General features: G+C 60.5%; 92 protein-coding genes and 1 tRNA gene (1 of these 93 running past the window's edge). 34 read left to right on the forward strand and 59 right to left on the reverse strand.

Going from position 1 to position 115,343, the window contains the following annotated elements; translation table 11 throughout:
- Positions 1 to 262: 262 nt before the first annotated feature.
- From I1M21_RS04710 to I1M21_RS04755, 10 genes are all read right to left on the reverse strand, one after another.
- Positions 263 to 730: a YfcE family phosphodiesterase gene (locus tag I1M21_RS04710; RefSeq protein WP_117821523.1), complete on the reverse strand. Its 468-nt coding sequence runs from the start codon at positions 728 to 730 to the stop codon at positions 263 to 265.
- Positions 731 to 824: 94 nt separating this feature from the next.
- Positions 825 to 1,541, reverse strand: a complete 717-nt coding sequence (locus I1M21_RS04715) for a LytR/AlgR family response regulator transcription factor (protein WP_006235156.1) — start codon at positions 1,539 to 1,541, stop codon at positions 825 to 827.
- 72 nt (positions 1,542 to 1,613) lie between these two features.
- Positions 1,614 to 2,957, reverse strand: coding sequence for a histidine kinase (locus I1M21_RS04720; RefSeq protein WP_195192636.1), 1,344 nt, complete (start codon positions 2,955 to 2,957; stop codon positions 1,614 to 1,616).
- The gene (locus tag I1M21_RS04725; RefSeq protein WP_035136756.1) at positions 2,954 to 4,141 is read right to left on the reverse strand and encodes a glycosyltransferase; all 1,188 of its coding nucleotides are present in this window, start codon (positions 4,139 to 4,141) and stop codon (positions 2,954 to 2,956) included. Before I1M21_RS04725 ends, I1M21_RS04720 begins: the two co-directional genes overlap by 4 nt.
- Before the next feature lie 171 nt (positions 4,142 to 4,312).
- Positions 4,313 to 5,572, reverse strand: a complete 1,260-nt coding sequence (locus tag I1M21_RS04730; RefSeq protein WP_195192637.1) for an MFS transporter — start codon at positions 5,570 to 5,572, stop codon at positions 4,313 to 4,315.
- A 101-nt stretch (positions 5,573 to 5,673) separates the two neighbouring features.
- Positions 5,674 to 6,618: a zinc dependent phospholipase C family protein gene (locus tag I1M21_RS04735; protein ID WP_195192638.1), complete on the reverse strand. Its 945-nt coding sequence runs from the start codon at positions 6,616 to 6,618 to the stop codon at positions 5,674 to 5,676.
- A gap of 92 nt (positions 6,619 to 6,710) precedes the next feature.
- Complete coding sequence (locus I1M21_RS04740; RefSeq protein ID WP_195192639.1) at positions 6,711 to 7,445, reverse strand: LytR/AlgR family response regulator transcription factor; 735 nt, start codon at positions 7,443 to 7,445, stop codon at positions 6,711 to 6,713.
- Between the two features lie 38 nt (positions 7,446 to 7,483).
- Complete coding sequence (locus I1M21_RS04745) at positions 7,484 to 8,875, reverse strand: sensor histidine kinase (RefSeq protein ID WP_229025614.1); 1,392 nt, start codon at positions 8,873 to 8,875, stop codon at positions 7,484 to 7,486.
- A 112-nt stretch (positions 8,876 to 8,987) separates the two neighbouring features.
- Positions 8,988 to 10,265, reverse strand: a complete 1,278-nt coding sequence (locus I1M21_RS04750; RefSeq protein WP_117633809.1) for a metal-dependent hydrolase family protein — start codon at positions 10,263 to 10,265, stop codon at positions 8,988 to 8,990.
- A gap of 131 nt (positions 10,266 to 10,396) precedes the next feature.
- The gene (locus tag I1M21_RS04755) at positions 10,397 to 11,848 is read right to left on the reverse strand and encodes an APC family permease (protein WP_195192641.1); all 1,452 of its coding nucleotides are present in this window, start codon (positions 11,846 to 11,848) and stop codon (positions 10,397 to 10,399) included.
- Positions 11,849 to 12,203: 355 nt separating this feature from the next.
- On the opposite strand from I1M21_RS04755, the gene I1M21_RS09810 reads away from it, so the two are divergent.
- Positions 12,204 to 13,205 carry a C39 family peptidase gene (locus I1M21_RS09810; protein WP_229025615.1) on the forward strand — a complete coding sequence of 334 codons (1,002 nt, stop codon included), beginning with the start codon at positions 12,204 to 12,206 and terminating at the stop codon, positions 13,203 to 13,205.
- 152 nt (positions 13,206 to 13,357) lie between these two features.
- On the opposite strand, the gene arcC is transcribed toward I1M21_RS09810, so the two are convergent.
- The 7 genes from arcC to I1M21_RS04795 form a co-directional block, all read right to left on the reverse strand.
- On the reverse strand, positions 13,358 to 14,320 hold the full coding sequence (arcC, locus tag I1M21_RS04765) for a carbamate kinase (protein ID WP_006235166.1): 963 nt from the start codon (positions 14,318 to 14,320) through the stop codon (positions 13,358 to 13,360).
- Between the two features lie 656 nt (positions 14,321 to 14,976).
- Positions 14,977 to 18,516, reverse strand: coding sequence for a pyruvate:ferredoxin (flavodoxin) oxidoreductase (nifJ, locus tag I1M21_RS04770; RefSeq protein WP_117655974.1), 3,540 nt, complete (start codon positions 18,514 to 18,516; stop codon positions 14,977 to 14,979).
- A gap of 374 nt (positions 18,517 to 18,890) precedes the next feature.
- A complete protein-coding gene (locus tag I1M21_RS04775) occupies positions 18,891 to 19,829 on the reverse strand; it encodes an FHA domain-containing protein (protein WP_138340893.1) in 939 nt (312 codons plus the stop codon).
- Positions 19,830 to 19,832: 3 nt separating this feature from the next.
- On the reverse strand, positions 19,833 to 21,677 hold the full coding sequence (locus tag I1M21_RS04780) for a serine/threonine protein kinase (RefSeq protein WP_195192642.1): 1,845 nt from the start codon (positions 21,675 to 21,677) through the stop codon (positions 19,833 to 19,835).
- Entirely contained in the window at positions 21,674 to 22,579 is a 906-nt protein-coding gene (locus I1M21_RS04785) for a hypothetical protein (protein WP_195192643.1), read from the reverse strand. The genes I1M21_RS04780 and I1M21_RS04785 overlap by 4 nt, the downstream gene beginning before the upstream one ends.
- Before the next feature lie 245 nt (positions 22,580 to 22,824).
- The gene (gene recR / locus I1M21_RS04790) at positions 22,825 to 23,421 is read right to left on the reverse strand and encodes a recombination mediator RecR (protein ID WP_006235173.1); all 597 of its coding nucleotides are present in this window, start codon (positions 23,419 to 23,421) and stop codon (positions 22,825 to 22,827) included.
- Between the two features lie 13 nt (positions 23,422 to 23,434).
- Positions 23,435 to 23,755: a YbaB/EbfC family nucleoid-associated protein gene (locus I1M21_RS04795; protein WP_006235174.1), complete on the reverse strand. Its 321-nt coding sequence runs from the start codon at positions 23,753 to 23,755 to the stop codon at positions 23,435 to 23,437.
- Positions 23,756 to 24,095: 340 nt separating this feature from the next.
- Between I1M21_RS04795 and I1M21_RS04800 the strand changes: the two genes are divergently transcribed.
- On the forward strand, positions 24,096 to 24,569 hold the full coding sequence (locus I1M21_RS04800; RefSeq protein ID WP_195192644.1) for a hypothetical protein: 474 nt from the start codon (positions 24,096 to 24,098) through the stop codon (positions 24,567 to 24,569).
- Positions 24,570 to 24,590: 21 nt separating this feature from the next.
- Here the strand turns inward: I1M21_RS04800 and dnaX are convergent, their stop codons facing one another.
- The gene (gene dnaX, locus I1M21_RS04805) at positions 24,591 to 27,071 is read right to left on the reverse strand and encodes a DNA polymerase III subunit gamma/tau (protein ID WP_195192645.1); all 2,481 of its coding nucleotides are present in this window, start codon (positions 27,069 to 27,071) and stop codon (positions 24,591 to 24,593) included.
- Between the two features lie 115 nt (positions 27,072 to 27,186).
- Between dnaX and I1M21_RS04810 the strand changes: the two genes are divergently transcribed.
- The 7 genes from I1M21_RS04810 to pknB all read left to right on the forward strand — a co-directional run bounded on the left by I1M21_RS04810 (position 27,187) and on the right by pknB (position 38,246).
- Positions 27,187 to 27,903, forward strand: a complete 717-nt coding sequence (locus tag I1M21_RS04810; protein ID WP_195192646.1) for a hypothetical protein — start codon at positions 27,187 to 27,189, stop codon at positions 27,901 to 27,903.
- 144 nt (positions 27,904 to 28,047) lie between these two features.
- Complete coding sequence (locus I1M21_RS04815; protein WP_195192647.1) at positions 28,048 to 29,901, forward strand: serine/threonine-protein kinase; 1,854 nt, start codon at positions 28,048 to 28,050, stop codon at positions 29,899 to 29,901.
- Complete coding sequence (locus I1M21_RS04820) at positions 29,898 to 30,911, forward strand: FhaA domain-containing protein (protein WP_035136732.1); 1,014 nt, start codon at positions 29,898 to 29,900, stop codon at positions 30,909 to 30,911. Before I1M21_RS04815 ends, I1M21_RS04820 begins: the two co-directional genes overlap by 4 nt.
- Before the next feature lie 6 nt (positions 30,912 to 30,917).
- Entirely contained in the window at positions 30,918 to 31,334 is a 417-nt protein-coding gene (locus I1M21_RS04825) for an FHA domain-containing protein (protein WP_006235180.1), read from the forward strand.
- Positions 31,331 to 33,265, forward strand: coding sequence for a Stp1/IreP family PP2C-type Ser/Thr phosphatase (locus I1M21_RS04830; protein WP_195192648.1), 1,935 nt, complete (start codon positions 31,331 to 31,333; stop codon positions 33,263 to 33,265). Before I1M21_RS04825 ends, I1M21_RS04830 begins: the two co-directional genes overlap by 4 nt.
- Before the next feature lie 16 nt (positions 33,266 to 33,281).
- Positions 33,282 to 36,152 (forward strand): FtsW/RodA/SpoVE family cell cycle protein, encoded by a 2,871-nt coding sequence (locus I1M21_RS04835; protein WP_195192649.1) that lies wholly within the window; start codon positions 33,282 to 33,284, stop codon positions 36,150 to 36,152.
- A gap of 132 nt (positions 36,153 to 36,284) precedes the next feature.
- Positions 36,285 to 38,246: a Stk1 family PASTA domain-containing Ser/Thr kinase gene (gene pknB / locus I1M21_RS04840; RefSeq protein WP_195192650.1), complete on the forward strand. Its 1,962-nt coding sequence runs from the start codon at positions 36,285 to 36,287 to the stop codon at positions 38,244 to 38,246.
- 408 nt (positions 38,247 to 38,654) lie between these two features.
- Here pknB and I1M21_RS04845 read toward each other — a convergent pair.
- The 7 genes from I1M21_RS04845 to I1M21_RS04875 all read right to left on the reverse strand — a co-directional run bounded on the left by I1M21_RS04845 (position 38,655) and on the right by I1M21_RS04875 (position 45,797).
- Positions 38,655 to 38,730 (reverse strand) — tRNA-Arg (locus tag I1M21_RS04845).
- Positions 38,731 to 38,865: 135 nt separating this feature from the next.
- On the reverse strand, positions 38,866 to 39,264 hold the full coding sequence (locus tag I1M21_RS04850; RefSeq protein ID WP_006235193.1) for a DUF956 family protein: 399 nt from the start codon (positions 39,262 to 39,264) through the stop codon (positions 38,866 to 38,868).
- 120 nt (positions 39,265 to 39,384) lie between these two features.
- Positions 39,385 to 40,305: a PTS system mannose/fructose/sorbose family transporter subunit IID gene (locus I1M21_RS04855; RefSeq protein WP_022094170.1), complete on the reverse strand. Its 921-nt coding sequence runs from the start codon at positions 40,303 to 40,305 to the stop codon at positions 39,385 to 39,387.
- A 16-nt stretch (positions 40,306 to 40,321) separates the two neighbouring features.
- On the reverse strand, positions 40,322 to 41,140 hold the full coding sequence (locus I1M21_RS04860; protein WP_055285302.1) for a PTS mannose/fructose/sorbose transporter subunit IIC: 819 nt from the start codon (positions 41,138 to 41,140) through the stop codon (positions 40,322 to 40,324).
- Between the two features lie 18 nt (positions 41,141 to 41,158).
- Complete coding sequence (locus I1M21_RS04865; RefSeq protein ID WP_195192651.1) at positions 41,159 to 42,148, reverse strand: PTS sugar transporter subunit IIB; 990 nt, start codon at positions 42,146 to 42,148, stop codon at positions 41,159 to 41,161.
- Between the two features lie 383 nt (positions 42,149 to 42,531).
- Positions 42,532 to 42,960 carry a hydrogenase maturation nickel metallochaperone HypA/HybF gene (locus tag I1M21_RS04870; protein WP_195192652.1) on the reverse strand — a complete coding sequence of 143 codons (429 nt, stop codon included), beginning with the start codon at positions 42,958 to 42,960 and terminating at the stop codon, positions 42,532 to 42,534.
- 59 nt (positions 42,961 to 43,019) lie between these two features.
- Positions 43,020 to 45,797 carry an FAD-dependent oxidoreductase gene (locus I1M21_RS04875; protein WP_195192653.1) on the reverse strand — a complete coding sequence of 926 codons (2,778 nt, stop codon included), beginning with the start codon at positions 45,795 to 45,797 and terminating at the stop codon, positions 43,020 to 43,022.
- Between the two features lie 189 nt (positions 45,798 to 45,986).
- Here I1M21_RS04875 and I1M21_RS04880 point away from each other — a divergent pair, with 189 nt between their 5' ends.
- The 3 genes from I1M21_RS04880 (at position 45,987) to I1M21_RS04890 (ending at position 49,458) form a co-directional block, all read left to right on the forward strand.
- Entirely contained in the window at positions 45,987 to 46,649 is a 663-nt protein-coding gene (locus I1M21_RS04880) for a TetR/AcrR family transcriptional regulator (protein ID WP_195192654.1), read from the forward strand.
- 63 nt (positions 46,650 to 46,712) lie between these two features.
- Positions 46,713 to 47,720: a DUF5692 family protein gene (locus I1M21_RS04885; RefSeq protein WP_117746534.1), complete on the forward strand. Its 1,008-nt coding sequence runs from the start codon at positions 46,713 to 46,715 to the stop codon at positions 47,718 to 47,720.
- Between the two features lie 241 nt (positions 47,721 to 47,961).
- Positions 47,962 to 49,458: a hypothetical protein gene (locus I1M21_RS04890; protein WP_195192655.1), complete on the forward strand. Its 1,497-nt coding sequence runs from the start codon at positions 47,962 to 47,964 to the stop codon at positions 49,456 to 49,458.
- A gap of 73 nt (positions 49,459 to 49,531) precedes the next feature.
- Here I1M21_RS04890 and I1M21_RS04895 read toward each other — a convergent pair whose 3' ends face one another.
- The 3 genes from I1M21_RS04895 to clpB form a co-directional block, all read right to left on the reverse strand.
- Complete coding sequence (locus I1M21_RS04895) at positions 49,532 to 50,884, reverse strand: ATP-binding protein (RefSeq protein WP_195192656.1); 1,353 nt, start codon at positions 50,882 to 50,884, stop codon at positions 49,532 to 49,534.
- Between the two features lie 321 nt (positions 50,885 to 51,205).
- The gene (locus I1M21_RS04900) at positions 51,206 to 51,379 is read right to left on the reverse strand and encodes a hypothetical protein (RefSeq protein WP_229025616.1); all 174 of its coding nucleotides are present in this window, start codon (positions 51,377 to 51,379) and stop codon (positions 51,206 to 51,208) included.
- A 134-nt stretch (positions 51,380 to 51,513) separates the two neighbouring features.
- Entirely contained in the window at positions 51,514 to 54,141 is a 2,628-nt protein-coding gene (gene clpB / locus I1M21_RS04905) for an ATP-dependent chaperone ClpB (RefSeq protein WP_195192658.1), read from the reverse strand.
- Between the two features lie 904 nt (positions 54,142 to 55,045).
- Here clpB and I1M21_RS04910 point away from each other — a divergent pair.
- Positions 55,046 to 55,693, forward strand: a complete 648-nt coding sequence (locus tag I1M21_RS04910) for a hypothetical protein (protein ID WP_195192659.1) — start codon at positions 55,046 to 55,048, stop codon at positions 55,691 to 55,693.
- A gap of 411 nt (positions 55,694 to 56,104) precedes the next feature.
- Here I1M21_RS04910 and I1M21_RS04915 read toward each other — a convergent pair whose 3' ends face one another.
- The 5 genes from I1M21_RS04915 to dnaK all read right to left on the reverse strand — a co-directional run bounded on the left by I1M21_RS04915 (position 56,105) and on the right by dnaK (position 63,103).
- A complete protein-coding gene (locus tag I1M21_RS04915) occupies positions 56,105 to 58,405 on the reverse strand; it encodes a hydratase (protein WP_195192660.1) in 2,301 nt (766 codons plus the stop codon).
- 397 nt (positions 58,406 to 58,802) lie between these two features.
- Positions 58,803 to 59,219, reverse strand: coding sequence for a heat shock protein transcriptional repressor HspR (locus I1M21_RS04920; protein ID WP_006235210.1), 417 nt, complete (start codon positions 59,217 to 59,219; stop codon positions 58,803 to 58,805).
- A gap of 72 nt (positions 59,220 to 59,291) precedes the next feature.
- The gene (locus tag I1M21_RS04925; protein WP_055285310.1) at positions 59,292 to 60,257 is read right to left on the reverse strand and encodes a DnaJ C-terminal domain-containing protein; all 966 of its coding nucleotides are present in this window, start codon (positions 60,255 to 60,257) and stop codon (positions 59,292 to 59,294) included.
- Between the two features lie 108 nt (positions 60,258 to 60,365).
- Entirely contained in the window at positions 60,366 to 61,208 is an 843-nt protein-coding gene (locus tag I1M21_RS04930) for a nucleotide exchange factor GrpE (protein ID WP_195192661.1), read from the reverse strand.
- 2 nt (positions 61,209 to 61,210) lie between these two features.
- Complete coding sequence (gene dnaK / locus I1M21_RS04935; RefSeq protein ID WP_195192662.1) at positions 61,211 to 63,103, reverse strand: molecular chaperone DnaK; 1,893 nt, start codon at positions 63,101 to 63,103, stop codon at positions 61,211 to 61,213.
- 657 nt (positions 63,104 to 63,760) lie between these two features.
- Between dnaK and I1M21_RS04940 the strand changes: the two genes are divergently transcribed.
- Positions 63,761 to 63,946, forward strand: coding sequence for a DUF362 domain-containing protein (locus I1M21_RS04940; protein WP_006235216.1), 186 nt, complete (start codon positions 63,761 to 63,763; stop codon positions 63,944 to 63,946).
- Positions 63,947 to 64,059: 113 nt separating this feature from the next.
- On the opposite strand, the gene I1M21_RS04945 is transcribed toward I1M21_RS04940, so the two are convergent.
- The 4 genes from I1M21_RS04945 to nadA are packed head-to-tail and all read right to left on the reverse strand — an operon-like array spanning position 64,060 to position 67,926.
- Entirely contained in the window at positions 64,060 to 64,605 is a 546-nt protein-coding gene (locus I1M21_RS04945) for a transcription repressor NadR (RefSeq protein ID WP_195192663.1), read from the reverse strand.
- Positions 64,605 to 65,465 carry a carboxylating nicotinate-nucleotide diphosphorylase gene (gene nadC, locus I1M21_RS04950; protein WP_195192664.1) on the reverse strand — a complete coding sequence of 287 codons (861 nt, stop codon included), beginning with the start codon at positions 65,463 to 65,465 and terminating at the stop codon, positions 64,605 to 64,607. The genes I1M21_RS04945 and nadC overlap by 1 nt, the downstream gene beginning before the upstream one ends.
- Positions 65,466 to 65,468: 3 nt before the next feature.
- A complete protein-coding gene (locus I1M21_RS04955; protein WP_195192665.1) occupies positions 65,469 to 66,872 on the reverse strand; it encodes an L-aspartate oxidase in 1,404 nt (467 codons plus the stop codon).
- A gap of 28 nt (positions 66,873 to 66,900) precedes the next feature.
- Positions 66,901 to 67,926 carry a quinolinate synthase NadA gene (gene nadA / locus I1M21_RS04960; RefSeq protein ID WP_195192666.1) on the reverse strand — a complete coding sequence of 342 codons (1,026 nt, stop codon included), beginning with the start codon at positions 67,924 to 67,926 and terminating at the stop codon, positions 66,901 to 66,903.
- A 293-nt stretch (positions 67,927 to 68,219) separates the two neighbouring features.
- Here nadA and I1M21_RS04965 point away from each other — a divergent pair, with 293 nt between their 5' ends.
- On the forward strand, positions 68,220 to 68,942 hold the full coding sequence (locus I1M21_RS04965) for a LytR/AlgR family response regulator transcription factor (protein ID WP_195192667.1): 723 nt from the start codon (positions 68,220 to 68,222) through the stop codon (positions 68,940 to 68,942).
- Positions 68,942 to 70,219 (forward strand): ATP-binding protein, encoded by a 1,278-nt coding sequence (locus tag I1M21_RS04970; protein ID WP_195192668.1) that lies wholly within the window; start codon positions 68,942 to 68,944, stop codon positions 70,217 to 70,219. The genes I1M21_RS04965 and I1M21_RS04970 overlap by 1 nt, the downstream gene beginning before the upstream one ends.
- Positions 70,220 to 70,294: 75 nt before the next feature.
- On the opposite strand, the gene I1M21_RS04975 is transcribed toward I1M21_RS04970, so the two are convergent.
- Entirely contained in the window at positions 70,295 to 70,864 is a 570-nt protein-coding gene (locus I1M21_RS04975) for a hypothetical protein (RefSeq protein ID WP_229025618.1), read from the reverse strand.
- Positions 70,865 to 71,006: 142 nt separating this feature from the next.
- Here I1M21_RS04975 and trxA point away from each other — a divergent pair, with 142 nt between their 5' ends.
- Entirely contained in the window at positions 71,007 to 71,327 is a 321-nt protein-coding gene (trxA, locus tag I1M21_RS04980) for a thioredoxin (protein ID WP_195192670.1), read from the forward strand.
- A gap of 177 nt (positions 71,328 to 71,504) precedes the next feature.
- Here trxA and I1M21_RS04985 read toward each other — a convergent pair whose 3' ends face one another.
- The 8 genes from I1M21_RS04985 to I1M21_RS05020 form a co-directional block, all read right to left on the reverse strand.
- A complete protein-coding gene (locus I1M21_RS04985) occupies positions 71,505 to 72,425 on the reverse strand; it encodes a YARHG domain-containing protein (protein WP_195192671.1) in 921 nt (306 codons plus the stop codon).
- A 134-nt stretch (positions 72,426 to 72,559) separates the two neighbouring features.
- Positions 72,560 to 73,393: an N-acetylmuramoyl-L-alanine amidase gene (locus I1M21_RS04990; protein WP_229025619.1), complete on the reverse strand. Its 834-nt coding sequence runs from the start codon at positions 73,391 to 73,393 to the stop codon at positions 72,560 to 72,562.
- The gene (locus tag I1M21_RS04995) at positions 73,377 to 73,640 is read right to left on the reverse strand and encodes a hypothetical protein (protein WP_195192673.1); all 264 of its coding nucleotides are present in this window, start codon (positions 73,638 to 73,640) and stop codon (positions 73,377 to 73,379) included. Before I1M21_RS04995 ends, I1M21_RS04990 begins: the two co-directional genes overlap by 17 nt.
- A gap of 18 nt (positions 73,641 to 73,658) precedes the next feature.
- Positions 73,659 to 74,246 carry a hypothetical protein gene (locus I1M21_RS05000; protein ID WP_195192674.1) on the reverse strand — a complete coding sequence of 196 codons (588 nt, stop codon included), beginning with the start codon at positions 74,244 to 74,246 and terminating at the stop codon, positions 73,659 to 73,661.
- Positions 74,233 to 76,938: an FtsK/SpoIIIE domain-containing protein gene (locus I1M21_RS05005; protein ID WP_195192675.1), complete on the reverse strand. Its 2,706-nt coding sequence runs from the start codon at positions 76,936 to 76,938 to the stop codon at positions 74,233 to 74,235. Before I1M21_RS05005 ends, I1M21_RS05000 begins: the two co-directional genes overlap by 14 nt.
- Positions 76,938 to 77,384 (reverse strand): nucleotide exchange factor GrpE, encoded by a 447-nt coding sequence (locus I1M21_RS05010; RefSeq protein ID WP_195192676.1) that lies wholly within the window; start codon positions 77,382 to 77,384, stop codon positions 76,938 to 76,940. The genes I1M21_RS05005 and I1M21_RS05010 overlap by 1 nt, the downstream gene beginning before the upstream one ends.
- Positions 77,384 to 78,493 (reverse strand): J domain-containing protein, encoded by a 1,110-nt coding sequence (locus I1M21_RS05015; RefSeq protein ID WP_195192677.1) that lies wholly within the window; start codon positions 78,491 to 78,493, stop codon positions 77,384 to 77,386. The genes I1M21_RS05010 and I1M21_RS05015 overlap by 1 nt, the downstream gene beginning before the upstream one ends.
- A gap of 9 nt (positions 78,494 to 78,502) precedes the next feature.
- Complete coding sequence (locus tag I1M21_RS05020; RefSeq protein WP_195192725.1) at positions 78,503 to 80,062, reverse strand: Hsp70 family protein; 1,560 nt, start codon at positions 80,060 to 80,062, stop codon at positions 78,503 to 78,505.
- Between the two features lie 149 nt (positions 80,063 to 80,211).
- On the opposite strand from I1M21_RS05020, the gene I1M21_RS05025 reads away from it, so the two are divergent.
- The 9 genes from I1M21_RS05025 to I1M21_RS05065 all read left to right on the forward strand — a co-directional run bounded on the left by I1M21_RS05025 (position 80,212) and on the right by I1M21_RS05065 (position 88,760).
- A complete protein-coding gene (locus tag I1M21_RS05025; protein ID WP_195192678.1) occupies positions 80,212 to 80,553 on the forward strand; it encodes a helix-turn-helix transcriptional regulator in 342 nt (113 codons plus the stop codon).
- 138 nt (positions 80,554 to 80,691) lie between these two features.
- On the forward strand, positions 80,692 to 81,966 hold the full coding sequence (locus I1M21_RS05030; protein ID WP_195192679.1) for an ATP-binding protein: 1,275 nt from the start codon (positions 80,692 to 80,694) through the stop codon (positions 81,964 to 81,966).
- An 85-nt stretch (positions 81,967 to 82,051) separates the two neighbouring features.
- Complete coding sequence (locus I1M21_RS05035) at positions 82,052 to 82,300, forward strand: hypothetical protein (RefSeq protein WP_006235225.1); 249 nt, start codon at positions 82,052 to 82,054, stop codon at positions 82,298 to 82,300.
- 1 nt (position 82,301) lies between these two features.
- Positions 82,302 to 82,808, forward strand: a complete 507-nt coding sequence (gene nikR / locus I1M21_RS05040; protein ID WP_271762882.1) for a nickel-responsive transcriptional regulator NikR — start codon at positions 82,302 to 82,304, stop codon at positions 82,806 to 82,808.
- Between the two features lie 117 nt (positions 82,809 to 82,925).
- Positions 82,926 to 85,379 carry a carbamoyltransferase HypF gene (gene hypF, locus I1M21_RS05045; protein ID WP_195192680.1) on the forward strand — a complete coding sequence of 818 codons (2,454 nt, stop codon included), beginning with the start codon at positions 82,926 to 82,928 and terminating at the stop codon, positions 85,377 to 85,379.
- A 131-nt stretch (positions 85,380 to 85,510) separates the two neighbouring features.
- Entirely contained in the window at positions 85,511 to 85,771 is a 261-nt protein-coding gene (locus I1M21_RS05050; RefSeq protein ID WP_138113783.1) for a HypC/HybG/HupF family hydrogenase formation chaperone, read from the forward strand.
- A complete protein-coding gene (gene hypD, locus I1M21_RS05055; protein WP_195192681.1) occupies positions 85,771 to 86,883 on the forward strand; it encodes a hydrogenase formation protein HypD in 1,113 nt (370 codons plus the stop codon). The genes I1M21_RS05050 and hypD overlap by 1 nt, the downstream gene beginning before the upstream one ends.
- A gap of 47 nt (positions 86,884 to 86,930) precedes the next feature.
- Complete coding sequence (gene hypE, locus I1M21_RS05060) at positions 86,931 to 87,965, forward strand: hydrogenase expression/formation protein HypE (protein ID WP_195192682.1); 1,035 nt, start codon at positions 86,931 to 86,933, stop codon at positions 87,963 to 87,965.
- Positions 87,966 to 88,091: 126 nt separating this feature from the next.
- A complete protein-coding gene (locus I1M21_RS05065; protein ID WP_195192683.1) occupies positions 88,092 to 88,760 on the forward strand; it encodes an HAD family hydrolase in 669 nt (222 codons plus the stop codon).
- A 317-nt stretch (positions 88,761 to 89,077) separates the two neighbouring features.
- Here I1M21_RS05065 and I1M21_RS05070 read toward each other — a convergent pair whose 3' ends face one another.
- Entirely contained in the window at positions 89,078 to 89,635 is a 558-nt protein-coding gene (locus I1M21_RS05070; protein ID WP_035136614.1) for a hypothetical protein, read from the reverse strand.
- Positions 89,636 to 89,871: 236 nt separating this feature from the next.
- A complete protein-coding gene (locus I1M21_RS05075; RefSeq protein ID WP_195192684.1) occupies positions 89,872 to 90,408 on the reverse strand; it encodes a PTS sugar transporter subunit IIA in 537 nt (178 codons plus the stop codon).
- Positions 90,409 to 90,984: 576 nt separating this feature from the next.
- Here I1M21_RS05075 and I1M21_RS05080 point away from each other — a divergent pair.
- Complete coding sequence (locus I1M21_RS05080) at positions 90,985 to 92,157, forward strand: Fic family protein (protein ID WP_195192685.1); 1,173 nt, start codon at positions 90,985 to 90,987, stop codon at positions 92,155 to 92,157.
- Between the two features lie 288 nt (positions 92,158 to 92,445).
- A complete protein-coding gene (locus I1M21_RS05085) occupies positions 92,446 to 93,567 on the forward strand; it encodes an IS110 family RNA-guided transposase (RefSeq protein WP_195192686.1) in 1,122 nt (373 codons plus the stop codon).
- A 474-nt stretch (positions 93,568 to 94,041) separates the two neighbouring features.
- Here the strand turns inward: I1M21_RS05085 and pyrE are convergent, their stop codons facing one another.
- Positions 94,042 to 94,725, reverse strand: a complete 684-nt coding sequence (gene pyrE, locus I1M21_RS05090; protein ID WP_195192687.1) for an orotate phosphoribosyltransferase — start codon at positions 94,723 to 94,725, stop codon at positions 94,042 to 94,044.
- A gap of 437 nt (positions 94,726 to 95,162) precedes the next feature.
- On the opposite strand from pyrE, the gene mgtA reads away from it, so the two are divergent.
- On the forward strand, positions 95,163 to 97,931 hold the full coding sequence (mgtA, locus tag I1M21_RS05095; RefSeq protein ID WP_195192688.1) for a magnesium-translocating P-type ATPase: 2,769 nt from the start codon (positions 95,163 to 95,165) through the stop codon (positions 97,929 to 97,931).
- Positions 97,932 to 98,109: 178 nt separating this feature from the next.
- Here the strand turns inward: mgtA and I1M21_RS05100 are convergent, their stop codons facing one another.
- Entirely contained in the window at positions 98,110 to 99,654 is a 1,545-nt protein-coding gene (locus tag I1M21_RS05100) for a helix-turn-helix transcriptional regulator (RefSeq protein ID WP_229025620.1), read from the reverse strand.
- A gap of 377 nt (positions 99,655 to 100,031) precedes the next feature.
- Between I1M21_RS05100 and I1M21_RS05105 the strand changes: the two genes are divergently transcribed.
- The 4 genes from I1M21_RS05105 (at position 100,032) to I1M21_RS05120 (ending at position 104,326) form a co-directional block, all read left to right on the forward strand.
- Positions 100,032 to 100,769, forward strand: a complete 738-nt coding sequence (locus tag I1M21_RS05105; RefSeq protein ID WP_195192690.1) for a DUF4428 domain-containing protein — start codon at positions 100,032 to 100,034, stop codon at positions 100,767 to 100,769.
- A gap of 24 nt (positions 100,770 to 100,793) precedes the next feature.
- Entirely contained in the window at positions 100,794 to 102,116 is a 1,323-nt protein-coding gene (locus I1M21_RS05110) for a hypothetical protein (RefSeq protein ID WP_195192691.1), read from the forward strand.
- A 48-nt stretch (positions 102,117 to 102,164) separates the two neighbouring features.
- A complete protein-coding gene (locus I1M21_RS05115; RefSeq protein WP_195192692.1) occupies positions 102,165 to 103,403 on the forward strand; it encodes an SPFH domain-containing protein in 1,239 nt (412 codons plus the stop codon).
- Positions 103,404 to 103,483: 80 nt separating this feature from the next.
- Positions 103,484 to 104,326: a hypothetical protein gene (locus I1M21_RS05120; RefSeq protein ID WP_195192693.1), complete on the forward strand. Its 843-nt coding sequence runs from the start codon at positions 103,484 to 103,486 to the stop codon at positions 104,324 to 104,326.
- Between the two features lie 110 nt (positions 104,327 to 104,436).
- Here the strand turns inward: I1M21_RS05120 and I1M21_RS05125 are convergent, their stop codons facing one another.
- From I1M21_RS05125 to I1M21_RS05165, 9 genes are all read right to left on the reverse strand, one after another.
- A complete protein-coding gene (locus I1M21_RS05125) occupies positions 104,437 to 105,057 on the reverse strand; it encodes a response regulator transcription factor (RefSeq protein ID WP_195192694.1) in 621 nt (206 codons plus the stop codon).
- Positions 105,054 to 105,593: a sensor histidine kinase gene (locus I1M21_RS05130; protein WP_195192695.1), complete on the reverse strand. Its 540-nt coding sequence runs from the start codon at positions 105,591 to 105,593 to the stop codon at positions 105,054 to 105,056. Before I1M21_RS05130 ends, I1M21_RS05125 begins: the two co-directional genes overlap by 4 nt.
- A gap of 102 nt (positions 105,594 to 105,695) precedes the next feature.
- A complete protein-coding gene (locus I1M21_RS05135; RefSeq protein ID WP_195192696.1) occupies positions 105,696 to 106,547 on the reverse strand; it encodes a hypothetical protein in 852 nt (283 codons plus the stop codon).
- 2 nt (positions 106,548 to 106,549) lie between these two features.
- Positions 106,550 to 108,349: a histidine kinase N-terminal 7TM domain-containing protein gene (locus I1M21_RS05140; protein ID WP_195192697.1), complete on the reverse strand. Its 1,800-nt coding sequence runs from the start codon at positions 108,347 to 108,349 to the stop codon at positions 106,550 to 106,552.
- Between the two features lie 216 nt (positions 108,350 to 108,565).
- Positions 108,566 to 109,996 (reverse strand): 6-phospho-beta-glucosidase, encoded by a 1,431-nt coding sequence (locus I1M21_RS05145; RefSeq protein WP_195192698.1) that lies wholly within the window; start codon positions 109,994 to 109,996, stop codon positions 108,566 to 108,568.
- 344 nt (positions 109,997 to 110,340) lie between these two features.
- On the reverse strand, positions 110,341 to 110,985 hold the full coding sequence (locus tag I1M21_RS05150; protein ID WP_195192699.1) for a DUF4867 family protein: 645 nt from the start codon (positions 110,983 to 110,985) through the stop codon (positions 110,341 to 110,343).
- Positions 110,986 to 111,129: 144 nt separating this feature from the next.
- A complete protein-coding gene (locus tag I1M21_RS05155; protein ID WP_195192700.1) occupies positions 111,130 to 111,618 on the reverse strand; it encodes an S-ribosylhomocysteine lyase in 489 nt (162 codons plus the stop codon).
- Between the two features lie 103 nt (positions 111,619 to 111,721).
- On the reverse strand, positions 111,722 to 112,696 hold the full coding sequence (locus I1M21_RS05160) for a nucleoside hydrolase (RefSeq protein WP_195192701.1): 975 nt from the start codon (positions 112,694 to 112,696) through the stop codon (positions 111,722 to 111,724).
- Between the two features lie 30 nt (positions 112,697 to 112,726).
- Positions 112,727 to 113,689, reverse strand: coding sequence for a ribokinase (locus tag I1M21_RS05165; RefSeq protein ID WP_195192702.1), 963 nt, complete (start codon positions 113,687 to 113,689; stop codon positions 112,727 to 112,729).
- 187 nt (positions 113,690 to 113,876) lie between these two features.
- On the opposite strand from I1M21_RS05165, the gene I1M21_RS05170 reads away from it, so the two are divergent.
- Positions 113,877 to 115,343, forward strand: partial view of an acyltransferase family protein gene (locus I1M21_RS05170; RefSeq protein ID WP_195192703.1) — the 5' portion only. The gene runs 750 nt beyond the window's last position; the window shows 1,467 of its 2,217 coding nt (coding positions 1-1,467); the start codon lies at positions 113,877 to 113,879; its stop codon lies beyond the right edge, outside the window.

Raw genomic sequence — 115,343 nt, forward strand, 5'->3', positions numbered from 1 at the left:
CTCTACAGTCCTGCGCAAGACGGAAAGCACATTAAGTGCTTTCCTTTGCGTGCGGAACTCGCGACAAACTTAACCCCCGCCCTCAGCCCCGGAGACCCTCCCTGCCGTCACTTTGTCCAAACAGTTCTTGCTCCTCGCCGCTTCCGCGGCTCGAGGTCCCCGTTCTCCGCGGTGGAATTGGTCTGATTATTCTTGTTGAAACTCGGCCTTTGGCTCATAAAAAACGGGAGATGCGGTTTTACATCCCCCGTTTTTGTTGCGGTTAGTCTAGGTCAATAAACTTGGTGCTTATGATCTTGCCGTCTTTTACTAGCATTCTGGCCATGGTGGGGCCTCGGGTGCCTCTGGGGTAGCTGGCGCTGCCCGGGTTGAGGACTAAGCAGCGGCCCACTTGGGCTTCTTTGGTTACGTGGGTGTGGCCGTTGATGGCTACGTCTACGGATCCCACCGGAAGGTCTTCGCGGTAGTGGGCTACGGCGAATTTGAGGCCTTCGTAGGTAAAGAGCGCAAGACGGTCTACATCGGGGCCGTAGTCGCGGTAGTAATCGTTGTTGCCCAGTACGGCCCGCACGGGGGCGATGGTGCATAGGTGCTCGTAGTCCATCTCCGACGTGAGGTCGCCAGCGTGGATGATCAGGTCTGCGCCCTCAAGCTCATCCAGGAGCGCAGGCGAAAGATAGCCGTGGGTGTCCGAGATGATGTCGATACGCTTGGCACTTGCGCTGTTCATGGGATCCCTTCCGCAAAAAAACGATTCGGCAGATACATAAAAAGGCCCCACGGCTCCGCAGACGATGGGTCTACAGGGCTGCGGGGCCAGTGTGCTAGAGACTCAGGGCCTTCTTGAGCGGCACGACGCGGCGACGCGAAACCGGAACGCGTTCGTCGACGCCCGTAATGCCCAGCTGGATGGCACCCGAGGGCACCGTCTCCACATCCGTGACGCACGCCAAGTTGACGATATAGCGGCGGTGAACACGGAAGAAGCCAAAATCGCAGAGCTTGGCCTCAAACTGCGCCAGCGAGGTCGTCGACAAAAAGCGATCATCGACGGTATAGATGCAGGAGTAATCGTCCTTGGCCATGATAAAGCGAATGTCGTCCACGGGAATGAGCACCTTGCGGCCGCCCTTTTCCACCGGGATACGCTCGATGGTCACTTTGCTGTCCGTAACCGGCTTGGCGCGTTGCATGACCTTCTCGATCGCGCGATCCAAGCGAGCTTCCTCGACAGGCTTCATCAGATAATCGACGGCATCCACGTCGAATGCCTCGACCGCATGGTCGCTATACGCAGTCACAAACACGATCGCCGGCGGATTTTTGAGCTTATGCAGCGCCTCGGCAAGTTGCAGGCCCGAGGCACCGGGCATCGAGATATCGAGAAACACGACATCCACGCGACTTTCCATAAGCATCTCGATGGCGGAGCGGACGCTCGACGCCTCCGTGATCGTGCCGATCTTGCCCGTTTGCTCGAGCAGGAAGCGAAGCTCCGAGCGAGCCGGCGCCTCATCATCCACAATCATCGCACGCAGCATAGGGATAAAACCTTTCGTCAACTAACTACGCCGGGCATCCGCCGCATGACGTTGAGCCCGTAGCCTTTTATTTTACTCTTGAATGTCAAAGATGCTCTCTGACAAATCAAGATGAAGGAGCACTTTGGTGCCCTTGCCCGGCGCCGATTCGACACGCGTATAGGAGTGCGGCCCATAAAAGCGATGGATGCGCTCCGAAATATTGTGCATGGCCACACCGGCGCCGCCACCCTGGGGAGAGCTGGCGTCGGGACGGGCAGAGCGCTCGTCAAACAGTCTGGCGGCGGTACCCTCATCCATGCCCACGCCATTATCGGCCACGGCAATCAAGATTGCATCCTCGCCGTCTTGGTGAACGGTCACGTCGATCCTCAGGGCGTCGTCATCGCCCATACCATGACGCACGGCGTTCTCGACAATCGGCTGGATCACGAACGCCGGCACCAGCGTATCTTCCACGTCCTCAGACACATCGAACGTCGCAAGCACGCGGTCCTCGCCAAAGCGGGCCTTCTCAAAGGTAAGGTAGCGCTTGGTCTGTGCGACCTCGCGCGAGACCGGAATAAGCGATCCCGAGTTGTCGAGCGTGGCACGATAGAACGATGAGAACTCACGAAGCAGTTCGCGGGCCCGCAGCGGGTCGGTGCGCGTAAACGATGCAATGGTGTTCAGCGTGTTGAACAGGAAGTGCGGGTTAATCTGCGCCTGCAGCGCACGCACCTCGGCGCGCGCCGTGAGTTCCTTTTGCACCTCGAGCTCGTGGATGGCGAGCTGTGTGGACAAGATCTCGGCAAAGCCCGAGGCAAGCGCGTACTGGGTACGGTCGACGGCGCGCGGGGTCTTGTAGTAGAACTTGAGCGTGCCGACGGTACGATCGCCCACCTTGATGGGGGCGATAATGCCGGCGGGGACTTGGTTGTGTGAGCCGTCCGAGCCCACGACATCCACCATACGGTTGAACGACTGCACGATGCCATGTTCGATAACGTAGCGTGTGGCAAGCGTGTGAATGGGAGAATCTGGCAGCAGTTTTTCCTCAAACTCGCCCGCGCAGGCAAGCACGTTGTCCTCGTCGGTGATGGCCACCGTCATGGCGCGCGTCTCGGGCAAAATGCGCCGGCACACCAAACGCGCCGACTCCTGCGTCAGACCGCCCTTAATGTCCTCGAGCATGGCCGAGGCCACCGAGAGCGTCTCCTCGGTGTACTGGGAGCGCACCGAATCGGGATTGAGCGTCAAAAAGATAAAGATGCACAGAAAGATGCACAGCAGCGCGCAGGCAATCACCGTGGCGATCGGCTCGATACCGGTCACCAAGGCAAAAATAAAGTACACCAGCACGCAAATGGCGCAGGCAACGGCAATGATGCGAAAGATTGATATTGAGCTATCGCGCTGGGCGCGGCGGTCGATCATTCGGCCCCCTCCAGGATACTGATCAGTTGTGCGTCACGCCAAAGCCCGTCCATGATCTTGGGCCAAAAGCTCTGGAAACGCAGGTAGCTTGCAGCGTTTTGGCGCGCATAGGCCTTTGCCTCGCCGATACCATGGCGCCAGATGCGCAGGTAGCCCTCATGCTCGCGGGTAAACACGCTGCGGACCATAGCGGTCTTGCGCACGCGGTCGTCGAGCTCGCGCGAAATCCACGGGCCCGGGTAGGGCATGAGTGATGCCGCCGTAACGGGAATGAGCTCCTTTTGATGCGCGGCGAATGTCAACTTGGCCCGTTCGTAGTACCAACGGTATACATCCTGCATAAAGCGCGGTGAGCGCTTTTCGGACTCCGGAGGCAGATGGCGCACGGTCCACTCGTTATCGAACCACACGTCGTAGCCAAACATGCGCATGTTAAAGAGGTAATCCAAGTCCTCGCCGCGGGTGATAAACGGGTCAAAGGCCACACGCGTAAAGGCGCGGGCGTGCAGGGCCATCAGGCCGCCGCACACGTAGTTGGAGCGCGAGATGCGGGTGCCCGAGAGCGCCTTTTTCATCCAACGGTTGAACTCGATGCGCTTGGTCCACCAACGATGGCAGATGCCCGCCTTGTCCGTGGGAGCCAGCGGCGAGCCGTCGCGATCGTAGAAATAGCCGCTCTTGACCAAGATCGGCAAGCCCTGACGCGTCTGCTGCCCCAACGCATAGGTCGCGCGCTTCATAAAGTCGGCGTCGATGACAGTCTCATCGTCATCCAAAAAGATAACCGCGTCATGACCCAGCACAGCGGCACAGGCTAGCCCCATGTTGCGGATGGCACCGTAGCCTCGCAGACTCACGCACTCGCCCGAACCCTTGGGCGCGATCTGAGCAACCCGGTCTGCGATGCGCGAGGCCTGGGTGTTGGTGACAACGGTGACCTTGAGCGTGGGATGCGCGTCGACAATCTCGCGCACGCGCAGCGACACATCGGCTGTGGCAGAAACGGGACAGACCACCAAAAGGATGATGCGCGGGATGTCACGTACCTGCTCAAGCGAGGCCAGACAGCGGTCGAGTTCGGGATTGTCGGCGTTGAGTCGCGTCGAATGGTCATAGGTGCCAGGGGCGTTTGCGCAAGCGTCATCGCCCGCCCAATACGTTGGAATCACGACTGTGGCGTTCATGCCTTACCCTCCCTGCAACACAAAAACGGGACGCCGCCAAACACAGGCGACGCCCCGCGACCTAGCTGATTCCATCATACCCACTTGGGCAAATCATTGCTCGCAAGTCGCAATGTTTATTGCGGATAACCCCAAAAGAGTACCGTGGACAGGCACAATAGCCTCTCGCTCCTATGCGGCATGCTCTGCCGCCCGAGTCATGCGGGACAGGCGGACCAGCAGCATAAAGCCAACGATCAGCAGCACGCCAATGGAAAGGACGCCCAGCGACGGGTTGCCGGTCAGCGAGGTGACGATCGACACCAGGAAGGTGCCCATAACGCTTGCATAACGACCAAAGATGTCAAAGAAGCCGTAGTACTCGTTGGACTTTTCCTTGGGGATAATGCGGCCAAAGTAGCTACGGCTGAGCGCCTGCACGCCGCCCTGGAACAGGCCGACCATAATGGCAAGCACCCAGAACTCAAAGGCGGTCTTTAGGAAGAACGCGGCGAACAGCACAATGCCCATGTAGGCGGCAACGGCCACCAGGATCATGTTGAGCGTGCCCACGCGTCCGGCGAGCTTGCCGTAGATGATGGCAGACGGAAAAGCCACGAACTGCGTAACGAGCAGCGCCAGGACAAGCTGCGTCGAATCGATACCCAAAGCCGAGCCGTAACTGGTGGCCATGGAAATGACCGTGTGGACGCCATCGATATAGAAGAAGAACGCGACCATGTAGACCAGCACGGTCTTGTTGTGGGCGATCTCGCGCATGGTGTGTCCGACCTCGGAGAACACACCGCCCACGATGTGGCCGATGGTGTCCTCGGGACCGCGCTCGCGACCGTACTTTTGCTTATAGGTGCGAATGAGCGGCAGGGTAAAGATGAGCCACCAGGCACCGGTGATGATAAACGACAGACGCGTTGCCAGCATGGTGGGGACGCCAAGAGCAGGGCCACCCATGATGAGCGCCAGGCAGATGACGAACGGCACGGTGGAACCGATATAGCCCCAGGCATAGCCCGAGCTGGACACGGCGTCCATGCGCTCGTCGGTGGTAATGTCGGGCAGCATGGCGTCGTAGAACGTCATAGAAGAGTTAAGGCCGATGGTGCACAGCACGTACACGGTCAAAAATGCCATGGCGGACATTGGGATAGCCTGCGCCAGGCAAAGCACCAGGCCCGTGAGGAAGAAGCCCAAGAAGAACTTGATCTTGTTGCCTGCGTAGTCAGCAAGCGCGCCCAGAATGGGCATGAGCATGGCAATGACCAGCGAGGCGATCGTCTGCGCATTGCCCCAGGCGACCACCAGGTCGGCCGAGGAAGCGCCGGTATTGATGGCGTTAAAGTAAATGGGCACCACCGAGGTATTGAGCAGCACAAGGGCCGAATTGCCCACATCATACATAACCCAGTTACGCTCGAGCTTGGTGTATTTCATGGACAGGGACCCTTCGTATTCGCCCGATATGCAGTTAGTTCATCGTACCCCAATTGTCCAGAACCGCCGGTAAGGATTCGGCAAAGGGGCACGCACGGGCCCTATTCCTCGCGGTCGAACTCCTCATCGGCATTGAGCACGCGACCGCTGTAGTTGACGTGACTGGTCACGGCATCCATGTCACCGATCTCGATAAAACGTGCGACCGTGCACTCGTAATCGACCAGCGCGCGATCAAAGACCTCGGGGAAACTCTCGTTCGAGACCTCGTCGGTAAAGGGATTCTTCCATGTCAGATGGCCCAGGTTACCGGTGCGCTCGGGCAGCTCCGTCGTCACGCGATGGGCAAGGCCGTCGAGCAGCGAGTAGTCGTGTACCAAGCCCTCAACCAGCGAGATCGCGCGCGTCTTTGCGGAGCCGGCCGGCTCAATCGCGCGGTAAAGTCGCTGCATATTGGCAACGGCAGCACCGTACTCCCCCGCCGGAATGTCAATGCCGTACACGCGTCCGGCAACATAGCTCATCAGCACGCCGGCCACGCGATTGATGCGATCGGTGGTGACGATCTCGCCCGCCGGCGGGTAATCGTCGACCGTAGCGCCATCGCGTTTAAGCTGCAGCATCAGTACATCCAGGTCGCTCTCGATCACGGCATGGACCTGACTGCTCGAATCCTCAAGCTCTGAATCGGACTCCACGATGCCAAACTGCTGCTCATAGACAAAGGGATGGGCGTTGCGGTCGAGCACGTAATGAGACAGCAGGCCCAGCGCAAAGGCGCGACCCAAGCTGGCGTCGCGCGGCAGCAGATGCGACACGCCGTCGCGCAGGCACGCGAACTGGCGAGACATGCGCGACCGATGCATGACCTGCGCCAGCAGCGTGCAGTCGGAAACACGCGGTGTCAGAATGTGAAAGAAAAACGGGTCGGGGCCTTGGTTGCCCAAGATAAAGGCAATGCGCTCTTCATCGGACGTGATGACGCCCTGCGGAAGACGGTCGATGCTTTCCTCGCCAAACAGATGATGGGTGATAAGCGCGGGCATAATGATCCTTTCGATTTCATTCGATGCCACCCATTATGCCCACCGCGCGCCCATGCCAAACCTGCGATGGTAAACGACGACACGCAAGCCTCTTACGCAAGCCCCAGGTGCGACTTGACCTCGGCGGCACGACGACGGGACACCGGTACCGTCGAGCTCACGCGGTCAAGCCTGAGCTCCATCAACCCCGTGGAGCCAATCTCAACATTGTGCACGTCTTCCAAATTGACCAGATAGCTGCGATGAACGCGAATAAAGCCCTCGGAGCCCAAGCGACGCTCGAGCGAAGAGATCGACTCATTGATCAGGTACGTTCCCTCGGCGCAGATGGCGTTGCAAAAATCGGCGCGCGCCTCAAAGTAGCAGACGTCTGCGGCGGGAATGAACACCTTTTTGCCCCCGCGGTCCACCGTCAGACGTAAAGGCTGGCGCGGAGCGTGGATAACACGACGGGCACCCAAGGCTGCCTCGGTCTTGTCGAGTGCCTTTGACAGGCGTGCGTCCTCGACCGGCTTGACGACATAATCGACGGCATCGAGGTTATAGGCATCAGCCGCATACTCGGCAAACGCCGTCACAAACACAACCACCGGCGGCGTCTTTAGGTTCTGCAGCGTCTCGGCAAGCTCAATTCCCGAGCGACCGGGCATGGTAATGTCTAAAAACAGCACGTCGGGCTTGTTCGACAGAATCGACTCCACGGCTTCGGTGACATTGCCCGCCTCGGCAATCTGGCCCACACGCGTATCCTTTTCCAACAGATAGCGTAGCTCAGCCCTAATGGGAGGTTCGTCATCAACCACCAAGATGTTCCAGCCTTCGGACATATGTGCTTCCCCTCTTTTTCTCTCAATCCAACCGCGTGCTACGCCGTCAACGGCGCGGGCTCATGCGGCTCGCCGTTCAGCTCGACGATGACCTGCGTTCCCACACCCTCCTGGGACTTCACGCGCATGCCGGAATCTTCTCCGTAAAAGAAATGGATGCGCTGAAGCACGTTGAAGAGCGCCAGGCCGCAACCTCGCTTGACGGAGCCGTCGGCGGTAATGCTCTCGGGCTCCTCCAGGCGATGCTGCTCAAACAGATGTGCGCAGACCTCTTCGCTCATACCGATGCCGTCGTCCTCGACGATGATCTCCAAACCGTCATCGGTCTCGAAAGCCCTAACATGAATAGAAAGCGGCTCGGTCTCGCGCTGCGCGTGCTTGATGCAGTTTTCGAGCAACGGCTGCAAGATAAACGGCGGCACCATGCAATCGCGCACCTCAAAGTCGATATCGACCGAGACGCGCAGACGGCCGTCGCCATAACGAGCCTGCATAAGATTGATATAGCGAGTGCCCTGTTCCACCTCGTGCTCGAGCGTTGTGAGGGTATCGGAATCAGAAAGCGTCTGACGGTAGTAATTGGAAAAGTCGATCAGCAGCGACCTGGCCTTGTCCGGCTCGGTACGTACGAGCGACACGATGGTGCTGATGGTATTGAATAGAAAATGAGGATCGACCTGCGATTGCAAGGCGCGCAGCTCCACGCGGGCCGTAAGCTCGTCCTGGCGCTCGAGCTCAAAGCTTGCAAGCTGCGTGGAAATGAGGTCGGCAAAGCCCGAGGCAAGCGCCGTCTGGCGCATATCGATGCTGCTCAGACGGGGATAATACAGCTCGAGCGTGCCCACGCAATGCCCGCGCACGGTAAGCGGTGCGACAATACCGGCGCGCAGGCGCGGAAAGTAGCCACCCGTCTCGGTCGAGGCATCGCGCGAGAACACGCTTTGCTCACCGCTGTTGATCACATTGAGCGTGGTCCGCAGCACCACCGGGGTGCCCGCGGGGCATTTTGCCGAGTCCTCGCCCCAGCTTGCCAACACCTGCTTGCCGTCGGTAAAGCAGATGGTAGAGGCGATAGTTTCGGACAGGATGATCTTAGAGGCGCCCAGGGCAGCTTCGGGCGTAAGGCCGCGCGACGTGTAGGCGAATATTTTCGACGCGATGGCGAGCGTGCGGTCGGTAGCGCTCGATGTGAGGTCGTCGGGAACGACAAAGACGTACGAGAAGAAGAAGCACAGCATGACCAAGCCGGCAATGACGACAACGGCCGGAACGGGATTGGGATTATCGGTTAGATCCCAGATGAGCAGCAGGATAAGCAGCGGAACGATAATACCGAGCAAGATGGCTTGAACCACATGCTGAGCGGTACGAAAGACCTTGGTAGAGTTGTAGCTCTTGCCCAGAATCAGCCTATTGAGATCCACCGTCATCTCCTTCTTACTGACGCACCCCATAGCAATAAAGAGGGCCGCAAGCGACCCTCTCCATTGCATTATGCAATCAAATACTGTGTTTTACATCAAGCCATCGATGAACGGTAGCTTAGGCGCTGTACTTGTTTGCCTCGCCGAAGGTGCCAGCCTCGACAATCCAGCCGTCCTTCATGATGACGTCCATGTTGTCGGTGTTGAGCACGTGGATGTCGGCGGCGACGTCACCGTTGACGACCAGCAGGTCGGCGCACTTGCCGGCCTCGATGGAACCGGTCTCGTCCTCGATGTGGCACATCTTGGCACCGTTGAGGGTGGCACAGGTGATGGTCTCGACCGGGGTGAAACCGATCTTGTCGACGAACTCGTACATCTCCTCGATGGAGCAGGTGCCGTACGGGGTGACGAAGGAGAAGGAGTCGGAGCCGATCGTCATGACGACGCCGCGCTTCTTGGCCTCGCGCAGGCAGTCGTAGTTGCGCTGCAGCTCCTTCTCGACCAGGGTGCCCTCGTACTTGTCGTGCAGCTCGGGGACGTAGACGGGCGGATAGGTGGCGTACCAGGTGGGCAGGAAGGCGATCGTCGGGGTGAAGAAGGTGCCCTGCTCGGCCATGAGGTCCATGGTGCGCTCATCGATATCGAAGCCGTGAATCAGCTGCTCACAGCCAAAGCGAACGGAATCGTAGGCAGCGGCGTGGTTGTTGTAGCAGTGGCTCCACACGGGGATGCCGACCATCTTGGCCTCTTCGACCACGGCCTGAATCTCCTCGGAGCAGTAGTGCTGGTCGCGACCGGAGTCCCAGCGCCAGATGCCGCCACCGGTAGCCCAGATCTTGATGGCATCGGGGTTCTCGCGCAGGCGACGACGGACGGCCTTGCGCAGATCCCAAGGACCGTCGACCTGGTCGCCCCAGGGGTGCGATTCCTTGTTGAGCTCCTGGCTGCAGTGGTGGGAGTCGCCGTGGCCGGCAACGCGGCAGAAGCCAAGGCCGGTGGCCAGAACGCGCGGGCCCTTGAAGACGCCCTTGTCGATGCAGTCACGGATCTGGATACCAAAGCGGCCGATCTCGCAGACGGTGGTGAGGCCGTGGGTGAGGCAGTCGTAGGCCTGCTTGACGGCGACGGCCTGCTTCTCGAGGAGCGGTTGCATGACCCAGTCGGTGTCATCGTCGGTCAAGTTGCCCGAGAAGTGCAGGTGGGTGTCGATCAGGCCGGGAAGGACGGTCTTGCCGGCGGCGTCGATGACCTCAACGCCCTCGGGAAGGTCCTGCATGGCGCCGGCGTACTCGATCTTGCCGTTGTCGTCGACGAGAACGAGGGAGTTCTCGACCGGCTCGGCACCGGTACCGTCGATGAGCTTGCCGCCAACGATTGCATACTTAGTGGACATGGTTCCTCCTTATGGATCCATATAGTGGGCGAGGCCGTGTTGGGTTAAGGCCTCGCAAAGCTACCCAAGTGGCGCCGGGTTCGGCGCGCGGAAGAGAGGGGCCCGCGCACCTGATCCGCCCCGGCTCGGCGTTACTTTTTGCGGGAATTGGTGAAAGCCATGAGGGCCAGGCCAATAGCCAACCAGCCGATCACGATGCTCCACTCCACCATGTTGAGGGAGGCGGGAGAGAACGGAATCACGAGCAGGCCGATGATGACGGCACAGGCAGCGACAGCAAGGCTGATGCCAAACTTGCCGCCGGGCACCTCGTAGGGACGAGGCAAGTCGGGCTCGGTGAAGCGCATGCGCAGGCAGGCGAGAGCGACCATGCCGCAGGAGAAGATGAAGGCGAGAGCCGACACGTTGGTCAGAGGGATGAGCATGTTCTTGCCCAGGAACGGACCGACGACGGTGATGACGCCCAGAACGGCGCAGGCGAGCTTGGGAGCGCCGGAGCTGGGATCGACCTCGGCGAACTTCTCGGGCAGTTGGCCCTTGCGGCCCATGGCGAGCATGATGCGGCTCGTGGCGCCGTAGAAGGAGTTCATCGGGCCCATGGGTCCAAGCGTGGCGATGACGAGCATGGCCAGGTACAGAAGCATGTTGATGCCCTTGAGGCAGGCAAGCGCGGGAACCGGGCTCTTAACGAACTCATGCCAGTCGAGAATGGTGCCGAACGAGTAGATGCAGACCATGTAGAAGCCGCCGGCGGCCAGCAGGGCCAGGGAGATGATCTTGCCGAACTTGTTCCAGTTGAGGCCCTCGGCTGCCTCCTCAGCCTGCTGAGGAATGGTGTCGAAACCGGCGTAGAAGAACGGGGTCAGAACCAGGACCGACACGATGCCGGCGAACAGGCTGGCGCCCTCGGTAGCGGCCTTGCCGCCGCCAGCGCCGGTGACCTGGGAGAACACGGGCATGGCATTGTCCGGCGAGCCGGTGAACAGCGAGACGCCCATGGCGAGCAGCATGCCGCAGAGCAGAGCCTTGGTCAGGAAGGCCTGGAGCTTGGCGGCCGAGCTGGCGCCGCGGAAGTTGAGGAAGATGACGTAGGCTGCGAAGCCGAGCGCGATCAGCGTCGGGAACAGGTAAACGTCGGCGCCCAGGATGGTGTAGAGCTTGACGGCGCGCAACCACTCAAGACCGGGCAGGCTGCCGAACATCTCGGACACGAGGGTCGAAATGGCGATGGCCTCCCACGGGCACAGGATGCCGTTGCCCAGGGCCAAAAGCCAACCGGTGATGTAGCTCAGCGTACGGCCAAAGCTACGATCGACATACTCGACAATGCCGCCCGAGATGGGGATAGCAGCCGTGAGCTCACCGAAAACAGCTCCGACGGGCACGAGGAAGATTGCACCCAAGAGGAATGCGATCATAGCGGGAACGGGACCGCCGCCCACGACCATCCAGTCGCCGACCTGCAGAACCCAACCGGTACCGATGATGGCACCGAAACCGATGGTGAAGAAGTTCCAGAGCGAAAGCGTTTTCTTCATGCCGCCGTTATCCTCGACTGCAACTTCTGCGTTCTTGTCCGCCATTGTTCCCCTCCTTTCCTTTTTGACGCCCCTTGACGTCACCCCTTGCGCGGTCTGTTTTGCCGCGCTCTTTTATTTCGTGGCTTTAAGATACGGCCTTGGCGCAGCAGCTCCGCTTGTAGCTCGACCGAAGGCAGAACTGCAAAACGAGCGGCACCGTTTTTGGGACGAACGGCGGGAGACGTCATTCGTCTTGGACGCTTTCATCTTGTCTGCTTTCGAATACCTGTTGCCGTGGCGCTTGGCGCGCGGCGCGGCAACGTTCATACCATTTGTCAGGCTTTTGGCGCACATACCCATGTGTCGTGCATCTTTTTATGTAGGATAGACAAGTTACACATGAGGCAAGGTGATTCGAATGGCATACGGATACAATGACGGCGACCAACGGCCACAAAGCGTGCGCCTTGCCGGCCGCACCATGCCAACGCCCAGAAGCACCTCCGACAACGACAACCCGCAGCGCCCCCAAGAGCAGCCCGGGGCTTCTTCGCGACAACAAAGCCGTACCGTGCAGCAGTCAGACCGTGTGAGCACGAGCACACGCCAACGACAGACCGACACATCGCAGCCACGCCGCTACGATCGTCGTAAGACCGACTACTACGTCAAGCGCTCCTTTTCGCGACCTCAACGCGATCGCGGCAATTCCGCCCCTCACCCCGCGTCGCATACCACAAGCTACACGCTTCCGGCCCGCCGCCTACGTCTTGCGCTTTGCTCCATCGCCGCCTGCCTCGTCTTTGTGTTTTTGGGATCCTGCATCTCCCACGGATCAGCCGGTCTTGAGCCCACTGCCGAGGACAAGCTGCTTAAAGCTCCCGTCGCGCCCGGTTACTCCTTTGCGTTCTCGACCCCACGCTCGCAATGGCAGGCCGGCGCCATGCCCCACATCTACCAAATTGACCCCGCATGGTCGGAGCTGCCCTATGCCGGTGGCACTATTCGCGAAAACGCCTGCGGTCCCACTTGCCTCACCATGGTCTATATCTTTAAGACCGGCCACACCGATAAGACGCCGGTCGATATATGCGCACTGGCCGAAGCCGGCAACTACGCCCCCACCGGTGCCACCGAGTGGTCGTTTATGACAAGCGGTGCGTGGCAGCTGGGGCTCAACGGAACACAGCTCTATAACGATCGCGAATCGATTACCCAAGCACTTCGCTCGGGTGCGCCCGTCATCGCCGCAGTGCGCCCCGGTACGTTTACCAACGTAGGCCACTACATCGTGCTCTACGGCATCGACGATGCCAACCAGATTGGCGTCTACGACCCCAACTCGGCCAGCCGCAGTGCCCGTCGCTGGGGCGTCGTAGAGGTCCTCAACGAAGTCGAAGCCATGTGGGCCTACTACTAGTCGTTTAAGAACGTCCCCAATGACTAGGTGAATACCTAAGCGCCGGGTTGAAACAAAAGCCCCGCAGTCGGAGCGGACTGCGGGGCTCATGAAGAGAGGCTAGTTTGTGGGCGCTTTGCCTGGCGCCCACGAGAGAGGCAACAGAGTAGAGACTACTCGTGGATGCGGGTACCGGAGAGGCCGGCCATGGTCTCGGCAGCCTTGTCCAGAGCGCCGATGATGCAGGTGCGGCCCTTGCGGGAACGGGCGAACTTGATGGCAGCGCGAACCTTGGGCTCCATGGAACCCTTGCCGAACTGGCCCTCGTCGGCCAGGCGCTCGGCCTCATCGGCGGTGAGGTCCTCGAGCTCCTCCTGGTTGGGCTTGCCAAAGTTGATGGCGACATGCTCAACGGCGGTCAGCAGGAACAGAACGTCGGCGTCGCAGTCCTCGGCCAGCAGCTCGCCGCCCAGGTCCTTGTCGATGACGGCGGGAACGCCCTTGTAGCAGCCCTTGTTCTCGTAGTCGCGGACGACGGGGATGCCGCCGCCACCGCAGGCGATGACGATGAACTCGTTGTCGAGCAGGTTGAGGATGGAGTCGGCCTCGACGATCTTCTTGGGATCGGGGGAAGCGACGACGCGACGCCAGCCGCGGCCGGAATCCTCGACGAAGACCTTGGAGGGGTCCTCGGCCATGAACTCCTTGGCCTGCTCCTCGGTATAGAAGGGGCCGATCGGCTTGGTCGGGTTCTTGAACGCGGGATCGTCGGGGTCGCACTCGATCTGGGTGACGACGGTGGCGGCGTGCCAACGCTTATAGCGCTTGTGCATCTCGCGGCCAATGCCCTGCTGCAGGTGATAACCAATGTAGCCCTGGGACATGGCGCCGCACTCGGGCAGCGGCATCTCGGGGGTACCGATGGCATCGTGGGCAGCGGCGAAAGCGTTCTGGATCATGCCGACCTGCGGGCCGTTGCCGTGGGTGATGATGATCTCGTTGCCCTGCTCGATGAGACCGAGGAGAGCGTGGGCGGTGTTGCTCACGGCCTCGATCTGCTCGACGGGGTTGTTGCCGAGGGCGTTGCCGCCAAGGGCGACGACAATACGATCGGGCTTGCCAAGAGGCTTAGACATTGCTGGAATCCTTTCTGTAAAAGGCCTACAACCCATTAATAACCCGCGTCCGTGCGATACGCGAGTTTATTAAGGTTTATATTCTCTTTATCGCTCATTTTATTCATTTTGAAAATAGCGGAACGGTGAACGGTCGTTTTTATCCGCTCAGCGTACAGAACCCCAGCTCAGACATATCTACGCCATTTACGTGCGACTTTATTTAAATGCAGCGAGGATTATGCCAGATTATGCAAACTACATCTCTGCTAAACACAAAACGGACAGCACAATATCTTACTCGCACTATACGAGATTCTATGCACTTATAAGTCGAGTATGCACCCCTGCAAAAACAAGGGGCTTTTCATCCAGCAAAAGGAATAAAGAAGAGCTCCGAAAAGGCGGCAACAGCCAAGTCCCCCATCCATCCCCAAAGTGGCGCGAGGTTTCGCGGCAAAGCCGCGAAACAGCGAAGGGGGACGGAATACCCGGCCAACTACGTCCTTCATCCGCCCACACAATCCGAGGACGTAGTCGTAGCAGGATCTGAGGGCTAACCTTCGCGGACACTCCGTAGGACGAAAGAACCCCCGCCGCACGTAGTGCGCAGCGGGGGTTCTTTCATGTCCGAGGACGTCCGCGAAGGTTAGCCCTCAGATCCTGCGGTGGGAGACCTAGGCCTCGTTGTACACCGTCTTGAGCTTCAGCAGGTGCTGATAGCGGTCCATAGCGGCCTGCTCATTCTCCTTGAAGAGCTCCTCGGCGCGCTCGGGGAAGGAACGCGTCAGCGAAGCGTAACGGGCCTCGTTCATCAGGAACTCCTGATAACCGCCCGCGGGCTCCTTGGAATCGAGCGAGAACTTCTTGCCGGCAGCAGCCTCGGGGTTGAAGCGGAAGAGGTTCCAGTAACCGCACTCGACAGCCTTCTTCATCTCGGCCTGGCAGTTCTGCATGCCACCCTTCTTGATGGAGTGCATCTCGCAGGGGCTGTAGCCGATGATGAGGGACGGGCCGTCGTAGGCCTCGGCCTCGTGGATGGCCTTGAGGGTCTGAGCCGGGTTGGCGCCCATGGCGACCTGCGCCACGTAGACGTAGCCGTAGCTCATGGCAATCTCGGCCAGAGACTTCTTCTTGGTCACCTTACCGGCAGCGGCGAACTGAGCGACCTGGCCCAGGTTCGAGGCCTTGGAGGCCTGACCGCCGGTGTTGGAGTAGACCTCGGTGTCGAAGACGAAGACGTTGACGTTGTGGCCGGAAGCCAGGACGTGGTCCAGGCCACCGAAGCCGATATCGTAGGCCCAACCGTCGCCACCGAAGATCCAGAAGGACTTCTTGGTGAGGTAAGCCTTGTCGGCGAGGATCGCCTTGGAAGCGTCGCAGCCGCACTTCTCGAGCTCGGCAACGTAGGCAGCGGCAGCGGTCTTGGAAGCCTCGGCGTCGTTGACGGAGTCGATCCAAGCCTGGCCGGCAGCCTTGAGCTCATCGGACGGACCATCGGCAGCGATGATGTCCTGGGTAGCGGCGATCAGCTTGTGCTGAACGGCCTCATAGCCAACGGCCATGCCCAGACCGTGCTCGGCATTGTCCTCGAACAGGGAGTTGTTCCACGCCGGGCCGTGACCGTCCTTGTCCTTGCAGTAAGGAGCGGTGGCAGCGGGGTTGCCCCAAATGGAGGAGCAGCCGGTGGCGTTGGAAATGAACATGCGGTCGCCGGCGACCTGGGTCACCAGACGTGCATAGGCGGTCTCGGCGCAGCCGGCGCAGGAGCCGGAGAACTCCAGGTAGGGCTGCTTAAACTGGCTGCCCTTGACGTTGGCCGCGATGAGCTCCTTCTTCTCGGAGACGTTCTCGACCATGTAGTCCCAAACGGGCTGCTGGTCCATCTCCTGCTCGGTGGGAACCATCTCGAGGGCGCCCTTGGGGCAAACCTTGACGCAGTTGGTGCAACCCATGCAGTCGAGCGGGGACACAGCCATGGTGAACTTCATGCCCTTGGCCTTGGGACCCATGGCGTCGAGCGTGCGGGTAGCCTCGGGCGCGGCGGCAGCCTCGTCCTCGGTCATCGCGAACGGACGGATGGTGGCATGCGGGCACACGTAGGCGCACTGGTTGCACTGGATGCACTTGGTCTCGTCCCAGTGGGGAACGACCACGGCGACGCCGCGCTTCTCGTATGCGGAGGCGCCCAGCTCAAACTGGCCGTCGGCGCAATCGACGAAGGCGGAAACAGGCAGGCTGTCGCCGTCCATGCGATCGATGGGCTCGAGCAGGTTCTTGACCTGCTGGGCGATAGCGGATTTGGTCTCCTCGGAGAGCTCGACGGGGGCGGCATCCTCGGCGGTAGCCCAGTCGGCCGGAACCTCGAACTTACGGAAGGCGGTAGCGCCGGCATCGATGGCCTTGTGGTTGGCGTCGACGATAGCCTGGCCCTTCTTCATGTAGGACTTGGTAGCCGCGTCCTTCATGTACTGCAGGGCGTCCTCGGCGGGCAGGACCTTGGCCAGCGCGAAGAAGGCGGACTGGAGCACCGTGTTGGTGCGCTTGCCCATGCCGACCTTAGCGGCCAGGTCGATAGCGTCGATCAGGTAGACGTTGACGTTGTTGTTCGCGATGTAGCGCTTGGCCACGGCGGGCATGTGCTCGGCGAACTCCTCGTCGCTCCACTGGCAGTTGACCAGGAAGGTGCCGCCCGGCTTGACGTCGCGGACCATCTTGAAGCCCTTAACGATGTAGCTGGGGTTGTGGCAAGCGACAAAGTCGGCCTTGGTCACGTAGTACGGCGAACGGATCGGAGAATCACCAAAGCGCAGGTGCGAGACGGTGACGCCGCCGGTCTTCTTGGAGTCGTACTGGAAGTAGGCCTGGACGTACTTGTCGGTGTGGTCGCCGATGATCTTGATCGAGTTCTTGTTGGCGCCGACGGTACCGTCGCCACCCAGACCCCAGAACTTGCACTCGATGGTGCCGGGGGCCGCGGTGTTGGGCGCATCCTCGGCCTCGGGCAGGCTCAGGTTGGTCACGTCATCGACAATGCCGATGGTGAACTCGCGCTTGGGCTCGTCCTTCTTGAGCTCCTCGAAGACAGCGAACGCGGACGCGGGAGGCGTGTCCTTGCTGCCCAGGCCATAACGGCCGCCGACGACCTTGATGCCCGTCTTGCCGGCCTCGTAGAGAGCGGAGACGACGTCCTGGTAGAGCGGCTCGCCGATGGAACCCGGCTCCTTGGTACGGTCCATGACGGCGATCTTCTGGACGGTCTCGGGGAGAACGTCGACGAAGTGCTTGATGGAGAACGGACGGAACAGACGAACCTTGACCAGGCCGACCTTCTCGCCGTGAGCGTTGAGGTAGTCGATGACTTCCTCGAGCACGTCGCAGAAGGAGCCCATGCACACGACGACGCGGTCGGCATCGGGAGCGCCGTAGTAGTTGAACAGGCCGTAATCGGTGCCGAGCTTCTCGTTGATCTTCTTCATGTAGCCCTCGACGACGGCGGGAAGCTCGTCGTAGACCTTGTTGCAGGCCTCACGGTTCTGGAAGAAGATATCGCCGTTCTCGTGGCTACCGCGGGTGTGCGGGTGCTCAGGGTTGAGCGCGTGGTCGCGGAAAGCCTGGACGGCGTCCATGTCGCACATCTCGGCCAGATCCTTGTAGTCCCACATGGCGACCTTCTGGATCTCGTGGCTGGTGCGGAAGCCGTCGAAGAAGTTAAGGAACGGGGTCTTACCCTCGATGGCGGCAAGGTGAGCCACCGGCGAGAGGTCCATGACCTCCTGGACGTTGCCCTCGGCGAGCATGGCGAAGCCGGTCTGACGACAAGCCATGACGTCGGAGTGATCGCCAAAAATGTTCAGGGCGTGGGAAGCGACGCAACGCGCGGAGACGTGGAAGACGCCCGGGAGCTGCTCGCCCGCGATCTTGTACATGTTCGGAATCATCAGGAGCAGACCCTGAGAAGCCGTGTAGGTGGTGGTCAGAGCACCGGCGCCCAGCGAACCGTGAACGGTACCGGCTGCACCTGCCTCGGACTCCATCTCGACGACCTTGACCGGGGTGCCGAAGATGTTCTTGCGACCCTGGGCCGCCCACTGGTCGACATGGTCGGCCATCGGGCTGGACGGCGTAATGGGATAGATTCCCGCTACCTCGGTGTACGCATACGAAACATATGCGGCCGCCTCGTTGCCGTCCATAGACTTAAACTTACGCGCCATATACCCCTCTCCTATCATATAGGTATACAAGCCCCGGCGATCGCCGGGATGTTGGTGTGATGGGATTTACGCTGTTGCTTCCAATCATCTGGCAGGCAGGCTCAGCAGCAGGTACGTGGCGTGGAGAGAAGACATGCCGAGGCGAGGGACAGCTGATGCGCCCCACAGACCCGACCGCCCGTCTTGCACATGACCGAGCGCCGCAAAGGCCGCATGCCGGATGCTCCCGGGCACGCCCCGGCGATGGGAAGCGCCCGCAACGGAAATCCGCATGCGGGTTTATTGTACCCCGCCGTTAAGTGTAATTTCGACAAATATAGGCGGGCGGTAAAGGTTTACTTTGGATGACCGCCGGGATCATTTGGCAGGACTGGCTAGAGAGCACCGAAGAGAATGGCGTAGGTAGTGGATTCGCCGAGCTTGAGCTCGTCGCCGGGATTGAGTTGGGCGGAACGGCCGGGCTCGACCTGAATGCAGACGCGCGTGGCCCCATTTACCACCACGGTTCCGTTGGTGGACGACAAGTCCTCGACGTGCCAGATATTTTGAGCATCGCACCAAATATGGGCATGGCGGGCCGAGACATCGTCGCCGACGTCGGTAATATCGCCCTCACCAGTGGCCAGCGCGCCAATCTCAACACCCTGCTCACTCGGCTGAATCCAGCGCGGGGCGCTCACGACAAAACTGTTTTGCACGCGCAGCAAGCCCAAGGGGTGCGCCGGGGCGGGTTCGCGCTCGCCCGCGGTCATCGACATGCCAAGCGAACGCGGCGTGGAGGTGCCTCCGCCACAGGTCGCGTGCGCGTAGTCGATGGCATAGTTCACCGAGGACCGCACATCCGCCGAACAACCGACGGCGACAAACAGCACCAGCACAGCCTCGGCGCGCTCGGCGGGCATGAGTTCCGCCGCCTGGGACAGGCGATCGAGCGCGTTGCGATAGAGATTCGTGTCCTGGTGGCACTCTTCGAGCGCGCGTACCATCGGTTCACCTGCAGAACCGCACACCATATTGATCACAGCCGTGGAGTCCATGGGATTGCGCTGGCGCAGGGCCAGTTGCGACATAATACGCGCAGCCGAGGTACCGTATTCGGCAAAGTAGCGCTGCTGAAGCGTGCCGACCGGCGCGCGAACGATAAAGCGGGAAACCCAAGAGCGATCGGCGGCTCGGCTCTGCGGGCTGCGGCCGTCGGCGAGCGGACGGGACGAAAGCACCAAGCCGCACAGCTCGATATGGCTCAGATGCGCCGCGCGCTTAAAGATGTCAAACATGGCCCCGCATGGGGTGAGCTCAACTTGAGATGCCATGACCTAGGCCTCCTTGGTCGTAGAAATAGAATCGGACGATACTTCGACAGGTCCGCCAAAAGTACGGGCAGCTGCGGCTCCACCGGCAAGCGGAGTCGCCATCTGGGCTTTTGTGCGTCGCGGTGCCGAAACGGGAAGTTCAAAGGCAAAGCCCATCGCAAGCAAAAACCACGTAAGCGTATAGGTTGCAACCAGAGCGGCAACAAGACCGCCCATCACGGCGCGTTGGGAAAATACGCTACATGCAGCCACAACCAGCACCGGAACCTCGCAGGCAGAAAGCGCAAGCACACCCTGCAGGAAGCCCGAGCGCCGATCACGCGCAAGTGCCCCCGCGGCAACGCCGGCTATGCCTGGCAGCGCCAACGCCAGTGCGACAATAATACCCGGTAGCGACCCAGACCACATGAGCGATCCCAAAGTCGCCGTCACGCGAGCGCCCGACGCCAGCAGCGCGGCCGAAACCACGACCACAGCCCAAACCACGCCACAGACGACCGTCGCGCCGACCATCAGCGCGCGACGAACCGCGCGGCCAGACGCATCCATGGGGCACGGCGTGAGCGGCTCGCCGCGGAGCGAACGACCGACATTTTGCGCATAGTGGTCACAAAACGCCGAGAGCGCCGCCTCGACCGCCGCCGGCTCGGGACGATCTTTTTGATGGCTGGACAGACAGGCCATCACCACGTCGAACAGCTGGGCATCGACAAACGCCAGCGCATCGCGTAGCTCTTCGGAATCCGGCTCAAGCCCTAGCTGCTGGGCCTGCTCGGCCGCGGCGAGCGCCACATCGGGCTCACGACGAAGCAGCTGAGTCAAATCGCAACCGGGCGCATGGGCACCAATGGGATAGTCGGGCCGCGCGTCCATCTTGAGACGGTAGGGGCTCGCGATGTCGCGCGTCTTTTTGCGCGAACCCGAGGTGCCCGAAGTGCTCGGCGCGGCTTCGTATGGCACGACGCCGGCAATGAGCTCGTAAACCGTGCTTGCCGCGGCATAAACGTCAATCGCCGGCGACATACGCAAAGCGCGCAGGTCGGGAATATCGTCGGTGAGCATCTCGGGCGGGGCATAGGCAACCGTCGCGCGACGCAGCGTGGCATAACGCTCCGTAAACGACGCCTTGCCGCCGGTACCGGCCACGGCCGACGCAGGCTCAAGCGCCAGCGACGAGCCAAAGTCGATCAGGCACAGGTCAAAGGTGCCCTCGGCAAGCTGCCGGTCAAGCGGTAGACGCGCCGTGCGCACCATAATATTAGCGGGCGAGATATCGCGATGGACAAAGCCCTCGCCCACCAGGCTCATGCGGCAGAGCAGATCGAACAGGTCGCGACCCAGACGCGCCGCCACAAGCGGCGACAGGCGTCCGGCATCGTCCACGGCAAGTCGCGAACGCAAGCGGGCAAGCGTCTCGCCCTCGACCCATTCCATGACAATTGCAGGCACACCGTCGACCTCGCCCCAGCCATAGAGGCGGGGAAAGCCCTTAAGGCCCGAAAGGGCGCGATGGCATTCGTATTCCTCGCGAAACGCCGCCTTGAACTTGGCGACCAGCGCCTCGTGAGCGGCATCGTCATCAAACTCATCGCGCGTCGGCAAGATGAGCTGCTTGAGTGCCACGGCCTCGCCTTGGGCGTTGACAGCACGCGTCACGCGGCCGATACCGCCACGGCGCATGGTGGCATCGTCGGCAAACAGCATCGTAAAACGACGCAGATAGGCAGGCAGTTCGTCCTGACCGAGCGCAATGGCCGGCTCAAACCCGTCGACACGCGCCAGGCGCAGGCCGACCATGGGATCGCGACCGAGCGATTGTGGTGTGGTGGATGCAAGATCGGTCATCATAGGGCAAGCGCCGCCACGTTATTGTTGAAGTTACCGAGCGCGACGTCATCATCGCCGTAATGGCCGACCCATTGGCATAGGTTGGTGTAACAGCCCCACAGATTGGCATACTGCTGATACCACTTTGACCGGGGCGAGAATGTCTGACGACCGAACTCGGCTCGAATGACAAACATCTCCCCGACCAGGCTGTCGCACGGCCTGGGATCTCCCGTAGAGTTATAGGTCGAGACCACGTCATTGGCACGAGAAACATAGCCGTCGAGCATGTTGTACTTGGTCACAAGCCAACTGTGAATGCTCTCTTCCTCAGCAGCGGAAAGGCCACCGGAGTTTGCATCGTTGTCAGTGTTGCCGCCCGTCGAGCCGCCGTTTCCAGACCCTCCGGTAGAGGAACCCGCCCCAGAGCCGCCGCCCGAACTCGATGAATCCGAGCCGGAGCCAGAAGTATCCGAGCTACCGGGCTTTCCGGACTGCTGGGCGTCCTGCTCCTTTTGCTGCTCGACCTTATTCACCGTTGCCGCCACGCTATTGTTGGACAACCGATCGATGATCTTGGTGCTGGTGAGCACGATGGTTTTGCCATTGGCAAGCGTGACTTCGTTGTCCGGGGCCTCGGCGCCGTCCGCATCGTCGGTGCCAAACACAATATGCCCGACCACACTTGCCCAAGCATATCCAGTCGTGGTGCCCAGATCGCTTTTGACCTCATGCCCCACGCGCGGTTCGCGTGCGGCATGCGCCTGCATCATGGACGGCACGGTCATGCCATAGGCAGAAACGCCAGCTATGACCAGCACCAGCGAGCACGATAGCAGTGCGTACGCCCGCGGCGCCAAGCCCAGTCGGCGTCGTATGCGCACCGCGGCGCCGCGCTTTGTCTGAGTGCCACCGGGCCGCATGCGTTCTCCTCCAACAAAAACACGCCGCTCGGGAGCGGCGCATTCATTCGAATCCATATTTGAGTGTATCAGCGAACCAAAAAGGTTGCGCAACGAATGGACAAATTAAGGATGCGAGCGGAAGCATCCATGCGATAAGCGGATACGAAGCATCTTTGTTGCACAACAAACTCACAGTCGCACGGGGAAATTATGACTACCCCGTGCGTCGCGAGGAAAACATACGGCAGGAGCAGGCTCGCCACCTAAATCGCGCGACGGGCCTCAATGGCGCGGCCAAGCGTAAGCTCGTCGGCATACTCCAGGTCGCCGCCCACGGGCAGGCCGCTCGCCAGACGCGACACCTCGACGCCCAGTGGCTTGATAGTGCGGGCCAGGTAGCTCGCCGTGGTCTCGCCCTCGATATTGGGGTTGGTGGCGATGATGACCTCATGGATATCCTCGTGGCCCAGACGCGCCAGCAGCTCGCGGATGTGCAACTGCTCGGGACCAATCTTGTCCATGGGACTGATCACGCCGCCCAATACGTGGTAGAGACCGTGGTAGCTGCCCGTGCGCTCGATCGCCTGGACGTCGCGCGGCTCGCCCACCACGCAAATGCGAGTGGTATCGCGCATCGGGTCCTGGCAGATGGAGCACTCGTCGGCCGTGGCGTAGTTAAAGCAGCGGCTGCAAAAGTGGACCTCCTGCTTGACCTCCAGGATGGCCTCGGCCAGGCGGCGGGCCTCCTCGGCATCGGCCTCGAGCAGGTAATAGGCGATGCGCTGGGCCGACTTGGGACCAATGCCCGGCAGACGGCCCAGCTCATCGAGCAGTTTTTGCAGACTGTGATTCGCACTCATAAATATTTGTGTCTTAGAACGGCATGCCCGGGATGTTGAGGCCGCCGGTGATGGCGCCCATCTGCTTGTTGGCGAGCTCGTTGACGCCGCGGACGGCCTCGTTGACGGCAGCCATGATCATATCCTGCAGCATATCGACGTCCTCGGGATCGAGGGCATCGGGATCGATGGTGAGGTTGACGAGCTCCATCTCGCCGTTAACGGTCACCTTGACCATGCCGCCGCCGGCAGAGGCGTCGACGGTCTGGGACTTGAGGTTCTCCTGCGCGGCGGCAAGCTGCTCCTGCATCTTGCGAGCCTGCTTCATCATCTGCTGCATGTTCATACCGGCCATGATGGCTCCTTTACGTGCGGCCGCACGCCGAGCTGCAAGGGCAGTCGGAGCACGGCAGGACTTTCAAACTCAAAAATCGTACCACGGCGCGAGGCCAGCGAACGGGGCGGACACACTACCTCAGTCGATATACATGTCCTGGAGTGCAAGCCGCACCCAAAAATTATGCAAAGTTGAATAATTCGCATCTGCATAATATTGAAAGCTAAATCTTGTAGAGCCGAAATCCGACATTTTATGCGTCCCACTAAATGGCTAAATGCCGAGCCACTACTCGAGGCGGCGCACATGGCAGCAGGGTATAATTTGATTGCCATAGATAGCAATTTGGAGGTGCCCCATGAATGCCCCCGACGTGCTCCAAAACATCCGCTCAAAACACCCCGTTGCATATTTGGTTCTCTATCTCTTTGTCGGCTGGGCATTGTTGGTTGTCATCACCCATGCTATAGCCTTTGGAGCAGAACTGCTGGTAGCCAGCTCGAATAAGCCCGTTGTCAAATGGGAGGCGACCGACGAGTGCGTCGACGGAACCCGAACCGTTTACTACAACAGCCCGTCCCTCTACCAAGAGTTCAAGGTCAAGATAAAGGACTCCAAGATTGTCGATGCCGAACCAGGCGCTTTCTTGACAATCGGAGCAACCCTCAACGCCGAGCAAGTCGAGTACACGGACAGCTATGCGGCGTATCGTATCGACCTCAGCATCCTAGGCCGACCGTCACGCACCTGTCTGCTCGAATGCGATATACGCGGCACCACGTTGCACATGTCCGAAATACAGATGTGCCCGGGCAAGGGGTTCTCTTCTTGAGCAGTATACCCGCCTGCGCAGCTACTCCACCGGCTTGAAGATGGTGGCCTGACCGAAGACGCTGCGGATGAGGTCTTTGGCCTCGTCCTCGGTCTGCGGGATGCTCGGGGCTGCGCCCTGGTGGCCGAAGGGGCTGCCGGCGCCGGGGTTGGACTCCCAGGGAGCTGCAGGAGCGTCCTCCTCTTTGGGGGCAGCTACAGCGGACTTGGGCGCGGGCGTCGCACCCGGCACGTCGAACGGAGGAAAATCGTCCCCGCTCGCATCGCCGGCAAAGCCGCCGACCATGGCGTCGTCGTAGGGCACCTGCTCGGATTCCCACGGCGCGGACTGCGCGACAGGCTGAGCCTTGGGGGCAGTCGAGCGCTCGGGCGCACGGGGTGCGGGCTCGGTCGGGAGCTTACCCGTGGCAGAAGCGCCGGCAGGGTTGTCGGAGCGTAGCCAGGGGGCTTTGCCCAGGTCAGACGACTTGGGCGCGGGCGAGGCGGGCTTGGGCGCTGGTGTCGGAGCAGCCGGTTTGGGCGCCGCGGGCTTAGGCGCCGACGGGGTCGATGCCGCTACCGGCGCCGTTTGCTGCTGCGGCGCGCTGGCGCTCGAGGATACAGGGGCCGCCGAGGACACGGGTTGCGGGTCCGCAGATGCCGCAGCCCGTGCAGATGGAGAATGCTCCTCATGTTGAGGAGCCGGCGTGCCACCCCCATCCAAGACATAGTCGACGGTACGACGACCGAAGACTGCGCAGACCGTCGGCAGGACCACCGATTGCGTGTCAGCGCGGCCGAGCATCTTGATGGCAAAGGTCGAGCCCGCAGGGAACGAGACGGTGAGCTTGGAGCCGTCGTCGGCCGTGGCGCGGGCGTTGAGCAAAAGCCCTGCGTAGGAAGCCTGACGCGCCTTGACACGCTCGACAACCTCGGCCCATTTGCGCTGGAGCTCGCCGGCATCCTCGACCGCGGGGGTCTCGGCAGCACCGGCGGCGGCAACCTGGGCGGCATTGTTGGACTGGGACTTAGATGCCGGAGCGGTGACAGGCGCGGGGGCCGCAACGGGCTGAGACGTCGGAGCCGGCGCAGGCTGAGGTGCAGGCGCTGCAGGCTTGGAAACTGACACGGACGCAGAACGGGGCGCAGGCTGGGCAGCCGGAACAGCAGCGCCGCGGTCCCAAGGCATGCCACCCTGATGCGCGGACGTAGCAGCGGGGGCAGCGGATGCCGCCGGAGCGGCAGCACGGGCGCCCGAAATGAGCGTCGGCTGTTGGGCAGCAGCGGGTACGGATGCTGCAGGCGCGGCGGCCTGAGCAGCAGCCACGCTCGCCGGCACGGCGCCGTTGGCAACCATGGCCTCCAGGCGTGCCACGCGCTCGGCCAATGCCTCAATCGTTAAATCGGCCTCGGGACGCGCCAGACGCGTGCAGGCGATCTCGAGCACCAGGCGCACGTCGCTCGCGCCCCTCATCTCCAGTGCGGCATCGTCGAGCACCGTCAGCACACGGGCCAGGCGGTCGGCAGGATGCTCGCCAAAGGCAGCGGCCTCGGCAGCAAGCGCCTCGGCCTGCTCGGAGCCGCCCTCAAACAGCTCGGCACGGGCACCAGCAACGCAGGCAACGTACACGTCACGCACATGCGCCACCAGGTCGCGCGTCAGCTCCAGCAGGTCGTTTCCTTCCTCGACCTGCGCACGAATCAGTCCATAGAGCTCGGCAACATCGCGATCGGCAATGGCGCGCGCAAACTCGCCCAGAATCTGGTCCGAAACTTCGCCCAAAAGCGAGCGGGCATCGTCCGCATGCACGGTGCCGTTGCCGAAGACGCTCAGCTGCTCCAGCGTGGAGAGGGCATCGCGCATGCCGCCCTTGGCATGGCGCGCCACGATTGCCAGCGCCTCATCGTCGTAATCGAAGCCCTCCTGCTCGCACACATAGGACAGGCGATGCTCAATATCCTCATTGCCAATACGGTGGAAATCGAAGCGCTGGCAGCGCGAGAGGATTGTCTCCAGAATCTTTTGCGGGTCGGTGGTGCACAGCACAAAGATCACGTGCGCCGGCGGCTCCTCGAGCGTCTTGAGCAGCGCGTTAAACGCCGCCGTCGTGAGCATGTGGACCTCGTCGATGATATAGATCTTGTACTTGCCACGCACCGGAGCAAAGTTAACGGAGTTGATGATCTCCTCGCGCACGTTGTCTACGCCGGTACGGCTTGCGGCATCGAGCTCGTAGACATCGGGGTGGTTGCCCTCGGCGATGAGCTCGCACTCCTCGCAAGTACCGTCGGGCATGCAGCCGCTTGCACCCTCGGCGCGCGCCGCCTCGGCATTGCGACACAGCAGCGCCTTGGCCAGAATGCGCGCCATAGTGGTCTTGCCCGTGCCGCGCGGTCCACAGAACAGGTAGGCGTGGGACAGGCGCCCCTCGGTGATGGCGTGTTCGAGCGTCGAGACGATATGCTGCTGGCCCACCACGGAGTCGAAGGTGAGCGGGCGATACTTTCGGTACAACGATTCCATGGGTGCTCCCCCGGGTATACTGAGACTTGTTGCCGCGACGGCCATGCGGTCGCACGGCATACTGCATTCATAATAACCCGTACGGCGAGCCCGCCGCGATAGGAGTCTAAAGAGCATGGCAGACGCAGAGAGCAACCTCGTTCCCTCCGAAGCAGCCGACCAGGTCGAGGTCGCGCTCGAGGAGCAGGCCGCAGCCGACGACGGCATCCTGTACCTCAACGAGTACCAGTACGAAAACGACCTGGTCACCGACTTCGCACGCCTGGTCGCCTCGCCCAGGCGTCGCGGCTCGCTGTATGTCGCCGCCGCGATTGCCGCGCTCATCGGCATCGGCATGCTGGTGGCCGGCGGCAACTGGATCAAGTTTGGCGTCGTCCTGATCGTATTCGGCGCCTTTTTGGCCTGGTGGAGCAAAAACCTGCACCACACGCTCGCCCGCGACTTTATCGACGCCGTCGAGGCCGACGAGTCCATGGGTGGCCGCTATCGCCGCGTCGCCGCCAACGAGGACGGCCTGATGGTTTGGGGCAAGAGCGGCAAGTCGCAGTTCTTCCCGTTTGACAAGCTCGACCACGTACTCGACGGCGAGCGCATCTTTGTGGCCATGTTCGCCGACCAGGGCGTGACGATCCCCAAGGACACCTTCGTCCGTGGCGATGCCGAGCAGTTTGGCACCTTCCTTAAGGCACGCATCAACAAAAAACTCCGCATCGAGACCAAACGCAAGAAGATGAAGGCAGAAAAGGCCGCTGCCGAAGCCAAGCAGGGCGACAAGCCCCAGGAGACCAAGGGCAAGCAGCGCAAGCAGAAGAAGAACAAGAAGAAGCGCTAAGGCCAAGCCAGACGGGCAGCCTCGCATCCCGCTATCCTCCCCATGCACCCGAGCGTGCTACACTAGCAGCATCTATGCCACCGCGAACGGCTCGGCTCCGCGCCCGCCGCTCGCAAACGAACTTTAAACGCACGAGGGTTGGCCATGCCGCTTTTCTCGCAACATACCGCCCGGTTCTCGCCGGACGTTCCCTTGGAGGGCACCAGCTCTCGCGAGCTGCTCAAGCGGTACCAGCCGCTCGAGACACTTGCGACCGGCGGTTTTGGCTCCATCGAGATCTGCCGCGACACGCACCTGCGCCGCCGCGTCGCCATTAAGCGCATCCCCCTTATCAACGGTGCCGGCATGCCCGCCAGCGACATCATGGATGTCCTGCGCGAGGCGCACACCGCCGCCATGCTTCAACATCCCAATATCGTGCAGGTCATCGACTTTACGCACGACACAGCCTATGCCTACCTGGTTATGGAATATGTCGATGGCATGTCGCTGGCCGAATTTTTGCATCGCGTGGACGGCCACTCACTTACCTTTGACGAGGCCGCGGCCATTGCCGATGCCCTGGGCCAGGCGCTCACCTTCGCCCATAGTAATGGCGTACTCCACCTGGACATTAAACCCGCCAACGTGCTCATCAACCACTCGGGCAATGTAAAGCTCACCGACTTTGGCATGGCGCGACTGTCGTCCGCCGGTGGCTTTGGCGGTTCGTGCGGCGGCACCATCGGCTACATGCCGCCCGAGCAGCTCGATATCGAGACCGGCACGGTCGACGAACGCGCCGATGTCTTTGCCCTCGCCTGTGTGATCTACGAGGGCCTGTGCGGCAGCGCTCCCTTTATGGCGGCCACGCCCGCCGACTCGCTCGGCCGCATCATCGGCGGCGCCACCTACCCCAGCGAGCTCATCCCGCACTTTCCCCCGGGAGCCGAGGCTGCGCTCATGAGCGCGCTCTCCCCCATGCCGCAGGACCGCCCCAACAGCATCGAGGCATTTTGTGACCAGCTCCTTGCCGGTCTGGGCAGCGTACGCGAGGGCCGTCGCAGCCTGGAGCAAATGGTTGGCGAGCTTTCGGATGACGAGCAGGAGCTCGACGATATCGAGCCGTCGCACTACGAAGGCGACGCCATCGAGGTCGACCCCGCACTCGGCTGGGCGGGCGTGCGCTGGAGCCATGCGCGTGACTACACCATGCACGCTATCTCGGCGCTAACGTGTGGCACCTTTAGCTTTTTGCTGATGCAAACGGCCGGAGTCGCGGCACTTCCCGGCCTGGTCATTGCGGCTATCGCGATCGGAGCGGCGGCTGGCCTGGCCCCCCAGATCGGCTCGGCCATCTCGGCTGTGGGCTTTTTGGTGCTCATGGCCAACGCCACCATGCAGGCGCAGGGCATCCTGTCGATGCTGCCCGTCGCGGTGATCTTTGCCGCCGCCATGTCCGGTTGGTGGATCGCCTGGGGTCGCACCGAGACTGCCGCGAGCGCCGCGCTCACCTGTGCACTCGCGCTTGGCTGTCTGACCGGCAATACCTTCCTGGCAGCTGGGGTCGCCGCCGGCGTCGCGTCATTTTGGCTCGGCCCGGCAAGCGCCGCCGCGGCAACGGGCATGGGCGCGCTTTTTGCCCGTCTGGCCACGGTCGCGCTTTCAGCCGGAGGCGTGCTGGGGCTCGGTAACGTTGCCGCAGCGCTGGGAGACCCGCTCCTTTGGGCTGCCTTTGTGCTGGTCGCGGCAACTGCCGCAGCGTCATCCGCGCTGCTCAATGCCCATGCCAAGCGTGCCGATCAGGGCTCAAACCTTGCCGCAATCGCCGCCATCGCTGTCACCGGCATCGGCTGCGCAGCGGCGTCCTGTCTTGCACACCATATGGAAATTGCCAGCCTTGCAGCCGCGGTCATCGCCAAGGCGGCGGTTGCGGGAATCCTATCCTCTATAATCGTTGGGATATGCCTATATTTGCTCGGATACCAAAGAACCTATACGGAGAGTGATCTTTCGTGAACTTCCTGAACATCTTCGAGGACCACGTGGCCGGCATCTTCGGTGCCACCCGTGCCCCGTTCTCCTTTAAGAAGCTTGCCAAGCAGGCCGCTCGCGACATGGAGGATCAGACTCTGGTGATCAACGGCGTCAACACGGCGCCGGCACTCTATACCATCCTTATCGCCGCCGACGACGATCCCATGCTCGCCCCGTTCTACCCCGAGCTTTCGCGCGAGGTCCGCGAGTTTGTGAAGGCGCAGGCCGAAAAGCGCCGCTATGTCTTTGTCGGCGAGCCCCTCGTGCGCTTTATGATCGATCCGCAGCTGCGCGCCGGCAAGTTCTCGGTCTTTGCCGAGAACGTCGATGCGCCCACGCTCGGCCGCCTGTACGAGGAAGAGCGCGCCTACCAAAACGGCCTGGGACAGAATAACTCGGCCGCAAGCCGCGCCGCCAGCGCCCCGCGCGCCGGCCAGCAGCAGTTTGCTGCCCCGCAGCAGCAGCGCCCCGCCGCCATGCCCCAGCAGCAGCCGACGCCTCGCGCCGCCGCTCCCGACCCGCTTGCCGTGGCAGACCCCTTCGCGCCTAGCGTCCCCGACCCCGCCGCCGCACCCATCCCGGTGCCGCAGACCGTCTCGCGCGACGCGCTTGCCGGCATGGGCGGAGCCGCCGCGACCGGTGCCGCCGTGGGCCTAGGCGCCGCAGCCGGCATCGCCTCCAACATGGCGAGCACTCGCGCCCCGCAGCGCCCGCTCGCCCAGCTCGTCGACGTCGTGAGCGGCGAGAGCCATAGCATCACCTCCGCACAGGTGACCATCGGTCGCGAGCGCTCAGTTTCCGACATTGCCCTGCGCGACCCCAACGTGTCGCGCCGCCACGCCCAGCTCACCTTTACGGGCTCGGATTGGTCGATCGAGGACCTCAATTCCACCAACGGCACGCTCGTCAACAACCGCCGCATTACGCGCTGCCCGCTGCGCAACGGCGATCTGCTGACGTTTGGCCTGAGCACCTTTGAATTTAGGGGATAGTCGCTTATGAACATCGATATCGTCCTTTTTGCAGGCCGCATCGTCCTGGTCGCCCTGCTCTATATCTTCCTGTTCGCCGTCATGAAGACCGGCGTGGGACTTGTGCGCGGGCAGCGCCGCGACTCGGCTATCTGGACGATTGATGTGGACAAGGGTCCGCGCGGTATCCGCGGCATCCACGTAGACATGCTCGGCCCCGTCATCGTCGGTCGCTCGCCATCTTCGGACATCTGCATCAACGAACCGTTCGTCTCGGCCTCGCATGCGCGCTTTTCGCTGCAGGGCCCGGCGCTCATCATCGAGGACCTCAACTCGCTTAACGGCACGCTCGTCAACGGCCGCCAGCTCGTGGAGCCCGCGACGCTGCGTGAGGGCGACGAAGTCCAGATTGGCGACGTGGTCATGAAGGTGAACCGTCGATGATCGACGAGGAGAACAAGTCCGCAACTATGACCGAGGCACCGGCTGCCGCCACAGCTGTGCCGGCCCACGCCGCTCCGGCGGGCTCCAAACCCGTGGAGCCCGAGGACACCGTGTTCTCCCTGCCTCTTTCGCATGTAACGCATGATATTTCGGATCTCGCCGATAACGAGGACGAAGAGGATGCCGCAGCGGCGCCCATCGGCGCACATGTTGCGGAACAGCCCACAGCGCCCGAAGCAACCCCGGCGCCGGCTCACTTTGCAGAGCCCGTCGCCGCGGCAATCAACGAGAGCGCTGCGGTGTTTGCGGCACCCGAGCCCGCCGCGCCGGCGTTTCCCATAGCCCCGGCATCCGAGGTTGCGCCCGCGTCTACGTCGGCGCCCGAGGCAGGGCCATCCCCCGAGGACGGCCCTGCACCCAGGACCCCGCAGCCTGCGCCCGCAAGCGAGTCCGATACCGTGGCCGAGCCCGCCACCCATTCGCAAAACACGCCCGCGCCGTCGCACTTTGCGACGCCCGAGCCTATAGACGTCAGCCCGCAAGATGACGAGTCGACCGCCCGCGTTTCCGAGGAGCCCGACTCCCCGGACACCGGTGATTCCGAATCAAACGCCGAGACCGACACCGTCTCTCCCGGTGACACCGCCGAGATCGACGTTGCTGCCGTTGAGGCCAAGCTCAAAGACCCCGGCTCGACCATGAGCTTTGAGCCCCTGACCGAGGAGCGCATCGAGACCGACTCGACCTATGACGCCGGTACCACCACGCAACTCATGTGGGGCGCCCGCTCCGACGTTGGCTGCGTGCGCCCGCACAATGAGGATTCCTACCTGGTGCAGTCGCCGCTCTTTTGCGTATGCGACGGCATGGGCGGTCACGCCGCCGGCGAGGTAGCCTCTTCCATCGCCGTCGAGACTATTGCCAAGACGGCCCCGCAGTCCGCCGACGCAGCGCGCCTGGCCGCAGCCGTCGAGGCCGCTAACGCCGCCGTAATCGAGGCCGCCTTGAACGGCCTGGGCAAGCCCGGCATGGGCTGCACAGCCACTTGCGCCTATATCGAAAACGACACGCTCGCCATCGCCCACGTGGGCGACTCTCGCGCCTATCTGCTCCACGAGGGCACGCTCATCCGCGTGACCCGCGACCACTCCTACGTGGAGGAGCTCGTGGACGCCGGCGAGATCACGGCAGACGAGGCTCGCGTCCACCCCAACCGTTCGGTCATCACCCGTGCGCTGGGCTCGGACCCCGCCATGTATGCCGACCACTTCACTCTGCATATCGAGGAAGGCGACCGCCTGATCCTGTGCTCTGACGGCCTTTCGAGCATGATTCCCGATAGCGATATCGAGAACATCGCCACGCAATCCTCAACCGCGCAAATCTGCGTCGACAACCTAGTGGACGCGGCGCTTGCCGCCGGCGGCCACGACAACGTGACCGTAGTAGTCGTTGACCTGGTTGACGATGGCGTCATGCGCGAGGCGCAACGCGTGCGTCGCCGCAACGTTACTATCGCCGCCATCCTGGCCCTCGTCTTTGTGCTGGCAGCTGGCATCTGGGCCTACACGGGTGTCACCGGCTCGTACTACCTGGGTACCTACCAGGGCAATGTCGCCGTCTGGCGCGGCCTGCCCGGCAAGCCGCTCGGACTCAAGCTCCACTGGCTCGAAAGCGAAACCAGCATCAAGCTGTCCGACCTGCCCGAAGACACGCAAAACCGCCTCAAGGCGGGCATTCCGCAAACAAGTGTCGACGATGCGCAGGACACGATATCCAAGTACCGCCACCAGATCGACGAGGAGCAGACCCGCCAGGTGATCGACGCGCAAACGATTCGCGACAACACCAATCAGGGATCGACCTCCGAATCAGATTCCGAGAAAACCGCCGAACAGTCCGCCGAGGCCGAAGCCTCCGATAAGAATTAGAAAGGGAGTGCCGCTTATGAGTCGCCGCAACACCGAGCTGCTCTTGCTCATCGCCTCGGCGTTCCCCGTCATCCTGCTGTATGCGATGTACGTCCTCACCGCGGGCGCTGCCATCTCCTTTGAGACGCTCGCCGTACCGATCGGCCTCTTTGCCGCCTTTGCCGCGGCCCACATTGCCGTGCGCATCTTGGCACCCGGTGCCGACCCCGCCATCCTGCCCATCGTATTTATACTTTCGGGCATCGGCATCACGTTCGTGACGCGTCTCGCCCCCGCTCTCGCCATCTCACAGCTCATCATCCTGTTTGTCTCGGTGGCGCTCATGGTGGGAACGCTTGCACTAGTCAAAAACCTCGACGTGGTCATGCGCTACAAGTACACCTTTGGCATCATCGGCATCATTCTGCTGATGCTGCCTATCTTTATCGGCACCACGATCTCGGGCTCCAAGCTGTGGATTCGCATCGCGGGCTTTACCATCCAGCCCGGCGAGTTCGCCAAGGTCTTTATCGTCCTGTTCCTGGCCGGCTACCTGGCCGAGAACCGCGAGCTGCTCTCCATCTCCAACCGCAAGATTCTGGGCTTTAAGATCCCTCGCCTGCGACTGCTGCTGCCGCTGTTTGCCGTGTGGGGTGTGTGCCTGCTCGTCGTCGTCTTCGAACGCGACCTGGGTTCGGCCGTGCTGTTCTACACCATCTTCTTGCTGATGCTCTACGTTGCCACGGGGCGCTTTTCGTATGTCGTTATCGGCCTTGCGCTCTTAGCTGTTGGAGCCGTGGGCGCCTACAAGTTCCTGTCGCACGTTCAGGTGCGTTTCCAGGTTTGGCTCGATCCGTTTAAGGACGCCCAGGGCCAGGGCTACCAGATCGTCCAGTCGCTCTTCTCGCTTGCCGATGGCGGTCTGGTCGGTGTTGGCATCGGCAACGGCATGGCCAACAACATCCCTGTCGTCGAGTCCGACTTTATCTTCTCGGCTATCGGCGAGGAGATGGGCCTTTTGGGCGGCGGCGCCGTGCTCATCCTGTTTATGCTCTTTGCCGTGCGTGGCCTCACCACGGCTGCCCGCGCTAAATCCGACCTCGCCGCCTTTAGTGCCACAGGCCTTACGGCCGCCATCAGCTTCCAGGCCTTCTTGATCGTTGGCGGCGTAACCCGCCTGATCCCGCTGACCGGCGTCACCCTGCCCTTTATGAGCCAGGGCGGTTCTTCGCTGCTGGCGAGTTTTATCATCGTCGCGCTGCTGCTGCGCGCCGGCGACGAGGCAACCGGACGCGAAGCCGAGCTCACCGGCACCGGCACCATGGCCGCCATCACCGATGACCAGGTCGCATCCGCCGCTGCCCCGACCGGTACGCGTTTTGCCAGCGCACCTTCCTACAGCCACGGCAACCACTCCGCGGGTTCACGCATGCGTCGTCGCCTGCTCGACACGCCAGAGTCCGGCGTGCTCGGCCGCGTGGCACTTGCCAACCGTCTGACTCGTGCCGTGTTTGCCTTTACGGCGCTGTTCGCCATCCTTATCGGCAACCTCACCTATGTCCAGGTCATCAAGGCAAAGGATTACCAGGACATGCCGACCAACAACCACACCATCGCCCGCTCCAAGTACATCCAGCGTGGCTCCATCATCACGTCCGACGGCGTGACACTAGCCGAGTCGCTGCAGCAGGAGGACGGCACCTACGCCCGCTCCTACCCCAACGGCAACATGGCCGCGCACGTGGTGGGCTACGTGAGCCAGCAATACGGCACCGCCGGCATCGAGAGCGTCATGAACGATACGCTCACCGGCTCCAAGGATTACTCCAGCTGGAACAACGCCATCGCGTCGCTCGCGGGGCAGACCCAGCCGGGCAATACCGCCAAGCTCACCATCGACTCGCGCATCCAGACGGCTGCCGAGCAGGCGCTCAAGGGCTTTAAGGGCGCTGTGGTGGTCATGGATCCGCGCACCGGTGCGGTCCTTGCGTGCGCGAGCTCGCCCACCTACGACAACACCAACATCGATGCGCTGCTCCAGTCGGGCGGCGGCGAGGACGGCTCCATGTACGACCGCGCCATGGACGCGCTCTACACCCCGGGCTCGACCTTTAAGGTCGTCACACTCTCCGCGGCGCTCGATACCGGCACCGCCAGCCTTACCAGCACGTACCAGGCGCCCGGCTCCATGGATATTGGCAACGCGCCGGTCACCAACTATGCCAACGAGAGCTACGGCACCATCAGCCTGCAGCAGGCCTTCGCCGTGTCGTCCAACGTCGTCTTTGGCCAGGTGGCAAACGAGGTCGGTGCCAGCTCGCTCGTCCAGTTTGCCAACGCCTTTGGCTACGGTCAAAAGCTCGGTCAGGATCTGACCACCGCGGCTTCCATCATGGCCGACCCGTCGCTTATGACCGAGTGGGAGACCGCTTGGGCAGGCGCCGGCCAGCCCGTCGGTATGGACCACACGCCTGGCCCGCAGACCACCGTTATGCAGAATTGCGTGATCGCTGCCGCCATCGCCAACAGCGGCGTGGTCATGGACCCGTTCTTTGTGTCCCAGATACTCGCCCCGGACGGAACCGTGGTTAAGACCACGCAGTCCCGCTCGCTGGGCCAGGCTGTCAGCTCTGCCACGGCCGACCAGGTCAAGCAGGCCATGCTCGCCGTCGTCCAGTCCGGTACCGGCACCGATGCCCAGATTCCGGGCGTCAAGGTTGCCGGCAAGACCGGTTCGGCCGAGATCGGCGGCACCAACGTCAACTCTATGTTTGTTGGCTTTGCACCTTACGATTCACCCACGGTTGCCATCTCGGTAGCCCTGGAGGATTACGACAAACACGACGTCAAGGCGGCCAAGATTGCCGGCATCGTCCTGACCGCGGCGCTCGCCGCACAGGGAGCGTGATGCCCGTGATCGAAGCGGATACTTGGGGCGCGCCGCGGCCGATGAGCTAGCGACAACGCGCCACGCGGCCCCAGCGGCCATAGATTTGGTACTACACACATCGTTGAGCGAATAAGTTAGTTAGGAGCAGGAATGGAACAGAGGGTCCTCGGGGGAAGATACCTCCTCAAGGATAAGGTGGGGACGGGCGGCATGGCGACCGTCTTCCGTGCACAGGATCAGGTCCTCGACCGCACGGTTGCCGTCAAGATCATGCTGCCGCAGTATGCTGGTGACGCGACCTTCGCCGCACGCTTTAAGCAGGAGGCCCAGGCAGCAGCCGGTCTCTCCTCCCCCTATATCGTGGGCGTCTACGATTGGGGCAAGGACGGCGACACCTATTACATCGTCATGGAGTACCTGCGCGGCACCGACCTTAAGAGCGGCATCAAGAGCCACGGCGCCCTCGACCCCAAGAAGGTCGCCCAGATCGGCTCGCAGATCAGCTCCGCGCTTTCGGTCGCCCACAAGCACGAGATCATCCACCGCGACATTAAGCCGCAGAACATCATGGTGCTGCCCGACGGCAACATCAAGGTGATGGACTTTGGCATTGCGCGCGCCAAGAACAGCCACCTCACGCAAGACAACAACGTGCTGGGAACCGCCCACTACGTCAGCCCCGAGCAGACCCGTGGTCAGGACCTCGGCCCCACCTCGGATATCTACTCGCTGGGCGTCGTAATGTATGAATGCGCCACCGGCCGCGTTCCCTTTGACGGTGACGACGCTATCTCGGTCGCACTCAAGCAGGTCAACGAGTTGCCTATTCCGCCGAGCCAGATCAACTCCGGTGTCGACGCCGACCTTGAGCGCATCATCCTCAAGTGCATGGAGAAGGACCCGGCAAACCGCTTCCAGACCGCCGACGAGCTGCGTCAGGTGCTCAACAGCTACCTGTCGGGCCGTGCCGTCAACGTCTCGGAGCCCACGCGCATCATCGGTGCCCCCGGTGAGCTGGGCGCCACCAAGACTCGCGAGCTTTCCGATCAGACGCGCGCCATGGTGCGTCCCGTCTCGGGCGTGAGCGGCCAGAATACCGCCCGTAGCTCGGTTTCGGGCTCCACCGGCTCCTACGAGGTCGAAGAGCCCAAATCCAACAAGAACAAGATCATCGCCGCCATGGTGGCAGCCGTTGCCGTCATCGGCATCGTGGTGGCCTTTGCCACAGGACTCTTTGGCGGCGAGCAGGTCACCGTGCCCGACGTGCTGGGCAAGGACCAGCAGACTGCCGTCGAGCTGATCAAGGAAGCCGGCCTCGAGGTCGGCACCATCGACCAAAGCTACAATGACGATGTCGACGAGGGCAAGGTCGCCGAGCAGACGCCCAACGGCAACACCAAGAAGGCCAAGGGCACCAAGGTGAACCTGGTAATCTCCAAGGGCCCCAAGCCCTCCGAGAAGGTTGAGGTTCCCCAGCTTGTCGGCCTGACCAAAGACCAGGCCGAGGCCGCGCTGGCAAGCGTTGGCCTGAAGGGCAACGCCTCCGAGGAGGCCAACGAGGCCGATGAGGGCCAGGTCTTTGAGCAGGGCACCGATGCCGGTAAGGAAGTCGCGAAGGGCACGACCATCTCGTACAAGGTCTCGAGCGGCCCAGATACCACGTCCGTCCCCGACCTGACCGACATGACCGAGGCCCAGGCGCGCAACGCCCTCGATATGGCAGGCTTTGGCGTCGACGTGAGCTACCAGGAGAACGACTCGGTTACCGAGGGCACCGTGATCAGCTGGAACCCCAGCGGCAAGCAGAAGCCCGGCGCCACGATTACCGTCGTCATTGCCAAGAAGTCCGGCAAGGCCACCGTCCCAGGCAACCTGTACGGCAAGAGCATTTCCGCCGCCGTTACCGCGCTCAACAACGCCGGTTTCTATAACATCGGCTTCTGTGACCAGAACGGCAATCCCGTGAGCGGTAACGAGGATGCCACCGTTACGGGCGTCTCCCCCACCGGCAAGCAGTCCACCGACAGCACGATCACGCTAACAGTCGCACTTTCTGGCTCGGGTTCGGGCTCTGGCTCGGGCACGGGTGACGATTCCGGTACGACCAACTAGTCGCCACCCCACCGTTCATCACGGCTCTCGCCGCAAACATATTCGCTCACAGGCGCCCGCTTGCTCCCCCAGCAAGCGGGCGCTTCGCTTTTGACATGGCATTGAACCAGAAGAGCCCGGCACCGTAGCGGTACCGGGCTCGATATTCCTCTGGTGCCCCCCAGGCGGATTCGAAAACTCCCCCTGCGGGGAAATTGGTGACGCGGGTGTCGACGGCCCGAATCCTGCCCTTAGACCAGAAGAGCCCGGCACCACAGCGGTACCGGGCTCGATATTCCTCTGGTGCCCCCGGGCGGATTCGAAAACTCCCCCCGCGGGGAAATGAGTGACGCGGGTGTCGATGGTCCGAATCCCGCCCTTAGACCAGAAGAGCCCGGCACCGTAGCGGTACCGGGCTCGATATTCCTCTGGTGCCCCCGGGCGGATTCGAACCGTCGACACCCGCTTTAGGAGAGCGGTGCTCTATCCCCTGAGCTACGGAGGCATGTTGTACTAGTGTAGCAGATTTACTGCATCGCCATACGTCGCATGACTAGACTTCGAAGTTGCGGTGGAATAGTTCCTGTCTGAAGCATCTAAAGCCGTATTTAGGAACTATTTCACCGCAACTTGTGAAGAGCTAGTTGCCTTTGTGGAAGAGGTTTTTGATGACGGAGGGGATGCTCTTGGCACCCTTGGCCGTCACATCGATAAAGTCGGGCGAGCGCACGAGCTTATCCTCGTCGACGTACTTGCGGACAGCACGAAGCGTCTCTTTGTCGTCGCGCGTCGAAAACGTAAAGTGACCGTTGTCCTTGGTGAAGATGGCAAAACGCGTGATCTTCTTGGTGCCGCGTAAAACCTCGGCGGCAATATAGTCGACCTCGTCCCATGGGATTTGAATATAATCCTCGGGATTGCGCTCGTTGTAATACTCGAACGCCTTATTGCCCACCATCACGTTACCGTGGCTGGTAAGCCCCATCAGGCAGGTTGCCGGCGTTGCCAGATCGACCGTGCTGTTCTGAGATTGCGCCATGCGCGCCTCGCCCTCCAAATAAAACAATCGGACCGCATCCAGTGTACCCACCGGGTGCGGTCCGTTTCAATGGCTCAAAAGCCCTTGCCTAGCAATTCTCGGTCTTAAGCCGAAACGTGCTTACATGAAGCCGCAGACGCGACCGATGATGCCGATGGCGAAGAGAGCCAGGATGATGACGATCGGGCTGACCTTCTTCTTGAGGAGCTTGCAGACCAGCAGGGTCAGGCACACGGCGGCAAGGCCGGGGATGAGCTGATCGAGGTTGGCCTGAAGCGTGGTGACCTTCACCTGATCAAGGGCGTTAGCACCGATGGAGTTATACATCGTCAGTGCTTCCTTGACACCCTCAGAACCGGAGGGCAGGTTAGCCCAGTCGATAAAGGCGCCAGCAGACTGCGTGACCTTGGAGACGACCGGGGTGAAGGAGATGGACACCCAGCGCTCGACCAGGGCGCCGATGATGAACATACCCAGGATGGAAGCACCCTCGGTGACCTTGCCCATCAGACCGCCGGAGAGGTCCTTGGCGATGGAGGAGCCGACCTTGTAGCCAAACTCCTGCGTGTACCACAGGAAGGCGTAACGGATGATGTTCCACGCGAAGAAGAACAGCAGCGGACCGGCGATGCTGCCGGACAGGGCCAGGGAAGCGCCCAGAGCGCCCAGAATCGGGCGAAGGGTGAACCAGAAGGCGGGGTCGCCGACGCCGGCGAGCGGGCCCATCATACCGACCTTGACGCCCTGAATGGCGACGTCGTCGATCGGAGCACCGTTGGCGCGCTCCTCCTCGAGAGCGAGGGTGACGCCAATGACGGGGGCGGAAACATAGGGATGGGTGTTATAGAACTCCAGGTGGCGCTTAAGAGCGGCAATCTGGTCATCCTTGCTGGTGTAGAGCTTCTTGATCGCAGGGATCATTGCGAAGCACCAGCCGCCGTTCTGCATACGCTCGTAGTTCCACGAGCCCTGAAGGAACTGATGACGGAAGCAAACCTTCTTGCGGTCAGCCTTGGTGAGCTGAATCTTGTTCTCTGCCATATGTATCACTCCCCTCCTACTCGTAATCGTTCAGAATGTCGCCGAGCGGGTCACCGGAGCCGCCGCCCATGCCGCCACCCTGCTTGGCCAGATCCTTAAGGCCAAGGTAGATGAGGGCAAGGGAGATGCCGATGAGGCCAAGGGCGATCAGCGTGAGCTGAGGGATGGCAGCAAGGACAAAGCCGAGGATGAAGAACGGCCAGGTCTCCTTGGTGGCCATCATGTTGATGACCATGGCGTAACCGACGGAAGCGACCATGCCGCCGCCGACAGCCATACCGCCGGACAGCCAGTCGGGCATAGCGTTAAGCGCGTTGGTAACAGCCTCGGCCGGGATGATGCACAGAAGTACTGCCGGGATGGCGATACGAAGGCCCTGCATGAGGATAGCAGCGTACTGCCAGCGCTCGATGCCGGAGAAGTCGCCCTTCTCGGCGCAACCGTCCATGGCGTGAGCGATAGCGGTAGCCAGGGTACGGCAGATCATGGTCAGGAACAGACCAGCGACCGACAGCGGGACGGCGACGGCGATGGCGGCGGTAACGGCCTTTGCCGAATCGGTGGCGCCACCGTTGAGGGCGAGCACCATGATGATCGAAGAAGCGACCGAGGCCAGAGCGGCGTCAGGCGCGACAGCGGCGCCAACGTTAGCCCAGCCAAGGGCCATCATCTGGAGCGAACCGCCCAGGAGGATGCCCTCCTGAAGGTGACCGGTTACGAGACCGATAAGCGTGCATGCCACGAGCGGCTGATGGAACTGGAACTCATCCAGAATGCCTTCCATACCGGCAAGCAACGCGACAATCGCAACAAGCAGAATAGTGATTGCAGACATGTATCGGACCCTCCTTTACTATGCTTGAGCGGCCAGTTCGGCCTTAGCTTTCTTCAACATGGCGTCGAGATCCTCGGAGGAATCCGAAGGAACCTTGCGGACCTCGAACTTGACGCCCTTGGCCTTGAGGGCCTCGAGAGTCTTGACGTCGTCATCGCCCATAGCGACGGCGTTGGTGACGACGACCTTGCCCTTGGAGTGAGCCATGGAACCGATGTTGACTTCCTTGATGTCGACGCCGGCCTCGATGGCCTTGAGCAGATCCTGCGGGTTCTCAAAGAGCAGCATGGCCTTGGTGTCACCAAAGCGCGTGTCCTTGACGACCTCGGCCATCTTCTTGATGGGCACGACGTTGGCATGGACTCCCGGAGGGGCAGCCTGCTCGATCATGGTCTTGCGGAGCTCGTCGTGAGCAACGCCGTCGGAAACCACGATGATGCGGTTGGGGTTGATCTGCTTGGTCCACGTGGTGGCCACCTGACCATGAAGCAGACGGGTGTCGATACGGACGTGGGCAATCTTGATGTGCCCGTCGCCGATGACCGTTCCCGGAGGGATGGCGCCTGCAGGAGCAGCGGCGGCCGCAGCCGGCTTCTTCTCCTCGGGCTCCAGAGACTCGGGCTTGACGCGCACGCCAGCCTTAGCCTCAGTCACGAGATGTTTTGCGATCGCATGTGCAGTGTTCTTTGCGTCAAAGCGCTGCGAATATGCCTCGATGAGCATAGGCAGGTTGACACCGGTGACGATAGCCCAGGAATCGTGGTCCTCGATGAGCCCGCTGATCTGGTTGAACGGCGTGCCGCCCCACAGATCAACGAGGAAGAGCACCTGCTCCTGGTCCTCGAAGGAAGCGATTGCTTCCTCGACCTTGGCACGGAAGTCGTCGGGGCCCATGCTCGGCTCGAGCGAGACCACGGCAACAGACGGCTGATCGCCAAAGACCATCGAGCCCGTCTGCTTGATTCCAGCTGCCAAGTCCCCATGGCTAGCAAGAACAATACTTACCATCACATAACCTCCTTTTTGTCTACGTATTTCCTACACGACATGAATGAAGTATAGCTGTTTGGTTTATGGAATTATGCGAGAAACTGCAAATGGTTGCATTATTTGTTTAAACGTCTTTTTTTGTTACAAACTGATTACATCTTTGGTTTGCAGCTTGTTTTCTGCTGGAACGCGATTTTTGCGTTGGCTTTAATGACGGATGCAAATGCGCTGTTCATTAATACCGATTCAAACAGCATTAATGCGGCTGACCCTACTTTATTTTGTTTAAACACTTATCGCTTGACTAATGATTGAGAATATGCTCAAGAAAATCAAGCCGGGCCGTAGACGTTGGACGTTCTTGAATGACAAGTTGTTTAAGAACGTCCCCAATGACTGGGTTAGGCGATGTGGAGGGGATGGGCCGCGTCGACGGCGTCTGGAGCGTCGACGGGCTCGGAGAGGCTGGCCTCCGTCGGCTCTTCGTCCGGAGTCTCAATCTGTTTGATCATGACCTCTTGGCCTTGGAGCAGGTACGTATCGCCGCTGCCGCAATGAGGGCAAATCTTGCCGTGCTCGACGGTCGCGTAGTCGCGGCCGCACACTTCGCAATGCGTCACGGCCTCGACGGGCTCCACAATGAGCTCGGCGCCCTCGGTGATGGGCTTTTTATCTGCTGCCCAGCGCCACGCATCGAGCAGCAGATCGGGAACGACGCCCGAGACCTCGCCCAGCAGCAGCGTCACGCTCGAGACGCGACGCACGCCATTGGCGCGCGCCACATTCTCAACATCGCGAATGATGTGATAAACAATCCCGAGCTCGTGCACTTGTGTTCCTTCCGCCGCCCAACTGGCTTCTGCGCCGTTCTTTTAGTCGTTATGTTCTTTTATTTCTTCCCGAACTTAATTTTGATGGCGCGCTTGAGCGCGTACTTGCCCAGGCTCGGCAGCTTTTGCTCGTATTTGACCATCGTGGAGCACTCGGGGCGGTCACGATCAAGGTGAATGGCGTCGAACGCGCACTTGGTGGTGCACAGGCCGCAGCCAATGCACTTGTTGGGGTCGACGATCGAGGCGCCGCAGCCCAGGCAGCGGGCGGTCTCGGCGCGCACCTGCTCCTCGGTAAAGGTCTCAACATACTCGCTAAACGGCGCAGCCTTCTCGCGTTCGCGGTCCACATGCGCAACCTCGCGGCTCGCGTTGTCGTAGCTATCGAGCACAACGTCGTTGCGGTCGAGCGCGGTGTAGCGGCGCTGGTTGCGGCCGATGGTGAGCGTGGAGCCCGGCTGCACAAAGCGATGGATGGACACCGCGGCCTCGTGACCGGCGGCGATAGCGTCGATGGCAAAGCTGGGGCCAGTGTAGACGTCACCGCCCACAAAGATGTCGGGCTCTGCGGTCTGGTAGGTCTGGGGGTCGGCAAGGGCACCCTGACCACGGCCAAACTCCACCTTGGAGCCAGCCAGCAGGTCGCCCCACACGATGGACTGGCCAATGGACATGACCACGCGGTCGGCATCGACGCGGCGCAGGTCGTTCTCGTCGTACTCGGGCGCAAACCGGCCCTCGTCATCGTAGACGCGCGTGCAGCGCTTAAAGGTGATGCCGCACACACGGCCGGCCTCGTCCAGATGGACCTCCTTGGGGCCCCAGCCGCAGCTGATGTGAGCGCCGTCCTCAACGGCCTCGCGACGTTCCTCCTCGCTGGCGGGCATCTGGACCTCGCTCTCCAGGCAGAACATCTCAACGTGCTCAGAGCCCAAACGGCAGGCGTTGCGGGCAACGTCGATGGCCACGTTGCCGCCGCCCACCACAATGGTGCGGCCGGACAGGGTATCGATCTTGCCACTGTTAACCTCGCGAAGGAAGTCGACGGCCACGGTCACGTCCTCGGCATCCTCGCCCGGAATACCGGCAAGGCGGCCGCCCTGGCAGCCGATGGCCACGTAAAAGGCCTTAAAGCCCTGCGCGCGCAGCTCGTCGAGCGTCACATCACGACCGACCTCCACGCCATAGCGGAACTCGGCACCCATCAGGCGAATGATCTCGACCTCGGCCTCGATAACATCCTTCTGCAGCTTAAAGCTGGGAATGCCATAGGTGAGCATGCCACCCGGGCGCTCGTTCTTCTCGAACACGACGGGCTTGTAGCCCTTCTCGGCCAGATAGAAAGCGCAGGACAGGCCGGCCGGACCGGCACCGATGATGGCGATCTTCTGATCAAAGCCGCCAGCGCGCGTCGGCATAACCACGGGCGGGACGTAGCGGGTCGCGGCATCCAAATCGCGCTGGGCGATGAACTTCTTGACCTCGTCGATAGCCACGGCGGCGTCCACACGGCCGCGAGTGCAGGCATCCTCGCAGCGGCGGTTGCACACGCGGCCGCAGATGGCGGGCAGCGGGTTCTCACGCTTGATGAGCGCCAGCGCCTCGTCATAGCGACCCTGAGCCGCGAGCTTCAAATAGCCCTGAACGGCAACGTGCGCGGGGCAGACCGTCTTGCAGGGAGCGGTGCCGGACTCATGCGTCTCGATACGGTTGTCGTTGCGGTAGTTGGGCGACCACTTGGTGTGATCCCATTTGGTGGCGTCGGGCAGCTCCTGGCGCGGATACTCGGGCACCTGTCCGCCGGCCTTTTTGCTGCAGAGCTTCTGGCCGAGCTTGGCGGCGCCGGCCGGGCACACCTCAACGCAGCGACCGCAGGCAACGCACTTGTCCTTCTCGACCTTGGCGACATAGGCCGAGCGCGACAGGTTGGGCGTGTTGAACAGCTGAGAGGTGCGCAGGGCATAACACACGTTGACGTTGCAGTTGCAGATAGCGAAGATCTTGTTCTCGCCGTCGATATTGGTGATCTGGTGCACAAAGCCGTTGTCCTCGGCCTGGCGCAGGATGTCGTAGACCTCGTCGCGCGTCACGTAATGGCCGCGGTCGGTCTCAACCACATAGTCGGCCATATCGCCCACGGCAATGCACCAGTCGGCGGGGTCGTCGGCGCAGCCCTCACCCATCACGCGACGGCTCGCGCGGCAGCTGCAGGTGCTAGCGGCATATTTGCCATCGTATTTGTCGAGCCAGTGCTCGATATGCTCGATCGGCACCGAGGTGCTCGCGGCGTCGATGGCCTTCTCGACCGGAATGACGTGCATGCCGATGCCGGCGCCTCCGGGCGGCACCATCGGCGTGGCCTTGGACAGCGGTCCCTTGGACGCCTGCTCAAAGAACTTGGCATAGACCGGGTGCTCCTCGAGCTGGCTCACGCGCATGTTGAGGAACTCGGCGGAACCCGGCACCAGCATGGGCAGCACCCACTGCTTGGCGCGCTCGGGGTTTTCCCAGTTGTACTCGAGCAGACCCGTGTAGCTCATGTCGTCGAGCATCTTCTCGATATCGGCTTCGGGCATGCCGGTGAGCTTGACCATCTCGGGCAGCGTATAGGGACGGCGCATCTTCATCTTGCAGAGCACTTCGGCCTGCTCGTCAGTTGCGGCCTCGGCAAACGACCAGTACTCGTAGCCCAGCAGCTCATCGCGATGCAGTAGACGGTTGGTGCAGTGCTCGCACAACTTGACGATTGCCTCGCGCGGATGCTCCGGCAGCGGCGGCACGAACTCCGCGCCGATATCGGGCTCGGTATAGCTAATCCCCGGTCCGTTGAGAATCATGGTTGTCCCTTCTCTTGCCGCAGCCCGGCGAGGCCGCAGCGCCCCTCTTTTTTTGCAGGCCGGGCATGCCCCCATGCCGTTCACCCGCCATTGTTGACATTGTGTCAAAAATAGTATTGACGAACCGTCAACAATATTCAAGACTGTTAGGCGAACGGTCAGGCAAAAGAGGGTGAAAGGCGGCAAAACATGGGCAACAACGCAGCAGATACCTCTGTGGTCGATGCCATCCCCGCATCCGATAGCGCGGCAAAGCGCTTGACGGGCGACGAACGCCGTCGCGAGATCCTCGATGCCGTGCGCACCGTAAGCTCCGAGTTGGGCGTGTCCCACCTATCGGTATCGGCCGTGACCAAACGAGCCGGCTGCACGCGTTCATTGTTCTACCACTACTTTGCCGACATGGACGCCGCCGTCACCGCTGTTATGGACGAAGCGATCGACGGCTTTATCTCCGAACTCGAGCAGTGGAACGCCGGCCGCACCGTCGGAGATATCGAGGGCGCGCTCGACACCGTCGCCCCGCTCTTTAAGCGCCTGGTCGCCAGCGGCCACGAGCTGCCGAGCACGCTCACCTCGAGCAGCGGCGCGCTCTACGGCGGCTTTTTGCACAACGTGGTCCAGCGCGTGGCGCAGTATATCTGCGACACCACCGTGGTGGATTTTGTCGCCCATCATGAGCTACGCATCGACCATGTCTACGAGACGTTCTACACCCTCATCATGGGGTTGTTGATGTATATCCGCACGCACCCCGATGTGCCCGACGAGACGGTCAAGGAAATCATCGCCTCGACACTCCACATCGAGGGCTATACCGCCAAGTATCCGGAGCGTAAGCCCCAGAACTGACGACATTTGGCCAAACTGCCCGCGATCAGAAGAGGGGCCGCGGGCGTGTGAAAGGAGAGCAGCATGCTGTTCGATGTTTGGGGTAGCGATACCCTTATCCACTGGGCCGGCTGGGCCATGGTCTTTATCGGCCTGATCGTGCTCAACGAGGTCGGCCGCCGCACCAAGCTGGGCGCGGCAATCATCTTTGGCGTGGCTCCGCTGGCCATGACCATCTACTGCGTCGCCATCGCCATTGGCGTCTCGCAGGGTGCCGAGTGGGCACTCACCAACCCCACCCATGTGTACCAGAACAGCTGGTTCCACTACGCCAAGGTATACGCGGCGCTCGCCGGTTGCTGGGGCTTCATTGCCATTAAGTACCAGTGGGGCAAGATCGGCAAGGCGCATTGGTTCCGCGCGTGGCCGTTTGTGATCGTCGCCATCAACATCATGATCGCCGTCGTGTCCGACTTCGAGAGCGCCTATCACTTCTTTGTCCTGGGCCAGTCCACCTGGGTCACCTCCGAAGGTGCTACTCAGCTGGCCGGCTGGAACAACGTGTTCAACGGCATCGCCGGTATCATCAACATCTTCTGCATGACCGGTTGGTGGAGCGTCTACGCCTCCGAGGATCAGACCGACATGCTGTGGCCCGATATGACCTGGGTCTACATCATCGCCTACGATATCTGGAACTTCTGCTACACCTACAACTGCCTGCCCACCCACTCCTGGTTCTGCGGCTTTGCGCTGCTGCTGGCGCCCACCGTCGCCGCCTTTATCTGGAACAAGGGCGGCTGGATCCAGAACCGCGCCTTTACGCTGGCCATTTGGTGCATGTTTGCCCAGGTGTTCCCGTACTTCCAGGAGGAGTCCATCTTTGTGACCCACTCCACGCTCGATCCCGGCGCCGCTACCGCGGTCTCGATCGCCGCGCTGGTCGCCAACATCGCCGCGATCATCTACATCGCCTACCGCGCCAAGAAGCTCGGCCGCAATCCCTACAAGCAGGATGTCTTTGAGGGCACCAGCGATTGGGAGAAGGCCACCGCCCGCCGCGCCAAGGTTGATTACGCACACGCCGAGTAACGCGCCTGACGCAAACATCGCTTGAGTACGAAGCCGCATAGCCGGCTCCGCGCAATGCAACGTATTGCATGCCCCCGGAAAGCGATTTGTTCGCTTTCCGGGGGCTTTTTGTTGTTGCGCGCATCCACACACATATTCAAAACCTCTCGCACAGATAAAATCAGATTTCCAATCGCCTGACAGCTCTATATGACCCTGTTTTTGGGTACATTGTTGTCCCGATATTGAGCTTGGGGGATGTATGAATGATGAGACGATGGGCCAAGAGGATGCGGCCCAAGATGCAGAAGCTTGCGCTGAGGCCTTGGAGAGCTTAGACCGGATTTCACTCGATGAGATTGCGTTTGACGATTCGGGCGTTGATGTGCAGGATGGGCCGGAAACCGAGGCGCAGTCCGATGATCAGGATGCAGACGACGTTGAGCCTGCCGAAGATGAGGCAGGTCACGAAGACACCGAAAGCGAGGCCGGCAATCAGCCCGAATCCGACACGGGCGAGGAAACCGTCTTGCTCGACAGCTTGCCGGCCGAGGATTCGCTGACCCGCGAGCTTCCTGGCCTGGGTTCCGCACCAGCCGTGGACGAAACCATCGCCATGGGCGATATTCCCCTGCCGTCCGTTCCCTCGGCACGCGAGGCCGAGGTTCGCCATCGCAAGATGTCGCCCAAGCGCCGCAATCTGATGGTCGCCGGTGTCGTAGCCGTCGCGCTCGTCGCCGGTGGCGCAGGCTATACCGCTTGGAACGGTTATCAGCAAGAGCAGGCTGCCGTCGCCGCCGCCAATGCGCACACGATGATGTCGGTGCAGATTGGCGTGCATGCCGCGGGCCTCGACTGCTCAACTGGCTCCAAGATTCCCGTGCAGGTGAGCGGGCAGGATTCCGACGGCTCTTCCGTGAGCGAAACGCTCTACGTTGACGAACATGGTCGCGGCATTAAGCTGCTGCCCGGCGACTACACGTTCTCCATCGCCGCCTCCCCCATCGCGGCCGACGGCACCATCTACACCGTCCCGACCACCAAGGCCCAAGTTACGGTCAAGAGCGATGGGCAGGATTTGAGTGCCCAGGCCACCTTTAAGCTCAAGGTACCTTCGGCCGACACGGTGACTGACGACCAGATCGATGCCGCCGCCAAGTATGCCGAGGAAGGCGGGGTGAATTCCGCCGCGGTCGCAAAGGTACTCCAGCAGGCGGCAACCGCGCGACGCGACGCCGCAACCAACGCCGTGAGCTCCCGCAAGGCGCAGGCGGCCCGCGACGCCGATGCTCGACATAAGGCAACGGACCTGTATCAGCTCGATATTCCCGTTGAGTGGTACGGCAAAGTCGCGACTTGGCAAAACGGCAGCACGCTGTGCATCTATCTTGCCGGCGACACGAGCACGCCGCTTGTGACGCTTGTCACGGTGCGCGACGGCGAGAGCTTTACGCCCGATGAGGGCGACGCGGTTTTGGGTGCGGCAAACCTCGGCAACGGCTACACCGTCTACGCCAGCGGCCCCGTTTATCCGTATGTGGTGCCCCAGACCATCAACGGACGCACGCAGAACCCCGTGTCGACCTACCCCATGGACACGGCCATTGAGCTTGTCGAGCTTACGACCGGCAACCGCTATACCTATAGCCAGATCAAGAACGTGCTGGTCGGCAAAGACGGCAAGGCCGACGCCGCCACCAAGCTCGAATGCGACTACCTCGCCCAGATTCTGCTGCCCAGCATCAAGGCCCAGGACTAGCCTGGCGCAGCAAGGTGCTCCCCAACCGTGATGAAGGAGCCAGGAGGTCCTGACCCCACAGGTCCATAGATGATTAGGCAAGGAGCCACTTCCATGCGGGCGTAACGTGTACCACACCGTGCTCGCATGGAATATCGGTCTGTTCATCCATGGTAACGATTGCCGACTCGCCAAGATCAAACTGGGCCATCGAGGCATCAAGCGCGGCAATTTCGCGCTCGCGCGTTTTCTCACTTGCCATATCCGCACTCACCTGAATCAGGCTATAAGCCCGCATGAGAAGCGCGTCCCCAGCCACAAAGTCCACCTCATGGCTTTTGCTCTTCTCTTTGATCAGCAGGCGGCAGACCGAGCCGGTCCTCACCGCGGGAGTCCTTCTTCTTAGCGCATTGAACACTGCGGTCTCGAGCCTCTGGCCCTGGTCCAATGCTGATGCGGGAGAGAATGCTCCAAACATCGCAGGGTCGACAGCGTAGACCTTAGACGCAGACCGCATGTTATTTGCCAGTGAACGCGTGAACTCCGGCACAGAAAATAACAGGTAGGCGTCCTCATAATACTCAAGTAAGTCGCTGAGCGAATTACGACTGACGGGTATCTGTCTGCTCTTGAACTCGTTGTACACTTTGTTCACTGACAGCTCTCGTCCCGAAGATGCCATACACCGCGTCAAGAACAGCGATGCCAGGCGAGGGTTCTTGACGTCGTAACGTTCAACGACGTCCATGGCGACCGTTCGCGAAGCATATTCCTGTAGCAGCTGAATCGCGTCTGCAGGCGTCTGCTCAAGTGTCGCGATGAATCCCCCTCGTTCAAGATACCCGATCAGATGATGTCGAAGCAGCGCTGCATCGCTCGGGGAAAAGGTCGCATCTGGCTCGGGAACGCTCCCCGTCTTATATCGAACGTATTCCGAAAAACTCAACGGAAAAAGCTCTCGCACAAGAGAACGACCTCTGAACTCGCTCTTAAGTTCTGAGGACAGCATCTTAGAAGAAGATCCCGTCACATAGACGGTCGCTTTCTCCGTATCGACTACACGCCGCAGAAACGCACCCCATTCGGGAATTTCCTGGATCTCGTCAAAGAAAATGTAAGCGCCCTCGGTTCGAGCAGCAGGATACAGCGCATAGAACGTGTCGAGCACGTCCGCCAGCAGCGATGGCTCATACGGGCGCAAGCGCTCATCCTCAAAATTGAAGTAAAGCATCCGGTCAAGCTCGACGCCCCGGCTCTGAAGCCGCCGCATCTCCTGATACAGGCGATACGTCTTTCCACAACGGCGGGCCCCCACAATCACATTTACGATGTTGTCGCGCTTTGGCTCCTGTGGGTTTCCTAGATCAAGGTCTCGCTCAAAGACCTGCGGAACCCCCTGCTGTTCAAAGTCCTTTATTTTCTGGGCGATCAAGTCGTTGAATGCCATGATTCTCCAATCTTGCTCTCTAGCTAATCAAAATTATAGCGATTCTTGATTAATTAGAGAGCAAGATTATGTCTGACTTGATTAACACTTAAGCAAGTTTTTTCACTAGTACTGCTCGAAGGATGCCGAGTGGCTGAGAGGACAACCAAGCTCGAATGCGACTCCCTGGACAGTCAATTTGGGACGGGGCTTTTTTGACTACCCTCCCCCTGTAGAAAAATCCCTAACGCAGTTGCGGTGAAATAGGGACTGTTTTTGCTGGTCAAACCGTAAAACAATCCCTATTTCACCGCAACTTATTGGTGGCCTTTTGGGTAGCACTCAGCGCCACGGGTCGGCTTCGAACATCGGCTCGCGCTCGGGGCGGCGATCGCTGTAGGGATCGTAGCCGTCATCGTCCTCGTTCTCGGCACGGATGTAGGGGTCGCGCGGCTTGGGCGCCGGTTTGGACGTGGGCTTGGGCGCCGGCGCACTTGTTTTGATCTCGTCTTTCATCTGCATATCTCCTTGCCATGTACTCATGCTCAACATCAACGATTGTCGCACGAAAAAGGGCGGCGGACCCAATTGGATCCGCCGCCCTTGGCATTTAGAGACGGCTGGTAGATTTTAAGGCATGTCCCAAAAATCTACTCGGCGTCGGGGACCTCGTAGGTAGCCGCCGGCGTGTTGTCGCACACGACGGTAAAGCCGCCGTCCTTGTCGACATCGACTGTCACCTGATCGCCCTCGCGCACTGTGCCGTCGATGATGGCCGCCGCGATGGCGTCCACGACCTCGCGCTGGACCAGGCGCTTGAGCGGACGGGCACCAAAGACCGGGTCCAAACCGCCCACGGCGAGCATCTGCTTGGCCGCCGGGGTGACGGCAAGCGTCATGCGCTCCTTGGCCAGACGCGCGCGGACGTCGGCAAGCTGGATGTCGACGATCTTTTCGATCTGCGCCATACCGAGCGGATGGAACACCACGATATCGTCGATACGGTTGAGGAACTCGGGGCGGAAGGTCTGGGCCATGGCCGCGTCGACCTGATGGCGCATCTCCTCCTCGTCCTTGCCGGACAGATCGGCGATGGCCTTGGAGCCCACGTTGCTCGTCATGATGATAATCGTGTTCTTGAAGGACACCTGGCGACCCTGGCCATCGGTCAGACGACCGTCGTCGAGCACCTGCAGCAGCACGTTAAAGACATCCGGATGGGCCTTCTCCATCTCGTCGAGCAAGATTACGGAGTACGGACGACGGCGCACGGCCTCGGTGAGCTGGCCACCCTCGTCGTAGCCCACGTATCCCGGGGGCGCACCGATCAGACGCTGGACGCTGAACTTCTCCATGTACTCGGACATGTCGATACGCACAAGCGCGCGCTCGTCGTCGAACAGGCACTCGGCAAGCGCCTTGGCGAGCTCGGTCTTGCCCACGCCGGTGGGGCCCAGGAAGAAGAAGCTGCCGATGGGCTTGTCCGGGTCGGAGAGGCCCGCACGGCTGCGGCGCACAGCCGCGGCCACGGCGGACACGGCCTCATCCTGACCGATGACGCGCTTATGCAGCTCGCCCTCCAGGCCCTTCAGCTTGTCGAGCTCGCCCTGCATCATCTTGGACACGGGCACGCCGGTCCAAGCGCTCACGACCTCAGCGATCTCATCGGAGGTCACCTGCTCATTGAGGCCCTCGCCGTCCTGCTGCTTTTGCGCCTCGAGCGCGGCCTCGGAATCCTGAATCTGCTGCTGCAGACCCGGAATCACGGAGTAGCGCAGCTCGGACGCACGACCCAAATCGCCGTTGCGCGTCGCACGCTCCTCCTCGCTCTTTGCCTCGTCGAGCTTGCCCTTGAGCTCCTGCACGTGGTCGATGGCGTTCTTCTGGTTGAGCCAGCCGGCCTTTTGCACGTTGAGCTTTTCCTGGACCTCGGCAATCTCCTGGCGCAGGGCCTCCAGACGCTCCTTGGAGGCGTCATCGGTCTCCTTCATGAGCGCCTGTTCCTCGATCTGCAGCTGGGTGAGTTGACGTGTGGTGGCGTCGATCTCGACCGGCATGCTGTCGAGCTCCATGCGCAGGCGGCTTGCCGCCTCATCGACCAGGTCGATGGCCTTGTCGGGCAGGAAACGGTCGGCGATGTAGCGATCGGAGAGGTCGGCGGCGGCCACGAGCGCACTATCGGTGATGTGCACGCCGTGGAAGATCTCGTACTTCTCCTTAAGGCCACGCAGGATCGAGATGGTGTCCTCGACGGTAGGCTCGCTCACCATAACGGTCTGGAAACGACGAGCGAGCGCCGCATCCTTCTCGATGTACTTGCGGTACTCGTCGAGCGTGGTCGCGCCGATCGCGTGCAGGTCGCCACGGGCGAGCGCCGGCTTCAGGATGTTGCCGGCGTCCATGGAGCCCTCGGTGGCACCCGCGCCCACGATGGTGTGGAGCTCATCGATGAACAGGATGACCTTACCCTGCGCCTTCTGCACTTCCTTGAGCACGGCCTTCAGGCGGTCCTCGAACTCACCGCGGTACTTGGCGCCAGCGACCAGCGCGCTCATGTCGAGCTCGATGAGGTCACGGTCGCGCAGGGTGCTCGGCACGTCGCCGGCCACGATACGCTGGGCGATGCCCTCGACGATAGCCGTCTTGCCCACGCCCGGCTCGCCGATGAGCACGGGGTTGTTCTTGGTGCGGCGGGACAGGACCTGGATGGTACGACGAATCTCGTCAGTACGGCCGATAACCGGGTCGAGCTTGCCGGCGCGGGCCAGGTCGCAGATATTGCGGCCGTACTGCTCCAGCGCCTCAAACTGGGTCTTGTCCTCGGCAGATGTCACGCGGTCATCGCCGCGCAGTTCCTCGTAGACCTGCTCGATGCGCTCCTTGGTAACGCCGGCGTCGCGCAGCACGCGGCCCGCCTCGCCCTTGTCCTCGGCAAGCGCCATTAGCAGATGCTCGGTCACCACAAAGCTGTCGCCCATCTTGGTGGCCTTCTTCTCGGCCTTCTCGATGACGCGGACGAGCTCTTTGGAAAGGCCCATCTGCTGGCCCTCGCCCGAAACCTTGGGCGCATGGTCGATGGCATCCTGCGTGGAGCGCGCGAGTTGAGCCGGATCGGCACCAATGCGCTCGATGATCACGGAGATATTGCGTTCACCGGCACCGAGCAGGGCAGACAGCAGGTGAATCGGCTCCACCGCGCCGGCCTGCGCGTCGGCAGCCGTGCTCATGGCGGTCTGCAACGCCTCGCGCGACGTCATTGCTAGCTTATCGATTCTCATGGAATCACCTCTCTTGGGGTGGCCGCCCTACGGGGCGGCTTCACGTTGTTCGAGAAGTATTGTTGCCAGCTTTTTACGATCTTATACATAAATCTAAGTCTCTATATATAAGATTTTCTGAGTGCTCTCATGACATGGAAAATCACCACAAAGGGGACAGGCGTGCTCACCCGCTGCGGCCTCATCCCCTTACTATCTCAATCTGTAACATCTAGCGACTGTTTATGGCTCCAGATGTTACAAATCAAGATGAAATGACCAGCGGCGCCCGCTTGTCTCAATCTGTAACAACTACTCGGCAAATAGAGCTCTACCTGTTACAGATTGAGACAAACAGAAGACACCCGAATCGAAAATCTAAATCCGTAACACCAGGCCCACTTTTAGCGGCCAAGATGCTACAGATCGAGACAGACCGAAAACCACCACAAAGGGGACAGGCACCTTCATGGTGGTCCAACAAAGAAACCGCCCCAATAAAAAGAGGCGGTATCAAGCCCAGTCTACGTTTGGCGATCCCCAGACCCAACGAGAACGCAGTGATGGAATCGAGAACCGACAATAGCCCGTTCGCACAGATAGAGGCAGAGATTCAAGGTCAGAGTCCGGCTTAAACGGCTTAGCTATCGCACGCCACATTGTTCTCGTCATCGTCCCTGTCGTTTTTATAGTGCTTATAGTGAAAATAGCGGGTTTAGTGAGAATAGTATTGCACAAAACTCGTGAACTCAATTTTGACCCCTCGCCCAGAATGAGGGGAGGCAAATATTCCTATTAGAGATCAAATCGAAGCCCAATAGGGCCTTTTAGCCTCTCATTCCGGGCGGTCGCTTTCTTTTGAATATTGTCGTAAGCTTGTATCATTTATCTTAATGATTGCATATTGCATGAGAGGTGCCCCACCGTGAAACGCTCCACCTATATCGGCCTGCTCGTCTTAGCGTTTGCAATTACCGCAGTCGGCGTGGGCATTATCTATCTCGCATTTCTCCCTGCCTCGGCAACGCAGGCGGCGGTTGAAACCGTAAGCTACCCCATCGAAATCCTCACCGATATCGTCAAACCCGATTCAATCACCGTCGATTTCGACGGTACGCCCGCAGCGCTTGGGGTCAGTAACTATCCCCGAATCGAACTTGGAGCCACGCGCTATACCCAAGATGAGCAGCTTATCGGCAAGGCAACCAGTTTACTCAAAGGCAAGACATTTAAGCGATGGTACGGCGCCGCAATATATCGAGCCAAGAAAGGCCAAATGAATGGCGGGTATTATTCGACCCTTGAACTCGATGCGGCAAACGGGAGCAGACTGTGCAACGTTTCATACGACCCCGGCTACGTGGACAACGAAGGGCCGGGAGTCTATATCTCGGATGGCAACGTGATCTACGTCATGGAAGGCGACCAGACGGCAGTCGTCGATTTTATGGATCGGTGTACCGAGGATGCCTACGAACAAACTTGCGAGCCCGATCCACAGACAGCGCGCGACAGTGGCTCAGCACGCACTTGGCTATTTGACGATGAAATAACCTGGGCCCCATCGAAATAAGGACCCGCCAGGCAGGCACCTTTGTGGTGGTTTCGGTTCCGATGTTCCACTGTCTCGATCTGTAACATCTAGCGGCCCTTTTCAATCCTAGATGTTACAGATCGAGATGAAATGATCGGCGGCGATTGTTTGTCTCAATCTGTAACAGCCGCTCGTCAAATAGGGGCCCAGATGTTACAGGTCGAGACAAACGGAACCACCGCAAAGGCGCCTACCCCTTCATGGTGGTTTTCGACAAAAGAAGCCGCCCCGATAACAGAGGCGGCATCAAGCAAGTCTATTTATTAGCGTCCCTCAAGACCCAACGAGAACGCAAGAATGTAGCCCGGGGCTTACCCTTTGCCGAACGCGACCCTCGCGAAGCGCGTGAGCGGGCGGGAAAGGGTGGCCCCGGGCGGACAATTAAGTGCGTTACTCGGCAGCGGCCTTGAACTTGTTGTAGTTGATCAGGCAGCCGGCCTTGACGATGGCACGCTCTTCGGCCGTCATATCGGCAATGTAGAGCTCAATCTGCTCGACCGTGCCGTTGGCACGCACCACATAGGCAGCGATGTCCTTTAGGTCGCCATCGAGCGCGGCACGGATGCCCGGCACAAAGACGTAGTCGCCCACCTCAAAGTTGGGCTCGACCTCCATCTGGAAGGGCACCATGCCCCAGTTCATCACGTTGGAGCGATAACGCTTGGTGGCGTACTCGTGGACGATGTTGGCCAGGCCGCCGATCACGCGCTGGCAGCTCGCGGCCTGCTCGCGGGCGGAACCGTCGCCGGGCTTCTTGGCATAGAGCATGGAGCCGTACTCGGTCGCCTTGGCATCGGCCGCGACACCCGCGCCGGCCAGCGCCTCAAACACGCCGGCAAGCTCGGCATCGAGCGCCGCCAGATCGCCTGCTGCTTCGCCGGCAACGCGGCGCTTTTCCACCGCGTCGACCTCCTTGGAGCGACCCACGTAGGCCGGATCGCGACGGCTGAGCGTAAACTCGGCCAAGCCCAGCGGGTTGGAGCGGAAGGAGCTCGTCTCGCCCGAGGGAATGAGCTCGTCGGTCGTGGTGACCGAGTCCATGATCTTGGAGCACACCTTGAGCAGGATATCGTCGCCGAGAGGCTCCATCGCGGGCCACGGTTTGATGTTGGGACCCTCGACCAGCTCGTCGGCAGGCTCCGCCTTGCCAAAGCCCCAGTACACACGCTTTTTGTACGGCGCATCGTCAAAGGTGTACTCGCAGGCCTCGTCCCAAGTCTCCTCGGGCAGGTCGGTCGCCGGCGTCAGGACGCCGCCGTTGGCAGCCGTCGCCGCAATGGAGCGAGCGTCCATCAGGGCCACGGCGCTCAGCTGGCCATTACCCGGCTTGGAACCCTCGCGGTTGGGGAAGTTACGCGTGGTGTGGCGGATCGAAAGGCCGTTGTTGGCAGGCGTGTCGCCGGCGCCGAAGCACGGACCGCAGAACGCCGTGCGCACGATCGCGCCGGCCTCCATGAGGTCGTAGATGTAGCCGCGGCGTGTAAGCTCGAGTGCCACGGGCTGGCTCGTGGGATAGACCGACAGCGAGAACTCGCCGCAACCGGTGTTGGCGCCCTTGAGCACGCGGGCAGCCTGGACCACGGAGTCGTAGTTGCCGCCCGAGCAGCCGGCGATAACGCCCTGCTGCACGTGCAGCTTGCCGTCGACGATCTTGTCGAGCAGGGTAAAGTGCGTCTTGCCCTCGCCAATCCTGGCGGCCTCAAGCTCCACCTCATGCAGGATGTCCTCGAGGTTCTCGTTGAGCTCGTCAATCTCGAAGCCGTTGGAAGGATGGAACGGCAGCGCGATCATGGGCTTGATGCTCGACAGGTCGACCTCGACGCAGCCGTCGTAGTAGGCAACATCGGCGGGCTTGAGCTCGCGGTAGTCGTCGCCGCGGCCGTGCATGGTCAAAAACGCGTGCGTGTCCTCGTCGGTGGCCCAAATGCTCGACAGGCAGGTGGTCTCGGTGGTCATAACGTCGACGCCGTTGCGGTAGTCGGTCGTCATGCTCGCGATGCCGGGGCCCACGAACTCCATTACCTTGTTCTTGACGTAGCCCTTGGCAAAGACGGCGCGGATGATGGCGAGCGCTACGTCGTGCGGGCCGACGCCGGGACGTGGGGCACCCGTGAGGTAGATGGCTACAACGCCGGGATAGGCAACGTCGTAGGTGTCGCGCAGCAGTTGCTTCGCCAGCTCGCCGCCGCCCTCGCCCACGGCCATGGTGCCCAGGGCGCCATAGCGGATGTGCGAGTCGGAACCCAGAATCATCTTGCCGCAACCGGCGAAGTTCTCACGCATAAAGGAGTGGATGACGGCGATGTGCGGCGGGACGAAGATGCCGCCGTACTTCTTAGCAGCCGAGAGACCAAAGACGTGGTCGTCCTCGTTGATGGTGCCGCCCACGGCGCACAGCGAGTTATGGCAGTTGGTGAGCACGTAGGGCAGCGGGAACTGCTCCATGCCCGAGGCGCGCGCCGTCTGGATGATGCCGACAAAGGTGATGTCGTGGCTCGCCATGGCGTCGAAGCGAATCTTGAGCGCCTCGGGGTCGCCGGACGTGTTGTGTGCCTGAAGGATCGAATACGCGATGGTGCCACGCTTGGCATCCTCGGGCGCCTGCGTAATACCGCGCTCGGCAGCCTCGGCCGCAGGCACAACTTCGCTGCCGCCGCGCAGGTAGATGCCGTCCTCGTACAGCTTGACCATACTGTCTCCCACTCTGCCCAAAAGATTTGGGCGCATAGCATACATTCGTTCAATATCGTGCCATAGAACGGTTGCGAGTGGGTTACGAATCTGCACGTTCACTTTATCTCAGTAAAGCAAAGGACGAGCCCAGTGTGGGGCCGGCAGATTTGGCGCAAGAGCGTCCCTTTCGACTAGTCATTTAAGAACGTCCCCAATGACTACAAAAGCCCGCCAGAGCGAGCAAGGCAACGCCGCAGGTAGAGGACGGACAGCGAGCGACGTCCAGAGCGAACAAGTTGGCATGAAAAAGGCAAGGCATAGACCTTCTGGTCATGCCCTGCCTTTTGAATGACAAATTGTCGCTCTTGACGTCGCGCAGCGTCGAGCCGTTACGCGGTTTGGTAAAACCGCGTAACTACAAATCCCCGCCGGCGCCCAGCAGCTTGCGCATGACCTGTTCGGGGTTAACTGAGCCGTCGCGCGGGGCCAGGGCGGTGATCTTCTTCTGCATCTTGTACTCGTGCAGCTCGTCCTCGAGCTGGCGCACGCGGGCACGAAGTTTTTCGTTCTCGCGCTCGCGCTCCTCGGCACGCTCCTTCATATCGAGAATGCGCACCACGCCGGCAAGGTTGATGCCCTCGTCGGTCAGTTGGTTGATGAGCTCTAGGCGCTCGATATCGGCACGCGAATACAGACGCGTGTTGCCGCCCGAACGCTGGGGGTTCACCAGGCCCTTGGACTCGTAGACGCGCAGAGTCTGCGGATGCATGCCGGTCAGCTCGGCCGCCACGCTGATCATGTACAGCGGTTTGTTCCTATTGTCCTCGGCCATGCTACCTGACCCCTTTCCGTCTCGCTATCGTCCATCATAAGCCCGCGGGCGCGGGCGTGCGCCACGACCGCCCTAGTACGTCGCCTTGTAACGGTTGACCTTCTCGCGATAATCGCGCGTGTCGGCCTCGCGCAGCTTGGTCATGGCATCGCGCTCGTCATCGGATAGGTTCGTGGGGACCTGCACCTTGATCTCGACGAGCAGCGCGCCCGTACGGCCACGGTGCTTAACGTCGGGCGCTCCCATCTCCTTAAAGCGGAACTTCTTGCCCGTCTGGGTACCCGCGGGCACTTTCAAACGGACCGTCGCACCGCCGGGCGTGGGCACGTCCACCGTGCAGCCGAGCGCCGCCTCGTAGACCGAGACCGGTACCTCCATGGTCACGTCGGCGCCTTTGCGCTTAAACAGCGGGTGCTCCTCCACATGCGTGGTCACGACCAGGTCGCCGCGCTCACCACCCGCAACGCCATACTCGCCGCGACGCTTGTAGCGTAGCTTGCCGCCGTCGACCGCACCCGCAGGCACCGAAACCGTGATGGTCTGCTGCTCGCCCGTCGAGGGAATGCGATAGGTGACCTTGTGCGTCACGCCGCGAAACGCGTCCTCGGCCGTCACATCGACGGTCAGCGACAGGTCGCCGCCCTTGCGAGCGCGGCTGCGACCCGCGCCGGCACCGGCAGCGCCCGCAGCCCCGGCAAAGCCCGAGCCCCAATCGCTGCCCCAGGCGCCGTTGCCGCTAAAGATGCTGTCGAAGATGTCGCCCCAGCCGCTGGCGCCCGCGCCGGCACCGTAGCCGCCGCCATACGCGCCGCCCGCGCCCGGCATGCCGCCAAACATGAGCATCTGGTCGTACTCTTTGCGCTTCTTCTCGTCCGAAAGCGTTTCGTAGGCCTCGCTGATCTCCTTGAACTTGGCCTCGTCGCCGCCGGCATCGGGGTGATATTTTTGCGCGAGCTTGCGAAACGCGCTCTTGATCTCTTTGTCGGAGGCGCTCTTGGATACGCCCAGGATGTCATAGAAGGTTTTGCCTGCAGCCATCGTAGCTCCTCTCCTGTTACGTCCGCCGCCCATGCAGACGACGGCTCATGCTTTCATATGGCACTAGGCCAGAAAGGGCCCCGGGTGTTGCCCCGGGGCCCTTCTCAATTACTCCTCGGTGCTCTCGACCGTATCGGCCGTAGCATCCTCGGGCGCCGCTTCGGGCTCCGGTGCGGGGCGCTTCTCGCCACCGTAGGTCACCGTCACCATCGCGGAACGCAGGATGCGGTCCGCCATGCGGTAGCCCTTCTGGTACACATCGTTGACGGTCTCATCGTACTGCGATGCGTCCTCGACGCGACCCACAGCCTGGTGCTCGAGCGGATCGAACGCCTCGCCCTTGGGGTCGATGGGCTCAACGCCCTCGTGCGCAAACACATCGAGCAGCTTGGCATGCACCGCGTCGACGCCGTCGACGAACTGCTTAAAGTCATCGGCAAGCTCCTGGCTGCGGGCATGGTCGATCGCACGCTCGATATCGTCGACCACCGGCAGCAGCGCAGTGACGAGCTTCTCGGTCGCGCGCTCGCGCTCGGCGATGCGCTCGTTGGCAGTGCGGCGACGGAAGTTCTCCCAGTCGGCCTGCAGACGGGCGGTGCGCTCGGTGGCGTCCTTTGCCTTGTCCTCGGCGGCCTTCTGAGCCTCTGCCGCAGCATCGAGCTCGCTGCGCACGTCGGCAAGCTCCTTCTGAGCCTGCTCGAACTTGAGCTTAAAGTCGTTGTCGGCGGCTTCCTCACCGGCGCGGATAGCGGCTTCCACCATCTCGTCCTCGGTCATCGTCGCCTCCTTGTTGGAATCCTCTACCTGGTTCTCGGCAGCCTCGGCGGCCTCGGCCTCATTGGCCTCGGTATCGTCGACGGCCTCTACGGGAATCTTCACGTCCTTCTCCTCAGAGTCAACGGGGGCGTCGCCAGCGGCAGGCGCCTCCGTGCGAGCTTTACGGGCGGACATGATTACTTGTCCTCGTCGTCCACAACCTCGTAGTCGGCGTCGACAACGTCGTCGTCGGCAGGCTGGGCGCCGGCGGCACCGTCGGCCTGCTGCTGAGCGTCGGCGTAGACAACCTGAGCCAGCTCGTAGGCCACAGACTGCAGGGACTCGCCAGCGGCCTTGATGGCCTCGACGTCAGAGCCCTCGAGTGCCTTCTTGGCGTCGGCGATAGCGGCCTCGGCCTTGGACTTCACGTCGGCGGAAACCTTGTCGCCCAGCTCGTTGAGGGTCTGCTCGGTGGAGTAGCACAGGCTGTCGGTCTGGTTGCGGACCTCGACCTCTTCCTTCTGCTTCTTATCCTCCTCGGCATGAGCCTCGGCGTCCTTGACCATGCGATCGACTTCGTCGTCGGACAGAGCGGTGGAGCCAGAGATGGTGATCTGCTGCTCCTTGCCGGTGCCCTTGTCCTTAGCGGAGACCTTGACGATGCCGTTGGCGTCGATGTCGAAGGTGACCTCGATCTGCGGCACGCCGCGGCGGGCAGCCGGGATACCGGTCAGCTGGAACTTACCGAGCGACTTGTTATCGCGGGCAAGCTCGCGCTCGCCCTGGAGCACGTTGATCTCGACGCTGGTCTGGTTGTCGGCAGCGGTGGAGTAGACCTCGGTCTTGGAGGTCGGGATCGTTGTGTTGCGGTCGATCATCTTGGTCATGATGCCGCCCATGGTCTCGACGCCCAGCGACAGCGGGGTAACGTCGAGCAGCAGGATGCCCTCGACGTCGCCGGTGAGCACGCCGCCCTGGACGGCAGCGCCGTCGGCAACGACCTCGTCGGGGTTCACGGACATGTTGGGCTGCTTGCCGGTCATGGTCTTGACGAGCTCCTGGACAGCGGGCATACGGGTGGAGCCGCCGACGAGGATGACCTCGGTCAGATCGGAGAGCTTAAGCTTGGCGTCGCGCAGGGCGTTGGTGACAGGCTGCTTGCAGCGCTCGAGCAGGTCGCGGGTGATCTTCTCGAACTCGGCGCGGGTCAGCGTGTAGTTGAGGTGCAGCGGGCCGGACTGGTTCATGGTAATGAACGGCAGGTTGATGGTGGTCTGCTGGGCGGCGGAGAGTTCCTTCTTGGCGTTCTCGGCGGCCTCCTTCAGACGCTGCAGGGCCATGGGGTCCTGACGCAGGTCGACACCGTTCTCCTGCTGGAACTTATCGGCCATCCAATCGATGACGCGCTGATCCCAGTCATCGCCGCCCAGGTGGTTGTCGCCCGAGGTGGACAGAACCTCAAACACGCCGTCGGCGAGGTCGAGGATGGAGACGTCGAAGGTGCCGCCACCCAGGTCGAAGACCAGGATGCGCTGGTCGGTGCCCTGCTTGTCCAGGCCATAGGCCAGAGCAGCAGCGGTCGGCTCGTTGACGATACGCTTGACGTTGAGGCCGGCGATCTTACCGGCGTCCTTGGTGGCCTGACGCTGGGCGTCGTTGAAGTAGGCCGGGACGGTGATGACGGCGTCGGTGACGGTCTCGCCCAGATACTTCTCGGCGTCGGCCTTCATCTTTGCGAGCGTCATGGCGCTCACCTGCTCGGCGGTGTAATCCTTGCCCTCGATGTCGACGACGGCACGGCCACCCTGGCCCTCCTTGACCTCGTACGGCACGGTCTTGATCTCAGAGGTGCACTCGGAGTACTTGCGGCCCATGAAGCGCTTGATGGAGAACACGGTGTTCTTGGGGTTGGTGACAGCCTGGTTCTTAGCGGCCTTACCCACGACGCGGTCGCCGTCGGCACGGAAGCCCACGACGGACGGGGTGGTGCGGTCGCCCTCGGCGTTCACGATAATAGTCGGAGAACCGCCCTCGAGAACGGCCATTGCGGAGTTAGTAGTACCAAGATCGATACCAAGAATCTTGCCCATTAGAAATTCCCTCTCTCTTGTGCGTTTGCACCGACTCGGCGGTCTGCCGCGCGGTGTTTCGGCTTGTCTTTCAGGATGTAGTGTATCCCCTTATGGGGCGGAATATACAAAATCTAAGTCAATTCATATAAGATTTCTTATTGCCAAGAGTTTAGGTTCGCAAATGCGCAGGTAGATGCGCTGATTGAGTTCTCGGCAAATCTATCGAGATCTATGTAGAGATGGCTGAGGTTTGCGTCCGGGGGTGTCTGGGGCTGCCTTGCGGAAAGCTTGTCCCGGTTTGAGCGTGGATTCCGGGTCGCAGTTTCCGTCTGAAGGCTCAACCGGAAACCGTATCCCGTTTTGAGAGCGGATACCGGGTCGCAGTTTCCGCTAGCGGGCCCAACCGGAAACTGCGACCCGTTTTTCGGCCAAATAACGGGATGCCCTTTCCGCAGGCGCGCTCAATAGCTCAATATTTCAAGTCACCTTTAGCTAACATTTGCGCAGCTCAACGGCCCCACCTGCGCGTTTTTTAGTAAACCTTGGCATACTCGGCGAACGGTATGAAGATGCCGGCCAGAGGGTATTGCAAACGGTCGCTCCCGTGGTATGTTTTTGCCCGAATCAAACCGGCGCGCATCGTCTGTAGCGTCGGTCAACAGAGAGGAAACTACCATGGCTCATCCCGTAATTGATGCCGACGAGTGCATCGCTTGTGGCGTTTGCGTCGACTCCTGCCCCGCCGGCGTTCTGGAGCTCCAGGACGTCGCTACCGTCGCTGACGAGGACTCCTGCGTCGCCTGTGGCGCTTGCCAGGACGCTTGCCCCGCCGGCGCGATCACCGAGATCGTCGAGGAGTAACAACTCCCCCACTTGCACACTCAAAAGTACACCGTGCACAAAAAGGAGGCCTCCGCATCGCCGCGGAGGCCTCCTTTTGCATTCGTGGGCAGCTAATTGGGGACGGTGTCGGGCTAGGACAAATCATCCTCGTAGGGCATTAAATCGGCTAGGTAGCCTTTCTCCTTGAGCATCGCCTCGATCTCGTCGAGGGTCTGTTCGTCCTCCGCCGCAATGCGATGGAAGTGATAGCCGCTCGTCACCGTTAGCAGCGGAAAGCTCTTGCCGCTCTCGATATCGCGCAGATAGCGCTCGACATCGCGGCGGTTGCGGATGTCCAGGTCGGCCGTGATCTTGCCGTACACACGATGGTTGACGATCACGTTGAGCACGGCGCCACCCGCGTCGACGATACTCGTGAGCTCGTCGCCCGCCTGCTCCACACTGTGGCGCACCTTAACAAGACGCGTGGGCACGGCGGGGCTACTCGCGGCCTCCTGCAGCACGTAGCCGCGATTGGTCGCCACGATATCGTGCCCATCGGCGCGCAGCAGGGCAATGTCTTGCACGACAATCTGGCGGCTCACACCCACCTCACAAGCAAGTGCGCTGCCGGAGACGGGGTCTTTGGCTCCCTCGAGCACGGCCATGATGGCACGGCGACGCTCGCGGGCGTCCATTATTTACCGTCCAGCAGACGCAGGTGCTTAAGCGAGAGGTCGAGAATCGGCGCAGAATGCGTCAACGCCCCCGAGCTAATAAAGTCAACGCCCAGGTCGGCAAGCACGCGGATATTGCTGGCATCCACGTTGCCCGAGCACTCGGTCTTGGCGCGACCGGCGATAAGCTCTATGGCGGCGGCCATGTCGTCATGGGTCATGTTGTCGAACATGATGATATCGGCACCGGCCTCCACGGCCTCGCGCACCATGTCCAGGTTCTCGCACTCGATCTCGACCGTCGTGGTAAACGACGCATGAGCGCGCGCCATCTCGATCGCGCGTGCCACGCCACCGGCGGCGTCGATGTGGTTGTCCTTGAGCATGACAGCCGTCGACAGGTTATAGCGGTGGTTGCTGCCACCGCCGATCTCGACTGCCGCCTTTTCAAACACACGCATGCCCGGCGTGGTCTTGCGCGTGTCGACGAGCACGGTCTTGGTGCCTTCGAGCGCCGCGGCCATCTGGTGCGTATAGGTGGCGATGCCGCTCATGCGCTGCAGGTAGTTGAGCGCCACGCGCTCGCCCGAAAGCAGTACGCGCGCGTCGCCGCGCACTTGGCCCACATGGTCGCCGGCATGCACTTCGTCGCCATCCGCGACATCGAACAGCACGGAGCTCTGCGGATCCAGCAGCTCAAAGGTGCGGGCAAACACGTCCAGGCCCGCGATGATGCCATCTGCCTTGGCGATGAGCTCAACGGTGGCGGGGCGCGCCGTGGGACACACGCTCGCCGTGCTCACGTCCTCAAAGGTGATGTCCTCGCGCAGAGCCTGCAAAATCAGATCATCGACGACGAGCTTCATGGTAATGGGATTCATGGTCTACTCCTCCACGGCCTGCGTGCCGGCGGCACGGGCCAAATCATCGATTGCCAGGATGTCGGCGCTCAGGGCGCGATGACGGCCATCGAGCGCGGGATCGCCCGCCTGCTCCACGGCCAGTGACTCGCCGGTACGCATATACCACGCGGCGCGACGACCCCAGACCAGCGCCTCGAGCAGGCTGTTTGATGCAAGGCGATTCTTGCCGTGAACGCCGTTGCAGGCCGTCTCGCCCGCGGCGTAGAGCTCGGGCATCGAGGTGCGGCCGTCCTTATCGACCCATACGCCACCCATAAAGTAGTGCTGCGTGGGCGTAACGGGGATGGGCTCGTCCAAGATGTCGCGGCCGTCCTCAAGGCAGCGCGCGCGAATGTTGGCAAAATGCCCGGTCAGCACATCGCGCTCGACGGGGGCAAAGCTCAGCCACTCGTGCTCGGTACCGTCCTGCTTCATCTGCTCGCGAATAGCGGCAGCGACCACATCGCGCGGCTGAAGCTCGTCGGTAAAGCGCTCGCCGGCGGCGTTGAGCAAAATCGCGCCCTCGCCGCGGCAGCTCTCGCTGATCAGGAAGGTGCGGCCCGGCTGCGGCGAGAACAGTCCCGTGGGGTGGATCTGCACGTAGTCCAGGTGCTCCATCTTAATGCCATGCTCCTGAGCAATGTAGCAGGCATCGCCCGTGAGCTGCGGGTAGTTGGTCGAATGGTCGTATACGCCGCCGATACCGCCCGTCGCCCACAGCGTGTGGCGGGCATGGATCTTAAACGGTTCGCCGGCATGCACGCCCTCGGCGGCATTTGTCAGCTCGTCGGCGGGACGAACCGAGTTGTCCTCGTCCACGGAAACGGCGACGACGCCGGTGCACACCGTGGCGCCGTCACGCTCGCCCGTCAGGATGTCGGTCATGGCAACGTATTCGAGAATCTGCACGTTGTCCAGCTTGCGGACAGCCTGGAGCAGCTTGGTCGTAATCTCCTTGCCCGTAATGTCGGCATGGAAGGCGATGCGCGGACGGCTGTGCGCGCCCTCGCGGGTAAAGTTGAGGCTGCCGTCGGCCTTGCGCTCAAAATCCACGCCCATCGCTAGCAGGTCGTTGATGACCGAACGGCTCGAACGGATCATGATGTCGACGCTCTCACGGCGGTTCTCGTAATGACCGGCGTGCATGGTGTCCTCAAAGAAGGCATCGTAGTCCGAGCCTTCGGGCAGCACGCAGATGCCGCCCTGCGCGAGCATCGAATCGCACTCGTCGACAGCGCCCTTGGAGAGCATGATCACGCGCGTGCTCGTCGGCAGATTGAGAGCCGCGTACAGGCCCGCTACGCCGCAGCCGGCAATGACGACGTCGCACTCCATGTCGGGGTATTGCTTGGTTTCCACAGGAATCCTCTCCCTTGAATGTGACATAAGGGACCATCCCTCATGCCACATTGTTCTAGCGTGCTGCGTACTCGAGCATACGATCGAGCGTGAGCTTGGCCTGGTCGGCAGCCTCGTCCGACACGCCGATCTGCACTTCGCCCTCGCCCGTCTCCAGGCAGCGCACAAGCTTTTCGAGCGTGATGAGGTCCATGTTGACGCAGGTGGGCTGCACCGCGGGGAAGTAGAACTTCTTGCCGGTGCCCTGGCAGCGGCGCTCGAGCTCGTAGAGCACGCCGCGGACCGTCACGATGATGAACTCGCTCGCGTCCGACTCCTCAGCATACTTGATGATGCCGGCGGTGGAGCCGATGTAGTCGGCCTCGGCCAGGACGTCGGCCTTGCACTCAGGATGCGCCAGCACGAGCGCGTTGGGGTGGGCCTCCGTCGCGTCGACGATCTGCTCGACGGTGATGATGTGATGGCGCGGGCAGTAGCCGTTGTTGAGGATGACGTGCTTTTGCGGCACCTGCTCGGCTACGAAGCGGCCCAGGTTTTGGTCGGGAATGAACAGGATATGCTGCTGCGGCAGCTCGGACACGATCTTAACGGCGTTGGAGCTGGTGACGCACACGTCGCTCCAGCTCTTGATCTCGACCGTGGAGTTGACGTAGCAGACCACGGCAAGGTCGTCACCGTACTCGGCGCGGGCGGCGTCGACCGTCTCGCGCTTGACCATGTGAGCCATGGGGCAGTCCGCGCCCGGCTCGGGCAGCAGCACGGTCTTGGTGGGGTTGAGCAGCTTGGCGCTCTCGCCCATAAACTCCACGCCGCACAGCACGATGGTCTGCTGCGGCAGGCTCTTGGCAAGCTTTGCCAGGTAAAAGCTGTCGCCGACGTAATCGGCCACAGCCTGGACCTCGGGTGCCACGTAATAGTGTGCCAGGATTACCGCATCGCGTTGGGTTTTTAGTTGCTGAATGGCCTCGACGAGCTCTGCGGGCACCAATGCCGCGCGCTCCGTTGCCGTCGTTGCCGATGCCAGGCCGGCCGCAATGTCGCGTGCAAGCTCCGACGCATCCATGTTCGCGCTCTGTGCCATCAAGGCCCCTCTCTTTTGGCGAATCTTGGGGCTTTAGTATGACACCTAGGTTTACAGCTGACAAGACAGCTGTAAACCTAGGTGTAAAGTTGAAATAAAGATTCAATCATGTGGCAGGTCCATTTTCGAACTGGCAAGCTGAGGATAGCCGAGCTCTCGATAGCGCAGGAGGCATCTTTCGCCACCGCAATACCGCTCGGCGCGAGTTGCGCGACGTGGGGCGCAAATGGGACACGCCTCCGCGAGCGGTCCGCACCCAATGTGGCAAAATCGAACTACTAAGGGGGCTCAGAATGCTCAAGATTATTGCCTGCGACGACGACGTCGCCTTTCTAGATAGACTGCACCGGATGATCGACCGTTGGTCGAGCGAGACGGGCACGGCGGTCGATGTTGCGCTCGTCACGCGCGGCGAGGACCTGCTGGCGCGCCATGCCGCGTCGCGCGCCGACATCATCCTGCTCGACATGATCATGCCGCTCGTCAACGGCATGGACACCGCGCGCGAACTGCGCCAGGCCGATACCGCCGTGCGCCTGGTGTTTCTCACCTCATCGCCCGAGTTTGCACTGGAGTCCTACGAGGTCCGCGCCTTCGATTATCTGCTCAAGCCCGTGGCCTACGAGCGCCTGGCGCAGTTGCTCGACGAGCTTTCGAGCATGCGCCCGGCGGCAACCGACGAGCTCGTGATCAAAACTTCCTTTGGCTACCACGCCCTGCGCCTGTCCGACATCGAATATGCCGAGGCGCGCAACAAGCACGTGGTCTTCCACCTGCGCGACGGACGCGATATCGAGGCACTCGAGTCGTTCCGCAGCGTCGAGGACCGTTTGGCGCAAAATGCCACCTTCTTTAAATGCCACCGTAGCTACCAGGTCAACTTGCGCAACATCGACCACTTCGATCGCACGGACATCGTCATGCGCTCCGGCGCGTGCATCCCGCTTTCGCGCAGCTGCAAGCAGGGATTCCAGGACGCCTACTTTGCGGTGCGATTTGAGGGCGGGAGGCGCTGATGCCTGCATCGGTCGAAATGGTTCTTTGGGCGATTCACCATGCCACGACGCTGCTCTTTGGCGTTTTTGCCTCGGCGGCGCTCTGCGGTGTCGAAATCAATCGACGCCATGCGCTCGAATTGCTGGGGATCGGTGCCGCAACCGGTGCCGCCTTCTCGATTGCCAATGCCGTTGGCGGAGAACTGTTTGCCCGTCAGGCTTACCCGCTCGTCGTGCACCTGCCGCTTATCGTCTTCCTCTGCGCGCGTTACCGCTTAAGTCCGCTGCTCGCGGCATTGGGCGTCACCAGCGCCTACCTGAGCTGCCAGTTTAGCAACTGGATGGGTATCGCCGCATTCGCAGCCACCGACTCGCAGGTTGCATACTACCTTGCGCGCATTGCGACCACGCTCGGCGTCTTTGCCGTCCTCCTGCACTGGGCCGGCGATATCGGTCCGCGCTTGGCGATTAAAAGCACCACCGAGCTGGGCATCCTTTTAATCCTGCCGCTCGTCTATTACGTCTTTGACTATGCCACCAACGTCTACACCGCGCTGTTCCACTCGGGCTCGGTGGTGACCGTTGAGTTTTTGGCCTTTGCCCTTTGTGCCTTCTACATTATGTTTCTCGCCGTCTACCTGCGCGAATACGAGGCAAAGGAAGTAGCCGAGCGTGAGCGCTGGATGCTCGAGACGCGCGACAACTCCGCCATCAAAGAGCTCGAGGCCTGGCGCCAATCTGGACGCGAGCTGTCGATCCTTCGCCACGACATGCGGCACTTTTTGCGCGGTCTGGCCATTCTTGTTGAGGAAGGGCACATCGACGAGGCGCTCGATCGCATCGATGAGCTCTGCGAGGCCAACGACCGCACCGCCGTGCGCCGTTACTGCGCCAACGAGACCGTCAACATCGTGCTTTCGTCATTTAGTTCGGATATCAACAAGCACGGCATCACCGCCGACCTGCGTGCCGCCGTGCCCGAAACCGTTCACGTGGGCGATGCCGACCTGTTCAGTGTGCTTTCGAACGCCCTGGAAAACGCCATCATCGCTGCAAGCGCCGCCCCCGAAGGCAAACGCTTTGTCGACCTTGACCTGCGGCTTGAGGACGGCCAGCTGCTGCTTTTGGTTTCCAACACGTTTGGACGCGCGCCGCGCATGGTCGACGGCATGCCCGTGACCCAACACGCCGGCCACGGTTTTGGCACCAAGAGCATTAAGCTTGCCGTGGAGCGCATGAGCGGCAACTGCCAGTTCCGCATCAACGGCGACCGGTTTGAGCTGCGCGCCGTGATGTAGGGGCGCGGGCGCGACGGATTTGCGTTCCGCGGGCACGGCTCGCCCGCTCGGGGTCGCCTTGCCGGCGCAGGCCCGTTACAGCGGCGCGGCCGCCGGGGTCAGCTGCTTAATGTAGGCCCACATGCGCTGCTTGGCGGCCTTGTCGGTGAGCGCCGCCTCAAAACCGTCGAGCGCCAGCACTCGGCGCCCTTGCACATGGGCGACCAGGCCGGGCTTGAGCATGGCGGTGTCAAAGTCCTCGATCGCCACGAGCATATCGGCATAGGTCTCGCGCATCATGTCTGCCGCACTGTTGTCCAGCAGCAGCACCGCCTCGGGATCCAGCGCCTCGAGCGCCTCGCGGAACAGCTCGCACGGCAGGGCGTGGCCCACCGCCACCGTTCCGTCACCCGCGCCGGCGACGCTTGCCAGCACGCAAAAATCCTCGGGCGCATAGCCGATGGCCCCGAGCGCCTTACGCAGCGCCGCGCCATCCGCGCCCGCGGCAAGCTCGCCGCCCGAGCGCTCGGCTTCATCCAAATCGCCTTTTACCAGCACAATTGGCGAGCACGCGTTGCCTGCGATGCGCACGCCACGACCCGCAAGCGATGCGAGCTCCTGCTCGGCCGCCTGAGCGATGGCTTCTTTTTTCTGGCTTTGTGACATAGGTATGCGCTCTCCAATCGTTTGCGTGGGCACCATTATATAAAAGAGCCGCCCGCGAGTGGTTGCTTTGCGGGCCGCTGGGTATAAGCACGGTCGTACTGAGTTTTACGCGGCCGAGCCGCGTCGCATTATGGAGGTCACCATGGCTGACATTAATCAGATTACCCCCGAGAACTTCGATTCCATCGTTAACGACAGCCTGCCCGTGCTGGTCGATTTTTGGGCTCCGTGGTGCGGGCCCTGTCGATCCCTCTCGCCCATCGTTGACGAGGTTGCCGATGAGCTGGCAGGCAAGCTTGCCGTTGCCAAATGCAACGTCGACGACAACCAGGACCTGGCCATGAAGTTTGGCGTCATGAGCATCCCTACGCTGGTCGTCTTTAAGAACGGCGAGGAAATTGACCGCTCCGTTGGCGCGCTGCCCAAAGCCAGGCTGCAGGCGCTGCTTGAGAAGCACCTGTAATACACCGGTCACGTGCTGCCGTCCATGAGCGGTTTTGCGCCGCTCACCGGAGAGCCGGGCGCTGCGCCCGCGACCACGGATAGTATGGTAATCACAAACAGCCCCCAGTGAACGGGTGCGGGTCAGACGGACTCGCACCCGTTTTCTTCATTTGTCTAGTCTTTGCCACAAGTTTTGTTATGGATTTAAAAACTCAGATCCGATAGCACGTTCGTAAGACTGGATCGTTTCGGCATTTGCCCTCTCGATATCATTAAGCGGTGATGTCATCGCATCAAATTCCTCAGGCGAGTATATGCCTTCATACCAATCCTTATTGTCGAAATACTCTTGAATCTTCTCGTCCTTGAACTTGCGACCATGACGTGCGTATATTTCGTTTCTTGCTAAGCATAGTTCCCATGAGCTCATACCCATATTTTCAATCTCGGTCTCGGTATAGCGTCGCGAGTCACTTTCAGAAAGCAAGTATCCGTCTACTGTCGAACCCTTTGCATCACAGCAATAGGAAAAGCTATCCATAACCTTATGTGATTGATTATCAATAAACGACACGACAACCGTACGGCCATCGCCCGAATCGCTGCCGAGTGTCGATCGATATGCGAGCTTGCAAACTCCGTCCGAACCAACTACAACACTCCGGGGGTTAGTCGAAGCCTGCTCGCCGTTCGTGCCCGTTTCTTTCAGGGACCAATTCTCCGGCTTCGACAACGCCTCTGTCGAAGAGCCGGTCACCTTGGCATTCACCACCATCTCTGGAAACCCGACGGAGCTATTTGATACCACCATTAATTCAGTTGCGCCCTCGTCGTCGGCCTCGTCCTTTTCATCTGAGTTTTCCGACTCAAACTCATCGGCGTCCGATTTATACATCGTATGCTGATAGGTTTGAGTGAATTCTGGTGATGAGTGCCCGCCCCCGAATCGATTCCAAACATAAAAGCCGCCAACAATGATGGCGGCCACCAGGCCAATTATCACGATTTTATTTGAATCGAATCCGCCAATTAACCCAATTACTCTTTTACCTAGTTCGTTGCCAGAATCCTCCGCCGCTGCCCTCCCCTTCGCATTATCCTTGACATCGAATGGCATCCGCTCATTCTCTGTGGTCGACCGACCCACGTCAGAAGATACTTTCGCAGCACAAAAGGGGCAGTAGACTGTCCCCTCCTCTATCTCTGCGTTACATTTGGGACACTTCACTGTCTCCCCTTTCAATCTGTCTTTTAGCCATCGACATGACGTCGATATTCTTGATAGTTCGACAGATATGATGAGAATTCCGCCGATGTATCCGAATTTCCCGTCCGCCACGCCTTGTGGTCGATAATCTGGCTCTTGAACCCGTAGTACTCATCGATATACGCAATTAGACCGTCGACAGCGATAAGCTGCTCTTCGGGGTAATCGCCCGATCCTCCAACATGGACCATCTCAATCCCAACGGAATAAGAGTTCATGCCGTAATCGGGATAGCTTCCCCCTATCGGTAACGTTCCGACCTTGTCATCTCTCGAATCATCGATTGTTCCATACTGCTCGTTCTTCCCAGCATCGCCAAAACCGGCATGGTGCGCGATTTGATCGAGAGGCACACATTGAACGATCGACCCATCTTTTCCAACAACAAAATGAGCCGCTACCTTATTGCCGTTGGACTCCCACCAATCGATGACACTTTCAGGGGAAGAATCGCCCTCCGTATCGTGCAAAACGATGTACTTCTGAAACTCAGGACCCTTAGGCCCATGCGCCAAGTCGGCGTAGTACCGTTCTTGAATGCTTGGCTGAAATTCCGAGCTCCCATCGATGGACGAAGAGCGAGATTCGTCTTGCTCTACAACCCCTGAAACCGTGTCAGCAACTCTCGCATTGCAGATATCAAGCACATCTCCAACACTATCTGCACAAGCCGCCAGCACGCAATTGCTTCCGCTGGATTTCACGACCTTTCTCACGCCAATACGACCGACCAGAACAATTCCCAAGCCGAACAAGAAAACGGCAAGCGCGGAGACGAGCCCCCGCGCCACCCATAAACGCCTAGAGCGAGTTTGCATACGTGCTGACCACATCGCATGCCGTACTGATAAGGCCACCCGCCTCGAGCAGCTTTGCCGCTGCCGCTCCAAGCTGCCCAACCGCCTCATTTTGAGCGGTCGAATTTGTTCCTTCCATTGCCGCGTTAAGCATATCGTGCAGTGAATCGAGATCGTCCGCCACCGTGACGCACACACCTCGCTGCGTCTCCATCTTCGACACCAACGCGTTCAGCTCTGCAACGAGCTGGCCGATGTTCTGACTCATTTCTGTTCCTTTCCGTTGTCACAACAACCCAAATAGCACATTCGCAATAAGCGAAATTACCCCAATACAGCACGCGCATAGAACCGCCGCCTGAGAAAGGCAGCCGCCTTTCGACTCCTCGGCTTTAACGGGAAGAGGATCCGGCATCGCCTTCTCTTCTTCCACCAGAAGACGCTTCCGGTCAAGAGCCGCCCGTCGAGCATCCAGTGCATTTGAAGATCGCTGACTCAACTCGTTCACAGACGTATCTTTTTCAATCATCTCGATATAGCAATCGATTTTCTTGATAAGCCCTGATAACGAAGAGGCAAGCTCGGCAGCGTCTTCATTCGACGCAATCGGTCTTACCATGTTCGGAAGCGCAGCGCCGACGTCCTTCGCGTGACTCCCCGCAAGTCGTTTAGACAATTGCGAAAAAGCCTCCTGTGCTTGATGCGCCAGGCGATCTATCTCCGCTTTCTTTTTGCCCGCCATGTTCCTCGCAGAGGTCGACTCCCGATCACAACGATCGCACTCCTGCTTAACAAGCTGGGCGGTCGACGCCTCCGATTTCAGAAATCGTTCTGCTTCGGACAGATACCTTTCGTACAAATCATCCCTGCTCATCGTCGCCCCTCCTCCATAATCGCGTTGCGACAAAGGGCATGAGCTTCATTGAGGGACGTCCCGAAGAAGCCTCCTTGTAAAGGACCCGGTTCTCTTGCCCGTTCCACTGGCACAGCGGGCCATCCAACTGCTTCGCTGCGACATTCGAGCCAAACAGACACGCCACGCCGTCAAAAGACGACAGTCCCGATGAACCCAACTGTGCTGAAAGCGCTACGGGGTTTTGCCAGTGGCAGACAAAGTGGATTCCGTGCATAGGAGCCTCACGGAATACCTTTTGAATCTTCTGCTGAGCACCAAAGTCGAAAGATCCTAGTGAGTCCGCATTCGGCACCAACACAAACCGCTCCCGCCCACATTCTTCCCCGACATCATTTCTCTGAAGACAATTGGTAATCCATGCAGCCGCTTCGTCCGAAGGCACGACCTCCGGAGAAACCCCCGCACGAGCGCATATCTCCAGAGTCGAATTAGAAACATGGCGCGCGCCATCCTCCACTACAGTAAACTCAGCGCCTCGCTCATAGCGTGCAAGCGATAAAACAAGCGTTTCCATAACGCACGCCGCAAGATCGACAGAATTCGGAAGATCACCGAGCCCTGGCAGCGTTCCCCTGCCCACAAGAGCGATATTGCTTCCCGCAGCTCTTTCAAACGGGAAATATATCGGTGCCAACCCAGCAGAAACACCCCGGCCAAGCAAGGCGCTCGGCACGTTACCTGAATCTATGTCGTTCTGCTCAAGGAGGGCCTCAGTCAACTCCGGCAGAGTGCTTCCGTCGAAAACCACCGGTTCATCAAGGTGCTCTTTTGGCATTGCATAGAACTTGTTCCTGAGACTGTCCAACGTGGCATCCTCAGCAAACGGCGTAAGCACCGTCACATTTGCGCTCGGATTTCCGTAATCTTCGTTCAGAATCGCCTGTCCCCTGAACCTTAGACTAGCAGCCGCCTCGTTAAAGGGTCCGAAAGTCGCCCGCGACTCCGCCGGCGAGTTTTTCAGTCCGATACGGATAGGAAACTGTGCGAAGAACTTGCCCTGGGAAATGGCAAGATTGGTTATCCCGCCGATACTTTGTGACGCCAATATCACGTGAATACCGTATGCACGATAGAGGCGAACGATGCGTTCCAAAAGTTCACAGGCTTCCTTGCCTCTCGCGCCTTCTAGAAATAGCTGGAACTCATCAATGACCACAACGATACGCGGCATCTTATTCCCGCTATTGCGCCGATACTTGAGCAGATTATCTCCGTAAGGCTTGATCGCAGCGGCCCTCCGTTTGGCCTCGGCGGCTATGGAATTCAGCACATCCATGGCAAAGTCTTCATCGGCCTCAAGCCCAAATGCCTTTACCTGCGGTAGATACTCGGGGGAATCCGGCGTGGGAGCCATGGGAAACAGGGTAACGCCCTCTTTGAAATCAAACAGATAGAGTTCCAACTCGTCGGGAGAATACCTGGCACACAAACCGTAGATGATATCTTTCAACAGATTCGATTTACCCTGTCCGACCGCGCCGGTTATCAGTGCATTATGTCTTTGAGTCTCATTCGAGCCAATCGTGACATCAACCGTCTGGGTTCCACGCAGACCCAGCGAGAACGTGACTCCGTCCTCGCTCGTCTCCATCCAATACTCCGCGGGAAGCACCGACTCGATCTTTACTTCGGGCAACCGCAGCTCTGCCGCTGATCGGGCCATCCGCTCGGCGGCTTGCGCCGATTCAATCGTGTCAAGCTCGTAGAGCTCAACATCGTAGCCATCGTGACCCAGCCATCGGGCATGACTGCCCGAGAATAGTTCGAGACGCTCCGAAACAGGATAGGAACGTTTCTTCTCGCAATACCATTTGGGCAAGTCGTCCATCTTAGGTTGTATCATCAGGAAAGAAGTGCCTGCCTTTGGGGCCGCCTTCATCAGCGAGCAGATACGGTCGTATTGCTCGGCAGCCATTCCCATCGGCATATCGTGGATCACAACGAGCTGGTACTTCTCGACCGGCATTCCGACCCGTTGGTGATATACCGCCAGGCTCTCATCGTCTGACAGTAACTCGTTGTTGATTTGCGTCACACGGTCGGTCAGCTCGTTAAGTAAGGCGTCGAGTTCGCCTCTCGAATGCAAATACCTGACCGCTGCCTCACCTTGCCCGTTCCGGCCAATCGTCGAAAAAGGAGCCTCGATGTTTTTGAGTGCCGGGTCAAAACTAATAATTTCAACTTGCGACGCTGAAGTCGATAAAAGCGTCTTGGCCTCTACCTCGCGTACTACCCCGTCTGAAATGTAGCCCTCGCCTGAAACCGACATCACGATATTGCCGTGACCAAGCAACGGAACGATAAAGGGCACCGTAAACAAATCGTCACGTTTTGAAGTTTTCGACATCGATCCAATCTGGATATACTCGGCGGCATTGAGGGCCGAGCCTTCCTCGATCGCCAGCAACTCGTCAACGGTATCCTGCACTCGCTTTTTCGAAAGGGCGTTGCGGCGCTTCTCCCGGATGCTGAGTTTATTGAGCGCTCGTGTTTTTGCCTCCTGTCTCTCCTTCAGCGTCATCTTCAACCACGTGTCAACGGAGGCAGACTGGGATTCACAAGCTCCCAGCAGACGAGCCTGGCATTCCTTGACCTCGCTGAGCGCTTGCCTCATTTCGGCACAGGTCTCTTCCAGCGACATATTGGCCATCAGTCCTCTTCGTGCCGAAAGACAACCACTCGCGCTGGACGGAGAAGTCTTCCACCAATCCTGTAACCGTCTCGCTCTACGCGAGCCACCTTTCCATCTTTGAAGGCGTCGTCTGTCTTAATCAATCCAACGATTTCATGCTCATGTAGGTTAACTGTCTCGTCGCACAGAACGGACTCAAGCCCGTAATGGCTACAAACCTCGATAATCTCATCCGCAATCGAAGACCTCAAGTCCTCTGACAGCGGCTCATTCTTAACTCTATCAACAGCAAGCAGCAGCTCACTGAATAATCCTGCATAAGCTTCGCCAGTGGCCAAGTCTTTGATTTCTCTTGAATCTGATTTGAGAGAAGCGAGAGACGCTCTGAGCCGTTCTGCACAGTCAATAATTGCTTGGCGATCCATCTCCAAGCTGTCGAGTGCTTGGTCCCAGCGCACGTCCATTATTGGAGCCCCGTCCTCTTTGCAAGCTCTCCTAATTTGCGGGCATTGATCATCCATCCGGTCGGTACAACAAAGAAGAATGCATACAGGAGCAGCCCAAAGAACAGAACGAGCGTCAAGAGAGCGCCACTTGACCCGCTTATAATAAATAAGAAGGTCAAGCCGCAGAGAATCCAAAACCATCGGGCAGGTGCAATGTAGTGCCTTTTACGCGCCCAGTCGATAAGGCCCTCCATTTTCTCAATCCATTCCTCATCAGCCTTGTCGATATTTCCCAACGCGCGCATTTCACTAACGACAAGTTCAGCATGCTGGATTTGTTTCATATTGGTGAAATAGCCAGCATTATCCTTTGAGCTCATTTTGTTCTCGACATCCGTCTCTAGACACCGGCATAACGAGCTTAGGACGGGTCCATAATCCGGATGTGCCTCATGAAGATTGCGCGCCATAGTGAGGGCCTGGTCAAATTTCCCCTGAAGATAACGCGCATCAACCAAGCGCGCCATAATCGTATAGTCGCTCTTATCAATCTGCTGGGCCTTCAGAAACTCAGCCTCGGCGTCTGCGTATTTATCAATCATTATGTACGAGTCGCCCAACAGCCTATGAGCGGTCGCCTGATTCGAGCCAAGCTTCAGCAACTCAGATGCAGCAAAAATGGATTCGTCATACTTGTCCATCGAATATGCTGCCAGAGCCCACACAAGCCATGCTTCCGCATCGGTTGAGCAATTCCTTGTTGCTTCCCTAGCGGCAAAACAAGCGTTGGCACTCTGACCGTTTTTGAAATAATCTTTCGCTTCTGATGTCCAGTCTTTCTCGGCGGTTGCAGCACGGGCGTCTTTTTCCAGGTCCCTCTTGCTGTCACTCTTCCCGCTATCATATGTGGCATCGTATTCCAAGCGTTTTGAACTGTTGTGAAACAACGAATCTGCTTCATTTAAGAGCTGCATCATCCTTTCGGCGTTTGCTCTTTGCATAGCATCCGGAGATCCTTCGAGGCGCCTGAAGCGCTTCCGTGTTTTCTTAATCGCCTCTTCAATCTCCTCAATCGGCGCATTCTTTTCCAGTTCGAGAATTTCATAGTAGTCAACAAATTCTTCCATCAGTGTCCCCTATCCAATTTCGATGTTCTTCATCTTGTTAACGGCAGTATCGAGTTGCCGTTCATCCATATTCGCCACACGGTCGATTTCGAACTCGCCATACAGCTGGCCGCTCCCCCCGGCATATAGACGGATATGCACGGTTTGTTCTCTGTCGTATTCGTAAACCACGCGGACGGGAGATCCCTTGGGCAACCCGGGCGGAAGCGGTATTTCCTTTGAACCGATAATGACCACATAGTTCAAGTCTGGGTCATCGCCTTGTGTCACCTGGACATCGACGTACGACTGGTTCTCACTCACCGTTGCTGCGTCCTGCGAATAACTCCCCGGCACGGGTGAATTCCTCGGAATCACGACATTGTTGTAGTCTTTGCCGTCTTTCCCGAGCATCACAACCCCCAAAGGTTGCGAAGTAACATCGGCAATGACTACGCTCGGAGCCGTAAAGAGGGGCATATTCGGCAAACTATTTTCCGCCGATCCTGCCACGTCAGCGCTCGATTCCATTTCTATTGCGGCCTGAACGGCAGCCCCCATGGCGACAGCCTCATCGGGATTTACCCCAAGCTCGGGTTTCATCCCCGAAATATCTTCGATTAACTTGTGTACCATTGGCATACGCGTTGAGCCACCAACGAGGACCACATGATCGATCTGACCCCATGAATAACCGGTGTCCTCGAGCACGTCCTCGACCAGCTCCTGCGTTCGATTCAGGAGTGACCTACTCGCCCGCTCGAAATCTTCGCGAGAAATAGCCACACGATAAGGCTTTCCGTTCTTCGAAATATGGAGGTTTGCCTTTGGCACGTTCGAAAGAGTGCGCTTAACCATTTCGCATTTCTCTCGAAGCTCGGCACTTATCAGATAATCCTCGAGAACATTACCAGCACCCTGTTTCGAGAGCTCTTCTGCCACGAACGACATTAGAGCGTTATCGAAATCGAATCCGCCCAAGTTCCTATCGCCATCGGTTCCGATAACCGTAAAGCAACCGTCCTCTATCTTAAGAAGCGTCACGTCAAACGTTCCGCCGCCCAGATCATAGACAAGCGTGACGCCGTTCTTCTCGGTATCGAGACCAAAGGAAAGGGCTGCGGCCGTCGGTTCATTCAACACGCGAAGCACTTTGGTGCCCGCAATTACACCCGCCTGCTTTGTCGCAGTTCTTCTTGCATCATCAAAGTATGCGGGAACCGTAATCACGGCTCCGCATACTTCTTCTCCAAGTGCCTGCTCGGCATCTTGCAATAATTTTTTGATAATAAGGGAGGAAACCTCTTCTGCAGAGTAGGAAACGCCCGAGTCGGAGTCGAATCTCCAATCCGGATTTCCCATCTGCCGCTTCACGAACTGGACAACATTATCGGGATCACTTGCCGCCGAATGCTTGGCCATCGTTCCAACAAGCGGCTCGTCTTTTCCGTCAAATGATTGGAATAAAACAACCGAAGGTGTAGTCGGTTCTCCGTCCGCATTCTTCAGTATTTCGGGAAGTCCATCGTCTCCCAACACAGCGACGGCCGAATAGGTCGTCCCAAGATCGATTCCAACAACTCTCCCCATAGCCACCATTCCTCGATGTCTATTTCTATTGGTTTTGAGTTTATTCATATTAGACTTTATGTCAATTATTGCACCTAAGAACAATTCAGTTAGACATTTGACCGGCATTGAAATGCAAAGTTGCTCTTGATTATTCAGACGGGAGCGACATGGATGAGACTAGTAGACATACCGCACTCGCCAGAATCCGCAAAAAGTCAGGGCTTACTCAGCTTCAAATTGCGGACAGTCTTGGCGTTAGCAAGGCGACATATAGTGCATGGGAAACAGGTCGAGCAAAACTAGGAGAAGACCGCATTGTTGCATTGTGCGATCTCTTTGGATGCACGCCCAACGATATCCTTGGCTATACCAAAGATCCAGACGGAAGCCCTGCGTTTTTTACCGCTCAGGAAGACGAATATCTATCGCTCTTCAAAGCCCTGCCGCCAAACATCAAGGCCGACATTCTTGACATCATGCGTTATACGACAAAGGCCTGGAGACTCTAGGGCTTCTCTTTTGGCATCATGAATGTTAACTAGATATAATGTCCAACTTGCACAATCTAAATTGTCCAACTTGCACAATCTAAATCGTCCAACTTGCACAAATCAACGGTATAATACCCTACTAGCAAGGAGGGTGACATGGGTTCAATTCAACACGGTTATTTACCACGAGTCGCGGACAAAGTGCTCGCCAGAAAACTAAAATCTTCTGGGGCTGTCCAAATCAAAGGGCCAAAATGGTGCGGCAAGACCGCAACGGCTGAACAGGCAGCCGCAAGCAGCATCTACATGCAAGACCCCGATAACGGTCCGAGCTACATCCAGCTTGCCGATTCGAAGCCCTCTCTCCTGCTCAAAGGAGATGAGCCACGCCTCATCGATGAATGGCAAATGGCCCCACAGCTTTGGGACGCCGTAAGGTTCGCAATCGACCGCGGCAAAGGACGAGGCAGGTTTATCCTCACCGGCTCCGCAACGCCTCGGGCAAGCGAAATGCCGGCACACTCAGGAGTCGGCCGCATAGCACGTATAAACATGCGCCCGATGTCACTTTTTGAATCACGCGAGTCAACAGGATCAGTTTCGCTGGCAAGCCTGTTTGATGGAAACACCGATGTTGCCGATATAGTCGACTTCGATATCGAACGTATCGTCTACTCACTTTGCCGAGGAGGTTGGCCTGAAGCGGTTACCGAGCCAAACCATGGGATTGCGCTATCCATGGCCCCTGATTACATCTCGGAACTGCTTGATTCCGATATCGACGAGATTGATGGACTGCGGAGAAATAAGACTTGGATGGCCCAGATTATTCGAAGCTACGCTCGCAATATCTCGACAGAGGCATCGCTCGCCACAATCGCTGCTGACATGCAAGGAGAACCTCCCTCAAGAAATACCGTTTCTGAATATGTCGACGCCTTGACCCGCTCCTGCGTTTTCGAAGATCTCGAGGCATGGGCCCCGCGGCTCCGCTCAAAAACCGCCGTACGGACGAGTCCGACGCGCCATTTCTGCGATCCATCGCTTGCGGTCGCAGCCCTGGGGGCAACGCCTCAAAAGCTCCTGGAGGATTTTGAAACATTTGGGCTTCTGTTTGAATCGATGTGCATCCGTGACCTGCGCACCTATATGGATTTGCTTGGCGGCAAGGTTTACCACTATCGGGACAAGACCGACCTTGAAGCCGATGCCGTACTCGTGCTAGACGACGGCAGGTACGCTCTGGTTGAGGTCAAGCTTGGCTCAAAGCCTATAGACACCGCTGCCGCCAATCTCAAGAAACTCGCATCTAAAATCGATGCGAGCCACCAAGGCGAAGCGTCCTTCTTGCTCGTTCTCACTGGAACCGCAACTGCCTACCGACGGGAAGACGGTGTCGTAGTCGCGCCGCTTGCTTCACTGGCACCGTAGGACAACTGGCATACAGCGGCGGGCGCGGGAGCCCTCCGTAGTAGAATCTGAACCACTGGATTGCCCCGTACAAAAGGAGATTCCCATGCATGACGTTGGAATGAACATGAGCCAGCTTGCCATGAGCGTCAAGCAGGTCGACGACACCATCGAGCTCGCCCACGAGTGGAGCCATCAGCTGCTGCATGCGACCGAGAACTTTGACATGGAGCGTATTGGCGCCAAGCTCGAGGCCGCCATGGCTGCGCTGCACGAGGCGCATGACGCGCTCGAGGGCTACGAGGAGGCCATCGAGGCCGATCACAACTCCGTCGGCTCTGTGAAGCTGGTGTAACGTGGCCGGGCACGAGCACGTGCACGACTGCGGGCACGACCACGGCGCGGGTGCCGAGGCGAGCTGCCAGCGCGGTAGCTCCAGCTCCGAGCTGGTCCGTTTTTCGGTCACCGCGCCCGACGACCTGCTGCGCCGCTTTGACGAGCAGATCGCGCGCCGCGGCGATGTGGCCAACCGCTCCGAGGCCGTGCGCGACCTGATTCGCGCCTCGATCGCCAAGGAGCAGATGCGCACGCCCGACGAGCACGTTATCGGGTCGCTCACTATGATCTACGATCACCATACCGGCGACCTGACGCGTCGTCTGGACGAGGTGCAGCACGACTACACCGACGAGATCGTCTCGACCATGCACGTGCATCTGGACCACCACAACTGCCTGGAGATTCTGGCGCTTAAGGGTCGCGGCGAGCGCGTCTACGAGCTGGCTGACCGCCTGCTGGGCCTGCGCGGCGTTAAGCACGGTGAGCTCACCTGCGCCGCCACCAAGCAGAGCCTGGGGCTGTAGCGGGTTTCCCGCAGCGCACCTGCCAAAAAGGGACAGGTTTGTTTTGGCAGGTTTAGATATTTTACCTACCAAAATAAACCTGTCCCTTTTTGGTCGGTTTTGATGAGGGAGAGTCGCATGCGGCATGCGCATATTCACGTGACGGGCATTGTGCAGGGTGTTGGCATGCGACCGTTTGTGTATCGCGAGGCCACGGCGCACGGCATCTGCGGCTGGGTGCTCAACGCGGGCGACGGCGTGCATATCGAGGCGCACGCTTCGGGCGCGGCCGTCGGCAGCTTTGTCGCCGCGCTGTCGGAGCATGCGCCTGCGGCTGCCCGCGTGGAGCGCGTTGACGTTGCGGATTTGGAGCCCGGGGCCTGGGATGCCGCCGATGAGCAAGGCTTTTGCATCGTGGCATCGCAGGACCAGACCGCGCACACCACACTTGTCTCGCCCGACATCGCCACCTGCGACGATTGCCTGCGCGAGCTGTTCGACCCCGCCGACCGGCGCTATCACTACCCCTTTATCAACTGCACCAACTGCGGGCCGCGCTTTACTATCATCCGCTCGCTGCCCTATGATCGAGCGGCCACCTCGATGGACCGTTTTCCCATGTGTCCCACGTGCGCCGCGGAGTATGCCGACCCGCTTGACCGGCGCTTTCATGCGCAGCCCGACGCCTGCTTTGATTGCGGCCCGCATATTACGTGGCGCGAGACGGCGAGCGACATGGAGCTCGAGGGTTCGGGCGCGACGCCGGCTGTCGGCGACACGCGCGAGGCCAGCGATGCCATCATCGAGCGCTGTGCTGAGCTGCTCGAGGCCGGCGGCATTGTTGCCATCAAGGGCCTGGGCGGATTCCACCTGGCTTGCGACGCCGCCAACGAGCAAGCAGTAGTCGAGCTGCGCCGTCACAAGCGCCGCAGCAACAAGCCGCTTGCCGTTATGGTGCGCGACCTTACCGATGCCGAGCGCCTGTGCCGTGTCAACGACGCCGAGCGCGACTTGCTGGCCGGCAGCATCCGCCCCATCGTGCTGCTGCGCCGGCGTGGTGTTGGCATGGGAGATTCCTTCGATGCTCTCGCACTTGCGCCGTCCGTTGCGCACGATCTGCCCGAGCTCGGCGTCATGCTCCCCTATACCCCGCTTCAGCATCTGCTGCTTGCCGCGGCAGAAACGCATGGCATGCACGCGCTGGTTATGACCAGCGGAAACTTGAGCGAAGAGCCCATCGAGACCGATGACGATCTTGCCTGGGAGCATCTCGTTGCCGCCGGCATCGCCGACGCGCTGCTCGGCAATGACCGCGCGATCCTCTCGCGCTACGACGACTCCGTGGTACGTGTGGTCGACGGGGTCGTTATGCCCGTGCGCCGCGCTCGCGGGTACGCCCCGCAGCCGTTGCCGCTGCCGGCACTCGCCAGCGCCGCGCCCTGTGTGCTCGCCTGCGGCCCGCAGCAAAAGGCCACGATCGCACTCACGCGCGAAGACGCGAATGGAACGTCGGCCTGTTTTGTGTCGCAGCATATCGGCGATGTCGAAAACGGTGCGACTTTCGATGCGTGGAATGCGGCACGCACGCGACTGGAAGACCTTTTTGACCTAGCGCCCGCCGCGCTGGCCTGCGACTTGCACCCCAGCTACCTATCGAGTCAGTGGGCACGCGAACAGGCGCGCGAGCGCAATCTGCCGCTTATCGAAGTCCAGCACCATCATGCGCATATCGCGAGCGTGATGGCTGAGGCTATCGCCACAGGACAGCTTGCACCCAATGCGCGCGTACTTGGCATCGCCTTCGATGGAACGGGCGCTGGCACCGACGGAACCATTTGGGGCGGTGAGTTTCTTGTCGCCGGCCTCGCCGATTTTGAGCGCACCGCGCACCTGCGTACCTGGGCACTCCCCGGTGGCGCCGCATCTGTGCGCGACGCCCGACGCAACGCCTTTGCCCTGCTGAGCGAGCTCGATCTACTCGAACATCCGGGTGCCGCGGGACTCCTGGGCGGCCTCGATGAGCAGACGCGCAGTATCACGACCACGATGATCAAGCGGAACATCAACAGCCCGCGAACGAGCAGTATGGGCCGTCTGTTTGACGCCGCGGCGGCGATCTTGGACATCTGCGGCACTGCAACCTACGAGGGCGAACCCGCCATCGAGCTCGAGGCCGCTGCCTGGCGTGCGCTTGACAGCAGAACCATCCGCCCCATCGGCGATCAGGCAGGCGCACTCACACCTATCGACGGCTCCCCCGTCTTGGATTCCCAACCGCTTATCGAAGCTCTTCTGGATGGAATCGAGGCCGGCGCGCCGGCTGACGGGCTCGCGCTCGACTTCCATATCGCCATTGCACGCGCATCGGCACGTATCGCAAGCGAAATCTGCGCTCGCGAAGGCATCGACATCGTCGCGCTCTCGGGCGGCGTGTTCATGAACCGACTTTTGCTTCGGCTCCTCACGCGCGAGCTCAAAGACGCCGGTCTTGCCGTCTTGGTTCCCCACACCGTGCCCGTCAACGACGGCTGCATCGCCTACGGCCAGGCGGCGGTCGCCCGCGCTCGCCTCACGCAGATCGCATCGCGGTAGGCTGCTTGGCCAGCCCATGCGCCGCCGTCTCACAGGTGTAACGCGTTTGCCCGCAACCCCCGCGAGCGCTACCATCAACTGATGGATTATTAAGCGCCCATCCAGCGCAAAGCGTATAAAAGGGAAACATTATGTGCCTTGCCGTTCCCGGTAAAGTGGTCAAACGCGACGACGACCTAAAGGCGATCGTCGACATGATGGGCATCGAGCGCCCCGTATCGCTGCGACTTGTGCCGACGGCACAGGTGGGCGACTATGTTCTCGTACACGCCGGCTTTGGCATCCAGATTGTCGACGAGCAGGAAGCCCAGGAGACGCTCGAGCTGGTCAACGCCATGACCGAGCTGGTCGAAGAGGACCAGCTCGCCACCAACCCGGCCGAGGCATACTAGTGGCGGCGGCGCAACCGGTTCACTCCGGTATCGACTTTTCGGCATTTCGCGACCCACGGCTCGCTCGCGAGCTCATCGACCGCATTCATGAGCTTGTCGGCGACCGCACCATCAACCTGATGGAGGTCTGCGGTACGCATACCGTGAGCATTGGCCGCTATGGTTTTCGCTCCATTATGCCGGCGGGGCTCAAGCTGTTGAGCGGCCCGGGCTGCCCCGTCTGCGTTACCGCAAACCGCGACATCGACCACGCAATCGCACTCGCCAAGATGGACGGCGCCATCATCACTACCTTTGGTGACATGATGCGCGTGCCCGGATCGTCCACCTCGCTTGCCGCGCAAAAGGCAGCCGGACGCGACATCCGTATCGTCTACTCGCCGCTCGACGCGCTCGATATCGCCAAACACAACCCCGACCGCCCGGTCATCTTTATGGGCGTGGGCTTTGAGACTACGACGCCCACCATCGCCGCCGCCATCCTGGAGGCCGATGCACGCGGACTCCAGAACTTCTCGGTCTATTGCGCCCACAAGACCACGCCACCGGCGCTGCGCGCGATTGCCAACGACCCCGAGACCACTATCGACGGCTTTATCCTGCCGGGCCACGTCGCCACCATCACAGGCCTGGTACCCTTTGGCTTTTTGGTCGATGAGTTTAGGACCCCAGGCGTGGTCACGGGATTTGAGCCGGTCGATATTCTGCAGGGTATCTGCATGCTGGCGCAGATGGTCGTTGAGGGGCGGCCCGCGATCGACAACGCGTACCGTCGCGGCGTCAACGTGGACGGCAACCCCGTGGCGCGCCAACTGGTCGAGCAGGTGTTTGAGCCGTGCGATACCACATGGCGCGGGCTGGGACCGATTGCCGCCTCGGGCCTTTCCATCCGCCCCGAGTTCTCGCGCTTTGACGCCGGCGCCCGCTATGACGTGCCCGTTGAACCGACGGTCGAGCCGCGCGGATGCCGTTGCGGCGACGTGCTACGCGGGGCCATCGCACCGAGCGACTGCCCACTTTTCGGCCACGCCTGCACGCCCGGGCATCCTGTTGGCCCGTGCATGGTGAGCTCGGAAGGCAGCTGCGCTGCGTACTTTAGATACCAAATCTAGCCCGAACGCCCCCACGCACCAGACGCACCACGATTGGAGTTTTCGATATGTCCCATAGCGTCACCGATAGCACTGTCCTGCTGGGCCACGGCTCCGGCGGCCAGATGATGAAGCGCATTATCGACGAGGTCTTTCTGGATGCCTTTGGGTCGCCCGAGCTGCTCGAAGGCAACGATGCCGGTGTCGCCGCCCTGCCCGCGAGCGGGCGCATCGCCATGTCGACCGACAGCTTTGTGGTGACGCCGCAGTTCTTCCCCGGCGGAAATATCGGCAGGCTCGCCGTGTGCGGAACCGTCAACGATGTTGCGACCTCGGGTGCCAATGTGCGCTTCCTTTCATGCGGCTTTATCCTCGAAGAGGGCTATCCTATGGATAAGCTGCGCCAGATTGTGCAGACCATGGCCGAGACGGCGCGCGAGGCGGGCGTCAAAATCATCACCGGCGACACCAAGGTGGTCGAGCGCGGCGGAGCTGACGGCGTCTACATCAACACCGCCGGCGTGGGCGAGGTTCCCGCGGGCGTGACGCTCAGCGGCGCCAGCTGCCAGCCCGGCGACGTCGTCCTGGTCTCGGGCACGCTGGGCGACCACGGCATCGCCATCATGAGCCAGCGCGAGGGCCTGGCGTTCTCGAGCAGCATCGAGAGCGACGCCGCGCCCCTCAACCACCTGATTGCCGACGTGCTGGCCGCCGCCCCCGACACGCGTTGCTTCCGCGACCCCACGCGCGGTGGCCTGGCATCCACGCTCAACGAGTTTGCCCAGGCCAGCGGCGTTGCCATGGAGATTGACGAGGACGCCGTACCCGTGCGCCCCGACGTGCAGGCCGCCTGCGAGATGCTCGGCTACGACGTGCTGCAGGTTGCCAACGAGGGCAAGATGGTCGCCGTGGTGCCAGCCGAGCAGGCCGACGCGGCGCTAGCAGCCATGCGTGCCGCCCGCTACGGCGAGAACGCCGCCATCATCGGTCGCGTGCTGCCGGTCGCCGAAGGTGCTCGTCCCGCCGTGCGTGTGCGCACCGGCTGGGGCTCGACGCGTATCCTCGACATGCTCGTGGGAGAGCAGCTGCCGAGGATTTGCTAGCGGACATGGCGCGCAGCCGCCGCAGTGCAACTCAAGGTTGTTACAGATATTCAGATTCCAGGCACGCCCGACGTGCAGGGCCAGTATCATGGGGTGCGCTTTACAACTCAAACGGCAGGAGCACCCATGGCAGCAGCGTTTTCCCATGTGATTTTTGATTTGGACGGCACCATCCTCAACACGCTCGAGGATCTGGCGGCCGCCGGCAACCATACCTGCGAGATGCACGGCTGGCCCACGTTTGCCGTGGACGAGTACCGCTACAAGGTGGGAAACGGCATGCTCAAACTGGTCGAGCGCTTTATGCCCGCCGAGTACGCGGGCGACGGCCGCGTGTTTGAGCAGACGCTTGCCGAGTTTAGGGCATATTACGGCGAGCACAAGGAGGACCACACCGCCCCCTACGCCGGCACGATCGAGATGCTCGACCGTCTGCGCGCCGCAGGTGTTCAGCTTGCCGTGCTTACCAACAAGGATCATGTCTCGGCTGCCCCGCTTATCGAGAAGTACTTTGGCCCCGATCGCTTTGCGCTGGTACAGGGCCGCGTCGACGCGTTTCCGCCCAAGCCCGAGGCGCCCGTCACGCTGCACGTAATGAAGGAGCTGGGCGCCGATCCGGCAACCACGCTCTACGTAGGCGATTCGAATGTCGATGTTCTGACCGGCCACAACGCCGGCCTTAAGAGCGCCGGCGTCACCTGGGGTTTCCGCGGTCGAGCAGAGCTCGAAGCCGCCGGCGCCGACTACGTAGTGGACACCCAGGACGAACTCGCTGCGCTGATCTTGGGCGAGTAGCGAGCCGCCCACCAATAAGTTGCGGTGAAATAGGGACTGATTACCGGCCTACTGCCCCCAAACAGTCCCTATTTCACCGCAACTTAGATGGGCACGGGGTAGCTAAAAGAGCCCCGTCCCAAATTAGCTACCCCTCAACAATGGCGACACCACAGGTAGAGGACGGACAGCGAGCGACGTCCAAGCCGAACAAGTTGGCATGAAAAAGGCGAGGCATAGACCTTCTGGTCATGCCTCGCCTTTTGAATGACAAATTGTCGGCTTGGGCGGCGCGCAGCGTCAACTGGTTACGCGGTTCGTAGAACCGCGTAACTCCCCTAGCTCAGCATTGCATCCATCATCTCGGAGTTGACGGAGTCGTCAGCAGACCACTCGCCGTCGTCGTTGCAGGTGTACTTGAAGATAACCGTGGTCTTCCTGGGCTCGGTGGCCTTGGTCACATCGACCATAACCTGACCGGCCATCTTGTACAGCTCGTCATCGGAAGGAACCGTATCAAGCGCGGCAACCTTCTCCTGATACTGGGTGGAGAAGTCCTCGACGATCTTGTTCATAGACTTGCATGTGATAGAGACCTCGGCGGTCGCGACACCCTTGTCCTCGTCGACCGTCACGTCGCCGATCTTGTAGTCAAAGCCCTCGAGATAGGTCTTGGCATACTCCTTGGGATCGATACCCAGCTGCTCGAACTCGTCGCCCGAAGCCTCCTCCAGGCCAGAGAGGAAGTCGTCGCCACCGTTCTTGACCTCGTCAAACTGCGTCGTAAGATCCTCGGTGATGAGCTCCTCAACCGAAGGACCTCCACAGCCGGAAAGCACGACCACACATGCAACCAAGACGGCCATGAGGGGCGCAAGCAGCAGCTTCTTTTTCATGTTGTTCCTCCCAATGAGCGGCACTGCGCTTCCCAGACGCGGCGCACGTTGTAATAAGTAAGCCCATACTATCCACTTATGAACACCCTCGGCAACGCGAAGGCGCGGTCGGTTCGTTTTAGCGTCCGAACGGCTTGCAAGCCCGCCCAACGTGCAATAAAACGCTTCCCCGCGATGCAATAAAAAAGGTGGCCGGAAAACCCGACCACCCTTGCACATCCTTTGGATGCCACAGTTTACTTGCGGACGACCTTGACGATGGCGTCACCGGCGGCGACGGCAGACTCGGCCTCGACGGCGAGCTCGACGTCAGCAAACTCGGCGGTGTTGGACACGGCCACGACGACGCAGTCCTTGTAACCGGCGGCAGCGATCTTGGCGCGGTCGATCTTGAGTATGGGCTGTCCGGCCTTCACGACGTCGTCAGCCTTGACGAAGCCCTCGAAGCCGTCACCGTTCATGTTGACAGTATCGACACCAACGTGCACCAGAACCTCGATGCCGCTATCGGACTGCAGGCCCACGGCGTGACCCATGGTGACGGTCACCTTACCGTCGCAGGGAGCGTAGACCAGATCGTCCTCGGGCCACGCGGCACAGCCCTTGCCCAGGACCTCGCCACCAAAGACGGGATCGGGCACGTCGGCCATCTTGATGACCTTGCCCTTGACGGGCGAGCACAGCACGTCGGCGCCGGCAGAAGCAGAGATGGAGGCCGGGGCAGCGGCAGCCGCGGGCTCAGCCTTCTTCTTGAACATGTCAAACAGACCCATACGTTTTCTCCTCTTGATTAAGCGCAACGTTATGCGCATGCCTATGGTGATTATAGTGCTAAATGACCAAAATACTAAGGCGAGGGCTCGAATCGCAAGCCCTTCCCGGTAGTGCTCGTGGGATGAGCATCTCCTTTGCATCGCGGGTCGATAAGCCGAGCATCGCCTGCGCACGGGACGTGCAGAAGCGGGCGCACCAAGCCCGATACTTCTTTTCGCTCTCGAGTCCTGCCGCCGCCCCGTCCCTGACACTTCCTGATACCGACCGAAACGTGCCAAAATAAACCCATCCCTTTTTGGTAGGTTTGGCGAGTGTGGATTTTCGGACGCTTAACTAACGAGCGTGGATAATCTCCCACTTTGAGGCCGTCACCGAGCCAAAAACGGGAGATTATCCACGTTCATTTTGGATGACCCCCTTGTACCAAGCTGAGCTCCATGGTCAAGTAATAACGACTTCTCATCATTAGATTGTTTACATCAATTCTAATAACTATTTAATCCTTAAACTCGTTATTAGAATTGATATGATTAGCCTAATAACGAGTTTCCGGCACTAAAGATATGGAGGGCGCGATGCAAATCGAGGAGAACGGCCAGGGAACGCTCCGCAATAATCTATCGGGGAAATTGGCTTACTATTCGTTTTTTCCAACGCCCTTGCAATCATTGAGGCAGCTAAACCTCACCGAGGAAACCCATCGCACGCTTTCCGCATGCTCACGAAAGCTTGGAGAGCTTGAAGGCATGCTCTACTTTGTTCCCAACGCCGACATGTATCTGACAATGTACGTGCGCAAAGAGGCACTCCTTTCTTCGCAAATTGAGGGAACCCAGTGCACGTTTGACGACCTACTTAGTCCATCGCAAACACAACTCCATCATAAAGATGTCGCAGACGTCGTGAATTACATCCGTGCTGTCGACCGCGGCGTAGAACTGCTCAAAAAGATGCCCTTGTGCACGAGACTTCTTAGGCAAGTTCATGCGGTCCTGCTGGACGGAGTGCGCGGAACGGAGAAAAATCCTGGCGAGCTGCGCTCCTCACAAAACTGGATTGGCCCCTCAGGTTGCACCATTGCAACCGCATCGTTTGTCCCTCCAAACATTGAAGATTTGAGCAACACGCTTCAGGACCTCGAACGCTTTATCAATGAGCCTCAAGTCGAAATAGATCCGATTGTGCGGGCGGCGCTCGTCCATTACCAATTTGAAACTGCCCATCCATTCCTAGACGGAAACGGTCGCCTGGGCAGGCTTCTCATTACACTTATGCTCATCAATGATGGCGTTCTTCATTCTTGCTTGTTCTATCCATCGTTCCAGTTCAAGAAAAATCGAAGCGAGTACTACCGACAGCTCACATCCGTAAGGGAGAGAGGCACTTACGAGGAATGGATAGAGTTTTTCTGCAACAGTCTTCTCGAGAGTGCGAAGGACTCGGTAGGGTCTTTAAAAAACCTTGTTGACCTCCATAACCGTTCCACAGCAACCATTACCGAAAATCTCGGAAGGACTGCTGCAAACGGGCAAAGGCTGTTGGGCATTCTTGAAGAGCACCCTATCGTCGACACCGCATTCATCGCTGCCCAACTCGATATCGGCAGGAGTACCGCGAGCTCGCTCGTCAAATCATTTGAAGAATTGGGTATCCTCCGTCCGCTCGACGAGTCAAGACAGAGATACCGGCAGTACGGGTATGAAGAGTATCTTTCGATTCTCAGGGAAGACGCCGAGCCGATTAGATAGGCATCGCAGCCCAGGCAAATTAAAGCGAGCGCGGATAATCTCCCACTTTGAGCCCGCACACAGGCCAAAAACGGGAGATTATCCACGCTCATTCCTGAGTAGTCATTTAAGAACGTCCCCAATGACTAGTCCGGCATCGCCGATGTTTCGGCAACGACAGACACTATGACCCAATCCAGGGGCACGGAAACGACAGGAGCCCCCGCTCGTGACCGCGGGTCGGGGCTGCGACAATGTTGTTGAAGTGCCAGAGGCGCAGCCGCGCCGCAACGAGGTTGGGAGGCTCCCGTGCCTAGATATTCTACCGCCTTCGGAATGGACGTACACCTCAGGTCCACCACCGTCTGCGCGCTCGACGCGGAGACGGGCGAGGCCGTGACGAGGAGGTTCCCCGGCAACCCCTGGGGCGAGATCGCCGGGTGGATGGATGGGTTCCCGGGACCTTCGCTCGCGGCCTACGAGAGCGGCTACCTCGGCTTCGCCCCGCAGCGGGAGCTCGCCGGCCTCGGCGTCGAGTGCGTCGTCGCCGCGGTCTCGAAGATCCCCAGGTCGGCCGCCGACTCGGCCTCGAAGAACGACAGGAACGACGCCGCCAGGATGGCCAAGGCGATACTCGCCCACGACATCTCCCCCGTATGGGTCCCCTCCCCCGAGATCGAGGGCATCAGGGACCTCGCCGGCGCCTACGACGGGGCGACCGCGCGCCTGGCGACCGCCAAGCAGCGGCTGCTCGCCTTCCTAGGAAAGCGCGGGTACGCCTACGGCGGCACCACGCCCGCCGGCAACCCGAGGAAGTACTGGACCTACGACTTCCTGAGGTGGCTCGACAAGGTCAGGCCGGAGGACGATGGCGGGATTCGGACGCTCGCCGCCCTAAGGAACGAGGTCGAGGCCGCGGCGGAGGCCCGGTCGGACCTGCTCTCCGAGTACAGGGCGGCCGTGGATGCCAGCCCGATCGCCGCGGAGGTGGCCGCCCTCCAGTCGATCAAGGGCTGCGCCTTCGCGCTGGCCGCGGCCTTCTCGGCCGAGGTCGGCGACTTCACGAGGTTCCGCTCCGGAAGGCAGGTCACGGCCTACTTCGGCCTCGCGCCGAGCCAGAGGTCGAGCGGCGACTCCGTCCGGCTCGGCGGAATCAGCGGCGCGGGCAACGCGCTCGTGAGGAAGCTGGCCGTCGAGGGCTCATGGTGCTACGCCGCGGCGCGGCACCAGCCGAAGCTCATGCCGAGGGACACGGGCGTGCCCCTCGAGATAAGGATGCACGGGAGGAAGGGGTCCGAGCGGCTCCTGCGGCGGCGCGAGGAGATGCTCGCCCGCGGCATGCCCGCGGCGAAGGCCAACGCGGCCACCGCGGCCGAGCTCGTGAGGTGGCTCTGGGCCCTCGGCATGATGTGCCGGGAGGGCGCGGAATAGACATAGCCCCCGTCCCGGCGAGCCGGGCGGCCTTCGGGGACACCCCCTATTTCGCTGTGCGCGCGGAGCCCTCCGCATGCGCCTAGACAGAGTTGGGGAACCCCGCCGAAGGAATGGAGTGCGGGCCGACAGAACGGTATCCGCGGATATGAGACTGAGCCGAAGGCGTCGACGACATGCCGGGGGCGGACCGGGACGGGTTCAACGGCAGGCCCCGCCGACCGATTGCAAGCGGTCGGCGGGGCCATTGTGGCTCTTGACAGCGGATTGGGTCATATGAGCGAACGGGCCGCATTCGGAGCAAGACGACGCCGCAGGTAGAGGACGGACAGCGAGCGACGTCCAGGGCGACAAGTTGGCATGAAAAAGGCGAGGCATAGACCTTCTGGTCATGCCTCGCCTTTTGAATGACAAATTGTCGCCCTGGACGGCGCACAGCGTCGGCCGGTTACGGCGTTTGGTAAAACGCCGTAACTACTCTCGGGCTCCGTACTGCTCGTAGTAGGCATCGATGGCGGCCTTGAGCTCGTCATCGATGACGACCTTGCCGTCGATCTCGTGGTTGTAGAGAGTCTCGACGACCTCGGTCATGGAGACGATGCTCGCGACGGGGAAACCGTACTTGGCCTCGATCTCCTTCTGAGCGGTGGTCACACCGCCCTTGCCGACCTCCATGCGGTTGAGGGACACGATCAGGCCCTTGATCTCGACATCGGCAGCAGCCTTGACCTTGGGATAGGTCTCGTCGATGGACTTGCCGCTGGTGGTAACGTCCTCGACCATGACCACGCGGTCGCCGTCCTTGGGCTCATAACCCAGCAGGTTGCCCTTATCGGCACCGTGGTCCTTGGCCTCCTTGCGGTCGCAGCAGTACTTGACCTCCTTGCCGTACAGCTCGTGGTAGGCAATTGCGGTCACGACGGCCAGCGGAATACCCTTGTAGGCCGGCCCAAACAGGACGTCAAAGTCGTCGCCAAAGTTATCGTGGATGGCCTGGGCGTAATACTCGCCCAGCTTCTTGAGCTGATAGCCCGTCACGTAAGCGCCGGCGTTCATAAAGAACGGGGACTGACGGCCGCTCTTGAGCGTAAAGCTGCCGAACTTAAGAACGTCGGACTCGACCATGAACTTGATGAACTCTTGCTTGTAAGCCTCCATGCGGGCTCCTCTCGTAATTGCGTACGTGCTCTTCAGTTTAGCGCAGGCAAGGCATCGATGCGGGCACGCTTTGGAGCCACGGCATTCTGTAAAGGCTTTGTCAGGGGGAATGGTTTTCCGAACAATGGGGTTGACATGGCAAACCCCCTCATCAAGAATACGGGCGGATTAAAAAGGGGTACGAGATACCCAAAGCGCGCTGCGCTCAGCCTTTAGGAGGTGTGCCATGGAAGGCAGTCCTAGTCGAAAAACCTGTATGTCGCCCTCGGCACGCCGCGAGGACTCCGCACACGCATAAACGCCACCGGCAGATCGCCAAAACCACCACAAAGGCGCGCTGCACCCTTTGTGGGCTCAAGAGCTTGACGTGAGCGACATCTAGGTTTTTTGAAGCAAATACGACACGTACGCTAACTCCCTTCAACAAGGAGGACCCTATGCTGATGCTCAAAACCGTCACGGTACTCGAAGCCATCTCCAAGCGCCGCCGCACGGCGCGCCCTGCCGCTCATACCGGCCTGTCCAAGAACACCATATTCGCCGCCACCCATAGTGCAGAGGACGCCCTCGTACTGCTTGACGCCACGGCAAACGGCCTCACCGTCGAGCAGGCAACCGAGCGCCTGAACGCCGTCGGCCCCAACACCATCGAGGCAACGACCAAAACGCTCGCCCGCCGCATCGCCGACGCGTTCATCGATCCCTTCGCCGGCATCCTCGCCGCGCTCGCGCTGGTCTCGCTCTACATCGACGTGCTCGCCGTGCCCGAACCGCAGCGCGACCCCTCCACGGTCATCGTCATCGGCATCATGCTGCTGGTATCGGGCGGCATGAAGTTTATCCAGGAAGCCCGCAGCGGCAATGCGGCCGAGGCCCTTAAGGACCTGGTCTCCAACACCTGCACTGCTCTGCGCGACGGCGAGCGCATCGAGATCCCCTTCGACGAGCTCGTCCCCGGCGATGTAATCCGCCTCTCTGCCGGCGATATGGTGCCGGCAGATGCCCGCATCATCACCGCGCGCGACCTGTTTGTGATCGAGTCCGCACTCACCGGCGAGAGCGAGGCCGTCGAGAAGACCACCGCCGTCACCGTCGTCGAGGGCGCCGACGGCTCCGCACTGCCACTCTCCGCCTGCAAGAACATCGTCTTTACCGGCACCTCCGTGCAAAACGGCACCGCCATGGCGCTTGTCGTTGCCACCGGCTCGGACACCTACCTGGGCGGCATCGCCAAGATGCTCAACGGGCGCGGCGAAAAGAACGCGTTTGATCGCGGCGTCTCGAGCGTCTCCATGTTGCTCGTACGCCTCATGCTCGTTATGGCGCCGGCCGTCTTTGCCATCAACGCCACCACCAAGGGCAACGTCATCGACGCGCTGCTGTTCGCCACGAGCGTGGCCGTGGGCATCACGCCGCAGATGCTTCCCGTTATCGTGACCACGAGCCTATCGCAGGGCGCCAAAGACCTCGCCCGTCGCCAGGTTATCGTCATGGAGCTGCCGGCGATTCAAAACCTCGGCGCGATGGACGTCCTGTGCTGCGACAAGACCGGCACCCTCACCGAAGACCGCATCGTGCTCGAGCGCTATCTCAGCACCGACGGCAACGAAGACGCACGCGTGCTGCGCCATGCATTTTTGAATAGCTTCTTCCAAACCGGCCTCAAAAACCTTATCGACCTGGCCGTAATCGACCGTGCCGATGTGACGCCCTCGACCGTCGTGCCCGATTCTATGCTGGGCCAGAGTCTGCGCGACCGCTATACCAAGGTCGACGAGGTTCCCTTCGATTTCTCGCGCCGCCGCCTGAGCGTAGTTGTCGCCGACGCCCAAGGCAAAACCCAGATGGTTACCAAGGGCGCTGCCGAGGAAATGCTCGAGATCTGCTCCTTTGTCGAGGTCGATGGCATCGCTCAGCCGCTCACCGACGAGAAGCTCGCCCAGATTCGCAAGCAGGTCGCCGGACTTAACGCCGAGGGCCTACGCGTAATTGCCGTGGCGCAGAAGACCAATCCGCGCTGCGTGGGCGAGTTTGGAATCGCCGACGAGTGCGACATGGTGCTGATGGGCTTTTTGGCCTTCCTCGATCCGCCCAAAGCAAGTGCCGCGGGCGCCGTCGCCACCCTCGAGGCCAAGGGCGTGGCGGTCAAGGTCCTAACCGGCGACAACGACCGCGTCGCCGCCACCGTCTGCGAGCAGATTGGTATCGATGCGAGCAACGTCTTGCTCGGCTCCGAGATCGATGCGCTCGATGACGCCGAACTTGCCGAGCGCGCCGAGAAAACCAACCTCTTCGCCAAGCTCTCGCCGCTGCAGAAGGCGCGCCTGGTACGTGTCATGCGCGAGATGCTCGGCCACACCGTGGGCTTTATGGGCGACGGCATCAACGACGCCGCCGCCATGCGTGCGAGCGATTGCGGCATCTCGGTCGATTCGGCCGTCGATATTGCCAAGGAATCCGCCGATATCATCTTGCTTCAGAAGGACCTGGGCGTGCTCGAGCGCGGCATCATCGAAGGCCGCCGCACCTACGGCAACCTGCTCAAGTACCTCAAGACCACGGTGAGCTCCAACTTTGGCAATGTGCTGTCCGTGACCGTCGCGAGCCTGTTCTTGCCGTTTTTGCCCATGAGCGCCCTGCAGCTGGTGCTGCTGTCGCTGGTCTACGAGATCGTGTGCATCGCACTGCCGTGGGACACCGTCGATGACGCCTGGACTGCCCGCCCGCGTGCCTGGGACGCCGCGTCCATCAAGGGCTTTATGCTCGAGCTGGGCCCCATGAGCTCGCTGTTTGACATCGTGACCTTCGCCGCGCTCTTCTTTGTCGTGTGCCCCGCCGCCGTGGACGCAAGCTGGTCCGAGCTTGCCGCCGCGGGCGACGTCGCGGGTATGGCGACCTTTGCTGCGCTCTTCCAGAGCGGCTGGTTTGTCGAGTCCATGTGGTCGCAGACACTCGTGGTCCACATGCTGCGCTCCCCGCATCTGCCGAGCCCGCGCGACCACGCCGCGCCCGCATTGTGCGTTCTTACCGTGCTGGGCCTGGCGCTCGTCACCTGGCTGCCGGCAAGCCCCATCGCCGATGCGCTCGGCCTCATGGCGCCGCCCGCGAGCTTTTTCGCGCTGCTCGTCGGCATCGTCACCGCCTACATCGCGCTCACTCAGCTGGCAAAGCGCCGCTACATTGCACGCCACGGCGAGCTGCTGTAGCAAGCAGGCGGAAAGCACCCTGCCAGCTGCCGTTACCGCTACCACAGCTGCCGACGCCGCTGCCGTTGCCTCTGCCGCCGCAGTCTATCCCCCCAGCAGTTGCGGTGGAATAGTTCCTGTTTAAAGCCCCGTGACTTTAATTTAGGGACTATTCCACCGCAACTTATTGGAAAATTAGCTAGTCCTTGGGCGTCCAGGACCAGAAGAAGTTGATAAGGGCCACACGCGAGGCGGTGCCGGTCTTTTTGTTAATCGAGGAAATGTGACGATAGAGCGTGGAGCGCGAAAGGAAGAGCGTTGTGGCGATGTCCTGAACGCTCTGGTCCGAAGCGACCAATACCTCAAGAATATCGCGCTCGCGCTCTGTAAGCCCAAAGGTGGCGACGAAAGCATCGAGGCGTTCATCGGACGTGAGCTCCGCTGCCTCCACGGGCTCGGGGTCGGAGCATGTGGGCGCAAGATCCCCACCAAGATCGTCGGTGGCAAGCGGCAGGCCATCCTGCATCACGGCAGCATCGTCTCGTTGCCCCAACTGCCCCAGCAGCGTAATCGCAATGCCCACAAACATCACGAGCGCCGCACCGACCGCAGCCAGCACGTTTTGACTCGAGATGATCGCCACCGCCGGCGCCGTCACGAGCATCGAGCACACGTTGTTGACGACGCGACCCATGCACGGCCAAAAATATGACCAGCGCGCATAGAGCGAGACGGCGGCATATTTTGTGGTAAAGAACACCACGAAAAAGCCCGAGCCCAGATAAAAGATGATCGTGGCAGCAAGCTCGTTGCCGCCATTGCCATCGACGATGAGCACAAAGAACGAAAGTGTGGACAGTATGGCGGCACATGTCATGCCGATATTCATATACGAGCGGCCGTGCAGGTCAAATAGTGCGCCAGCGACCAACGAGCTCACGACAAGCAGCAGGCGCGGCCAATCGCCTAAATCGACGGCTCCGACAGCATGCAGGGTCGTGAAGCCCGCGTTGAGAGCGGCGAATACGCTGGAAAGATACGCCGTCGCCACGGTCAGGCGAACTACGGCGCGACGGAATGCCGCCTTTGCCTCGGGATCGTCATGCCACTTGGCGCCATATTCCAGAGCATCTACCGAAAGCCCGGCAGCACTGGGTTCAAAGTTGGGGTCGGACTCGTCGCGCAGCTTGGCGCGTCGGGCACCGTGGAGCAACGCCACCTGCGCGATCGCACAGACGACCAGAACAGCCTGCTGAGGAATGCCGACAGGCATCACCATGTGGTTGAGAACCTGCACCAGAACGCCCATGGCGTAAGAAAGTGCGGCGGCGCGCGCCAAGCAGGGCGTTCGCGCAAAGCGCCTCGCAAAATTTGCATGGGCAGTCGATCCGCAGTAGCCCAGCGCGCAGCACGCCACCAAACCGCCGGCAATTACCACCTCAACCTGAACCGCCATAATCAACAGCAGCAATGCCGCCACCAGCAAAACGCCCGTGACGTCACTCGTTGCGTCGATAGCATGGGGACGGCGATAGTACAGAATGGGACGCACAAAAAAGCCAATCACGCTCGCGCCGATGACAAGGCTCTCATAAATAACGACCTCGTTCGGAGACACGAACTCGGCCATGCGCACATCAAAAAGATACTCGCACGCCAAAAACGTGAAGAAGAACAGCGCCAGGCATATAATCTCCCGAATGCCCCGACGCAAATATGCGGTTGTGTCTCCCATGCCCCTCATGGTTAACCCCCAGCCGCTCAATTGTCTGGAAATCTATTTTAATAAAGAACCAGTCTCAATATCGAAGCCAGGCTCGAAATGCTGCCAATTCGACCCCAGCCGTCCACATCACGCCGCGATTTTGAGCCGCATGGACCAGAAGGGACGCGCGCGACCTCTAGCTCGGCCAGGAGTGTCTCCAACTACCACTCATTTAAGTACGTCCCCAATGAGTGCCCAATGACTACCCGCGGCAAAGAGTGTCCCTATGTGCCGGATGAAAAATGGGCCATGTGTCCCAGTTGTGGAGACTCCTTGAGCCGTCTGGGTATCGCGAAGGATCGCGCACTCCCCCATCATCAAAAGTGACACACGCTACCTGTTGATGGGAGGCAACCATGGGCTTCTTTGACAAGATGTTCGAGAAGAAAGAGTGCGCGATTTGCGGTACCGAGCTGGGACTTCTAGGTAAGACCAAGATCAATGAAGGCTACCTGTGCAAAGAATGCGTCGGCAAGCTCTCTCCCTTCTTTGGCGGTTATCGCTCTAGCACCGCGGACGACATTCGCGAGCAGCTCGCCTATCGCGAGGCCAATGCCGAGCGCCTGGCATCGTTCAATCCCACGCGCACGCTCTCGGCCGGGCGCACCAATATCATGCTCGACGAGGACGCGGGCCTGCTGATCATTACCTCGCAGACGCGCTGGCGCGACGCCAACCCCGACATCATCGAGTTTTCGCAGGTGCTCGGCTGCGATATGGATATCGACGAGCACCGCACCGAGATCTATCGCGAGACCAAGGACGGCGAGCGTGAGAGTTATGACCCGCCGCGCTACGACCTGGATTACGACTTCAATCTGACCATCCACGTCAACACGCCGTACTTTACCGAGATTGACCTGCGCGTGAACGACTCCACCATCGATCAGCGCGGCTCCATCGAATATCGCGAGGCTAAGCGCCAGGCAACCGAAGTCCGCGATGCGCTGGTGCAGCTGCGTCAGGAGACGCGCGATAGCGTCGTTGCCGCCAAGGCCCCCAAGACTGCGGTGACCTGCCCCTTCTGCGGCGCCACCACCATTCCCGATGCCAGTGGGCGCTGCGAATACTGCGGCGGCGCCATCGGCGCCTAGCCCCCGGCACGGAAAGGACCGATCATGGCCTTCGAAAGCGTTAACTATCAGTGCCCTGCCTGTGGCGGCCCGCTGCATTTTGCCAGCGCCGAGCAAAAGCTTGTCTGCGACTACTGCGACTCGCGCTTTGAAGTCGAAGAGGTCGAGGCTCTCTATCGCGAGCGCCAGGACAAGGCAGATGCCAAAGCCGATGCGGCAGCCGCAACATCCAAGCCCGCATCCGACGATGCGGTGCAGGAACTGGCCCAAAACGCCGGCTATATCTGTTCGTCGTGTGGCGCCGAGCTGATCTCGGACGGCACCGTCGCCGTCTCCACCTGCCCGTACTGCGGCAACCCCGCCGTGGCACCCGGTCAACTCTCGGGCGACTTCTCCCCTGACCTGGTGATTCCATTTAAACTCGGTCGCGACGATGTCTTGGCCGCGCTCAAGGAGCACTACAAGGGCAAAATCCTGCTGCCCAAGAGCTTTGTCACCGGCAACCACATCGACGAGGTCCAAGGCGTTTACGTGCCGTTTTGGCTCTACGGCGCCCACGTGGACGGCGAAGTGTACTTTGACGCAACCAACGAGACCGTAACCGAGGAATCCGACCGCACCGTCACGACCACCGACCACTACGACGCCTACCGTAAGGGCAATATCTCGTTTGAGCGCGTGCCCGTCGACGGATCGTCCAAGATGCCCGACGGCCATATGGACGCCATCGAGCCGTTTGACTACGACGCGCTGCGCCCGTTCTCGGTCGCTTATATGCCCGGCTACATCGCCAACCGCTATGACGAGGATTGCGAGACCTGCAAGGCGCGCGCCGAGCGTCGTATGGAGGAGAGCACGATCTCAGCCCTGCGCGAGACCGTCATCGACGAGTACGACGACGCCACGGTCGAAAGCAAGCAGCTCGACTACACCTGGGAAAACAGCGATTATGCCCTGTTCCCTGTGTGGATGCTCTCTACCTCGTGGAACGGCAAGAGCTACCTGTTTGCCATGAACGGCCAAACCGGCCGCATGGTCGGCGAGCTCCCCTGCTCCAAGCCCAAGCTCGTCATCGCCTCGGTGCTGTTCTTTGCGATCGGATTTGTCCTCTCCCAGATCCTCTTCATGGGTGAGAACGCCTTCGATCCGGATTACCTCGCCTTTGACATCGAGGGCATCCTCATCAACATCGTCGCGCCGCTGATCATCGTGATTATCGCAGACGTGCTGCTGGTCGGCCAGCTCAAGACAGCCAACGAGGCAACCCACGCCGACTACTACTGTGGAGACCTCGACCTGACCGAGAAGCACGACACCTTTAGCCATACCGAAACCACGGTTGTCATGAAGGACAACAAGGACGACTAGCCATTCTGACCAATATCACCCGGCCTTTGACGAGAAAGGAAGATCACCATGGGACTCTTGAAAGCTGGATTGGGTGCTGCCGGCGGCGTCATGGCCGACCAGTGGAAGGAATTTATCTATTGCGAATCGATGCCTGCCGACGTCTTGGCCTGCAAGGGCAGCAAGCGCACCGGTGGCCGCAGCTCCAACACGCGCGGCGAGGACAACGTCATCTCCAACGGCTCCGTCATCGCCGTCAACGACGGCCAGGGCATGCTCGTGGTGCAAAACGGCAAGATCATCGAGGTCGCGCTGGAGCCCGGCGAGTTCGTCTTTGACACCGGCAGCGAGCCGAGCGTCTTTAGCGGCAACCTGGGCGACTCCATCAAGGAGACGTTCGCCAATATCGGCAGCCGCTTTACCTTTGGCGGCGACGCAGGTAAGGACCAGCGCGTCTACTTCATCAACACCAAGGAAATCATCGGCAACAAGTACGGCACCGCCTCGCCCGTGCCCTTCCGCGTGGTCGACAACAACATCGGCCTGGACGTCGACATCTCCGTGCGCTGCAATGGCGAGTATTCGTACCGCATCACCAACCCGCTGTTGTTCTACACCAACGTGTGCGGCAACGTGACCGATAGCTATACGCGCGACCAGATCGACAGCCAGCTTAAGTCCGAGCTGCTCACCGCCCTGCAGCCCGCCTTTGCCAAGATCTCGGAGATGGGCATTCGCTACAGCGCCATCCCCGGCCACACCACCGAGCTCGCCCACGCGCTCAACGAAGTCCTCTCCGCCGACTGGCGCGACCTGCGCGGCGTTGAGATCGTGAGCTTTGGCGTCAACTCCATCGCCGCCTCGCAAGAAGACGAGCAGATGATCAAGGACCTGCAGAAGGCCGCAGTCATGCGCGATCCCACCATGGCAGCTGCCAACATCGCCAGCGCCCAGAGCGACGCGATGCGCGCGGCAGCCGCCAACCCCAACGGCGCGATGGCCGGCTTTATGGGCATGGGCATGGCAGGTGGCATGGGCGGCATGAATGCCAGTCAGCTGTTCGCCGCCGGCCAGGCACAGCAGCAGGCCGCCCCGCAGCCGGCTCCGGCACCTGCCCCCGCACCGGCACCCGCCGCCCCCGCGGCCGGCACGTGGACCTGCAGCTGCGGCGCCACCAACACCGGCAAGTTCTGCCCCGAGTGTGGCAGTCCCGCACCCGCCCCGGCACCGACCAAGTGGTTCTGCCCCAACTGCGGCAGCGAAAACGGCGGCAAGTTCTGCAGCAACTGTGGAACGCCCAGGCCCTAGCCCCTCTATCTGGTAATTGGCGGGGGATCCGCCACCCCCGCATTTGCTTCTATGGGTTTCGTTCGATGAAGGAGGACACCATGAAGACAACGTTCAAAAAGTCCGTACTCGCATTCCTGACATGCATCCTGGCGCTCGCCTTTGCCCTGACGGGCTGCAGCGGCGGCGGCAAAGACCCCAAGGCCAACTTCGTCGGCAGCTGGGAACTCTCAGGTGGAACCATGGAGGGCGAAGAGCTGACCGATGAGTACATGAAGATGCTCGAGGATTGGGGTGTCCACTGCGTCCTGATTCTCGATGAGGACGGTACAGGCGCCCTCGACCTGTTCCTTGAAGTCGTCGACCTTAAATGGGAGGCAAAGGACGGCACCACCGTAACCATCACCGCCGAAGACGAGTCGCATGACATGAAGCTCAAGGACGGCAAACTCATCCTCGAAGAAGATGACGGCAATCTTGTCTTTACCAAGTCCGACAAGGACCTGTCCGGTACGGTGAAGAAGGATCGCGAGGCGGCCGAGAAGGAAGAAGAGATCGACGAGGCCGTCGAAGACGACGACGTCCAGAAGATTGAAATCTCCCCCGCCGTCACTGTCGCCGATGACGATCTGTGCACCATCACCATCACCGAAAAGTTCAAGGATGACTGGGGCGACATCGGCTTTGTCGTCAACATCACCAACAAGAGCGACAAGGACCTGACCTTCTACGCTCCCTCCGGCAAGACCAACGTCAACGGCACCATGAAGGAACCCTGGTTCTCGGCTCACCTGATGCCCGGCACCAACGCCACCGAGGAATTCACCTTCTCGAAGGGCACGCTCGATAGTCTTGACGACCTAGTCAACACGACAATCGGCATCGACGCCTACCTGACCGATTCCTACGAGGACGTCGCCTCCTACAGCGCAACCATCGCGTAACGGCACGTAACATCAGCCGCGGATTGGCGGACACATCCGCGCACATGCCAGGCGGGGCCGCAGGAAATGATCCTGCGGCCCCGCCGCTTTATGCCGATGCGTAACGAGCGTTAGCGCTCCATGTTGGGAACGATGCTGCCCTCCGTTACTGCGCGCACGGCCAGGCGCATGATGTTGTCGTAGCCGGTCTTGTTGAGGATCTCCGAAATGCGGCGTTTGATGGTTCCCTCGCTCATAAACAGCTCGGCCGCGATCTCGCGGCGGCTCTTGCCCTCGCAGGCAAGGCGCAAAATCGACAGCTCGACATCGTCGAGGGCCGCCGTGCCCGAAAAAATGCTCTCGGGCGGCTTGGGAAACGTGCAATAGCCCGCCAGCGTGGAGCGCATCACGGCGAACAGCTCGTCGATACCGACGTTCTTGTACACAAAGCTGTCGACGCCCGCCTCGCGGGCCTGATCGACAAAGGTGATCTCGGGCATGCCGGTCATGATAATGATGCGACACTCGGGCAGTTGCTCCTTGATGCGCGCCGCCGCCACGATGCCGTTGGAATCGTGCTCGGTGCACACATCCATCAGTATCATGTCCGGACGCTCCTTGAGCACAACGTCCAAGGCATCCGAGGCGTCGGCGATCGCGGCGACAACGGTCATGTCGGGCTGGTCGCCCACGGAACGCGCCAGGCTCTCGCGCAAGATAGCCTGGTCTTCGACGATTAACACGCGGATCATGAGCTTCTCCTTTGGGCCGTGGCGTTGGAGGCGAGCGGGATGGACACCGTAAGCGTGAAGGGCGGGGCGGTGTGGACTTCCAGGCTGCCGCCCAGATTCTGTGCGACATGCCTCATACCTGGGATACCCGTTCCCTCGCGATACGATACGGGTGCAGGCGCGCCGTCGTTAGAAACGGCCATCCGCGCAACAGCGCCGTCTTCCGACGTCTCCTGCCGCAGGCGCACATGGACCTGATGGGCCTGTGCATGCTTGGTGGCATTGGTCGAGGCTTCGCGGATAATCTGCAGAAAGGCTGCGGCGATACGCGCGTCGCTTGGCAGCTCGCCCTCCACATCGATCTGCACGCTCACCAGGCCAAAGGCATGGACGATATCGCCCAGTTGTTCTGCCGGTTCGGCGTCGCCCCCGCTGCGCAGATCGGCAGCGATTGAGCGCAGCAGCGGGTCAATCTGCTCGAGCGACTCGTCGTCCAAGCGCCCCTCCTCCAGATAACGATGGAGGATGGACAGGCGCTGCCCGATCACGTCGTGCACGCGAGCTCGCATACGCAGATAGGCCGCATTGTCAGCAACTTTTTTGACTTCTTCGATCTGGGCTTGGAGCTCTTGGCCCGCAAGCTCAAGCAGGTGGTTGGCTTACGCCAGGCGATCATGAGCATGCGCATACTCTGTTACATCCAGACCGATAATGCGCTCGAAGAGGCGGCCCGAAACCATAACGTCATCGTGCACAAACAAGCGAATCTCGGCGGGAGAAACCTCGACCACAACGCGCGCCTCACCAAAACGGTCCAGACTAATACGCACGCGGTTCTGGCTGCTTTCGGGCATTTGCATGCTGAGTTTGCGCAGGTCGTTCCATGTTCCGCTCATATCGCCTAGGTCGGTGGGCATATGAAGCTCCACCAGGTTTTTTCGCATGCAGCGGTTCATGAGCAGCGGACGGCCCCTCGGGTCTAGATACAGGATGCCCACGGGAATCACGTTGATGGTCTCGATCGTCGAGAACATGGTGATATCCTCCTGGCGGTTACGGACGTCCATCAAGAGCGCCGCAATGGAGCGGAACAGGAAAAACGCTCCCTCCGCGATAAGGACAACGGTCCACGCCGAGCCCATGGCAAGCACCACCGGCGGTGTCACGGCGGCAATGAGCAGCAGCTCGGCCAGCATGACTGGACGACGATAGTGCACCATAAGCACCACGCCGTAGGCAAAGATCACGGCATTGAGCCACAGCGCTCCGCCCATTGCCCTGGCGCAAACGTCAAGCGGCGCCACCAGATACGAGCCAGACGACGCGAACAAGATGAGCGCCGAAATCATCAGATGAAGCACAAGGCTCGCCTCGTAGGCGCAAATCACCTTACGGTTATAGGACGAGCGGCGCGATGAAATGAGCGGGACGTGGATCGTCTGCAGGCACGCAGCCAGGGCAAAGACAACATCGAGCGCAACGATTTGGGGAAGAATAAGCGAAATCTGCATCGTCACTCACCCGCCCTCGGCATCAAGACGATCATGCGCAGCTGGCCGGGCTCGCCCTCAAGGCGATATGCCACGTTGCGCCCTTGCAAAGCGCTTTCGAGCTCTTGCGCAGCGGGCGTCTGCGAAAGATCTGCATCATCGTTGGAAAAAAGCGTGGCGCGCAGCTCGACACTGCATCGATCATGGTCGCCCAAGTGATACATAAGCGCCGGATGGTCGGTGGTGTAGGCAAAAAACGCAAAGTCATACACGCAGTCGTACAGGGCGCTTACCGTACTGGCGTGCAACGGGCGCCGTATGGCGATAATCGAGGCGCAATCGATATCGATGGTGCGCAGGTCGCTTGCGAGCTCGTTGGCAATGAGCTGAATGCGGTCGCGATCAAAACCGCTCTCCCCGTGCTGTGCCAACGTGAGCGACCCCTTGCGCTTGCAATAGGCGACGAGCATCTTGGCGCGCTGCAGCATGCGGTAGCGCTCGTGCGAAGACGCTTCGTCGGTCAACGGCGGCAGCGAGCTCAGCAGGTCGTACATCCCTTCGAGCGCGCGGGCAAGCGCTTGGTCCACGTCTTGGACCAACAAGGTCTCGGCCTCTTGATCTGCCAAATGCGTCTTAAGGTCGTAGTCGGCGGCGAGCAGCTCGTTTTGACGCTGCAACTCCATGCGACGATGTGCCAGCTCACGGTTAAGCTCGTTGAGCTCCGACACGTCTTGGGCAAGCAGGGCCGATCCGCCCAGCAGTGGGAAGGCACGGTACATTACATCGGGATCGGACGCCACGGCAAAGGCATGGGCGCGCCCGCGCTCCTGGACCCGCAACTCCTCGCGCACGCCTACCGGCATTGGCTTTGACACTGGCGTGGCATGGACTTCCTGCAGGTCGCGCGTTAGAACTTTGAGGTCAAGCGGCAAGGTGCCGAAAATACCGGCGATGCCGTGATATGACGGAATGACACCGCAATCGAGACAGATTTCCATCGCCACCACGCACAGGGCGCAATAGACGAGCGAAAAGTTGAGCCTCCATGCCCAGGGCACGCGCAACGCATACGAGACGGCAAAGAATGCGCCACCCAGCAGTACGAGCGCCGCCGTACCCGAGAAACGCTGGATGCGAAAGGACGAGGACCGGCCCACCAGGATAAAAAAGGCCACGAAGTTAAAGGCCGTCCACACTAAGACGGCGAAATAACCCCAGCCGTACGTGTAATCGTTGCTCCAGGTGTCGCTCGTACGGTCAAAGCGGAAGACCTGCTGGTGAAAATCGTTGGTGAGCACAAATCCGATAAGCAGGATGGCCACAATCCACAGCGCGGCGCAGTAGCGGCGACCCAGGCGGTGTTGCTCCAAGCCCGCAAGGCGCAGACCACACAACTGGTAGAGCAGCGGAATGAGCGTCATGGGCACGTAGTACAGGTACCACAGCACGGTGGCATAGAACGGCGTGAACGACTTGTACTTGAGAATGACTTCGATCATCCACAGGGCGCAGATGGTGGCGATGGCAACAAGGCGGCGGCGCAACACATAGTCCAAACAGCGCAGATAGACCGATACGCCCCAAATTGAAAATACTATTGCGGCGACAAGCAGCGGGAGAGAGCTCGAATGGACGAGCGCATCCACGACCTCTTCGGACACCTCGCTATGGGCGGGCACGGCGTTGGAAAGTTTGGGGTCGAAGGCGAACAGCGCCGGCAAGACTGCCAAAAGCATGAGGAACAGCGCGGTGATGACACCGGCGATAGCAAAGACGCGGTGGCGGTACACCTGATGTGTTATGCCAACAAGGAATCGCGGCATGGCGAAGAGCCTGCCGCCCCTGGGATCCGCCACGGGAGCGGATCGGGCGGCCGCGTGGCCGATATGTCGCTCGCGGGTACCCATAGTGCTTTTAGTGTACCGACAGGCGGGCCCAAAAAGCGGGCCACATGTCCCAAAATCCGCAGACGGCAAGGCGCCCGGCGAGCACATACTCGCTGGGCGCCTTGGTCAGGAGGCTACGGTTATCGGGAAAGCCTAGGCCAAATCTTCGCCGTTGGTGGCGATAACCTTCTTGTACCAGTCAAAGCTCTTCTTTTTGGAGCGCTTGAGGGTGCCGTTGCCCGCATCATCGCGATCCACATAGATAAAGCCATAGCGCTTGGACATCTCGCCCGTGCCGGCAGACACCAGGTCGATCGGGCCCCAGGTGGTGTAGCCCAGCAGGTCGACGCCGTCCTCGGTCACCGCATCGCGCATCGCGGCGATATGCTGGCGCAGGTAGTCGATACGGTAGTCGTCGTTGATGGAGCCATCCTCCTCGACAACATCCTTGGCGCCCAGGCCGTTCTCGACCACAAACAGCGGCTTCTGATAACGGTCGTACAGATCGTTGAGGGTGATGCGGAAGCCCAGCGGATCGATGGCCCAGCCCCACTGGCTCTCCTGCAGGTAGGGGTTCTTGGCGCCGGCGAAGGCGTTGCCCTGGGTGCGCTCGACATCGGGGTTATCGGCACCGGCGGAGCAACGGGTGCTGTAGTAGCTAAAGCTGATGAAGTCGACGGTGTTGGCGGCCAGGATCTCGCGGTCCTCGTCGGTCATGCCCACATCGATGCCCAGGCGCTCGAGCTTCTTGACGGCATAGGCCGGGTAGTAGCCACGGCTCTGGACATCGACAAAGAAGTAGTTGTCCTGATTGTCGAGCTGCGCCTGGCGAACATCGCCCGGACGGCAGCTGTAGGGGTAGTAGCTACCCGCGGCGAGCATGCAGCCGATCTTGACCTCGGGGTCGATCTCGTGGGCGATCTTGGTTGCCCACGCGCTGGCGACGAGCTCGTTGTGGGCGGCCAGGTACTCGACGGCCTCCTTGTTCTCGCCCTCCTCAAAGACCGGGCCGGCACCCATGAACGGCAGGTGCAGGATCATGTTGATCTCGTTGAAGGTGAGCCAGTACTTCACCAGACCCTTGTAGCGGGTGAAGATCGTAGTCGCGAGGTTCTTGTAGAAGTCGATGAGCTTGCGGTTGCGCCAGCCGCCGTACTCCTTGATGAGGTGAATCGGGCAGTCGAAGTGCGTGATGGTCACGAGCGGCTCGATGCCGTGCGCCTGACACTCGCGGAATACGTCCTCGTAGAAGGACAGACCAGCCTCATTGGGCTCGGTCTCGTCGCCGTTGGGGAAGATGCGGGTCCACGCCAGGCTCATGCGGAAGGTCTTAAAGCCCATCTCGGCAAAGAGGGCGATGTCCTCCTTGTAATGGTGATAGAAATCGATGCCGGTCTGCGCGGGATAGTAATAGCCGTCCTCGAAGTCGAGCATTTTACGCTGGCCGGAGACCACCGCATAGCGCTCGGGGCCGTGCGGAGCCACGTCCACGTTGGCAAGGCCGCGGCCGTCCACGTTATAGGCGCCCTCGCACTGGTTGGCAGCCGTCGCGCCGCCCCACAGGAAGTCATTACGGAAAGCCATGTATCAACCCCTTCGCACGCTGTTGTCATAGGTTCAGTATCCCTGCAAACAACGCGTCGCTCAACGGCAACGGCACGGGCCGATACTTCTTTTCGCACACGGCGGCCCAGCAGCCGCCCCCGCCTGACACTTTTTGATACCGCCGCCCCAAACCACCACAAAGGGGACAGGCACCTTTGTGGTGGTGTAGGGCGGTTTGTCTCGATCTGTAACAGTTAGGTCGCCAAAACCGGGCCTGGTGTTACAGATCGAGATTGTTAGGCCTGTCCCCTACGGTTTGTCTAAATCTGTAACAAGTAGAGACGATTTAGCCCGCTAGATGTTACAGATCGAGACAGAAGATTCTAGTCCACGGTGATGTCGAGGTTCTTGCCGATGAGACCTACGTAGCCGCCCTCGGCAGCCTTGGGGCTGTCGGCGTGGCAGAGGACCCACTTGTCGGCCTTCCAGTAGCAGTAGCTGTCACCGGTGGCAGGCATGTCGGCTGCGGCCTCGGGGCGCGGGCCGTTGGTGCCCGCCGGCAGCGCCACCATCACCTGGAAGCCGCCTTCGTCGACCATGCACGGCGTGTAGTGGAGCGTGGTGTTGAAAACCTCGACAACCTTGCCCGCCGGCACGCGGAACGCCTTGACGCACGCGGTATCGAGCTTGCCGTCCTCGATCTCCCAGCGATGCGCCACGAGCAGGATAAAATCGCGAGCACCCAGGTTGAACTCGCTGGCGCGGTGGTACTCCAGGCAGTTGAGGCGCGTGTTGTGACCGTTGCACCAGCCGAGCTGGAAGGGACGGCCACCAAACATGAGAAAGCCCAACTTATCGGCATCCTTGACGCCCTCGAGCTCCGGCGCACTTGCTACGTACTTGCTGCCCTCGGGAATGGGCGTGGCAGAGAGCGCCTCGAGCACGGGCGACGTGAGCTCGGACGAAACGTCATCCCAAACGTTGCCATAGGATTTGAACTCGGGATCGTTGACAGAGTAGATATGCATGTTCACTCCTGTTCGTAAATGTGACTATACGAACATTCTAGAACAAACATGAGCGATTTTGAACGCTCGTCCCGACCAATCAACAAAAAGGCGCCCCCGCATAAGCGAAGGCGCCCAATGCGCTCGTTTTGGGCGATAAAGCCCTTACGCCTGCTGATAGTGCAGGTGCTTCTCGTCGATATCGGCCAGGTCGCGGTCGAGGTAACGGCGTGCGAGCCAGTTAGCCATAGGAAGGTTCTGGTCCAGGTAGTTACCGCATTCCTCGGGAGCGGCACCAGGGACATCGCCCTCAAAGTCGGCGACAAACTCAAACAGCTCGCGGACGAGCGGCAAGATCTTCTCGCTCGTCAGCTCGCCAAAGACAACCAGGTAAAAGCCCGTGCGGCAGCCCATGGGGCCAAAGTAGACAATGCGGCTCGACCACTCGGCATGATTGCGAAGGAACGTCGCGCCCAGGTGCTCGATGGTGTGGCACTCGGCCGTGTTCATGACCGGCTCCTTATTGGGCGTGGTCAGGCGCAGGTCAAAGGTGGTGACGGCGGCGCCGGTCGCCGGATCGCGGTCGATGCGGCTCACATACACGCCGGGCTCAAGCAGCAGATGGTCAACGGAAAAACTCGCGATGCGCTCCATGGCAGATCCTCTCGATAGTCAAATTGGGACGGGGCTCTTTTAGCTGGTTCGAACGGTCGCACCAATCATACCAGTCAAAAAAGCCCCGTCCCAAAAAGACAACTTAGCCAAGGACACGGGCCATACGCGTCTTGAACTCGGACAGGAAGCGCGAAGCATCCACGGTCAGTGCCACAAGCGCGCTCTTGTCCGGATCGGACAGGCGGCGCTCATCGCAGATGGTGCGACCGCGATACTCGCCCAGCAGATCAACACGCAGATTGCAGCCGAGCGCACCCACGAGCGTGGGGTCAATCGCCACAGCGACGGCAAGTGGATCGTGCAGCGCGCAGCCGCCCAGGTAGGGGGCGTTCATCTCGTACGAGCCAATGTAGTGCTCCACCATGCTCGCAAACGCACAGCCCGCCATGGTGCCCGAACCCGTCCAGCCAGCAATGTCGCGGCGCGTGAGCACCACGCGATGCGTCACGTCCAGACCCACCATGGTGAGCTTACGGCCCGAGCGCAGCACCGCGTCGGCTGCCTCGGGGTCGCTCGCCATATTGGCCTCGGCGCCCGCGCTCACGTTACCGGGCACGGTAAGGGCGCCGCCCATCACGACCACGCGGCCGATGGACATCATCGCCGCCGCATCGCGCTCCAGGGCGAGCGCCAGGTTGGAGAGCGGGCCAGTCGCTACGTAGACCAGATCGGGACCATAGGTGCGCGCGGCATCGATCAGATAATCGACCGCAGCGTTGCCGTCGGCCGAGGTCGCCCCCACCGGCTCGTAGGGCGACGCGGGCACGCTCGCGCCGCCGATGCCGTTCTTGCCGTGAATGAGCGCGGTGGACGCCGGCGGCGTATAGGGCTCAGTCGCCTGCAGAGGACGGTCGGCACCCAGGTACACCGGAACCTCGGGGCGACCCAGCAGATCGAGCACCGCCAGGCAATTGTGCGCCGACTGCTCGACGCGCACGTTGCCAAAGCACGTGGTGATGCCCACGAGCTCCACCTCGGAGCTCGCGATGGCATAGGCCAGCGCCATCGCATCGTCAACACCCATATCCAGATCAAGGATCAGCTTCTTGATTGCCATTGTTCTACTCCGCTTCTCCGTCTTTATCGTTTAACCAAACCAATGTTCAACTTCGGCGCGCGTGGGAATCGACTGCTGCGCGCCCAAACGCGACACCGTTACTGCCGAGGCGCGAGCGCCTGCGGCCATGCACTCAAAGAGCGGCAAGCCCTCTAGGCGAGCCGCCGCCAACGCGCCGATAAACGTATCGCCGGCGGCCGTGGTATCGACTACTGTGCTCGAAAGTGCCGGCATGCGCAGCAGCTCACCGTCATCGCCGAGCGTAACCGAGCCGGCACCACCCAGCGTGATGACCGCAGCTCCGGCGCCCTTGTCGAGCAGCGCATTGAGCGCGGCGACGCAACTCGCATCATCCGTGGGCAGAATGCCCGTCAGCGCCTGGCACTCGGTCTCGTTGAGACAGACCAGGTCGACCGCAGGCCAGACCTCCGCAGGCAGCTCGCAGGCGGGCGCTGGATTAAAGACCGTATAGAACCCCAGCTCGTGAGCGCAAACAAGCGCCTCGGCCGTCGCCGCAAGGTCACATTCGCCCTGGGCGATAAAGACGCTTCCGGCAGCCGGGGCAATCTTGCTGGCGTCGCCGTCGAGCTCATCGGTCACCAGACGCCTCAGAGCGCAGGCGACGTCCTCGCCCGTAAGCGCATGATTGGCTCCCGGCGACAGCACGATGCGGTTGTCGCCCTCACAGCGAATGATGGTCGCCGTTCCCGTCTCCACATCATCGCGACGCGCCACAAAGTCACAGTTCACGCCAGTATCTTGGAGCCCCGCCACGAGCGACATGCCAAATGCGTCACAGCCGACCGCGCCGATCATGTGCGTGCACGCGCCCATACGCGCGGCAGCTACGGCCTGATTGGCGCCCTTGCCGCCGGCGTTGGTGATAAACCCGCTGCCGCCGACGGTCTCGCCCGCGCGCGGCATGCGCTCGCACGCCACCGAAAGGTCCATGTTCATGCTGCCGAACACCGCAACGATGCTGTGATCCGCCATGGAAACCTCCTCATCTGCGGGCCTTATGCCCACCGCCGGCCGTCGATCGTGCACTCTCGCACCCCCTATAACTTTAGTTCACTTTGATGTGGACGCGCGCTTGAGCTTGCGCCAGCAGCAAGCATTCACAGGAGCAGGCAGCTACAATGAAGGCGTGCTGATTATTCTCGTCATTGGATGATGTTTTATGGAACAATTCTCGCAATCGGGCTCGCGCGGTCGACGCCGCACAGGCAACGAGCCGGCGCCGCACGAACGCGTGAAGGGCGAGCGCCGTACCAACGAGCCGCGACGCTCCGCGAGCCCTCATCGCGCTTCTGCCAACAACGCGGGCCGCGCCAACACTCCCGCCGCGGAGCAGACGCCTGCTCGCCCCAAGTCCCGCTACATCCCTGCCCTTGACGGCCTGCGCACGCTTGCCGTCGTCGCGGTGGTGCTCTATCACCTCAACCTCACGTGGGCGCAGGGCGGTCTGCTCGGCGTCACGATCTTCTTTGTGCTTTCGGGCTATCTGATCACACGCCTGCTGCTCAACGAAGTCGCTAAGACCGGCCGCATCGACCTCAAGAGCTTCTGGATCCGCCGCATCCGTCGCCTGGTCCCCGCCGTGGTGACCGTCGTGGTGGTGACCTGCGCGCTGTGCACCATCTTTAACCACGTGATGCTCACCAAGATGCGCCCCGACATCCTGCCGTCGCTGCTGTTCTTCAACAACTGGTGGCAGATTGCCCAAAACGTCTCGTACTTCAATGCTCTGGGCGACCCCTCGCCGCTCACGCACTTTTGGTCGCTTGCCATCGAAGAACAGTTCTACCTGATTTGGCCGCCACTGCTGTTTGCCATGGTATCCATGCATGTGAGCAAGCCCAACACGCGCCGCGTGGTTCTGGGCCTCGCCGCGGTATCCGCCCTTGCCATGATGGTGCTTTACAACCCCGCCGCCGACCCCAGCCGCGTGTACTACGGCACCGACACCCGCGTGTTCTCGCTGCTGCTGGGCGCCTGGATGGCCTTTATCCCCGATCGCGACCTGGCGCCGGTGCGTCTCGCTCGTCGTTTGGGGCTCAATCGCCTAGCTGGCGCCGCCAAGCACGGCAAGAACGCCGAGGGCAAGCCCGACGAGAAGGCCGACGAAGCAGCCGAGACCGCCCCGGCACAGCCGAGCGCCCTCGTGCGTTTTTGGTCCTCGCCCGCATCCATCGATGTGTTGGGCGTCGTGGGTCTGGTTGGCCTTGCCGCCATGGTCGCGCTCACCAACGGCTACACCGCCTTCCAGTATCGCGGAGGCACGCTGCTGTGCTCGATCCTCACGCTCATGGTCATCGCGGCCTGCGTGCAGCCCCAGGGAATGGTCGCACGAGCCTTGGCCGCCGAGCCGCTCGTATGGATTGGCAAACGCTCCTACAGCATCTACCTGTGGCACTATCCCCTGCTGTTGCTCATGAACCCGGTCGCCAACATCAACGACACGCCCTGGTGGCAGTATATCTTGCAGGTACTTGTGGTGGTCGCCGTGGCAGAGTGCTGCTATCGCTTTATCGAGACTCCGTTTAGGAAGGGCGCCTTTGGGCGCACCGTCGGCGAATTCCGCGATGGCACCACCACGCCCGCCAACTGGGTGCGCGCGCACGTCCCTGCCTGCGCAGCCTGCGCT

Origin of the sequence: Collinsella aerofaciens, from assembly GCF_015546965.1 — a bacterium.
Classification (GTDB): Bacteria; Actinomycetota; Coriobacteriia; order Coriobacteriales; family Coriobacteriaceae; genus Collinsella; species Collinsella aerofaciens_X.

What these genes read in the sequence shown, in the direction of transcription:
- I1M21_RS04710 (WP_117821523.1), bottom strand. Translation starts at nt 730, where the DNA reads ATGAACAGCGCAAGTGCCAAGCGTATCGACATCATCTCGGACACCCAC.
- I1M21_RS04715 (WP_006235156.1), bottom strand. Translation starts at nt 1,541, where the DNA reads ATGCTGCGTGCGATGATTGTGGATGATGAGGCGCCGGCTCGCTCGGAG.
- I1M21_RS04720 (WP_195192636.1), bottom strand. Translation starts at nt 2,957, where the DNA reads ATGATCGACCGCCGCGCCCAGCGCGATAGCTCAATATCAATCTTTCGC.
- I1M21_RS04725 (WP_035136756.1), bottom strand. Translation starts at nt 4,141, where the DNA reads ATGAACGCCACAGTCGTGATTCCAACGTATTGGGCGGGCGATGACGCT.
- I1M21_RS04730 (WP_195192637.1), bottom strand. Translation starts at nt 5,572, where the DNA reads ATGAAATACACCAAGCTCGAGCGTAACTGGGTTATGTATGATGTGGGC.
- I1M21_RS04735 (WP_195192638.1), bottom strand. Translation starts at nt 6,618, where the DNA reads ATGCCCGCGCTTATCACCCATCATCTGTTTGGCGAGGAAAGCATCGAC.
- I1M21_RS04740 (WP_195192639.1), bottom strand. Translation starts at nt 7,445, where the DNA reads ATGTCCGAAGGCTGGAACATCTTGGTGGTTGATGACGAACCTCCCATT.
- I1M21_RS04745 (WP_229025614.1), bottom strand. Translation starts at nt 8,875, where the DNA reads ATGACGGTGGATCTCAATAGGCTGATTCTGGGCAAGAGCTACAACTCT.
- I1M21_RS04750 (WP_117633809.1), bottom strand. Translation starts at nt 10,265, where the DNA reads ATGTCCACTAAGTATGCAATCGTTGGCGGCAAGCTCATCGACGGTACC.
- I1M21_RS04755 (WP_195192641.1), bottom strand. Translation starts at nt 11,848, where the DNA reads ATGGCGGACAAGAACGCAGAAGTTGCAGTCGAGGATAACGGCGGCATG.
- I1M21_RS09810 (WP_229025615.1), top strand. Translation starts at nt 12,204, where the DNA reads ATGGCATACGGATACAATGACGGCGACCAACGGCCACAAAGCGTGCGC.
- arcC (WP_006235166.1), bottom strand. Translation starts at nt 14,320, where the DNA reads ATGTCTAAGCCTCTTGGCAAGCCCGATCGTATTGTCGTCGCCCTTGGC.
- nifJ (WP_117655974.1), bottom strand. Translation starts at nt 18,516, where the DNA reads ATGGCGCGTAAGTTTAAGTCTATGGACGGCAACGAGGCGGCCGCATAT.
- I1M21_RS04775 (WP_138340893.1), bottom strand. Translation starts at nt 19,829, where the DNA reads ATGGCATCTCAAGTTGAGCTCACCCCATGCGGGGCCATGTTTGACATC.
- I1M21_RS04780 (WP_195192642.1), bottom strand. Translation starts at nt 21,677, where the DNA reads ATGATGACCGATCTTGCATCCACCACACCACAATCGCTCGGTCGCGAT.
- I1M21_RS04785 (WP_195192643.1), bottom strand. Translation starts at nt 22,579, where the DNA reads ATGCGGCCCGGTGGCACTCAGACAAAGCGCGGCGCCGCGGTGCGCATA.
- recR (WP_006235173.1), bottom strand. Translation starts at nt 23,421, where the DNA reads ATGAGTGCGAATCACAGTCTGCAAAAACTGCTCGATGAGCTGGGCCGT.
- I1M21_RS04795 (WP_006235174.1), bottom strand. Translation starts at nt 23,755, where the DNA reads ATGGCCGGTATGAACATGCAGCAGATGATGAAGCAGGCTCGCAAGATG.
- I1M21_RS04800 (WP_195192644.1), top strand. Translation starts at nt 24,096, where the DNA reads ATGAATGCCCCCGACGTGCTCCAAAACATCCGCTCAAAACACCCCGTT.
- dnaX (WP_195192645.1), bottom strand. Translation starts at nt 27,071, where the DNA reads ATGGAATCGTTGTACCGAAAGTATCGCCCGCTCACCTTCGACTCCGTG.
- I1M21_RS04810 (WP_195192646.1), top strand. Translation starts at nt 27,187, where the DNA reads ATGGCAGACGCAGAGAGCAACCTCGTTCCCTCCGAAGCAGCCGACCAG.
- I1M21_RS04815 (WP_195192647.1), top strand. Translation starts at nt 28,048, where the DNA reads ATGCCGCTTTTCTCGCAACATACCGCCCGGTTCTCGCCGGACGTTCCC.
- I1M21_RS04825 (WP_006235180.1), top strand. Translation starts at nt 30,918, where the DNA reads ATGAACATCGATATCGTCCTTTTTGCAGGCCGCATCGTCCTGGTCGCC.
- I1M21_RS04830 (WP_195192648.1), top strand. Translation starts at nt 31,331, where the DNA reads ATGATCGACGAGGAGAACAAGTCCGCAACTATGACCGAGGCACCGGCT.
- I1M21_RS04835 (WP_195192649.1), top strand. Translation starts at nt 33,282, where the DNA reads ATGAGTCGCCGCAACACCGAGCTGCTCTTGCTCATCGCCTCGGCGTTC.
- pknB (WP_195192650.1), top strand. Translation starts at nt 36,285, where the DNA reads ATGGAACAGAGGGTCCTCGGGGGAAGATACCTCCTCAAGGATAAGGTG.
- I1M21_RS04850 (WP_006235193.1), bottom strand. Translation starts at nt 39,264, where the DNA reads ATGGCGCAATCTCAGAACAGCACGGTCGATCTGGCAACGCCGGCAACC.
- I1M21_RS04855 (WP_022094170.1), bottom strand. Translation starts at nt 40,305, where the DNA reads ATGGCAGAGAACAAGATTCAGCTCACCAAGGCTGACCGCAAGAAGGTT.
- I1M21_RS04860 (WP_055285302.1), bottom strand. Translation starts at nt 41,140, where the DNA reads ATGTCTGCAATCACTATTCTGCTTGTTGCGATTGTCGCGTTGCTTGCC.
- I1M21_RS04865 (WP_195192651.1), bottom strand. Translation starts at nt 42,148, where the DNA reads ATGGTAAGTATTGTTCTTGCTAGCCATGGGGACTTGGCAGCTGGAATC.
- I1M21_RS04875 (WP_195192653.1), bottom strand. Translation starts at nt 45,797, where the DNA reads ATGATTCTCAACGGACCGGGGATTAGCTATACCGAGCCCGATATCGGC.
- I1M21_RS04880 (WP_195192654.1), top strand. Translation starts at nt 45,987, where the DNA reads ATGGGCAACAACGCAGCAGATACCTCTGTGGTCGATGCCATCCCCGCA.
- I1M21_RS04885 (WP_117746534.1), top strand. Translation starts at nt 46,713, where the DNA reads ATGCTGTTCGATGTTTGGGGTAGCGATACCCTTATCCACTGGGCCGGC.
- I1M21_RS04890 (WP_195192655.1), top strand. Translation starts at nt 47,962, where the DNA reads ATGAATGATGAGACGATGGGCCAAGAGGATGCGGCCCAAGATGCAGAA.
- I1M21_RS04895 (WP_195192656.1), bottom strand. Translation starts at nt 50,884, where the DNA reads ATGGCATTCAACGACTTGATCGCCCAGAAAATAAAGGACTTTGAACAG.
- I1M21_RS04900 (WP_229025616.1), bottom strand. Translation starts at nt 51,379, where the DNA reads ATGAAAGACGAGATCAAAACAAGTGCGCCGGCGCCCAAGCCCACGTCC.
- clpB (WP_195192658.1), bottom strand. Translation starts at nt 54,141, where the DNA reads ATGAGAATCGATAAGCTAGCAATGACGTCGCGCGAGGCGTTGCAGACC.
- I1M21_RS04915 (WP_195192660.1), bottom strand. Translation starts at nt 58,405, where the DNA reads ATGGTCAAGCTGTACGAGGACGGCATCTACCTGCGCGGCGGCAGCGAA.
- I1M21_RS04920 (WP_006235210.1), bottom strand. Translation starts at nt 59,219, where the DNA reads ATGGCCGAGGACAATAGGAACAAACCGCTGTACATGATCAGCGTGGCG.
- I1M21_RS04925 (WP_055285310.1), bottom strand. Translation starts at nt 60,257, where the DNA reads ATGGCTGCAGGCAAAACCTTCTATGACATCCTGGGCGTATCCAAGAGC.
- I1M21_RS04930 (WP_195192661.1), bottom strand. Translation starts at nt 61,208, where the DNA reads ATGTCCGCCCGTAAAGCTCGCACGGAGGCGCCTGCCGCTGGCGACGCC.
- dnaK (WP_195192662.1), bottom strand. Translation starts at nt 63,103, where the DNA reads ATGGGCAAGATTCTTGGTATCGATCTTGGTACTACTAACTCCGCAATG.
- I1M21_RS04940 (WP_006235216.1), top strand. Translation starts at nt 63,761, where the DNA reads ATGGCTCATCCCGTAATTGATGCCGACGAGTGCATCGCTTGTGGCGTT.
- I1M21_RS04945 (WP_195192663.1), bottom strand. Translation starts at nt 64,605, where the DNA reads ATGGACGCCCGCGAGCGTCGCCGTGCCATCATGGCCGTGCTCGAGGGA.
- nadC (WP_195192664.1), bottom strand. Translation starts at nt 65,465, where the DNA reads ATGAATCCCATTACCATGAAGCTCGTCGTCGATGATCTGATTTTGCAG.
- I1M21_RS04955 (WP_195192665.1), bottom strand. Translation starts at nt 66,872, where the DNA reads ATGTCACATTCAAGGGAGAGGATTCCTGTGGAAACCAAGCAATACCCC.
- nadA (WP_195192666.1), bottom strand. Translation starts at nt 67,926, where the DNA reads ATGGCACAGAGCGCGAACATGGATGCGTCGGAGCTTGCACGCGACATT.
- I1M21_RS04965 (WP_195192667.1), top strand. Translation starts at nt 68,220, where the DNA reads ATGCTCAAGATTATTGCCTGCGACGACGACGTCGCCTTTCTAGATAGA.
- I1M21_RS04970 (WP_195192668.1), top strand. Translation starts at nt 68,942, where the DNA reads ATGCCTGCATCGGTCGAAATGGTTCTTTGGGCGATTCACCATGCCACG.
- I1M21_RS04975 (WP_229025618.1), bottom strand. Translation starts at nt 70,864, where the DNA reads ATGTCACAAAGCCAGAAAAAAGAAGCCATCGCTCAGGCGGCCGAGCAG.
- trxA (WP_195192670.1), top strand. Translation starts at nt 71,007, where the DNA reads ATGGCTGACATTAATCAGATTACCCCCGAGAACTTCGATTCCATCGTT.
- I1M21_RS04985 (WP_195192671.1), bottom strand. Translation starts at nt 72,425, where the DNA reads ATGCCATTCGATGTCAAGGATAATGCGAAGGGGAGGGCAGCGGCGGAG.
- I1M21_RS04990 (WP_229025619.1), bottom strand. Translation starts at nt 73,393, where the DNA reads ATGCAAACTCGCTCTAGGCGTTTATGGGTGGCGCGGGGGCTCGTCTCC.
- I1M21_RS04995 (WP_195192673.1), bottom strand. Translation starts at nt 73,640, where the DNA reads ATGAGTCAGAACATCGGCCAGCTCGTTGCAGAGCTGAACGCGTTGGTG.
- I1M21_RS05000 (WP_195192674.1), bottom strand. Translation starts at nt 74,246, where the DNA reads ATGAGCAGGGATGATTTGTACGAAAGGTATCTGTCCGAAGCAGAACGA.
- I1M21_RS05005 (WP_195192675.1), bottom strand. Translation starts at nt 76,938, where the DNA reads ATGGCCAATATGTCGCTGGAAGAGACCTGTGCCGAAATGAGGCAAGCG.
- I1M21_RS05010 (WP_195192676.1), bottom strand. Translation starts at nt 77,384, where the DNA reads ATGGACGTGCGCTGGGACCAAGCACTCGACAGCTTGGAGATGGATCGC.
- I1M21_RS05015 (WP_195192677.1), bottom strand. Translation starts at nt 78,493, where the DNA reads ATGGAAGAATTTGTTGACTACTATGAAATTCTCGAACTGGAAAAGAAT.
- I1M21_RS05020 (WP_195192725.1), bottom strand. Translation starts at nt 80,062, where the DNA reads ATGGGGAGAGTTGTTGGAATCGATCTTGGGACGACCTATTCGGCCGTC.
- I1M21_RS05025 (WP_195192678.1), top strand. Translation starts at nt 80,212, where the DNA reads ATGGATGAGACTAGTAGACATACCGCACTCGCCAGAATCCGCAAAAAG.
- I1M21_RS05030 (WP_195192679.1), top strand. Translation starts at nt 80,692, where the DNA reads ATGGGTTCAATTCAACACGGTTATTTACCACGAGTCGCGGACAAAGTG.
- I1M21_RS05035 (WP_006235225.1), top strand. Translation starts at nt 82,052, where the DNA reads ATGCATGACGTTGGAATGAACATGAGCCAGCTTGCCATGAGCGTCAAG.
- hypF (WP_195192680.1), top strand. Translation starts at nt 82,926, where the DNA reads ATGCGGCATGCGCATATTCACGTGACGGGCATTGTGCAGGGTGTTGGC.
- I1M21_RS05050 (WP_138113783.1), top strand. Translation starts at nt 85,511, where the DNA reads ATGTGCCTTGCCGTTCCCGGTAAAGTGGTCAAACGCGACGACGACCTA.
- hypE (WP_195192682.1), top strand. Translation starts at nt 86,931, where the DNA reads ATGTCCCATAGCGTCACCGATAGCACTGTCCTGCTGGGCCACGGCTCC.
- I1M21_RS05065 (WP_195192683.1), top strand. Translation starts at nt 88,092, where the DNA reads ATGGCAGCAGCGTTTTCCCATGTGATTTTTGATTTGGACGGCACCATC.
- I1M21_RS05070 (WP_035136614.1), bottom strand. Translation starts at nt 89,635, where the DNA reads ATGAAAAAGAAGCTGCTGCTTGCGCCCCTCATGGCCGTCTTGGTTGCA.
- I1M21_RS05075 (WP_195192684.1), bottom strand. Translation starts at nt 90,408, where the DNA reads ATGGGTCTGTTTGACATGTTCAAGAAGAAGGCTGAGCCCGCGGCTGCC.
- I1M21_RS05080 (WP_195192685.1), top strand. Translation starts at nt 90,985, where the DNA reads ATGCAAATCGAGGAGAACGGCCAGGGAACGCTCCGCAATAATCTATCG.
- pyrE (WP_195192687.1), bottom strand. Translation starts at nt 94,725, where the DNA reads ATGGAGGCTTACAAGCAAGAGTTCATCAAGTTCATGGTCGAGTCCGAC.
- mgtA (WP_195192688.1), top strand. Translation starts at nt 95,163, where the DNA reads ATGCTGATGCTCAAAACCGTCACGGTACTCGAAGCCATCTCCAAGCGC.
- I1M21_RS05100 (WP_229025620.1), bottom strand. Translation starts at nt 99,654, where the DNA reads ATGAGGGGCATGGGAGACACAACCGCATATTTGCGTCGGGGCATTCGG.
- I1M21_RS05105 (WP_195192690.1), top strand. Translation starts at nt 100,032, where the DNA reads ATGGGCTTCTTTGACAAGATGTTCGAGAAGAAAGAGTGCGCGATTTGC.
- I1M21_RS05110 (WP_195192691.1), top strand. Translation starts at nt 100,794, where the DNA reads ATGGCCTTCGAAAGCGTTAACTATCAGTGCCCTGCCTGTGGCGGCCCG.
- I1M21_RS05115 (WP_195192692.1), top strand. Translation starts at nt 102,165, where the DNA reads ATGGGACTCTTGAAAGCTGGATTGGGTGCTGCCGGCGGCGTCATGGCC.
- I1M21_RS05120 (WP_195192693.1), top strand. Translation starts at nt 103,484, where the DNA reads ATGAAGACAACGTTCAAAAAGTCCGTACTCGCATTCCTGACATGCATC.
- I1M21_RS05125 (WP_195192694.1), bottom strand. Translation starts at nt 105,057, where the DNA reads ATGATCCGCGTGTTAATCGTCGAAGACCAGGCTATCTTGCGCGAGAGC.
- I1M21_RS05135 (WP_195192696.1), bottom strand. Translation starts at nt 106,547, where the DNA reads ATGCAGATTTCGCTTATTCTTCCCCAAATCGTTGCGCTCGATGTTGTC.
- I1M21_RS05140 (WP_195192697.1), bottom strand. Translation starts at nt 108,349, where the DNA reads ATGCCGCGATTCCTTGTTGGCATAACACATCAGGTGTACCGCCACCGC.
- I1M21_RS05145 (WP_195192698.1), bottom strand. Translation starts at nt 109,996, where the DNA reads ATGGCTTTCCGTAATGACTTCCTGTGGGGCGGCGCGACGGCTGCCAAC.
- I1M21_RS05150 (WP_195192699.1), bottom strand. Translation starts at nt 110,985, where the DNA reads ATGCATATCTACTCTGTCAACGATCCCGAGTTCAAATCCTATGGCAAC.
- I1M21_RS05155 (WP_195192700.1), bottom strand. Translation starts at nt 111,618, where the DNA reads ATGGAGCGCATCGCGAGTTTTTCCGTTGACCATCTGCTGCTTGAGCCC.
- I1M21_RS05160 (WP_195192701.1), bottom strand. Translation starts at nt 112,696, where the DNA reads ATGGCAATCAAGAAGCTGATCCTTGATCTGGATATGGGTGTTGACGAT.
- I1M21_RS05165 (WP_195192702.1), bottom strand. Translation starts at nt 113,689, where the DNA reads ATGGCGGATCACAGCATCGTTGCGGTGTTCGGCAGCATGAACATGGAC.